Origin of the sequence: Nocardia arizonensis (assembly GCF_001310275.1) — a bacterium.
In the GTDB taxonomy this organism is placed as follows: domain Bacteria; phylum Actinomycetota; class Actinomycetes; order Mycobacteriales; family Mycobacteriaceae; genus Nocardia; species Nocardia arizonensis.
The window spans coordinates 1-106,282 of sequence record NZ_LGYZ01000131.1; the positions used below are offsets into that span (position 1 = coordinate 1).

Genomic DNA, 106,282 nt, shown 5'->3' on the forward strand with positions numbered 1-106,282 from the left:
GCTGGGGTGGGTGTGGAAGGTGCGGGTGGGAGGGGGTGGTGCGGGTGGGGCTCGGGGAACTCACCGACATCGAGCGGGAATTTTCCGGCCCCTCCGTGAAGCCGTGTATCGGATCACGCGGTGCCTACTCCAGGATTGGGGTCCGGCGCGGGGAGGAGCTTCGGCTCGGCGGGGGGCTTCGGCACGATCGGGGGGCGGAGCTCCGCACGAGGGGCGCGGGGGGGCGAAGGGCTTCCAAAACGGCATCCCGCGGGGTGGGGTGGTTCGGGTGACTACTACGCTGCCTAGTTACTACTCTCTGTAGCGGAGTATGACCGGTCGACATGGAGGACAACCCGTGACTGCCCTGAATGCTGTGACCGCCTCTTCGGGGGCGCGGACGCGACGTCGCATGGTGACGGTTGCCGCACTGGCCGCGGGCGCGGCAATCGCCGTTTCCGGTTGTAGCGCCGGTCAGGTCTCGCAGACCGCCGACCAGGTCGCCGCCGTGAACGGCAACAGCGTCGACGCCGAGAAGATCGCGCTCCGCAACGTCCACATCGTCTACCCGGGGCAGGGCTACACCAACCTCAAGGGCGGCAACGCGCTGCTCGCCCTCTCGATCATCAATACCAGTGCGACCAAGAACGACACCCTGGTCGGCGTCACCACCGACCTCGGGCAGGTCAAGCTCACCCCCGCCGCCGGAAAGTCGGCCATCACGATCGACCCGCAGCAGACGGTGGTGGCCGCGTCCTCCACCGCCGAGGCCAAGGCCGACGCCGGACACGGTGACGAGTCACACGGCGCATCCTCCAGCCCTACCGCCAAGGCCGCCGTCGACCCGGAGAAGCAGCCGGTCAAGATCGAGATCACCGGTCTCACCCGCGACATCACCCCCGGCCTCACCTACACCGTGCTGTTCAACTTCGAGCGCAACGGCCCAGTCAAGCTCGAGGTTCCGGTCGACGCGGGCGTCGCCACCGAGCGCCACGAATCCGACAAGTCCGGCCCCGCCGCGGCAGAGGGCGCGGGCCACGGCTCCACCGGCGGCCACTGACCCCACCCCTGCCACAAGGTGCCTCGCCCGGCCGAACCAACGGGTTTCCCGGGCAGGCACCCACATTCGCGTACCTCGGTCCGGCGTAGCGGTACAGCGCTGTGCACCGCCCCGAGCCACCGAATCCGCTTCCCGAGCCGGTCCAGGTCGAGGCATCGGATGGCGCGACAGACACAACCTCCCCATAAGGTGCTTCTGTGGCCAAATCCAAGCCGATCTTCCGGTGCTCCGCCTGCTCCCACGAGGTCGCGAAATGGGTAGGCAAATGCCCGGATTGCGGCGCGTGGGGCACGGTCGACGAGATCGCGCGGGCAGCCACGCCTGCGGGTGCCCCGGCCCGCCGGGCCATGCTCCCCAGCACCGCCGCGGCACCGATCTCCACCATCGATTCACAGATAACCCGGGCGCGCCCCACGGGCGTGTCGGAGCTGGACCGGGTACTCGGCGGCGGAGTTGTCCCGGGTTCGGTGGTACTGCTCTCGGGTGAGCCCGGGGTCGGCAAGTCGACGCTCCTACTCGAGGTCGCCTACCGCTGGGCGAATCAGGCGGGCGAGAAATCGCTGTACGTGACGGCCGAGGAGTCCGCGGGGCAGGTCCGACTGCGGGCGGACCGGACGGGCGCGGTGCACGAGCGGGTGTATCTGGCCGCCGAATCGGACCTTTCGGTGCTGCTCGGACACGTCGAGCAGGTACGCCCGACCCTGCTGGTGGTCGATTCGGTCCAGACGATGCTCGCCCCGGACGTGGACGGTGTCATCGGCGGCGTGACGCAGGTGCGCGCGGTGACGGCGGCGCTGACCTCGCTGGCCAAGGCCAGTGGCGTGGCGGTCCTGCTGGTCGGACATGTCACCAAGGACGGCAATGTGGCAGGCCCGCGGACGCTGGAGCATTTGGTGGACGTGGTGTTGCAGTTCGAGGGGGACAAGAATTCCACGCTGCGCATGGTGCGCGGCATCAAGAACCGGTTCGGCAGCGCGGACGAGGTCGGCTGCTTCGAATTGCACGAGGACGGGATCGCGGGGGTGGACGACCCTTCGGGGCTTTTCCTGCACCACCGTACCGATTCGGTGCCGGGTACCGCGGTGACGGTCGCGATGGACGGTAAACGCCCGCTGGTCGGCGAGGTGCAGGGGCTCACGGTGAAGACCGAGATCCCGGCCCCGCGGCGCGCGGTGAGCGGACTCGACTACAACCGGGTGGCGATGGTGCTCGCCGTCCTCCAGAGCCGTGGCCGCGTCTTCCTCGGTAAACACGACGTCTACGCTGCCACCGTGGGCGGGATGCGGCTGGTCGAACCCGCGGCGGATCTGGCCATCGCCTTGGCCATCGCCAGCGCCGAGTCCGATACCGCGCTGCCCGCGGGCTGGATCGTGCTCGGCGAGGTCGGGCTCGCCGGTGAGGTGCGCAAGGTCACGGGGCTGTCGCGCCGCCTGGCGGAGGCGCAGCGGCTCGGTTTCACGAACGCGGTGGTGCCGCCGGGTTCGGAACGGATGAAAGGCGGGGGCATGCAGATTCACGAGGTGAGTGATCTGCGCGGTGCGCTGCGGTTGAGCGGCCTACGGGGCAGACGGGGGGCCGAACAGTGATATCCGGGCGATTGGCGGGCTATCTGCTCGGCAAACAGGCGCCCGCGCGCCGCACCGTGCCCGCGACCGAGTCGGCGGCATTGCGCGACACCATCGTTCGTTCGGCGCCCGGCACCGAATTGCGCGACGGTATCGAACGAATTCTGCGCGGACGCACCGGCGCATTGATCGTCCTCGGCTATGACGAATCCGTCGAAAGCATCTGCGACGGCGGTTTCGAGTTGAACGTGGAATTCGCGCCGACCCGGCTGCGCGAACTCGCGAAAATGGACGGCGCGGTGGTGCTGTCGGCGGACGGCGCGCGGATCGTGCGCGCCAATGTGCATCTTGTCCCCGATCCGGCGCTGCCGACCGCGGAGACCGGCACCCGGCACAAGGCGGCCGAGCGGACCGCCGCGCAGACCGGCCACCCGGTGATCTCGGTGAGCGAGTCCATGAGTCTGGTGACCGTCTACGTGCGCGGGTCGCGCCATGTCATCCAGCCCTCGTCCACGATATTGGCGCGGGCGGATCAGGCGCTCGGCACCTTGGAGCGCTACAAGTCGCGGCTCGATGAGGTCTGCCGTCAGCTCTCCGACGCCGAGATCGCCGATTTCGTCGCGTTGCGCGACGCGCTCACGGTCGTGCAGCGGCTGGAGATGGTGCGGCGTATCGCCGAGGAGATCGATCGCGACGTTCTCGAACTCGGCACCGACGGACGCCAACTGGCACTGCAATTGGAGGAGTTGGTCGGCGACAGCGCGTGGCTGCGGGAACTGCTGGTCCGCGACTATCTGCGCGCCGCGCCGACCGCGGGGGCGGTGGATCGCTGTATGGAACGGCTGGACGCGCTGTCGGATTCGGATCTGCTCGACCTGACCGGTCTCGGCGAACCGCTCGGATACCCGGCCACCATCGAGGCGCTGGACGAACCCGTGCGCCCGCGCGGCTACCGGCTGCTCACCCGTATCCCGCGCCTGCAATTCGACCGGATCGAAGCGCTGGTCGGCTCGTTCGGCGACCTGCCAGGTCTGCTGGCCGCCACGGTCACCGATCTCCAGGGCGTCGCGGGTATCGGTCCGGCGCGAGCGCTGCGGATCCGGGAGGGGTTGTCGCGAGTGGCCGAGGCCGGACTCGACAGCCCGTTCGGCTGAGTATCGAACCGTTCAGGCGATATTGAACGGTTCGGCGGCGCTGCGCACCGAACCGAGCTGGGCGACCACCGAATACGCGCCCGCGGGCACCGGCACGCGGGAGCCTGCGCAGTTGGGCTGGGATGTCGACCCGGACCAGGTGACCTGGAACGCCGCCTGCTCGCCGCGGTTGAGGGTGCGGATATCTGGCTGGCCGTCGGGGTAGCAGTCGGTGCTGGCCCACAGCCTGCGCTGGCCGTCGAGCGAGAACACCGAGATCTGCTGTAATCCCGAACCGACGTCGCGCGAGCAGGCCACCGACGAGATATTCGTGATGACGATGCCGAAGACCGGCTGCTCGCCCGACTTGTAGGTGGGCTGTTCGACGGTGACCTTCACCGCCAGCGACTGATCGGGGCACTGGGCCGCCGCCGCGGCCGTGGTCGGCGCGCCGGCGGTGCTGCCGCGCGGCGGTTCCGAGGTGCCCGACGCCTTGGCCGGGGTGGCCTCACCGGACTTCTTGACCGTCGATGTCGTCGTGCCCGCGGCGGTGGCCTCGCCGGGGGAATCGCCGCCGCGCGCGACCATCACGACCAGCCAGATCACCACCGCCAGCACTACCACCAGCGCTCCAATGGCGAAAACACGACGACGCCAGTAGATCTCCGGTGGCAGCGGTCCAGTCGGTTCCAGCACGCTTCAACGTTAAGGGCACGGGACGGTAACGCGACTCAGGACCTCGGCGTGTCGGGCCGTCGACGGCACTCGCGCCGACCGATCCGGCCCGCCGCGACGGGTCTAGACGGTCTCGCCGATATTGCCGACCACGCGGTGCAGTTTCACCCGGCCGTCGGCGAGGGTGTAGGTCACGCACGCGATGGCGCATTCGCCGGTCGCCACGCGCTGGGAGATGATCATCGACCGCTGCATGAGCAGTCGGCTGGTCTCCACGACATGCCTGGCTTCCATCTCGTCGACGGTCGACAGACCCTCGCGGCGGCCGATCAGGATGGACGGGGCGACCCGCTCGACCACGCTGCGGATGAATCCGCCCGGTACCTCGCCGCCGTCGAGCGCGTCGATGGTGGCCTTGACCGCGCCGCAGCTGTCGTGGCCGAGCACCACGATCAGCGGCACGTTCAGCACCTGCACGCCGTATTCGATGGAGCCGAGTACCGAACTGTCGACCACGTGACCGGCGGTGCGCACGACGAACATGTCGCCGAGGCCCTGGTCGAAGATCAATTCGGCGGCCACCCGGGAATCGCCGCAGCCGAACAGGATCGCGGACGGATATTGGCCGCTGACCAGTTTGGCCCGGTCGGCGGCACCCTGGCTAGGATGCTGCAGCGTGCCGTTGACAAAGCGCTCGTTGCCCTCGCGGAGAGACTTCCAGGCGCCGATCGGGTTGGTGTCAGGCATGTCGTCCATTGTGCCGAAGGGAACTTGTACCGGCGAATCAGGTGCGTTACGGGTCGGCAAATATCGACTGGCCGGTGCGGACTACCGGCGGTGAGGACCATGGGACCTATCACAAGCCGCATCGGCGCCGGGGATGGCGGGATCGGACCGGATTCCATCGACGCCGAGATTTTGCTGGCCTGGTACGGCGACACCGCGCGGGATCTGCCGTGGCGGCGTCCGGGTGTCACCGCGTGGCAGATCCTGATGAGCGAGATCATGCTCCAGCAGACCCCCGTCGTGCGGGTCGAACCCATCTGGCGCGAATGGGTCGCGCGTTGGCCGGTGCCCTCGGCGATGGCCGCCGCCGCACCCGCCGAGGTCCTGCGCGCCTGGGGCAAACTCGGCTATCCGCGCAGGGCGCTGCGGCTGCACGAATGCGCGCGGGTCCTGGCCACCGAATACGGCGACGCCGTACCCGCCGAGGTGGACGTGCTGCTCGGGTTGCCCGGCATCGGCGCGTACACCGCGCGTGCGGTGGCCTGCTTCGCCTACGGACAGCGCGTCCCCGTGGTGGACACCAATGTTCGCCGGGTGGTGGCCCGCGCCGTGCACGGACGTGCCGAGGCAGGCAATCCCTCCGGCCGCGACCTGCCCGAAACCGAGGCGCTGCTGCCCGAGCGGGTCGACCACGCGGCCGTGTTCTCCGCGGCCCTCATGGAACTCGGCGCGACGGTCTGCACGGCGCGCAACCCCGACTGCGCGGGCTGCCCGCTGCCCCGCTGCGCTTGGGTGGACGCCGGACGCCCGGTGGGCCGCTCCATCCGCCGCACCCAGAAATACGAGGGCACCGACCGCCAGGCACGCGGCCGACTCCTCGACGTACTGCGCGCAGCCACCGGCCCGGTCGAACGAGTCCGCCTCGACCTGGCCTGGACCCGCGACCCCGGCCAACGCGACCGCGCACTGGACTCGCTACTGGTCGACGGGCTGGTGGAACAGACCGCCGACGGCCTGTTCGCCCTGGCGGGTGAGGGCGGGGCGCGAGACTGACCGCTCAGTCCACCGATACGCGCCGCAGGAACGCCTCGACCGCGGCGCGGTAGAGCTCCGGCTGATCGTCGTGCACCAGATGCCCCGCGTCCTGTATACGGACATAGTCGGCCCCCGGTTGCACGGCGGCCATCTCCCGCATCTGCCCCGGCGGCGTAATGGTGTGCTCACCCTCGATCAGCAGAACCGGGGCGCTGACCCGGCGCCACTGCGACCAGAAATCCCGAGTCCCCCATTCCTCGGAGATGTCGCGAAACGTCGAGACGGACCCGTGCAGTCGATACCCGTCATCGGCGCGCTCGAAGGAGTCGAGAAAGTATCGACCGGCGACCGGCCCGAAGAAGTCCAGAACCGCCCGGTCGTCCGCGAACGGCTGCGGCCATGCCTCGATCATCGCCGCCCAATTCGCCGCCGTCCGACCGCGGAAGTCGGGCGCGATGTCCTCGACCACCAGCGCCCGCACCCGCTCCGGGTGCCGCGCGGCGAAAACCCACCCGTGCAGCCCGCCCATCGAGTGACCGATGATCACCATCGGCCCGGTGACGCGCTCGGTCGCCGCCGCGAGCGCGTCCACGAACGCCTCGGTGGTGAGCTCCGCGGGCGCCGGACGACCGTGCCCCGGCGCGTCATAGGTGTATACCCGCCCGAACGACCGCAGCCAGGACAGATGCCCGCCCCACGTCCGCGCACTCCCCATCAAGCCGTGCAGCAGAAGAATCGGCGCCCCCGAACCACCTTCGTCGTGTAACACCCATCCGATTCTGCCGCCACACAACAAGCGCGGACACATCCCGGCCGACAACCACGGAGCGAGTCTTACGAGCGCCCGGTTCGCGACCGTCTCGCCAACAGCTCCTAAGCTCGAGTCATGGCTGTTGTGAAGATCAATGCGATCGAAATCCCCGAGGGCGCGGGCCCCGAACTGGAGAAGCGGTTCGCCCACCGCGCCCACGCCGTCGAAGGCTCGCCCGGTTTCCAAGGTTTCCAGCTGCTGCGCCCGGTGGCGGGTGAGAACCGGTATTTCGTCGTCACCCAGTGGGATTCCGAGGAATCCTTCGCGGCCTGGCGGGATGGTCCCGCACGGCAGGCGCATGCGGGCAGCGGCGAGCAGAAGCCGGTGTCGACCGGTGCTTCGTTGCTGGAATTCGAGGTCGTCCTCGACGTGGCGGCCAAGTCCGACTCCTGACGAGGTGACGCGGCAGATCCGGCGGGTCGCGGTGATCGGACTCGCCGGATGACGCGCCCCACGGCACGGGGCGGCGGGCGGTCGCGTGTTGACGGCGGGTACCCGCCGATGTCACAGTTCGAATGTAAAAGCGATGGTGACGCGGTAATCCGGTGTGATTCCGGAGCGGTCGCGCCACTGTATTCCTCGCACCGGGTCCCGGTGCCGGAAAGCCAGACACCGGCACCGTCGCACCGCTCGACGGGACGCGCATCCCCAGGAGGACTCGAATGGCCATCGCACATGTACCGAGCCGGGCCGCAAGCGATTCGCTCGCGACCATTCTCGTCACGGTAGGCGCCGTACTTCTCGCACTGCTGACGCTGTACCTGGTCGGCTTCGATCAGGGCGCCATCTCGCGCAGCGGGATGTTCCTGCACGAGCTGATGCACGACGGACGCCACCTGCTCGGTGTTCCGTGCCACTGACCGGATCGCTCGGGACACTGTTGTTGCGCGGCCTGCTCGCCGGTCTGATCGCCGGTCTGCTGGCCGCCACGGTGGGCTATTTCGTCGGCGAGCCCAAGGTCGACGCCGCGATCGCCATCGAGGAGGCGGCCTCCGCGCACGAGGGGCACGCGGCCGAGGCGGCGGGTCACACGCACGGTGACGAAGAGGAGCCGCTGGTCAGCCGGGGCGGTCAGAAGGCGGGGCAGTTCCTCGCCCTCGGCCTCGCGGGTATGGCCTTCGGCGCGATCTTCGCCGCGGGCGCGCATTACGCGCGCCGGGTGAGCACCCTGTCCGGTCCAATACTGGCGATCGCTCTCGCCGCAGGCGGCTGGCTGGCGATCGTCGCGGTTCCGTTCTTCAAATATCCGGCCAATCCACCGGCCGTGGGAGATCCCGACACCATCAACGATCGCACCCTGTTGTGGGTGGCGGCGGTGGCGCTCGGACTGATCGCCGTCGGCGCGGGTGTCCTCGCCTATCGGCTGGTGGGTGCCCGGTTGGAGACGCTGCGGTGGATCGGCGGGGTGGCCGCCTTCGTGGTGGTCGTCGCTCTCGGCTACCTGCTGCTGCCGGGGGTCGACGAGGTGAAGGCCGATTTCCCGGCGACACTGCTGTGGCAGTTCCGGGTGGCCTCCATGGCCGAGACCGCCACGCTGTGGGCGGCGCTCGGACTGGGATTCGCCTTCCTCACCGATTTCGCCGCGCGGTCGGGCGCGTCGGCGCGGGAGGAAGCAGCCCACGCCGCGGTCTGATCCGCGACACGACGAAAGGCAGTGCCCGCCACCGGCGCGGCACTGCCTTTCTCGTTCGTTCGGCGTCTCGTCTCAGACCAGTGCCGCGTCGAGGGTGATGTCGTCGACGCCCGCGAGCGCCTTGCTCACGGGACAGCCCGCCTTGGCGGCGGCCGCGGCGGCCGCGAATCCGTCGGCGTCCAAACCGGAGACCCGGCCGCGGACGGTGAGGGCGATACCGGTGATGCGGAAGCCGCCCGCCGGGTCGGGGCCGAGGGTGACCTCGGCGGTCACGTCGAGGCTTTCGGGCGTGCCGCCCGCATTACCGATCTGCGCCGAGAGGGCCATCGCGTAGCAGGAGGAGTGGGCAGCCGCGATCAACTCCTCGGGGCTGGTGGTGCCGTCGGCGGTGTCGGCGGAACGCTTCGGAAACGACACGTCGTATTTTCCGACGCCGGAGCTGGCCAGTTCGACCTGTCCAGAGCCATCCTGGAGGCCACCGGTCCAAGCGGTGCGTGCGGTACGAGTGGGCATTGCGGTCCTTTCACAGATGATTCGATCCGTTCGTGGACGAACCTACCGGCCCGGCTCACTTCGTGGCGCTCGTACGGCTATCGAGCTGCTCGAGCACCAGCGGCCAGGCGGCCAGATGCCGGTCGCGGGCTTCCGCGTTGGGAAATCCTTCGTGGCGCAGGCGAAGTCGGATGCCACGCGGTTGATTGACCAGTTCCATCGTCACCACGGTCTCGGCACCCTCGGTGCCGTCGGCTCCGGTGACCCAGGTCATCTGGACCAGACGCTCCGGCTCGAGGCGCAGGAATCGACCGTAATGGGGATATCGGATTCCCGCGTGTTCGGTTTCGAAGAAGAACGGCTCGTTCACGGCGGGCCTCATCAACACCGAACCGGGTGCGGCGAACCAGATATCGAACCCCTGCGTGAGTGCCGCATAGAGTAATCCGGGCGAAGCGGACATTACGTGCTCTACGGCGAGTTCGTGCGGGCGTTCGGAAAGATCCGGGAAGCGAATCGGCTGGTCGGACATGACTGGACAATACCCGGACTACGCCGCCGCACCGCTGATTCCGCGAGCGCCGTTCGGCAATCGTCGACGAAATCGCCTGGCGATCGGGGAGAAACCGCTGACGGCAACCACGCCAACGGTTTCGCACCGGCCGTGTCAGAGCAGATCGCGACGCCGGATCGCCCACAGTGTCACGCCGACGAATACCGCGATATACGCGCCGAGAACGGTGAGCGCGACGCCGCGGGACAGGATATCGAGGACGCCGGGGGTGGCGGGTCCGGTGACCGTGCGCATGGCTCCCGTCAGCGATCCCGCGGCGGTTCCCGGCAGGTGGTCGGTGACCACCGAGATCGGCCCCCAGATGCCCGCGACGCCACGTAACAGGTTCTCCACCACAAGGACCCAGACGAGTCCGAGTCCGACGGCCAACGCCGGACCGCGGGCCAATCCGCCGATGGCCGCGCCCGCCAGCGTCCACATGCCGAGAATCGCGATGCCGGTGCCGATTCCGGTGAGGGTCGTGGACATACTCGGCAGGGCGAGCGACTGCGATTGCGCCGAGGCGATGAGCGAGGCGACCCCGACATCGATCACGAATGCCGCTGCGACCAGACCGACCACGGTCAGCGCCAAGGCGACCAAGGCCCCGCCGATCGTGTTCGTGCGCGACGGCCCCTGGGTCAGCGCGGTTTTCCAAGTGCCCCAACCGTATCCGCTGCCGAGCACCAGCGCTCCGAGTATCAGCATCAGCGCCCCGCCGAACATCGCCATGCCCTGGGTGAAGACCTCCGGCACCGCGTCGGGCAGCATCTGTTGCAGCAGAACGTCTTTCGGCACGTTACGGGACGTCGAACTCGATTTGCCCGAGGTGTAGGCGAGATAGTTGAACAGATAGGAGAAGGTGAGGTTCAACAGGATCCAGGTGCCGAGGATGATCCAGTACGCGGGCCACGCGCGCAATCGCAGGGCCTCGGCCCGCAGGCTGTCGGTCAGATATCGCATCACGCCGCCCCCTGCCGCGTCATCTCGAAGAACACTTCCTCCAGCGAACGCTCCCGGACCCGCAATTCCAGCAGATCCGCGCCCGCGTCGAGTACCGCCCGCGCCACCTCGGGCGCGACGGCGGCGTCGGCGTCGATGCGGACTCCGTCCGCGGTCAGCAGCGCGGCCCGCTCCCCCACGACCCGAACCGTCGCGGCGTACGCCGAGGCCAGCGGTTCGGCGCGCAGCAGCAGCGAGGACGCGCCGCGCAGTTCGCCCACCGTCGACTCGGTGAGCAGCCGTCCGTTCGCGATCACCCCGACGCGGTCGCAGATCTGCTGTACCTCGCCGAGCATATGACTCGACAGCACGACGGTGTGCCCGTCGGCGGCCAGGTCGGTCACCAAATCACGCATCTCGGCCATGCCCGCCGGGTCGAGGCCGTTGGTTGGTTCGTCCAGTATCAGCAGGTCGGGATGGCCGAGCAGGGCGGCGCCGACGCCGAGGCGCTGCTTCATGCCGAGGGAGTAGGCGCGGAACCGGTCGGTGGCGCGGTCGGCGAGGCCAACGCGCTCCAGCGCCCGCTCGACCTCGGTGTCGGCCAGACCGCGGTAGCGCGCGAGAACGCGCAGGTTGTCGCGGCCGGACAGATACGGGTAGAAGCCGGGTCCTTCGATGAGCACGCCGAGTCGACGCAGCGCCGCCGGATCGCCCGGTGCGCGGCCGAGGACGCGGGCGCTGCCGGAACTCGGCCGGATCAACCCGACCAGCATGCGCAGTGTGGTCGTCTTCCCCGCCCCGTTCGGGCCGAGGAAGCCGTATATCTCGCCGGGCGCGACACACATGTCGACGCCGTCGACGGCGATCTGATCGCCGTAACGTTTGGTCAACCCCGAGGTGACCACGATGGAATCGGTCATGGTCCGAGAATCCGCCGCCGCGGGCCGCGGCACATCCGTCGCGCGGCGATCCGGCGCGTACGCGGCGCGGCTTATGACCGATTCGGCACCGTCGGCGAGGCCGCGCGATCGCGCGGATCGGGGCGAGCGGGCGGACTAGTCTCACAGATGTGAGAGCGCCTGACATATCCAATCGTGGCCCGGTCCTATGGGACTGCGGCCTCGCACTCGTGGTCGCGGTGGTGCAGGTGGCGGGGGGCCGCGGGGCGAATCTGGGACAGCACGGCGTGCAGTCGCTGGATTGGCTCGGATACGTGTTGCTGCTGACGGGGCCGGTGGCGTTGGTGGCGCGGCGGCACGCGCCGATGGCGGTACTGCTGGTGGCGCTGGCCGCGGCGATCCTTTACCTGGCCCGCGGATACGGCTACGGGCCGATCTTCCTGTCCCTGGTCGTCGCTTTCCTCACCGCCGCGATAGTCGGATCACGTTGGCGGACATACCCTTTGGTGCCGCTGGGTTATCTGCTCATGGTGTGGCCGCTGCCCATGCTGCTCGGCCATCCCACCGGTGTGTGGCAGCAGTTCGGCATCATGGCCTGGCTGGTGGTCCTCGTCGCGGCGGCCGAGGGTATCCGCCAGCGGCGGGCCCTGCTCGAAGCACGCAGACAGCGCGCCGAAGCCGCCCGGCGTGACGAGCAGGCCCAGCGGGAGCGGCGGGCGGGCGAGGAACGGCTCGCCATCGCGCGCGAGCTGCACGACGTTCTGGCACACAGCCTTTCGCTGATCAATGTGCAGTCGTCGGTGGCCTTGGAACTGTTCGACAAGAAGCCGCAGCAGGCGGCCTCGGCGCTGGAGGCCATCAAGACCGCGAGCAAGGAAGCCCTCGCCGAAGTGCACGCGCTGCTGAACACCATTCGCGCCGGTGCCGTGGCCGGTGAATCCGCCGAGGATGCCGCCGCCGCGGCCGATTCCGCCGAATCCGGCCGCGGCGAGGAGCAGCGCGACGGTTCCCGTACCGCACCCGCACCGCGCGCCCCCGCCCCCAGCATCGATGACCTCGACGGACTGCTGCAACGTCCCCGCGCGGCCGGATTGGCCGTCGACACCAAGGTCATCGGCACCCCAGTCGGACTGCCCAGCGTCCTCGACGTGGCCGCGGCGCGGATCATCCAGGAATCGCTGACCAACGTGGTCCGGCACGCGCCGGGAGCGGGCGCAACGGTCACCGTGCGCTACACGCCCGAATCAGTGGACCTGACCATCGACAACACCCGCCCCACCGGCCGTTCCACCGCCGGTCCGGGCGGGCGCAACGGCATCATCGGCATGCGGGAACGTGCGCACGCCCTCGGCGGACAGCTCACTGCGGGTCCGCGACCAAGCGGCGGTTTCCGGGTCGCGGCGCGGCTGCCGACCCGGGTCACCGCACCGGTCGACGCCCCCGCCACGGTCGCGGAACTGACCGCGGCACAGGAGCAGCGGTGAGCATTCGGGTGCTGGTCGCCGACGATCAGGCACTGGTGCGCGGCGGATTCGTGGCGCTGCTCGAGGCACAGGACGGTATCGAGGTGGTCGGCGAGGCCGACAATGGCGAACATGCCGTGCGGATGACCCGTGGACTCATCCCGGACGTGGTGCTCATGGATATCCGTATGCCGCTGCTCGACGGACTCGCCGCCACCCGCATGATCGCCGAGGACCCGCGGCTCGCGCGGGTCCGTGTGGTGGTGCTGACAACCTTCGAACTCGACGAATACGTCTTCGAGGCCATGCGCGCTGGGGCCACGGGATTCCTGGTCAAACACACCGAGCCGGCCGATCTCGTGCGCGCGGTGCGGGTGGTCGCCGAAGGCGACGCGCTGCTGTCGCCCGGTGTCACGCGACGGCTCATCGCCGAATTCAGCGCACACGCCAAACAGCCGCCGCCCGCGACCCTCGGCGAACTCACCGACCGGGAACGCGAGGTCATGACACTGGTGGCCGAGGGGCTCACCAATGCCGAGATCGGAGCGCGACTGTTCATGAGCCCCGCGACCGCGCGCACGCACGTCAGCCGCATCCTCACCAAACTCGACGCCCGCGACCGCACGCAACTGGTCGTCATGGCCTACGAGTCGGGCCTGGTCCGGCCGGGCTGGCAGTAGCGAATTCCGGGCGGCGCGGCCGCCGTCACCGACACATTGCGGTTGCGCCCGAATGTCCTCGCCGCGCCGCTGCGGACACCCGCCGCGCTGGTGCGCGAGGTCGCGGCACTGCAATTGGTCTCGGCGGGACGATTCGAGCTCGGACTCGGCGCGGGCAGGCCCGATGCGGCGGGTGAGGCCGCGCGGCTCGGCATGCCGTGGGGTTCGGCGAGCAGGCGGCGCGATCAGGTGCTCGAGGCGGTCGCGGCGGTGCGCGCGGAGGTCGACCCGGTTCCCGAGATCGTGATCGCGGCCGCCGGACCGCGCATGCTCGCCGCGGCGGCGGCGGTCGCCGATCGCGTCGTACTGGCCGCCGCACCGCATGCCACCGAACGCGACCTCGCCGACATGGTCGCCATCGCCCGCGACAGCACAGACCGCGACCTGCGGTTCAGCCATCAACTCGTCGGCGTGGGCGACCGATTGCCGTACCGGGTCGCCCAATACCTCGGACTGTCCGCCGACGGATTGCGCGCCGACGGCGCGGCGGGCCTACTCGACGCCGACAGCGCGGCGGAGGTGTTGGCCGCGCGGCGGGAGAAGTACGGGATCGATGAGGCCATCGTGCCCGGCGAACTGGCCGCGGATTTCGCGCCGATTCCGGATCGCTGCGGTACCGCGGCCTGATCCGGTGGCTGTGGTTGGTCTGCCCGGTCGGCGGTCTGCCCGATCGACGCTCTGCCCGGCCGTTGCCGCCGATTCGGTTCGCTACGCGCGTTCCTGCGGCTTGCCCGGCTGGGCGTCCGCGCGTTCGGCGTCGGAGAACCCGGCGTCCCAGACCGCGGCCGGTGCCGTCTGTCTGCGTGCCGAATAGGCCGCGCCCGCGCGGAACGCACCCGCGACACCCTCCGGCGCGGCGGTATAGGTGATCGCCCGGCGCGGATCGAAACCCATCTGCGAACCGATTCGCACCGCGTCCATATTCGCGCCCAGGAAAAGGAAATCCCAGGAATACACGTTCTGCTGCTGGGTGATCAGCGCCCGCACCGCTTCGTGCGACCATTCCTTGCTGGAATTCTCGTGGCCGTCGGTCAGCACGACCACGATGACCGTTCCCGGCCGCTCCCGCTCCGGCCGCGCCGCCAGATCCGCACCCACATCGGTCACCAACCGCCCCACCGCGTCGTACAGCGCCGTCCCGCCCCGCGGCCCCAGCCGCAACGGCGGCACCTCACCGATCGGCCGATTCGCGTACACGCACTCGTATTCGGTATCGAATTGCGCCAGCGTGACCTGAATGGTTTTGGGCAGCTTCCGCTGCTCCTCGATATAGGCGTCGAACCCGCCCTCGGTATCGGACTTGATCGACTGCATGGACCCAGATCGGTCCAGCAATACGGCAATCAATGTGAGATCAGGATTCGTCATGGTCGACCCCGCGTCTGTCGGTCCTTCGAACCCTCTCCACCGTACGCCCGCCCGCGCGTCTGCCGGGCGACGCCCGCCCGCTGTTCTCCGGTGCGATCGAAACGGCCGAAACCGTATCGTCTACCCGCGTCCGACAGCCCTTCGGATTCGGCCGACCACCGGCCACCGACTCCGACTTGCCTTTCGGGGAACGCCGGAGGTCGGGCGCGGCCGGTGCCCGCTACGTCGCGGTCTGCCCGTCGATGGTTTCGCGGATGATTTCGGCATGGCCGGCGTGCTGGGTGGTCTCGGCGATGACGTGGACGAGGACTCGACGGATGCTGCGGACGGAGCCGGGTTCGTTCCAGGGGGCGTCGGGGACGGGATGGGTGGCCGAGAGGTCGGGGGCGGCCGCGATGACGCGTTCGGTTTCGACTGCGACGCTGTGGTAGCGGTCGAGAATGCCGGACAGGGTGTCGCCGGGCAGCATGCGGAAATCGTTCTGGCGGTCGATGGCCCACTGCGGATACTCGGCGGCGGTGCCGTTCATGAAGTCCTCCCAGGTGACCCCGTCGGGCAGGGCGAAACTCATGGCGTCGGGGCCATGGACCACGAAGCGCATCCACGCCTCCTCGGTGCTCGCGACGTGCTTGAGCAATCCGCCGAGGCACAGCGCGCTCACGGTGGGGGTTTCGCCGAGCTGCTCGTCGGTGAGGCCCTGCGCGGTGCGGATCAGGGCGGCGCGGGCCTCGGCCAGTTCGGCGAGGAGGTCGGCGCGTTCGGCATCGAGCACGGTCGGTGCGGTCACGATGGATTCCTTTCGGTGCTGTCTTCGTTCGGTACGCGATTACGATCGCAGTAGTAGCGGACAGGAAGTGTCCGCTATCGAGGGGACAATCGAATTCATGCCGAAAACTTCCGCGCGCCTGCTCGCCCTGCTGTCGCTACTCCAGGCCCGCCGGGATTGGCCGGGCACGCTGCTGGCCGAACGACTCGACGTCAGCGTGCGCACGGTGCGCCGCGACGTGGATCGGCTGCGCGAACTCGGCTATCCGATCGCCGCGGTGAAGGGGCCCGACGGCGGATACCGGCTCGACGCGGGCGCGGAACTGCCGCCGCTGCTGTTCGACGACGAACAGGCCGTCGCGCTCGCGGTCGCGCTGCGCATCGCCACCACCAGCGGCGCGGGTATCGAGGAGGCCGCGATGCGCGCGCTCAACACGATCCGGCAGGTCATGCCCGCGCGGCTGCGCAACCGCATCGACACGGTGCGGGTCACCCCGGTCGACCCGGCCGCGGGTGCGCGACCGCGCGTCGACAGCGGCGTCCTGCTGGCGATGGGGACCGCCGCCCACGCCCGCGAAGTCCTGCGCTTCGACTACGCCGCACCCGGGCGCGACCAGGCCGATCCGGCCCCGCCCCGGCGGGTGGAACCGCATCACCTGGTGACCTGGGCAGGCCGCTGGTATCTGGTGGCCTGGGATCTGGACCGCGCCGACTGGCGCACCTTCCGCGCCGACCGCATCACCCCGCGCATTCCCACCGGCCCCCGTTTCGTTCCGCGTGAACTCCCGGGCGGTGACGTCGCCGCCTTCATCGCCGACAAATTCCAGGGCGGGGGCCGGTGGCCGTGCCGCGGCGAGGTGATACTGCACCGCCCGGCCTCGGTCGTGTCCACCTACACTCGCGACGGGCTGGTGGAGGAATTGGGCCCGGATCGCTGTCGCCTCATCCTCGGCTCCTGGTCGTGGGCCGGTCTGGCTGCCATGCTCTGCGGCTACGACGCCGACATCGAGGTTGTGGGACCGGAGGAACTACGCGCCGCCTTCGCACGGCTCGCGGACCGCTGTGCGACCGCCGCGGACCGGGGCGGAAACGTTACGCATGTCGGGGACCGCTGATACGGTCCCCGGCTATGGGAATGGTCATGGGCTTCACCGCCGTCACGGCGGAGGAGATGACGGCGGCGATCGCGGATACCGACACCGCACGGGAACTCGCGGGCGCGCACCAGCGCCCGGGTTTCGCATACCTGTATCTGGACAAGTCGTGGGACGGCATCCGGTATCTCATGCGCGCCGCGGGCATGGGCATCGACCTGTTCGCGGACGGTGCGTCCCTGGGCGAGGACGGCACGCTGTCGGGATGGAGCGTCGAGGACATCGCCGAGGCCGCCGCGGTCGTGACGCCGATGCCGTTCGCGGACCTGCGCGGCTGGTACAACCCCAAACGCATGCTCGACGAGGACGTGTACCCGGAGATCTGGGAAAGCGATTGGGCCAAGGACTACGTCCTCAACTACTACCGTGACCTGCGAGAATTCTTCATGGATACCGCCGAGAAGAGGCGCGCGGCCCTCATGAGCTGGGGCTGAACCGCCCCGAGACACGACGAAGGCCCACCTTCCCCGGGAGGTGGGCCTTCGCGGTGGACTACTCGCCGGCGGCGGCCTCGGCCGGGCCTTCACCCGCGCCGGTCAGCACGACCTCGGGCGTCTCCTCGGCGGCGGCCTTGGTCAGCTTCGTCTTACCGGTGAAGGTGAACTTGGCGTCCTCACTGGAGCCTTCGCCGTCCCAGCCCTCGACATCGACATAGACGGTCTGTCCGGGACCGATCTCGCCGAAGAGGATCTTCTCCGAGAGCTGATCCTCGATCTCACGCTGGATCGTGCGACGCAGCGGCCGAGCACCGAGCACCGGATCGAATCCGCGCTTGGCCAGCAGCGCCTTGCCGCGATCGGACAGCTCCAGCGCCATGTCCTTGTTCTTCAACTGCTTCTCGACACGTCCGATCATCAGATCCACCATCTGGACGATCTGCTCGGTGGTGAGCTGGTGGAAGACGATGACGTCATCGATGCGGTTGAGGAACTCGGGCCGGAAGTGCTTCTTCAGCTCGTCGTTGACCTTGAGCTTCATCCGCTCGTAGTTCGAGCCCTCGCTATTGGACTGCGAGAAGCCGAGTCCGACGGCCTTCGAGATATCCGAGGTGCCGAGGTTCGAGGTGAAGATCAGCACGGTGTTCTTGAAGTCCACGGTGCGGCCCTGGCCGTCGGTGAGGCGGCCGTCCTCGAGCACCTGCAACAGGGTGTTGTAGATCTCCTGGTGCGCCTTCTCGATCTCGTCGAACAGCACGACCGAGAACGGCTTGCGCCGCACCTTCTCGGTGAGCTGGCCGCCCTCCTCGTAGCCGACATAGCCGGGAGGCGCGCCGAACAGGCGGGAGGCGGTGAAGCGGTCGTGGAACTCGCCCATGTCGATCTGGATGAGCGCGTCGTCGTCGCCGAAGAGGAAGTTCGCCAGCGCCTTGGACAGCTCGGTCTTACCGACACCGGACGGACCGGCGAAGATGAACGAGCCGGACGGACGCTTCGGGTCCTTCAGACCGGCGCGGGTGCGGCGGATCGCCTTCGAAACGGCCTTGACGGCGTCCTCCTGGCCGATGATCCGCTTGTGCAGCTCGTCCTCCATGCGGAGCAGACGGGTGGTCTCCTCCTCGGTGAGCTTGAACACCGGAATACCGGTCCAGTTGGCCAGCACCTCCGCGATCTGCTCGTCGTCGACCTCGGCCACGACGTCCAGGTCACCCGAACGCCACTGCTTCTCGCGCTCGGCCCGCTTGGCGACGAGCTGCTTCTCCTTGTCGCGCAGCCGCGCGGCCTTCTCGAAGTCCTGCGCGTCGATCGCGGATTCCTTCTCCCGGCGCGCGTCGGCGATCTTGTCGTCGAATTCGCGCAGGTCCGGCGGAGCGGTCATGCGACGGATGCGCATGCGAGCGCCCGCCTCGTCGATGAGGTCGATCGCCTTGTCCGGCAGGAACCGGTCGTTGATGTAGCGGTCGGCCAGGGTGGCGGCGGCGACCAGCGCGCCATCGGTGATGGAGACCCGGTGGTGTGCCTCGTAGCGGTCGCGCAGACCCTTGAGGATGTTGATGGTGTGCTCGACGGTCGGCTCGCCCACCTGCACCGGCTGGAAGCGGCGCTCGAGAGCGGCGTCCTTCTCGATGTATTTGCGGTATTCGTCGAGGGTGGTGGCGCCGATGGTCTGGAGCTCGCCGCGCGCCAGCTTCGGCTTCAGGATGGAGGCCGCGTCGATAGCGCCCTCGGCCGCGCCCGCACCGACCAGCGTGTGCAGCTCGTCGATGAACAGGATGATGTCGCCGCGGGTGTTGATCTCCTTGAGCACCTTCTTCAGGCGTTCCTCGAAGTCACCGCGGTAGCGGCTGCCCGCGACCAGCGAACCGAGGTCGAGGGTGTAGAGCTGCTTGTCCTTGAGGGTCTCGGGGACCTCGCCGTTGACGATGGCCTGGGCCAGACCCTCGACCACCGCGGTCTTGCCGACGCCGGGCTCGCCGATCAGCACCGGGTTGTTCTTGGTGCGGCGGCTGAGGACCTGCATGACGCGCTCGATCTCCTTCGAGCGGCCGATGACCGGGTCCAGCTTGCCCTCGAGCGCGGCCTGGGTGAGGTTGCGGCCGAACTGGTCGAGCACCAGCGAGGTGGACGGGGTGCCCGCCTCACCGCGCGATCCCGACTCCACGGGCTCCTTGCCCTGGTATCCGGACAGCAGCTGGATCACCTGCTGACGCACCCGGTTGAGGTCGGCGCCCAGTTTGACCAGCACCTGGGCCGCGACGCCCTCACCCTCGCGGATCAGACCGAGCAGGATGTGCTCGGTGCCGATGTAGTTGTGGCCGAGTTGCAGCGCCTCGCGCAGGCTCAGCTCAAGCACCTTCTTGGCGCGCGGGGTGAAGGGGATATGTCCTGACGGGGCCTGCTGCCCCTGGCCGATGATCTCCTCGACCTGGCTGCGCACACCCTCCAGCGAAATACCGAGGGATTCCAGCGACTTGGCCGCGACACCCTCGCCCTCGTGGATCAACCCAAGCAGGATGTGCTCGGTGCCGATGTAGTTGTGGTTGAGCATCCGGGCCTCTTCTTGGGCCAGGACAACGACACGCCTCGCGCGGTCGGTGAACCTCTCGAACATCGCTCCCTCACTCTCCTGCTCAAGCCTTCTGGCGTCCGACGCTTCAGTGCTGTGTCCAACCTGGTCCAACCTGTGGTCGTCAGCCTGCCATGAAGCCCGGGGGTTGCGGCCCCCGCCTCTACTCTAGTTGGCGGGGGTTCGGGCCGCCTCCAGTCCACCCTATTGGTGAGCGGCGACAGCACGGTCATTCACTCATAACGTGACCATCGCGGGTTTCGTTTCCGCGGAGGTTTTGCCTACAGCGAACACCGCGTCGCCGCCCCATATCGACCTGTACCCCATCATCGCGGACAAACACCGCGGTCGCCACGCGGTATCGCCGACGTCAGGACCGGTGCGGCCGAATTTCGCCGAATGTGGGATATTTCTCCGTCCTCACCCGCGCCCGCCGGCGGGGGCATGCGGTCCGGCCGCCCGATCGGCCACCGCGAACGGTGGTCGATTCGCCGCGACGAACCCGCCGTCGACCGACTGCGACCGGCCTACCGCACCTGCCACGGCCGCGGCGGCGCCACCTCGACCGTGCTGTACGCCCGTCGCGAACAGTGCGCCGCAGAGCACGACGAAGGCCAGGGTGTGCAGGACCGCCCGGACGATGTTCCAACGGACCCAAGCGGATTCGTAATCGGCCCGGACCGCCGCCGGGTCGATCATGCCCGCCGGATCGCCCGCGGCCGCGAGTTGATCGTTCAACGGTACGTTCAGCGCGACCGTGACACCGAAGGCGATCACGTTGAGCGCCGATCCGATCCCGATCCACACCAGGATGCCGCGGTGGTCGTGGCCCGTATGCAGCGCCGCCGCCGCGATGGAGAAGACGACGGCGCCGATGAATCCGATCATGAACCACGGATTGACGATGACCACGTTGACCTTCTGCATGACCTCGATCAGGACGCGGTCGTCGGTGCGCGCGAGCGCGGGCATGACCGAGATCGCGTAGGCGTAGAAGACCCCCGCGACCAGACCGGTCGCCAGGGTGGCCGCGACGAGTGCGGTGATACGGAGCGCGAGCATATCTTTCTCCTGCCTCGGATAACCCGGTCCGCATTTCCGGTCCGGCTCGATGATTCGAGTCAACCGGTTTCCGCACCCGGGCCACATAGCCGAGACGCTCACCTACTTGAGGCATCGTCCTCGCGGCATCGTCCGCACTGCCTCACAGGTCGCGGTCGGAGATGATGCCGCTCTGCATGGCCAGAAAGGCCAACCGCACCCGCTTCTGATTCTGGGGCAGACTCTCGACCCCGAACTTGGCGAACAACGCGCGAAGATGGGTCTTGATCGCGTCGACGCTGAGGAACAATTCCTCCGCGATCTGCTGATTGGACGCGGGTGTCGCGAATCCGGCACCGTTCTTGTACGGCCTGCACAGCGCGATCAGGACCGAACGCTGGGTTTCGGTGAGCGAACGCATGGTGGGAATCGACCCGGTCGCCGCGCGGGTGACGTCCTCGGCTGCGCCGCCGAAATCGTGAAATGAGACCAGGGAGGTGCCGACACGGATCGCGTCGCCCGCCATGAGCCGGTGCCGACCGACCAGTCGCTCACCGTTGACGAAGGTGCCGTTGCGGGACAGCCCGTCGTCGACGATGGTCCAGTGCGCGCCGAGGTATTCCACCGCGGCGTGCAGGCGGGAGACCTCGGCATCCCAGCCGAGGGTCAGATCGGCCTGGGGGGAACGGCCGATGGTGATGCGCTGCCGCTCGGGGGTGAGCATGAACTCCTGCTGCCGTCCCGTGTCATCGGTGAAGCGCAGGAATGATCCGACGAATCCGGTCACTGTGCCGATACCTCATCTCTCCATACCGCCAGTGACGTCGTATCCACGGGTCCATGGTGCCGCCTTCCGCCACCAACCGCCAACCGCCGACGCTGACCACCCAACCGCACCACAGACGCCCGGTCATGTCGGTGACCTATCACAAACACGACCGCCGTCCGGGCGTCGCACGATTCGCCCGAACGGCGGCCCGAATAAGTGTCAGCCCTTCGCGGCCTTGTTGTAAGCGTCGGTGATGTCGGCGGAGATACGGCCACGAGCGGAAACCTTGTGCCCATTCCGGCGCGCCCACTCACGAATTGCCGCGCTTTGTTCCCGATCGATGGAAACCCGGCTCTTCGGGCTCGCCGCGGCGCCTGCCGCGGCCTTGACGCGACGACGGCCGCTGACCCGCCGCGCGCTCGAAACCCACTGTTCCAACTCGTCACGCAGCTTCGACGCATTAGCCGTCGACAGATCGATCTCGTACGAAACACCATCGATCGCGAACTCGATGGTCTCGTCCGCGATGGACTCACCGTCGACATCGTCGATCAGGCTAACGGTGACCTTCTTTGCCATGAGATGAACGTCCTCTCGAAATCGTGCGACCCGCATACTAGGCCGATTACCCGAGGCAAGAATACCTCGAATTCGAAAAATTCCAAGACGGGACTTCTGCTATGCAATCCAGCACTCAGCGAGTGACCGGACGCACAATTGGGAACAGTATCGTTTCCCGGATTCCCAATCCCGTCAGTGCCATCAACAACCGGTCGATTCCCATACCGGTTCCGGTAGTCGGCGGCATGCCGTGCTCCATCGCGGCGAGGAAGTCCTCGTCGAGCACCATAGCCTCGTCGTCACCGGCCGCGGCGAGCCGCGCCTGATCGACGAACCGCGCGCGCTGGATCACCGGATCGACCAACTCCGAATAGCCCGTTGCCAACTCGAAGCCACGAACGTAGAGATCCCACTTCTCGGTAACTCCGCGCTTGCTGCGATGCTGTCTGGTGAGCGGAGAAGTCTCCACCGGGAAGTCCCGAACGAAAGTCGGAGCATACAACTTGTCTGCGTACTGATGCTCCCAGAGTTCCTCGACCAGTTTGCCGTGGCCATAGCCCTTGCCTTCGGGAATTTCGAGTCCTACCCGATCGGCGAGTGCGCGCAATTCCGCGACCGTCGTTTCCGTAGTGACTTCGACACCCAGCGCGTCGGACAGCGACGGGTACATCTCGACCGTCGTCCACTCGCCGCGAAGATCGTATTCGGTGCCGTCGGCGAGGGTCACCACCTGGGTGCCGAACGCCTCCTGCGCGACTTCCTGCACCAATTCCCGGGTCATCCGCGCCGAGTCGTCATAGGTGCCGTACGCCTCGTAGGTTTCCAGCATCGCGAACTCCGGTGAATGCGTCGAGTCGGCGCCTTCGTTACGGAAGTTGCGGTTGATCTCGAAGACCTTCTCCAGGCCGCCGACCACGCAGCGCTTGAGGAACAACTCCGGCGCGATACGCAGGTAGAGGTCCATGTCCAGTGCATTGGAATGGGTGACGAACGGCCTGGCCGCGGCGCCGCCGGGCAGGGTCTGCAACATCGGGGTCTCGACCTCGAGGAAGCCGCGCCGCTCCAGCGCCGCCCGCATGGCGCGCACCACCGCGACCCTGCTGCGGGCCATCGCCCTGGCCTCGGGACGCACGACCAGATCCACGTAGCGCTGGCGGACCCGCGATTCCTCGTTCATCTCCTTGTGCGCCACCGGCAGCGGCCGCAGCGCCTTGGCCGACATGGACCAGGAATCGGCCATGACGCTCAATTCACCGCTACGCGAGGCGATGACCTCGCCGTGTACGAACACGAAGTCACCGAGGTCGACATCGGCCTTCCAGGCCGCGAGCGCGTCCGCGCCGACGCCGTTGAGGCTGATCATCGCCTGGAGTTTGGTTCCGTCGCCTTCCTGGAGAGTCGCGAAACACAACTTGCCGGTATTACGCAGGAATATCACGCGCCCCGCGACGCCGACCACCTCGCCGGTGTTGGTATCAGCGGGCAGATCGGGATGGGCGGTCCGAATTTCGGCGAGAGTATGGGTGCGCGGCACGAGGACCGGATATGGCTCGACACCGGATTCCAGCAGCCGTTCGCGCTTGTCACGACGAATGCGCATCTGCTCCGGTACGTCGTCACCGGGAGACGACGGGTTCCGCGGGGTACTCACGGCCGCACCGCACTCGTGTTCGGCGGGGTCGCGAGCAATGCTGCCGCGTCCATGGATCGCTCGCTACGCTCACTCACAACCAACTACCCTAGCGGGCACCGGAAATCGTATTGCGCGCCGCCCGCACTGTGCTGGTCGATAGCCGATCCGGATCGGCTCGGCGGGCGAGTACGGGTGCGAAACAACCCGCGCCGAACGGTCCGAATAACCCGACGCGCCACGAAATCTATTGTGTCCCCTTCGCCTTCGACGCCCCGGGCGACCGGTTCGATTAGAGGGCGGCGAGTGCGGCGACCTCGCGGGTGAAGTGTGCCGCGCGGATTCCGACGGTCAGCAGTCCGGCCGCCTTCAAAGCCTGATATCCGCCCACCAGATCCGTCGCCCGGTGCAATCCGAGTTCCTGGAGCGAGGCCGCGGCGAGACTGGAGGTATAGCCCTCCGAGCACAGGATGATCCATTCGACATCGTGATCGGTGGCGCAGGCCAATCGCGCCGAACTGGTCGGATCGAGCCGCCATTCCAGCACATTGCGTTCGATCACCAGGGCGCCGGGCAGGGTGCCCTCGCGATCACGCTGGGCCTGCGGCCGGATGTCGACCAGAATCGCGCCGCGGGCCAGCGCGCGCGGCACATCGAAGGCATAGACGCGATTCAGTCGGGCGCGCGCGTTGTCGAGCATCTGATCGATGGTCAGGCGGCTCATTGCATATCACCTTCGGGCTGATCGGTGAGAACGGTTCGGGTGCGTCGCAAGGTGCCGTGCCCGGTCACCTCGTAGTAGGACATGGCCGTCAGAGGCGGTGAATAGGCGTGCACGCTCAGCGTCGGATCGAGCGGACCCGCGGATTCGGTGACGGCGGGCGCGCGCATCACGTCGTGCACCCAGCCGATCGGGAACGAAGCCTGATCGCCCGCGGTCAGGGCGCGGCCGCGCAATTCCGTGCCGGTCCAGCGGAATTCCGAGAGCGCGCCGCTGAGCACGGTGAGCGCGCCCAGCGAACCCGCGTGGTCGTGCAGTTCGGTGGACTTGTCCGGCGTCCAGCTGATGAGCCAGATATCGACCTCGTCATCGGTCAGCAGCCGGGTCGCCCAGCGTTGCTCGGTGGGCCAGATGCCCGCGGCGGGCAGCAGATGGTCGTAACGGCCCGCGAGCACGTCCTCGGCGCCCTCGTCGGTGAGTCGCAGCAGGTCGGCGGGCCGCAGGCGGGTCGGCAGAGCGGGCACGACGGCGCGGTCCAGCGGCGGGACGGCCGAAAGGGACCTACGCGCGGACGTGAGGGAAAGGACGGAAGAACGCATGAGCGCATCTCCAGGTTCGTGTCGACGGTCGAGGACGGTAGACGGCCTCGAACGATCGAGGCACTATCGGCCTCGACAACACTCCTGGGTGCTCACACGGGTAGACACGGCAGTGAGCATAGCAGCACCGCGGCGGCCGAGGACAGTCCGCCGGAAAGTGATCTGCACCCCACCGCTCATTTGCGCCGCTGCTGATTGCGCTCGTAGACCAGGCGCAACCCGGTCAGCGTGAGATGCGGTTCGTGATGCTCGATGGTCTCGGATTCCGGCACGATCAACGGCGCGCTGAAACCGGTGGCGACCACCGCGACATCGTCGCCCGCGAATGCCTCGAACTCGTCGCGAATGCGATCGATGAGCCCGTCGACCATGCCCGCGAATCCGAACACGGCACCGGATTGAATGGCCTCGACGGTATTCTTCCCGACCACCGAGCGCGGTCTGGCCAATTCCACCCGGCGCAGTGCGGCCCGTTCGATCAGCGCCTCGCTGGAGATCTCCACACCGGGTGCGAGCACGCCGCCGAGAAATTCTCCCTTCGCCGAGACCAGATCGACCGTGGTCACCGTTCCGAAATCCACCACGATCGCCGCGGAGGCGAAACGATGATGCGCGGCAAGGGTATTCACGATACGGTCGGCGCCGATCTCCTTCGGGTTGTCGACCAGCAGCGGAATTCCGGTCCGCACTCCCGGTTCGATCACCACGTGCGGCACGTGATGCCAGTACCGGCCCAGCATCACCCGCAACTCCCGCAGCACCGGCGGCACGGTCGACAGCGCGGCGACACCAACGACCTGCTCGAGATCGTCGCCGACGAGACCGCGCACCTGCATGGCGAATTCGTCGGCGGTCAGCAGCGGATTGGTGTGCATCCGCCAATGCCGCGCCAGCCGGGCGTGTGCACCGCTGCCGGAGAACAGACCCAACTCGATACTGGTGTTACGGACGTCGATGGTCAGCAGCATCGCTCAACCGATTCCCGGGTCGCGGCGCGGTCAGGCGAAGCTCAGCGAACGCGGCGAGGTCAGCCCCGAACCCTCCGGCGCGTGCGCGGGATCGGCGCCGATCACCGTGGGCCGGTTGCGCTCGTCGACGAATACCACCTTCGGGTCGTACGCCGCGATCTCCGCCTCGTCCATCATGCCGTAGGCGATGAGGATGACCAGATCACCGGGATGGACCAGATGCGCCGCGGCACCGTTGATACCGATGACACCCGACCCGCGCTCGCCCGCGATGACATAGGTCTCGAGCCGGGCGCCGTTGTCGATGTCGACGATGCAGACCTGTTCGCCCTCGAGCAGATCGGCGGCGTCGAGCAGATCCTGGTCGACGGTGACCGAACCGACGTAGTGCAGATCGGCGTGAGTGACGGTGGCCCGGTGGATCTTGGACTTCATCATGGTGCGCAACATCTTCGTCGCCTTTCCTAGCGTGCGATCTGGGCCGACGGGGAACCTGCCCCGTCGCGATGGGATTCGGATACGGCGGGGTGGCCGTCGATGGTGGCGCCGAGAACCACGGCGGCATTGTCGATCAGCCTGGTGGCGCCGACCCGACCTGCCACGAGCAGTCGGGCGTTGCCCGACGCGGGCGCCGGTTCCAGGGTCGCCGAACGCAGTTCGAGATAGTCGACCTCAACGCCGGTGGCCTGGTCGAGCACCGCGCGGGCGGCGTCGAGCACGGCCTGCGCGCCGAGTCCCGCGGCGTGGCGGCCCGCGGCGAGCGCGGCCGAGAGCGCCAGCGCCGATTCGCGCCTGCCCGGGTCGAGGTAGCGATTGCGCGAGGACAGCGCGAGTCCGTCGGCCTCGCGGACCGTCGGCAGCGGCACGATCTTCACGTCGAAGTTCAGATCGCGCACCATCTGCCGGATCAGGGTCAGCTGCTGGTAGTCCTTCTCGCCGAAGAAAGCCTCGCTCGGGCGCGCGATCGACAGCAATTTCGCGACAACGGTGAGCATGCCCGCGAAATGCGTCGGGCGGCTCGCGCCCTCGAGTTCCGCCCCGAGCGGGCCCGGATGCACGGTGGTGCGCGGACCGTCGGGATACATATCGGCCACGCTCGGCGCGAAGACCAGATCGACGCCCTCGGCCCGCAGCAACTCGACATCGGCGTCGAGGGTGCGCGGATACTTGTCCAGATCCTCGTTCGCGCCGAATTGCAGCGGATTGACGAAGATCGAGACGATGACCACCTGATTGGTGCGCTTGGCGCGGCGCACGATCTCGAGGTGACCCTCGTGCAGCGCGCCCATGGTCGGCACCAGTCCGACGGTGCGACCGACGCCGCGCAGCGCCTTGGCCACGGCGCTCAGCGCCGCGGGATCGTGGTGCACGGTCAGCTCGCCCGGTCGGTACGGGGTCGGACCGGTCATCGGCGTCCCTCCAGTAGTGCGATCAACTCGGGATCGGTCTCGGCCAAGCGCGCCGTGCGCAGCGAGAGGGCACGGTAGCCGTCGGCCACCCCGGGGTCGACCGCGTCCAGCGCCGCCAGATGCGCGGCCACGGCGGATACGTCTCCGCGCGCCACCGGGCCGGTCAGCGCGGCGCGACCGCGGCGCAGCGCGTTGTCCAACGCGGCGGAGGCCAGCGGGGCGAGCAGTCGTTCGGCCAATCCGTTGGGCTGATCGTCGACCAGCTGCTGACCGAGCAGACCCGGTCCCGACAGCGCCTCGCGCAATACCGTGACCGCGTCGACAATGAGGGTCACCAGATGGTTGCTGCCATGTGCGAGGGCGGCGTGATACAGTGCACGATTCTCCTCGGCGACCCGCACCGGCTCTCCGCCCATCTCGATCACCAGCGATTGCGCTATGGCGTAGCCGACGTCGTCGGCGGCGGTTATGCCGAAGCAGGCATTGGCGACCCGACCCAGATCCTCGTCGTGCCCGGTGAAGGTCATGGCCGGATGGATGGCAAGCGGTAGGACGCCCGCGGCGGCCAGCGGAGCGAGTACCGAGACGCCGTTGGCGCCGGAGGTGTGCGCCACTATGGTGCCCGGACGTACGACGCCCGCGCCCGCGAGACCGCGCACGAGGCCCGCCAATTCGGCGTCCGGCACCGCGAGCAGCAGCAATTCGCTGCGCCGGGCCACTTCCTCGACCGGGAGGATCTCGGATTCGGGCAGCCGCGCACGCGCCCGGCGCACGGAGGCGTCGGAGATGGCCGATACGCCGAACACCACGTGTCCGGCTCGTTCGAGCGCCGCGCCGAGTGCCGAACCCACGCGTCCCGCCGAGACGATTCCCACCGTCAGCCGTGCGGGCGCCGGGTCGAATCCGGACGCTCCCGTGCCAGGGTCCTCGGGCACGTTGTCAGAAGTCACACTTCTCGAGGTCAACGTTGTCCTCTCGATATCGTTCCAGTCCCGATCGTGCGGGTACCAGACGTTACGCGTCGAGGATATCGGCCGGAGGTTTGCTCGTGCCACGGCCCCCGGCGTGATCTGTGCTACCCGCGCCCGCCGCCGTTCTCCGACTGGAGGTTGGCCATGATCTCGGCGACCGAGAGACGGCGCGAGGAACCGGAGTCGGAATCGTCGTCGTCGCGGCGACGGCGGCGCGAACCGGCGGTGCCGACCTGCGGTGTCGCGGCCGTCTTGGGCGAACGCGGCAGCGAGGCGGCTCCGGCCGCATCCGGCGGCGGTACGGCGGGCTTCTTCTGCGCCGACTCGGGCAGGGGTTCGGGCTCGGCGGTGACGCGCGCCTCCGATTCGGACCCGGAATCGCCGAAGGTATCGGACCAGCCCGCGGGCCCGCGCGGCGGATCGGTGTGGTGATCGCCGTATGCGTCGGGGCTCGCCGGTTCGAATCCGGCGCGGACGGTGTCGTAGTCCTTGCCTCGTGTGTCGTAGCCGTCGGTGTCATAGCCACCGGTGGCGTAGCCGTCCGAGCCGTAGCCACCGGCATCGTAGCCATCGGCATCGTAGCCGTCCGAGCCGTAGCCAGCGGCGGCGTAGCCATCGGCATCGGGGCCGTCGGTGTCGGGGCTGTCGCGCACGGTGTCGTAGCCGTCGGAGTCGTAGCCGGCGCCGCCGTAGCCGACTATGCGGTGGCTGTCGGTGACGTAGTTGCCCTCGTAGTCGTTGCGCAGGCCGTTCGCCATGGCGCGATCGGCCTCGTAGTCGCCGTACTCGGCGAACTCGTCCTCATCGGATTCGGCCGTCACCACGGAGGTCTCCGCGGTGACGGGCTCGTCGAATGGGCTCGCGAACTGCGGCGGCTCGGGATGGTCGGGCACGAAGACCGGGGTCATGCTGAAGACCGGCGTCATGCTGTTGTGCGGCGGATTGGACAGATGCGACTCCCAGACGCCGTCGGCATTCACGGAGCTATTGTTCGCCGGCTCGCCGCGTCCGGTCTCCAATTCCTGGATGCGAGTGGTATCGGCGTGCAGTGCGGGCCGGTCCATCGGCAGTTCGCCGTCGAACAGGCGTTGCAGATTCTGCCGCAGCACGGTCAGCTCCATGCGCAGCGCCGCCATTTCCGCGGCGTCGGCGCCGACCTCCTGGCGCACCCTCGCCTCGACGCCGAGTTCGTACTCCCGTCGCGCCGTGACCTCGCGTTCCAACTGCAACTCGTACACGGTTTGCAGATCGCGCACCTTCGCCTTGTCGACCGCGGCGTCCTTGCGGTATTTCGTCGCGGCCAGCGCGCCGATCGCGGCCGCCCACAGCGCCGCTACCAGGCCGATCCGTACGAATTGCAGACTATTGCTGAAAACCAGAAAAACGCTGGCAACCAGTCCAAGTAGAACCAACGCGCCCACGAACAGTTTTCCCGCTTTGTCCCGTCGTCGACGGGAAGTGCTGCTACGGGAGGGTGAAACCATGCACGCCAGGGTAGCCCGGATGACGCCGCACGCCCACAAAGTGCCGCACCGAACAGGACGCTTCAGTTAGCTATGTAGTTGCTGGATCCTCGGACGGGTCGTCCGGCGCGCGGCAGCAATACTCGAGCCACAGGGCCGCGGCGACCAGCGCGACCCCTGCCAGCATGCCGACGACCGCCCCCGGAGCGTCCGCCGCCGCCGCGCGCAACGTGCCGCGCTGCGGGAACACCCAGCACAGGAAACCCAGCCACACACCCGCCGCGATCGACCCGACCTGCAACGACGCCTTCGCCAGGGCGACCGCCCTCGCGGCGGTTATCGGATGCAACTGTGTCCGGTCCTCGCCGATCCGGCGGTCGTTCACCCTGGCCCTGATGACGAAGGCCAGCACGACCTCGAGCACGGCCACCGGATACAGCGAAGCACCGGCGTAGATCGAGATCGGCGGGAAGCTGTCATAGGCGGCCCTGGTGGCGATCCACGCGGCAATGGCGGCGACCAGGACATTGGCCACCAGGTCGAGCACCCGAGTCGGTTTGAGTTTCACCGGCGCCCCGCCCCGCTCGGCTGCCACAGCTCGGTCCGGTGCACCTCGTCGCGCTCCGCGGCAGGCAGAGCGGCCAGCAGCTCGGCGACCGGCCGCGCGACCCCGTCGACCTCCAACACGGCATCCGGCTCGACCTCCGCCCACGGCGCGAGGACGAAAGCCCTGGCGTGCGCGCGCGGATGCGGCAGGTTCAGTTCGGGATCGTCGCTGCGTATCGGCCCGCCGTCGTCGGCGCACCGGATCACGTCCACGTCGAGAGTCCGTGCGCCCCAGCGCACCTCACGCACCCGCTCGGCCGCCCGTTCCAGCCGCTGCCCGGCGCGCAACCAATCCCGGCATTCGTAGCCCGGATCATTGACCAGCACAACGGCATTCAGATAATCGTCCTGTTCCACCCCGCCCCAGGGCGCGGTCGAGTACACCGACGACACCGCGACCACCCGGTCACCGAGACCGTCGAGGACGCCGCGCAGATACCCGAGCCGATCCCCCATATTCGAGCCGATCGACAGCACCGCACGACTCATGGGGCGACCTGCCTGGTTCGGGTGGTCACCACACGGACATCGGCGAAGGTGTGCGGTATCGGCGCCGACGGCTTGTGCAACACCACTTCGACGGCCCGGATCCGCGGATCGGCCATCACCTCGTCGGCGAGTTCGGAGACCACCGTCTCGATCAGATTCCGCGGGGTGCCGCCGACGACGCGCACCGCGTGCTCGGCCAGCGCGCCGTAGTCCACCGTGTCCGAGAGAGCGTCGGAGGCGGCGGCCGCGGCGAAATCGACCGACACCGTGAGATCGACCACGAACTCCTGACCGTCGCGGCGCTCGTGATCGAAGACGCCGTGACGGCCGAAGACGCGCAGTCCGCGCAATTCGATGCGATCGGATTCGGTCACGGCGCCATCCCTCCCGCGGCCCGCCAGGTCTCGGCCACCGCGATGGCGTCGAGTGAGGCCCGCACGTCGTGTACGCGCACACCCCACGCGCCGTGCCAGGCGGCCAGCGCGGAGACGGTCGCGGTCGCGATCTCCCGACCCGCCGTCGGGCGCGGACCGGATTCGTCGGCAAGCAGCGCGCCGAGGAAACGCTTGCGCGAGGCGCCGATGAGCACCGGCAAGCCCTCGGCCGTCAGGCGCGGCAGCGCCGCCAGCAGCGCCCAATTGTGTTCGGCGTTCTTGGCGAAACCGAGTCCGGGATCGAGGATCAACCGCGATGGGTCGACCCCGGCGGCCACCGCGATATCGACTTGGGTGTGCAATTCCGCGCGGACCTCGGCGACCACGTCGTCGTAGTGATCGGCCGGACCGGTGTGGCGATAGTCGGCGCCGGCCCGCCAGTGCATGAGGATCCACGGAACATCGGAGGCGGCCAGGACTTTCACCATGTGCGGATCGGCGCGGCCACCGGAGACGTCGTTCACGATCGACACACCCGCGGCGATCGCCGCCTCGGCGACCTCGGCGCGCATGGTGTCCACGCTGGTCGGCACGCCCGCCGCGACGAGTCCGCGGATCACCGGTGCCACCCGCGCGATTTCGGTGCCTGGGTCGACGCGGACCGCGCCGGGCCGGGTGGACTCCCCGCCGACGTCGACCACGTCGGCGCCCGCCTCGTAGAGTTCGACACCGTGCGCGACGGCGCGATCGGCGTCAAGAAAGCGTCCGCCGTCGGAGAACGAGTCGCTGGTCACGTTCACCACGCCCATGACAACGCAGCCGCGACCCGCCCGTGGACCCACCGCCCCGACTCGGGTCACCGGATCACCTCCACGGTGACCACCCAGCGTTCGGACACCGTGGCCAACCTCACTTCCGCAGTATGAGATCGAGCGCCTCGGAGCGCGAAGCGGCATTCGATTGCAGTAGACCGCGCACGGCCGAAGTGGTCGTACTTGCACCGGGTTTGCGGATACCGCGCATGGCCATGCACAGGTGTTCGGCCTCGACCACGACGATCGCACCGCGGGGATCGAGTCTGCGCATGATCGCGTCGGCGATCTGGCTGGTCAACCGCTCCTGGACCTGCGGACGCTTGGCGTACAGGTCGACCAGGCGGGCCAGCTTGGACAGTCCGGTGACCCGTCCGTGCGGGCCGGGAATGTAGCCGACGTGCGCGACGCCATGGAACGACACCAGATGGTGTTCGCAGGTGGAGTACAGCGGGATGTCGCGTACCAGTACCAGTTCCTGATGGCCTTCGTCGAAGGTGGTGGCGAGCACCGCGTCCGGCTCCTCGTAGAGGCCGGCGAACATCTCGCGATAGGCGCGCGCCACCCGGCCCGGGGTGTCGAGCAGCCCCGGCCGGTCGGGATCCTCGCCGACCGCGATCAGCAGCTCACGAACGGCGGCCTCGGCGCGCGCCTGGTCGAAGGGTTTTCCGGTTTCGAGAGCGACCAGGCCCGGTACGGCGGACCCGTCGTGAGCGGCCCCGTCCGAGCCGTTGAGCGTCTGACCGACGATGTCATGCTTGGCCGACAATCGAGGACACCTCCAAAATCACGGGCGCCTGCAATCAATTGGCACCCCGATGGTCGAGCGTAATCGGCGCCCGACCTCGAACGGTGCGGGACCCTGGCGTGGTCTGCGGCACACGCGGACCACGCGGGTATCAGTGTCTGCCGTTGCGGCCGTCCCACTCGCGGTTATCGGTCTCGCCGTGCCGACCGGGCTCGTCGTAGCCGCCCTGCCCGGGCGGCGGCGTCCACGGCTGATGGCCGTGCTGCTCACCCTGTCTACCGCCGTAACCGGGCTGCCCCGACGGCTCATCGCGCGGCGGCCAGCCGGGGGCGGACCAGCCGGCCGGGGCGCCGTAATCGGGACGCGACCCGTGGGTGCCACCGCCCGGACGCGGATACGCCTGGGTGGGCGGTTGCGGTAGCGGATAACCGCCACCGGGCGGCGGAGGCATCGGCCGCCCGTAGACGGGCTGACCCTGATAACCGTCCGGCGGATAGCCGTTGGCAGGCGCGGGTTCGCGCTGGGCGGTGGCCGCGGCGGCGGGCAGCGGCGCCACCTCCGGCGGCCAGGTCTCGCCGCGCTCGGCGGCCAGTTCGCCCGGTGTCTTCACCGGCGGCTTGTCCGAGGGCGTGCGATCGCCGAAATCGTTGAAAGCGGTGATGCGCGGGCGCTTCTGCACCGATGCGAGCAGCTCCTCCAACTCCTTGCGGTGCAGCGTCTCCTTCTCGAGCAGCGCCGTCGCCAGCACGTCGAGCACGTCGCGGTACTCGTTGAGGATGGCCCACGCCTCCGTGTGCGCGGCCTCGATCAGGTTGCGCACCTCCTCGTCGATGGCGCCCGCGACCTCGTGCGAGTAATCCGAACCCATGCCCATGGACCGGCCGAGGAATGGATCGCCCTGCTCCTGGCCGTAGCGCACCGCGCCGAGGCGCGAGCTCATGCCGTACTCGGTCACCATCGCGCGGGCGATCTTGGTGGCCTGATCGATATCGGAGGACGCGCCCGTGGTCGGCTCGTGGAACACCAGTTCCTCGGCCGCGCGGCCGCCCATCGCCATGACCAGGCGGGCGATCATCTCCGAGCGGGTCATCAGGCCCTTGTCGTCCTCGGGCACCGTCATGGCGTGACCGCCGGTGCGGCCGCGGGCCAGGATGGTGACCTTGTAGACCGGCTCGATATCCGGCATCGCCCAGGCGGCCAGCGTGTGGCCGCCCTCGTGGTATGCGGTGATCTTCTTCTCGTGCTCGCTGATGATGCGGCTCTTGCGGCGCGGACCGCCGATCACGCGGTCGACCGACTCCTCGAGCGCGTCGCCGGTGATGACCGCGCCGTTCTCGCGGGCGGTGAGCAGCGCGGCCTCGTTGATGACATTGGCCAGATCCGCGCCGGACATGCCCACCGTGCGCTTGGCGAGTCCGTCCAGATCGGCCTCGGACGAGATCGGCTTGCCCTGCGAGTGCACACGCAGGATGGCGCGGCGGCCTGCGAGGTCGGGATTGCCGACCGGGATCTGGCGGTCGAAGCGGCCGGGGCGCAGCAGGGCCGGGTCGAGGATGTCGGGGCGGTTCGTCGCGGCGATGAGGATGATGCCGGTGCGGTCACCGAAGCCGTCCATTTCGACCAGCAGCTGATTCAGCGTCTGCTCGCGCTCGTCGTGGCCGCCGCCGAGTCCGGCGCCGCGCTGACGGCCGACCGCGTCGATCTCGTCGACGAAGATGATGCAGGGGCTGTTCTGCTTGGCCTGCTCGAAAAGGTCGCGCACGCGCGAGGCGCCGACGCCGACGAACATCTCGACGAAGTCCGAACCGGAGATGGTGAAGAACGGCACGCCCGCCTCGCCCGCGACAGCGCGCGCGAGCAGCGTCTTACCGGTGCCGGGCGGACCGTAGAGCAGCACGCCCTTCGGGATCTTGGCGCCGAGCGCCTGGTAGCGCACGGGATTCTGGAGGAAGTCCTTGATCTCGTACAGTTCCTCGACGGCCTCGTCGGCGCCCGCCACGTCGGCGAAGGTGGTCTTGGGCATGTCCTTGGACAGCTGTTTGGCCTTCGACTTGCCGAAGCCCATCATGCCGCCGCGCCCACCGCCCTGCATACGGGCCATGACCACGATGAAAAGGCCGAGCAGGATCACCATCGGCAGGACGAGCAACAGGATCTGGGTGAACCAGCTCTCCTGTTTGACGACCGTGTCGTAGGGGGCGCCGGACTTCTGCACCGCGTCGAAGATCTGCGCCGAGGTCTCACTGCCGCCCGGATACTTGGCGATGATCTTGGTCTGACCTTCGGTGGCGTCGCCGCCCTTGTTCAGCTCGATCCGCAATTGCTGCTCGCGGTCATCGATCTGGACCTTCTTGACGTTGGCCTTGTCGTTCAGCTGGCTCAGGGCCACCGACGTATCGACGCTCTTCCAGCCGCGCGTGTCGTTACCGAAATAGCTGAACGCATAGACCACGAGCAGGATGCCCGCGATTATGGCCAGAGTGCGAAACACTGTCTTGCGGTTCATAGAGCGTCGGCCGGGCGGCCAGTCCTTTCCGGTGTCTCCGGTTCTGCCTAGCGGCGGTGTCGCCCTCACCCTGGCTCCCCCGTCACGCGGGTGAGTTCGGATGCGGACATGCCACGTTACCGCGTACGGTCTAGTCGATACATCGCGCAGTTAGGCAGTTGGTGCGGTTCGTCAAGTAAACGGCCGGGGAACGACGGTGGTTCCCGAGATCCTCGCTCCGGTTTACCCCGAGTCGTCACAATCATGGCACGTTCGGCCTATGGTGAGCGACGACACAACATCCCGGTGCGAACCGGACCGAGAAGGAGAGCACGCGGCGGAACCCGGGTAGACAGCGAGTAATCCCGCCACAGCGGGTACGCAGGCGGAAGCGCGACCCCGCGAACTCCGCGACAGACCAGAGCGCAGGGGGTATGGACATAGTCGAGCTACGGACACCCACAGCGATAGTGCGCCACGGGCGCGGACGCCTGATCGTCCTACGCCCCGGCAACGAAGGCGAGCGTGTGCTCGACGTACCGGTCACCGACCTGCTGAAGGTCAGACTCAACCGGCGCGCCGACGACGCGGTCGTCATCGAGATATATCTGCGCTACCCCACCCCGGTCCTGACCGGCGTGCCCGCGGATCGCACGCCGCTGCCGGTGCTCATCGCCGAGCACGACGTTCCCGCCGCCGCGCAGATCGTCGAACGGATCAATACCCAGATCATGGCGAGCCGGCGTATCGACGTGGCCGCGCCGGACCTGAATCCGCCCGCACCGACCTGGGCCAAGAACGGACCGACCCGCGCCGACGTGGATCGCGCGGTGCGCCGGATGTCGCCGCGCCGCGAGGCCGGATCCGCTGTGGCCGCCCTCAACCGCTACGTCACCGCCGACGAGTACGTGCTGGAGACCGCCATCGCGCAGGCGCATCCGCCCGCCGGTCGCGGCCACGGCCTGCTGGCCGCGACCACCGGGCGACTGCTGTTCATCTCCATCGACCCAGCCGACCGCTATGCCCATGAGCTGCCGATTCCGGTGGTGCTGTGGGCCCGCACCACCGAGGGACCGGCTCCCGGCGAGATCGGCGCGCGCGGTGAATCGGGTATGGACGTGCACGACGGCCATGTCACCCTGCACTTCACCGGCGCCGAGCGCGCCGATACCGACCGGGTGACCTGCGCGGTTAACTTCGCGGTACGACGCGAGGCCGCCGACGGTGCGGCCGGACCCGCCGACCCCGGGGTCGCTCAGCTGTATTCGGAATGGGAGCTGCTGGTCGAGCGCCATTCCCTCGGGATGGTCGACGACGCGCAGTTCCAGCGGTACGGACGCGGCATCCTGCGTTCGCTGCCCGACGGCGGCTGACCCGGCGGCCGACCCGGCGGCGCCGCCGGGTCGGTTCAGTCGCCGTTGAGGCTGATCCGCCGCCACGGACTGGTCGGCCGCAACCACAGCCGCAGCAGTTCCATGCGCCGGTCGACCCCGCCGTTCTTGAGTTCGGCGAGATCCTCGCACGCCTGCCAGTAGGTCCAGCCCGCCAGATAGGCATCGCCGAACTGTCGCCAGTTCCGGTACTTGCGCTGCGCGACCGGCAGGGCGCGCGACAGATAACCCCAGGCCGTGTCGGCATCGAGATATCCGGCGGTGAAGGCCATCCGCGCCACCGCGACCACCCGCGCCAGATCCCAGGCGTGGATGTCACTCGGCAGCGGCCGGGCCAGATGGTCGGTGAAACCGATCTTGATGGCCTGCGACCAGATGTCGTAGTCGCGGACCAGCGCCTCCGGATTGTCCATACCGCGGAACGAGCCGACCTGACGCAGGAAGGCGCGGTGCCGGTCGGCGCGCTCGCCGAAACGATCCCGTTCGCTGGCATTGATGGAGGCCATCACCAGCGGGTGCACCAAGGCGTACAGCGGGGCGTGCATCCCCTCGAGCAACTGCTCCATCGACGCCTTCGCCTCGGTGCCGTCGGTGATGCCCCAGGCTCCGGTCAGCGTGTCGATGGCGAGTTCGCGCCGGTCACCGAGCGGATGGTCGCGCTCGGGGCCGAGCAGCAGCGCGTCGTGGAAGGCGTCCCAGCGCGCGGAGTAGAAGCCGCCGAGGGCGAGGGCGCGCAGCTCGTCGTTGGAGATCGCGGCCCCCGACCAGTGATCGGCTTCCCGTTTGTCGAGTTCTTCGTAGGGGAATGTGGACAACGGGGGTACACCGCGGGCAGGCATGGTTTCGATTGTTCCCCATCGATGTGCGCGGGTCCGGCAGTTGTGTCAATCGCCCGCGCGGTCCGGAGATTTTCACACAGTCGCAAACTTGTCCTGCCGTATCGCATAGCCGAGGACTAATCTGCTCGCATGCGTGACAACATCACCCTCTTGCGTGGTCTCGAACCTGCCGCAACCGAGCAGGAAATCTACGCTGCCGCACTGCAGTACGTGCGCACGGTCGGTGGTGTCTCCGGCCTGAGCACCACAACCAAGGCCGCGGTCGACAAGGCGGTCACGGCCATCGCCGCCGCCACCACGCAGCTACTGGCGGATCTGCCGAACCATCCGACGCCCTCCGCCGCGGATTCGCCGCTGCGCGCGGGTTCGGATTAGCCCGGGTCCGACACCGCGGATTCAGCCCAGCACGTCGAGTCCGTACGCCTCGACGCAGGCCAGCGCGATCTCGAGGGGCAGCCCGCGTTGTTCGATGGGATGGCCGAGCAGTTCCTCGATGCGCTGGATCCGGTAGCGCACGGTGTTCTTGTGCACGCCGAGTAGTTTCGCGGTGCCCTCGGGGCTGCGATGGGCCACCAGATAGGCGTGCAGCGTCTCGCGCAGCCGCGCGGAATTGGCGTCGCGGCCCGCGAGCGCGCGCAGTTCCCGGGTGACAAGTCCACGCATGGCCGCCTCGTCGGCGCCCGCCAGGTAGGCGACCTCGATACCGCGGTAGGCGATGACCCGCGAACCGAGGCCGAGCGGTCCCCGTTCGGCGACCTGACGCGCGGCCACCGCCTCCCGGTGACTGTCGCGGAATCCGGCGACGTGCGGTGCGGGCACACCGAAGGCCACCCGCACCGGCGCCTCGACCACTCCGAACGCGACCCGGTCGAGCGCGCCGGGCGCGGCCAGGTCGGCCGCGAGCACCGCGTCGTCGAAACCGGCCCACGCCCACACGCCGGTCGCCCCCGAGGGCATGGTCAGTACCCGTCCGCTGCCGATCGCACCGGTCAATCGGGTGGCGACCCGGTCGAGCAGGCCGATCATCTCGCCGTCGGCGCCGGGATCGGTTCCGGGTTCGTCGGTCCACAGCACGAAGGCGAGATGGTACTGCGATAGCCGGTAGCCGAGTCGCGCCGATGCCTGCTCGACATCGATGTCGTCGCCCGCCAGCACCGCGCGCACGGTTTCGGTGCGCCGGTTCAGCGCCGCGCGCAGCACCCGTTCGCGTTCCTCCATGTAGGTGTCGGTGAGCCGTTCCACCGACATGCTGATCCATTTGGTGGTGCGGTCGAACAGACGCAACAAGACGGCGCGTTCGATCTCCGGCGGCGCCCGGCGCTGGTCGACCGCATCGGTCATGTAGTCGAGAACGGCGTCCATGCCGACGTGGTATGTCCGCAACAGCACGCGCAGTTCGAAGCCGCGGCGGGCGATGGTGCGCGCGAGGACGTGCGCCTCCTCCGGCAGCACGAATTCGAGGCCGTCGGCGGTGAGTCCGCCGAGCATGGTCCTGGCATGGGCTCGGGTGCTCGCGGCCAGGTCACGGCGCATATCACGGTCGGCGAGTTCGGGTACTTGCGCGATGATGGCGTTGTCGAGGCGGTCGACTACCTGTTCGAGGGTCTCGGTGCGCATGGTCTCGAAGACGTATTCGGCCAGCCAGGTGCGAACCAGTTCGCTGTCGGCTCCGACCCGTTCCGGTGCCGCGGCCATGGCCGGTACCCCTATCTGTCGCGCGTTTGGTTCCCGAGTACAAGAACTACGAGGTTCCTTGACATGAGCGGCCAAGAATGTCCACACGGATTGTGCCACGATCATAGAACAGTGAGCTGATTCACAGTGATCGGTTCGCCGCGGTTCACAGCACAACGTCAGTGGGAGAACAGCAGTGACCAATACCGAGCGGGCGCAAGCCGCCCCCGCCGCCGTAATCGAGGTGCGCAATCCCGGAACCGGGGAGATCGTCGGCAGCGTGGCCGACCGCAGCGCCGACGACGTCGCCGCCGCCGTGCGCGAATTGCGGCTCTTCCAGCCGGAATGGGAGGCCATCGGACCTGACGGCCGCAAGGAATGGTTGCTCAAACTCCAGGACTGGCTGATCGACAACACCGAACACCTCGCCGACGTCCTGCAATCGGAGACCTCCAAACCCCGGGCCGACGCACTGATCGACCCGTCCTTCGGCGCGGATCTGATCGGCTACTACGCCCGCCGGGCGGCCAAGTTCCTGGCCGACGACCACCCGTCCCCACACAGCCCGCTGGCCAGGGTCAAGAAGCTGACCACGGTCTATCGGCCGTACCCGGTGGTCGGCGTGATCACGCCGTGGAACTTCCCGCTCGCCATGCCGATCATGGACGTGGCGCCCGCGCTGGCCGCGGGCGCGGCGGTCATTCTCAAGCCCTCCGAGGTCACGCCGCTCTCGGCGTTGGAACTGGCGCGCGGCTGGGCCGAGATCGGCGCGCCGCCGGTCTTCACGGTGGTCACCGGCGGCGGCGCGACCGGCGCGGCGGTGGTGGGCAATGCCGACTATATCCAGTTCACCGGTTCGACGGCGACCGGCCGCAAGATCGCCGCGGCCTGCGTGGACCGGTTGATCCCCTACAGCCTCGAACTCGGCGGCAAGGATCCGGCCATCGTGCTGGCCGACGCCGATCTCGACCGCGCCGCGCACGGCATCGCCTTCGGCGGCATGTTCAACGCGGGTCAGGTGTGCATCTCGGTCGAGCGGGTCTACGTCGAGGCACCGGTCTACGACGAATTCGTCGCCAAGCTCACCGCCGATGTGCGGGCGCTGCGCCAGGGCATCGACGGCCGCGGCCTCAACCACGACGTGGGCGCGTTGGCCAACGAGAACCAGGTAGCCATCGTGCAGCGACACGTGGACGAGGCCGTCGCGGCCGGGGCCAAGGTGCTCACCGGCGGTAAGCGCACCGGTCAGGGCACCTTCTTCGAGCCGACCGTGCTGGTCGACGTCGACCACGGCATGTCGTGTGTGGCCGAGGAGACCTTCGGGCCGACCCTGCCGGTCATGAAGGTGGCCGACGAGGCCGAGGCCATCCGATTGGCCAACGACTCGATCTACGGTCTATCGGCTTCGGTCTGGACCGGCGACAAGGAGCGCGGCGAGCGCGTCGCGCGGCAACTGAACGCGGGCGCGGTCAATATCAATGACGTCTTCGCCAACCTGTTCTCCTACGCGCTGCCGATGGGCGGCTGGGGACAGTCCGGCGTCGGCGCGCGCTGGGGCGGGGCGAACGGCGTGCGAAAGTATTGCCGCCAGCAGGCCATCACCAAACCGATCCTGCCGACGCAGCAGCGGGAACTGTTCTGGTACCCGGTCAAACCGTCGAACCTGCTCGTGGCACTCGGCGCCATGCGCGCGGCCGGTGCGCGCGGCCTGCGCCGGGTGGATCTGCCCGCGCTGCGCAAGTTGACCAGGGACCGCAAGTGAGCGCCGCGGATCGGGTGGCGGGCAAGGTCGTCGTCATCACCGGCGGCGCGCGCGGTATCGGGTTGGCCACCGCGACCACATTGCACGGTCTCGGCGCCCGCGTCGCCATCGGCGACATCGACGAGACCACCGTCAAGGAATCCGGGACGGCGCGCGATTTCGAGTTCTACGGCCGCCTCGATGTCACCGACGCCGCCTCCTTCGAATCCTTCCTGGACGAGGTGGAGCGCACGGTCGGCCCGGTCGACGTGCTGATCAACAATGCGGGCATCATGCCGACCGGCAAACTGGTCGAGGAACCCGACGCGATCACCCGCCGAATTCTCGACATCAATGTCTACGGCGTGATTCTCGGGTCCAAGCTCGCACTGGCCAGGATGCTGCCGCGACGAAGCGGGCATGTCATAAACATCGCCTCGCTCGCGGGCGAGAGCCACATTCCCGGACTCGCCACCTACAACGCCAGCAAACACGCGGTCCTCGGATTCTCCGACACCCTGCGCGAGGAATACCGGGGCACCGGCGTGCACATCTCCTCGGTGCTGCCGACGCTCACGAATACCGAATTGGGTTCGGGGGTGACCGCGCCGAGGATCATGCGCGCGGCCGAACCCGAGGAGGTCGCCGCGGCGATCGTCGGACTGATCCGCGCGCCGAAGTCGAAGGTCAGGGTGACGCGGGTGGCGGGTGTCATCTCGCGGACGGTCGGGTTCCTGCCGGAGTCGCTCGGCGATGCGATCGCCCGCGGACTCGGCGCGGGTCACGCCTTCCTCGACGATGTCGACACCGAACGACGCCGGGCATACGAGGAGCGGGCCCGCGGTCGCTGATCGCGCACCCGCAGCACGAGGGCGCCGGAGTCGACTCCGGCGCCCTCGTCGTATGCGCCGCGGGCCGTGTCGTGACCGGCGGCTCGAGCATCTGCCCGATGACTCAAACCGATCTGTGACTAATATCACACAACTGCCGCGAGATATCGCTCACAAAACATCCGACCAATTCTCCGGCGGATCACCGAGCCGCCGATCCCATCGGACGCAACCCTTACGCGAACGCGAAGTAACACACATATTCGCTGGTCAAGCGACCATCAATTCGGATCGCGCCCCGAAGACGCCTGGATGCCGAAGATTAGCCCCGACGGTGATGCAGAGGACCGACGCAAGCAATATGCTGGGTCTAACAAACCTGTCGACTGTTTCTTGACCACTATTCGAACTTTTCGGCCTGATTAGGCTGGAAATTCCCGACCAATTCTGATAGCAAGGGGCTATGGACCCGCACTTGCGCGACCTGCGGTATTTCGTCGCCGTCGCTGAGGAACTGCATTTCACCAACGCCGCCCAGCGGCTGCATATCGCTCAACCCACCCTGTCGCGTCAGATTCGTCAGCTGGAACGCCAGCTCGACGTGGTCCTGTTCGACCGCAATCAGCGCAGCGTCGCCCTGACCGTCGCGGGCAAAGAACTGCTCGAGGGCGCGCGGAAGATCCTGGAGCTCTGGGAAGTCACCAATGTCTCGCTCCAGGAAGCGGGTGAGGTGCTGCGCGTCGGCATCCAGTCCGCTCTCGGCCGCGGACTGCTCAATGATCTGGAGAGCGCGAGCGGCCACCGGCTGGCCCTGCACGCCGCGTCATGGACCGACCCGTCGAGCGGTCTCGCGGGCCGCCAGGCCGATCTGGCCCTGGTCTGGTTGCCACTACCCGACCCCAACCGCTATCGCTGGCAGGTCTTACGCAGCGAATCGCGCTGGGTGCTGCTGCCGGAGAACCATCCGCTGGCCGATCAGGAGACCATCGACTTCACCGACCTGCTCGACGAGCCGTTCATCGCGCTGCCGTCGGAAGCGGGCGCCGTGCGTGACTTCTGGCTGGGCAACGACGGACGCAACGGCCGCGCCCCGAAGATCGGCGCGGAGGCCGCGACCCCCGAGGACAAACTCGAGGCCGTCAGCCTGGGTCTCGGGGTGTGCCTGCTGGCCGAGAACAATGTGCCGATGTACCGCTGGCCGGGGCTGACCGCGCGACCGGTCACCGGACTCGCGCCGTGTGAACTCGCGGTGGCATGGCGGGCCGACGACTCCCGCCCGACCATACTCGAATTCGCCGGACGCGCCGTCGACGGCGGTTTCAGCGCCACGACCCCGAACTGACCGATCCGGGCGGCGGCGTCACGGCGCGACGCGCCGCCACGGCCTGCGCCGCTCCATCTGGGCTGCCAGTCGCAGCAGGGTGGCTTCGGCTCCGGGCGGTCCGGCGAGCTGGGCCGCCACCGGTGTGGCCGAACGGGAATGCATACCCATCGGAATCGAGGCGGCGGGCCAGCCGACCAGGTTCCATATCGGGGTGAAGGGGGTGAATCGCGCGATGGCGAGAAGATCGGTGAGCCTGCCTCGGGCGCTGTGGGTGCGGGCGCGGGGCGGCGGGGCGGCCAGCGTCGGTGTGATCACGACGTCGTAGCGGTCGAAGAATTCCAGTAACCGCGCTTCGATGCGGTCGATCTGCGCGGGTCGTACCAGGCGGAGCCGTTGTACCGATCTGCCGACCGCCAGATGGCGGCGGGTTCTCGGCTGCAATAGTCGTTCCAGCTGTTCGAACAGGTCCTCACCGGGTAGCTCCGCCGTGTACCAGCGTAGGAGCGAGGCGAAGGCGGCGGCACCGTAGGGTAGCTCGGCCGGTTCTACCAGATGGCCCTCCGCCGCGGCGGCCCCCGCCGCCGACCGGGCCGCCGCGCTCCACTGCCGGTCGACTCTGAAGATCGGATGCGGCGGATCGATGGCGAGGGCGATACGTAGTCGTCCGGGCGGATCGATATCCGCCAGATCGGGCCGGGCGGCGAGCACCGACAGCGCGAGCGCGGCATCGGCCACCGAGGTCGCGACGACCCCGTTCTCGGCCAGCCCGCCCCACCCGTGGGCCCCGATCTGCGCGGGCACCGTGTATCTGCCCGGTTTGATGCCGAAGACCCCGCAGCAGGCCGCCCCGATACGCACCGCGCCCAAACCGTCGACCGCGTGCGCGACGGGCACCGCGCCCGCCGCCACCGCCGCCGCGGCGGCCCCGCTGCCGCGATGGCGATTCCACGGATTGCGCGTCGGCGACGCCGCGCCGTCGGCCATCGGCCACAAACCGAATTCGGAGGTGGTGGTGATACCCGTGATCACCGCGCCCGCCGCGCGCAGGCGGCGCACCACCGGGTGGTCGGCGACCGCGGGCACGGTGGTGGTGGCCGCCGACCCGCACAGCGTCGGCTCCCCCGCCACCGCGACCGTGTCCTCGACCGCGACCGGAACGCCCGCCAGTGGCAGCACGTCCAGATCGGAACGCTGTTCGAGCGCGGCGGCCTCGGCACGGGCGCGTTCGGCGCGCACCACGCTGAACGCGTTGATCTTCCGGTCACGGCCGATGATGCGGGTCACCGCCTCGGCCACGGTCTCCGAGGGCGTGCGGGCGCCGTCGTGCACCGACGCGGCAATGGCGGCGGCGCTGCGGTCGTTCGGGTCGGGTACTCCGGTTTCCGGCGCGCAATCCGAAGCGCGCGCCCGGGTCGCGGCCCTCGGCGTGTTCATAGACACAGTTCCCGGCGCGTCGAATACCGGGCGCTCGCCGTCGTCGCCCGCCGCCGCGGTCGCGGACCCGGATTCGGTTACCTCGCCGCGAATCGCCGCGTCACCGACGCGGTCGTCGGGACTCACGGCCGACAGCTCATCCTCGGCAACCGCGTAAGGCGATCCGGCTCGGTATGGTCCGCCATCGGCCTCTTGCAGGCGAGACCGCTCCTGGTAGGCCGCTCGCGCACGAGGTCCGCCGGCCTCGGAACTCCGTTCAGCTACCGACGCCGCATCTGCCGCTGGCCCCGCGCTCGCGGAGCGGCGACGGGAATCGCTCCGATCGAGGTGTTGCCCGGCTATCGCTTCCGCGCTCTGCGCGCGCGCCGAAATGTGGTACATGCTGATTCGCCCCCGTCGCATCGTCGTCGAATTCGGGTGATCCGCTGTAGAGCCGCAAGTTATCATTTCGAATACTGCTCGGGGGATGATGCCGTCGGGTGTGGCGGAAATTCTCCTGATGTCCCTCAGCCGCTAGGTCCGAGAATGAGTGCCGAGTCCGATAGCAATACCCGCCCGGACACGGGTTCCGACGGCGGAACCGGTGGTCGCGGTTCCGCGTCGAAAACCGAGGCCAATGCGGTGGACGCGTTCGCCGCCGCATGGGAATCGGCTGCTCGCGCCGCCGCGACCGGGCAGGCCGTGCCCGAACTTCCCGAGATCGCCGAATTTCTGCCCGACGCCATGACCCTGCGCCGGGAGGCACTGATCGAATTGATCCGGGTCGATCTGCGGCACCGCTGGCTGCGCGGACCCGGGACACGCGGCGCGACCGGAGTCGCGCATCGCAAACGACTCGGCGACTATTGTGCGGAATTCCCGGAACTCGACCTCGACAGCATTCCCCCTGGCCTTGTCTACGAGGAATTCGTCGTGCGCCGCCACAGCGGCGAACGCGTCGACCCGCGCGCCTGTCTGCGCGAATATCCGAACCAGGCGGCCGAGCTGCGCGATCTGCTCAACGCCGACGACGTCGACCAGAGCACGCGGCGCGCGGCGCTCGAGGATTCCACCCGTTCCTCCCCCCCGCCCACCGACGAGGACGTGACCCGCACCGCACAGGCGCCCGACGCCGCGGCGCGAAAACCGGATCTGAACCGAACCACCATCCCGTCTCGTGATCACGACGTGAATCGAACGGCGGAGCAGACCGCGGCCGCGGCCGTCGATCAGACGGACCTGGTCGACCTCAGCGGCACGGCCACGGCCGTCGGCACCACCGCCGGCCAGGAACCGGGCATCTTCGGCATTCTCGACCGTATCGAGATCGGCAGCCGCATCGATGATTTCGATCTGCTCACCGGACTCGGCAGCGGCGCGTTCGCGCGCGTGTTCCTGGCCCGGCAGCGGTCGCTGCAACGGCTGGTCGCGGTGAAGGTCTCCGCCGACCGCGGCACCGAACCGCAGACCTTGGCCCAACTCGATCACGACTACATCGTGCGGGTCTTCGACCAGCGCCTGCTCGACACCGGCGGCGAACTCACCGGCGAGGATCGCAGGTTGCGGCTGCTGTACATGCAGTTCCTGCCGGGCGGCACCCTGCTCGGCGTGCTGCGCTGGGTGCGCGCGACCCCGCCCGAGGAGCGCAGCGGACGGCTGCTGCTCGACGCCGTCGACGCGGCGATGGAGGAGAAGGGCGAGATTCGGCCAACCGACTCCAGCGTGCGGGCCGAGATCGCCGCGCTGAGCTGGCCGGAGACCGTGGCCTGGCTCGGCCGCCGGCTGGCCGAGGCACTCGATTACGCCGCCGACCACGGGGTGCTGCACCGCGACGTGAAACCGGCCAATGTCCTGCTCACCGCGGAAGGCGTGCCCAAACTCGCCGACTTCAACATCAGCTTCAGCCGCAATGTGGAGGGCACCAGTCCGGTCGCCTACTTCGGCGGCTCATTGGCGTACATGTCGCCCGAGCAGTTGGAGGCCTGCCATCCGGGTCGCCTTCGCAGCGCCGCGGATCTGGACACCCGTGCCGACATCTACTCCCTCGGCGTGGTGCTGTGGGAGTTGCTCACCGGGGCCAAACCCTTCGATGACGGCACCGCGAGCGCGAACGGCGACGACACCGTGCTCGAGGCCATGCTGGAGCGGCGCAGCGCGGGCGTCGGCGAGCAGGCGCTGGGGCGGGTGCCCGCGGACTGCCCGGCCGCGCTGCGGAGAGTGCTGCTGACCTGTCTGGCCCCCGACCGGGCGGATCGGTGGGCGCACGGGGAGACCCTGGCCAAACAGTTCGAATTGTGCCTGGATTCGCGGGCGCGGGAACTGGTCGACCCGAAGCCGGGCAGCTGGCGGCTGCGGCTGCGCCGCTGGATCGTGCCGATCCTGCTGCTGGCCATCGGCGTGCCGAATGTGCTCGCCTCGCTCTACAACATCCAGCACAACCAACACCTGATCGTCGACCGCATGGACGAGGAGGCCCAGCGCACCTTCCTGGTGATCACCGGCGTTGTCAACACGGTGTTCTTCCCGCTTGGGCTGCTCTTGATCGTCTACATGTCCCGCTATGTCCTCGCGGTGCCGCGCGGATTGCGCAAGGGGCGGCGCTACGACGCCGCGACACTGCGCCGGACCCGCGCCGACGCGCTGCTGCTGGGCGAACGCGCGGTCGCCGTGCCGTTCGCCCTGTGGGTCATGGCCGGACTCACCTTCCCGATCGCCCTGCAAATGGCGACCGGCGAGATCACCGTCGGCGCGGTGGTGCACTTCCTTGCCTCGCTGCTGGTATGCGGCGCCATCGCGGCCTCTTACCCGTTCTTCCTCGCGACCTTCTACATCGTGCGCTGCATCTACCCGATCTTCCTCAGACACGGTGAGATCAGCGCCGAGGACGCGGTGTGGTTGCGCAATCTGGACCGCCGCTGCAACGGCTACCTCGCCATCGCCGCCTCGGTGCCGCTGCTTGCGGTGGCGGGCGTGACCTTCCTGCCGCCCGGCGACATACCGGCGGTGATCGTCGCGGTTCGGGTGTTGTGCGCGGGCGGCATCGTCGCCTTCGTCGGGTCGTATCTGCTGTTCCGCGCGCTGGAGGCGGATCTGCGCGCCCTCGAACGCGTCGTCGCGCCCGGCGGCGACGAACGCGCCGCGCGCTCCGAACGCGCGGGCGCCGCGGGGCCGCCCCGGTGACCATGCACTGGTCCGACACCGTGGCCCGGTTCACCGCGGACTGGCGGCGGTCGCTGCACGGCGACGGCGACGCACCGCGCCTGGCCGACTACGTACCCGACGGCAGCACGGCTCGGCTCGCGGTGCTCACCGATCTCATCCGCATCGATCTGCGCCATCGCTGGGAGGGTGCGGACACCGGTAAGCCGGTCTCGGTCTACCGCGTCGAGTATCCGGAGGTCGCGCACAGTCCGGTGCTGGTCGAGCTGATCTGCGAGGAATTCACCGCGCGCCGCGCCCGCGCGCCGCTGGCATTGGAGGAATTCCTCACCGACTACCCCGACGTGGCGCCCGCGGTGCGCGAACGGCTCGCCGACGAAGCTCGCCGCGCCGACGAGAACGCGCTCACCCTGTATCGGCCGCTGGCCGATATCGCGCCTGGTCAGCGCATCGATGATTTCGACCTGCTCACCGATCTCGGTGCGACCCACCTCGGCCGGTCCTTCCTGGCCCGCCAGTTGTCCATGCAGCGCCTGGTCGCGGTGCGGTTCTCGGCGGGCGGCGGCGACCCGAACCGGGTCGCCCGGCTGGACCACCCGCATATCGTGCGCGTATTCGACCACCGGCTGCTGAACCTGCCCGCCGAGCCCGGCGCCGAATTCGGCAGGCTCGTCTACTCGCAGTACCTGCCCGGCGGCACCGCCCGTGACGTCCTGACCCAGCGGCGCGCCGGTACGGAATCCGACGGCGGCGCGCTACTGCTGCGCGCGGTGGACGCCGCGATGGAGCGCAAGGGTGAGATCCGGCCCGCCGATTCCCGGGTGCGCGCCGAGATCGCGGCGCTGAGCTGGCCGGAAACGGTGGCGCGGGTGGGCAGGCGGCTGGCCGAGGCCATCGACTACGCCGACCGGCACGGGGTGCGCTACCGGGTGATCACCCCCGACGACGTGCTGTTCACCGCGGAGGGCGAACCGAAGCTCGGCGAATTCTCCGACCTGCCGCCGGGGCGGGGACGGGCCTACCGCGCGCCGGAGGACCGGTCCGCGACCACCGCGGCGGATCAGCGCGCGGCCATCTATTCACTCGGCGTCCTGCTGTGGGAGCTGCTCACCGGGACGAGACCGTCGCCGACGACCGGGCGACCGCCCGCCGACGACCTGCCCGCCGACTGCCCGCCCGCACTGCGCCGCGTCCTGTCGACGTGTCTGGAATCCGATCCCGGCCGGCGCTGGCCGAACGGTGCGGTACTGGCCCGCCAGTTCGACCTGTGTCTGGATCCGCGGGCGCGTGACCTGGTCGATCCGCCGCGCGACAGTCTGCGCCTGCGATCGCGGCCCTGGCGGATACCGCTGATCGCCCTGGCCATCCTGGTGCCGAATATCCTCGCCTCGATCTACAACGTGGACTACAACCGGCTGCTCATCGTGAGCCAGCTGTCCGACGAGGCCGCCCACCAGCTGGATATCGGTACGGCGGTGGTCAATTCGGTCGGATTCGGTTTCGGCTCGGTGGCACTGTTCTGGTTCGCCCGGCACCTTGTCTTCGTGCCGTACGGATTACGCAGGGGCGGAAGGTATTCCGCCGAGACACTGCACCGCGCACGCACCGACACCATCCTGTTCGGCGACCGGATGATCATGGTGGTCTTCACCATGTGGATACTCTCGGGCATCTCCTTCCCGATCGTCATCCGCGGCACCAGCGACGCGATAACCGCCTACGACTACACGCATTTCGTGGCCTCGCACGCGATCTGCGGCGCGATCGCCCTGGTGTATCCGTTCTTCCTGGTCAACTTCTACGTCGTGCGCTGTCTGTACCCGATCTTCCTCGCGCACGGCGAGATCAGCTACGACGATGCCGTCCGCCTGCGAAAACTGCGCCGTCGCTGCGGATTCTGGCTGGTCGCCGCGGCCTCTATCCCACTGACCGCCGTCGCGGGCGCGACCTTGCTGGCCCAGGACGACCTCAACGAGATCATTGTCGAGGTCCGCGTGCTCGCCATCGGCAGTCTCGTCGCCTTCCTCGGCGTCTACCTGCTGTTCCTGGCCATGGAGAACGATCTGCGCGCCCTCGAGCGGGTACAGATTCCGGTGGCCGACGTACCGGCCACCACCTGATCGCGCGACCGATCAGCCTCCGTAGACCTTGGGGTCGAGGGTGCCGATGTAGGGCAGGTCACGGTAGCGCTCGGCGTAGTCGAGGCCGTAGCCGACGACGAATTCGTTGGGAATGTCGAAGCCGACGTGGGCGACCTCGACCGGTGTGCGCAGCGCGTCGGGTTTGCGCAGCAGGGTCACCACCTCGAGGGAGGCCGGATTGCGGGTGGACAGGTTGCGCTTGAGCCAGGACAGGGTCAGGCCCGAGTCGATGATGTCCTCGACGATCAGGACATTGCGGCCCGCGATGTCCTTGTCCAGATCCTTCATGATCCGAACCACGCCGGAGGATGAAGTGGACGAACCGTAGGAGGACACGGCCATGAATTCCATCTGGGTGGGAATCGGCAGGGCCTTGGCCAGATCGGTCATGAAGAAGATCGCGCCCTTGAGCACACCGACCAGCAGCAGGTCCCCCTCGGGGGCGCCGACCGGATAGCGTTTGGCGATCAGTTCGGCGAGTTCCTGGGTTTTGGCGGCGATTTGATCCTGGGTGATCAGCACCGACGCGATGTCGTCCTCGTACACGAGGTTTGGTGTCCTTCCGTGGTCGTCGGCCTCGGCGGCCGAACCCGATCCGGCTTCAGTCACTGCGCAGACACCGCTCTAGCGTCCGCGCAGTGTCAGCCTGCCATGTTCGCGTGCGGCAACCAACCTCGTCCCCGGCCGTCCGCCGCCCACGGCGACCCCGCCCTGCCCGCGCCACGCCGCGACCAGCGCGTCCACCGCGCGTAATTGCCCGTCGGTCAGTGCTTTCGCCCCGGAGTCGAGCAGCCATCGCCGGATCGCCCGGCGGCGCAGGGCGTCGGGGGCGGTGGCGAGTGTCTCGACCGACAGCGATATTCCCGTACCGCCGCCGTACCCGGCCACGCCCGTATCCGATGCGCGGGTCGCGGCCTTCAGCAACTGATCAGCTAGCTCGTCGAGGACCTCGCCGTCCTCGCGCAACTGCCGGGCGGTGCGGGCGAGCGCCTCGGCGACCCCGCCGCCGAGCACCTGCTCGAGCAGCGGCAACACCTCCTGGCGCACCCGGACCCGGGTGAACTCCGGCGCGCTGTTGTGCGGATCCTCGTGCGGGCGCAGGCCGATATCCGCGCACACCGCGCGGGTGACCGACCGACGCACCCCGAGCAGCGGACGGCCCCACGGTGCGGCGTAGGGCGCCATCCCGCGCAGCGACCGCCCACCCGACCCGCGCGCCAAACCGAGCAGCACCGTTTCGGCCTGATCGTCGAGCGTGTGCCCGAGCAGCACAGGCGCCTCCGCGCGCGCCGCGTCCAGCGCCGAATACCTTGCCCGCCGCGCCGCGGCCTCCAAACCGCCCTCCCCCTCGACCCGCACCGGCAGCACCCGCGCCGACCGGCAGCCGAGCGCGCGGGCCGCCGCCGCGGCGGCCAGCGCGACCTCGTCCGAGCCTTCCTGGAGTCGGTGATCGACGATCAGCGCGTCCACCGCGACCGCCTCCACCACCGCCGCGGCCGTCAGCGCCAGCGAATCCGCACCGCCCGACAGCGCGACCGCGACCGGTCCATCGCCGAATTCCCGCAGCCAGCCGCGCACGGCGTGGCGTACTTCGAGCACGGCGGACGTCTCCGGCAGTCTGCGCGGCCCCGCAGGCGCGGCTCCCTGTGCACGGCCCATACCGGGAGGGTACCGATGCTCTGCGCGCCGACGCGCCCGTCAGCCGAGCACGCGGGCGATCCAGCGGTCGCCGTCCCCGATCTCCTCCGGTCTCGGCAGGGTGTGGTCGTCGGTCCAGATGGTGTTGAACTCGCGCATCCCGACCCGGCCGACCACGTGGTCGACGAACGCCTTGCCGCGCACGTACTGCGCGACCTTGGCGTCCACACCGAGCAGCGCGCGCAGCAGCCGCTGCAATGGATTCGTCGGACGGATGCGCCGCTTGTCGAAGGCGGCGCGGATCTGCTCGACCGTCGGCACCACGGCGGGCCCGACCGCGTCCATGACGTGATCGGCATGGCCTTCGAGCAGCGTGCCCAGCATCAGCATCCGGTCGAGCGCCTCGCGCTGAGCGGGCGCCTGACTCGCGCGCAGCAGGCCGACGATGCCGCGCGAGGCCGGATCGTCGGACGCCGTGCCGCGTCGCCGGTCGCGCACCTCCTCGACCAGGCGCGAAAGCATATCCACCAGCGGTTCGTCCCCGACCTCGCCGAGCACGTCGACATTGGCCTTCATGTAGTCGGCCAACCAGGGAGCGGAGGAGAACTGCACGCGATGGGTCACCTCGTGCAGGCACACCCACAACCGGAAATCGCTGGGCGAGACGCCGAGTGTCCGTTCCACAGCGACGATATTGGGCGCGACCAGCAGCAGTGTCCCGTCGTCGGTGAACGGGTCGTACTGTCCGAGTATCGCGGTGGACAGGAACGCCAGCATCGCGCCCGCCTGCACGCCGGCCGGTTTGCCCACCAGGCGTCCGCGTCCGGCGGGTTCGCCGCCGGTGCCGGTCAGCGCGGCCATCGAATCGGCGGCGGCGTCGATCCAGCCGCGGCGGTCGACGATTCGCGCGGCAGGCACCGGACGGTCATCGAGCAGTCCACTCACCTCGCGCACCGGTCCTTCGGCCCGCATCGAGGCCGTCGCCAACTCCTCGACCGCCTGTTCGGCGGACAGGCGCGAGGTACGCGGGCCCGAAGGCACCAGCGCGCCACCCGTGCGCGCGGCAAGGCGCCAGTCGATCGCGCCCGTGAAGCCGGATCGTCTGGTCCGCCGCTGGTCCCGGCCGGAACCAGCGGTGACGGACTCTGCCGAATTGTCAGCGCCTTCGAACATGGTCAACCACCCGTCACGTACATCCGCAGTTGCGCAAAGTGCCGGCGATGGCATCCAAGGCCGGCCTGCTCACCTCGGGCGGCCGATCGTTGGACATCAGCGCGAAGGTCAGCACCCGACCGTCGCGATCGAGTACATACCCAACCAACGCGCTGGCCACCGACAGAGTTCCGGTCTTGGCACGCACCCATCCCGCGGCGGCCCGGTTCTGGGTGACATATCGACTGCTCAGCGATCCAGTCGCGCCCGCGACCGGCAGATCGTCGAGCAGTGGGGCCAGCGTCGCGGTGAGCCGGTCGGTCTCCGGGCGCGCCGCCGCGGTGGCCGCCTCGACGGTGGCGGCGCTGTCGCCGTCCGAGCGCGCCGCGGTGGCCAGCACCGTGTCGAGCAGGCGCGCGGGCACCCGGTCGTCGGTCGAGAGTCCGCTGCTGTCGTGCATGACCATGCCGCCGAGATCGAACCCGGCCTTGCGCAGCGTCTCGGTGACCGCGGCGACCGCGCCGTCGAAGGAGGGTTCGTGCCCGGTGGCGACGGCCAGTTCCCGCCCGACGGTCTCGGCGAGCACATTGTCGGAGTGAACCATCAAGTCCCGCAGTCGATCCCGCAGCGGGGCCGATCGCACGGCGGCCAGTTCGGCGGCGCCTGCCGCGGCGTTGCCGAGCCGCACACCGCCCGGGTCGATGCCGAGCGCGCTCGCGAGCTTACGACCGGCCTCCAGCGCGGGGGTGTTCGTGCGCGGTGAGTACTCGACCAGCGGATCGAGTCGCCCGCCGTCGATCATGATCGGCTCGATGGGGGTGATGGAGCCGCCCGGGATATCGGTCGCATCCCAGCCCCGCGCCATGGTCGGTCCGGTGAACGCGGAGACGTCGACGACGATCCGGTCGATCGCGCGACCGGAATTCCTGATCTGGTCCGCCAGATCCGACAATCGCGCGCTGTTCGGGTAGTAGCCCTGCCCGTCGGGCTGCGCGGTCAAGGTCGGATCACCCCCCGCGACCAGCACCGCCTCGCCGGGTGTCGACCCGGCGACCACCTTGGTCACCACCCGCTGGTCGGCGGGCAGCGCCAGCAGCGCGGCGGCTGTGGTGAGGATCTTCGCCGTCGAGGACGGGATCATGGGTCTGGCGGGATCGGCGCTCCAGAGCGTGGTGCCGCTGTCAGCGTCGGTGACCCTACCGGTGAACGTGCCGAGGTCGGGATTGGCGACCACGGGCGCGAGTGCCGCGGCCATACCCGTCTGACTCGGCGCGGGCGCGCTCGGAGGCGCGGGGGTGAGCCTCGGTGCCGGCCGCACCGGAGCGGGCGGTTCGGCGATCGTGAGACCGCCGTGGCGGAATTCCGGCGTCCACGGCTTGACCACGATCAGTCCGGCCGCACCCGCGCCGAGCACCACGACCAAGGCGAGAACGAATCCGATCCACACCCGACGGCGCCGTTTGGCGGCCAATCCACCGATATTGCGTCTACTACCAACCACTGGCCCGCCGTCTCCCTGACTCCGCCTCCGAGTACCGACCGACGCTCGCGCGCCCTTCAAAGTATCGGTCCCTCGGACCACACTATCCTCGTAGCGCTACCGTTCCCCCGTACAGCATGGCGAGTCGGCGCGCGCGCCCGCTCGGCCCATAAGTGCACCATAGAAGGAGATGGCGTGGAGTTCGACGTCACCATCGAGATCCCCAAGGGTTCCCGCAACAAGTACGAGGTCGATCACGAGACGGGTCGGGTACGACTCGACCGTTTCCTCTACACATCGATGGTCTACCCGGCCGATTACGGCTACATCGAGAACACCCTCGGCGAGGACGGCGACCCGCTGGACGCGCTGGTCCTGCTGCCCGATTCGGTGTTCCCGGGTGTGATCGTGGAGGCCCGTCCGGTCGCCATGTACAAGATGGAGGACGAGGCGGGCGGCGACGCCAAGGTCCTCTGCGTCCCGGCGGGCGACCCGCGCTGGAACCACATCCAGGATCTGGCCGATGTGCCGGAGTTCGAATTGGCCGCCATCAAGCACTTCTTCGAGCGGTACAAGGACCTGGAGCCGGGTAAGTTCGTGAAGGGCTCGGAGTGGGTCGGCCGGGCCGAGGCCGAGGCCGAGATCGAGGCGTCGCTGAAGCGCTTGCAGGCCAACGGCGGCCACTGAGTCCGCGGCGGACCGCGAACGGCGAGAAGGGGCATTCGGTGATCCGAATGCCCCTTCTCAGGTTCGACATCAGTAGTAGATGTAGAGGTCCCAGCCGCTCCAGGTCTCGACACACTCCCAATACCAGCCGCCGGTCTCGGGCGCCTCGCCGTCGGCGCGGCAGGCCGCGGCGGTGGCGTAGGTGCCGTAGTAGTAGCCGGTGGACACGGCGTTGTACTGCGGCGCGGCCGATGCCGACGCAGCCGTCGACACCCCGGCGACGGCTGCGGCGGCCAGCAGGCATGCGGCGAGGAAGGACTTGATACGCATTCTTTGCTCCTGAGTTGCGCGGTGTTTCTGTCGGGATTCACGTTATGGGCGCGAACCCGGCGAAACAGCCAACCCTAGGGGTGTACGCGGCCCTCCCTCGGGCGTTTCACCTTCCCCACCCTTGGTGCGGCATTCGCCCACCTCACCGGGGGTTCGGCGGCAACTACCCGCCGCTCCCGTCCGCGCCGTCCGTGCGCACGGATTCCGCGGAATCCGCGGAATCCTCGAAGGGCGGGCTCACCGATTCGCCGCCCGCCAGCGGCAGGCCGGTTCGCTCCACCATCCGCACCTCGGCGTCGAGCGCCGATTCGGCCTCGGACTCGCCGTCGACGGCCTGGATTCCGCCGACCACGCGCAGCGGGATCTCCTTCCAGAACAGCACGAGGACGAAGCCGATCAAGGCCACCGCCGCGGCGGCCAGGAACACCGTCGACATCGAATCGGCGAATCCGACCTGGAACGGCCGGGCGAGTTCGGGACTCAGCCGCTGGATGACCGAACTGTCGTCGAGCACCTGCCGGGCCGCCGAGGTGTCGTGCGCGACAAGGCTCTCGGCCAGCGCGACATCGGCCGGATTGCTGCTGCGCGTACCCGCGGCGACGGCCTGTTGGAATTGTGGATCGGTTGCCGCGGAACGCAATTCGTTCGAGATATTGGGCGCCATGCGGGCGAACAGGATCGAGAGGAAGACCGCGACGCCGAAGGTGCCGCCGATCTGGCGGAAGAAGGTGGCCGCGGCGGTGGACACACCCATGTCCTTGGCGGGCAACGCGTTCTGGAGGGCCAGGGTGAGCGGCTGCATCATGTTGCCCAGTCCGAAACCGGTGCAGGCCATGAAGATCATGACCAGCCACAGCGGCGAATCGGCGTCCAGGTAGTGCAGTAGGAAGAGGCCGAACGTCAGGGTGGCCGCACCGATGAACGGGTACTTCCGGTAACTGCCGGTGCGCGAGATGAACTGGCCGGAGACGACCGAGCCGGTCATCATGCCCAGCACCATGGGCAGCAACAGCAGGCCCGCCATCGTCGGGCTCGCACCCTTGATGACCTGGAGATACTGCGGCAGCAGTGCGATGCCGCCGAACATGGCCGCACCGGAGACGAACGAGATCACCACGCCGAGGGCGAACGTGCGGTTGGCGAAGATGCGCAGCGGGATCAGCGCCGCGTCCCGCAATCCGCGCTCCACGACGACGAATCCCGCGATGCCGATCACGCCGATCGCGTAACAGGCGATCGATGCCGCACTGGCCCAACCCCATTCGTGTCCCTGTTCGGCGACGATGAGCAGCGGCACGAGCCCGAGCGCGAGCACGAGCACGCCGAGCCAGTCCACCCGGTCGGTGGAATGCGGCTTCCTCGGCAGCCGCAGCACCCGCGACACCACCCCGAGGGCGATGAGTCCCAGCGGGACGTTCACCAGGAAGACCCAGCGCCAGCCGCTGACGCCGAGAATCGAATCCTGACCGGCCAGCACGCCGCCGAGCACGGGCCCGATGACGCTCGAGGTCCCGAAGACCGCGAGGAAGTAGCCCTGGTAGCGGGCGCGTTCGCGGGGGCTGATGATATCGCCGAGTATGGCCAGCGCCAGCGACATCAGTCCGCCCGCGCCGAGACCCTGGAAGGCACGGAAGGCGGCGAGCTGGTACATCGACTGCGCCAGCGTGCACAGCAGCGAGCCGACCACGAAGATGCCGATCGCGGCCATGAAGAACGGCTTGCGGCCGAACATGTCCGAGAGCTTGCCGTAGAGCGGGGTGGCCAGTGTGGCGGTGATGAGGTAGGCGGTAGTGGCCCACGCCTGCATGGAATAGCCGTTGAGGTCGTCGGCGATGGTGCGGATGGCGGTCGAGACGATGGTCTGGTCGAGCGCGGCGAGCAGCATACCGAGCATGAGCCCGCTGAGGATGGTGAGGATCTGTCTGTGACTGAAACCCGCCCCGGTTTCGGTCTCGGCTGTTGCGGTCACGAATTACTCTCCGTCTCACAGGTTTTCGCGTGCTGATCGTCCATGAGGGCGACCATGTCCGTACGTGCGTGGTCGAAGTCGTCGACGAACCGGCGCAGCAGTCCGGCGAATGTCGCCCGGTCCCGCGGGGTCCATTCGGCCATGACACGGGCGAGATTCTCGTGACGGCGGCGCCGAATTCGTTCGGCGAGTTCGCGGCCCGAGTCGGTCACGGCGAGCACCGTGGCCCTGCCGTCGGCCGGATCGGCCGTGCGGCGCACCAGATCCCGGTCGACCAGCATGGCGACCTGCCTGCTTACGGTCGAGGCGTCGCTGTGCACCGCCTCGGCGAGTGCGCCCGAACGCATCGGGCCCTCGAGCAGCAGGCGGAACAGCACGGCGAAGGCCGCCGGGTCCACACCGTCCTTGGTACGGATCTGAGCCGCGGTCCGCTCCCGGATGCGCTGTAACCGGGTGAGTTGAACCGCGATCGTGTCGATCGCCGGATCGTCCACTTCGCGCCGCCTTTACTTGCGTCAAACAAATAGTTGTACGACGCAAGTATGTCGGCGCGGAAACGGGTCACGCAAGCGATTACGGTCGCTTTACCGCCCCTTGAACCGCGGTTCCCGCTTCTCGAAGACCGCACCGATGGCCTCGGTCAGATCCTCCGACGGCAGGAAGGCGGCATTCCACGCCGACACGTAGCGCAGCCCCGCCGCGACCGTATCCTTCGTGCGCTGCTCCACCACATCCTTGATGCCCTGCACCACCAGCGGCGGATTCGCGGCGATCTCGCGGGCCAGCGCGTGCGCGGCGTCGAGCACCGCGTCCTGATCCGGGTACACGTCGTTGACCAGGCCGATCTTCTCCGCGCGCGCGGCGTCGATGTCCTTGCCGGTGTAGGCCAGCTCGCGCAAGTGCCCCTCGGAGATGATGCCGGGCAGCCGGTGCAGAGAGCCGACGTCGGCGACGATGGCGACCTTGGCCTCACGCAGGCTGAAGGTGGCCTCCGCGCTGGCCAGACGGATATCCGCGGCGGCGATCAGATCGAGTCCGCCACCGACGCACCAACCCGACACCGCCGCGATGACGGGTTTGCGGCAGTCGGTCACCGCGGTCACCGACGCCTGCATCCTGCGGACCGCGACGAGGAAATCGGTGCGCGGCGCGGCGAGTGCCCGATCGGCCAGCAGCGACCCGAAGGTGCCCGACATGGCGGGCAGGTCGAGACCGTAGGAGAAGTTCTTGCCCGCGCCGGTCAGCACGACCGCGCGCACCTCGGGGTCCTCGTCGAGTCCGGCGAAGATTTCCGGCAGCTCACGCCAGAAGTCCGGTCCCATCGCATTGCCCTTGCCGGGGCCGGTCAGTGTCACTCGAGCGACATGATCCTTGGTTTCGACGGTGAAAGCCTGCCAGTCAGTCATTTGTACAGCGTATCGAGGACCGCCGGTCCGCACTCCCGCATCCCCGCGACCGATGCGACCGGACCGCACCGGCAAACCCCCCGCTGCCAGATAAACATCATGAAAAATCCGGTGTGCCGCAGTGGCTCCGGCGCTGGTTTCGACCCCATGATTAGCGCTCAGGCAAATCCCATGTCCACCATGTCACGGGCTCGGAGATCACCATGCTGATACACCGGGGAATCGGGCTCGACCGATTCAACGCGCTGCCGCGCGCACGGGCGGTCCACGCCCTCTATGCCTGCTGCGGCAATGTCACGTGGGCGACGACCATCGCCGACGCGCGACCGTTCACCGATCGCGACACCCTCCTCGCCGCGGCCGACCTCGAACTACTGGCCCTATCCCGGGCCGATCTGGACCGCGCCCTCGATGCCGTTGCCGCCGAACAGCTTTGCGAGCGCACCGCCACCGAACTGGCCCGCGTCACCCGCGCCAGGATCGACCGGATGCTCGGACCGTCGGAGGGTTATCCGGAGTACTGAGCGGGCGATACGACCGGCGTGCCCCGTCCGATCGCTCTACCCTGGTGCCATGCGCAGGGCTTCGTTACCACCGGTCGCATGCCGGGTTGCGGACACGTTGATTGCGCGTGGACATCACGGCGTCATCGTCAGCCGGCCCGCACCGACCCATACGGCCGAGGACGCCGCGCGGTCGCTCGGAGTGGAGGTCGGCGCGATCGCCAAGTCGCTGGTGTTCCTGCTCGACGACGATCCGGTGCTGCTGCTGGTGTCCGGTGCGCACCAGGTCGACCTCGGGCACACCGGCGAACGACTGGAAGGCACCCTGACCCGCGCGCCCGCCGATATGGTGCGCCGGGTCACGGGTCAGCCGATCGGCGGCGTCGCGCCGGTCGGCCATCCCACCAACCTGCCGACCTGGGTGGACAACGAATTGTCGCGGTACCGCGAGGTGTGGGCGGCGGGCGGGCACCCGAATACCGTGTTCCGCTCGTCGTTTCGCGAATTGGTGCGGATCACCGCGGGGCTGCCGATCGACGTCGACTGATCCGGCGTAGTTTTGGGCGAGTGACCGAAGGACCACGGCCGGGTATCACCGCCGAGTTGTATCGCGCCTCGATGCGCCACTATCCCGCGGGCGTAACGGTGGTCACGCTCGGCTCCGCGAGCGGCCCGGTGGGTTTCACCGCGACCTCCTTCGCCTCGCTGTCGCTGGATCCACCGCTGGTCTCGTTCAATATCGCCCACACCTCCTCGAGCCTCGAGGCCATGCTCGACGCCGAGTCGGTGGTCATCCATTTCCTGGGCGAACACCAGCACCACCTGGCCCAGCGCTTCTCCCGCACCGCCGAACACCGCTTCGCCGACCGGTCGCTGTGGACCACACTCCACACCGGCGAACCGGTCCTGCACGGCACCCCCATCTGGCTGCGCGCCACGGTCCACCAGCTCATCCCCATCGGCGACCACACCCTGGTGATCGGACTGGTCACCCGCGTGCACGACAACACCGACGACCAGCCCGCCGCCGCACCCCTGCTCTACTATCGCGGCGCATACCACCGCCCCACCGCCCTCGACCGGTAGCGACCCGGTTCAGCCGAGGGCGCAGGGGGACGCGCCCGCGGCGTCGGCGGCGAAAGGGCGGGTCTCGGGAGTGGGATTCCAGTGCCCATCGGTGCGCGCGTATGTCCAGGACGGACCGGTGCGCACCAGGGTGGCGAGTGCGTCGACCAGCCGGTCGACGTCGGCGGAGGTGGTGCCGAGTCCGATGCTGGCGCGCAGCGCGCCGTCGAGTCCGAGGCGGGCGAGCAGCGGATGCGCGCAGAAGCGGCCGTCGCGCACGCCGATACCGCATTCGGCCGAAAGATAGGCCGCGACCTGTCCCGGATCGAATCCGTCCAGCGTGAAGGCGACGATGCCGACGGCGTCGGCGCTGTCGGACCAGATGCGCAACAGGTCGGCGCCCGGGATGGCGCGCAGACCCGCGCGCAGGCGTTCGGTGAGCGCGCGTTCGTGCGCGAGCTGGGTTTCGGCGTCGATGGCACGGAGCGCGTCACAGGCGGCTGCCAGGGCGGCCACGCCGAGCACGTTCGGCGATCCGGCCTCGTGACGCTGCGGTGCGGGGGCCCAGCGCGCCGAGTCCACCCCGACCTCGACCACCGCGCCGCCGCCCGCCAGATACGGATCGGCCGCGTCGAGCCAGTCGCGGCGGCCGACGAGCACGCCCGCGCCGAAGGGCGCGTACAGCTTGTGCCCGGAGAAGGCCAGGTAGTCGATGGCGCATTCGCGCAGGCTCACGCGCCGGTGCGGGACCAGCTGCGCCGCGTCGACCAGGATCCGGGCGCCGCACAGATGGGCGATATGGGCCAGCCGGTCCAGCGGCAGCAGCTCGCCGGTGACGTTGGACGCACCGGTGACCGCCAGCAGCGCGGCCGGTTTGGCGCACAGTTCGGCGACCAGACGGCCGATGGTCTCCTCGACGGTGGCCGCGGCCGTCACGACACGGCGGCCGTTCCTGGCCCAAGGCAGGAAATTCGCGTGGTGCTCGGTGTCGAGGACCACCGTGTCGCCGGGGACGCAGGCGGCCAGCAGATTCAGCGAATCGGTCGTGTTTCGGGTGAATACGACGACCTGGTCGTCGGCCGCGTCGACGAAACGCCGCACCGAATCGCGCGAGGTCTCGTAGCACTCGGTGGAGATCCGCGAGGCGTATCCCGCGCCGCGGTGCACGCTGGCGTAGTACGGCAACAGCTGGGAGACCCGTTCGGTGACCGCGGCCAGTGCGGGCGCGCTCGCGGCGTAGTCGAAGTTCGCGTACGACACCGTGCCGCCCTGGACGAGCGGCACCCGCAGATCGTCACCCGACACGCGAGCGAGGGCGGCACAGGTGTTGTCGGCAAAAGTGGTCATCACGTAATCCCGTCGGTTCGGGGACTCGCCAGGAGATGCCTCGAGTCCGCGCTTGCCGAGCCCGGTCGGGCATCGGCCCGGTCGTCACCCGGAGCACCCCACCGCGGAGGAGGGTTGCCGACCAGCCAGCCGGGGCTTGACGCTGATACTCATGACCTGAGCTGAGATTGGCAGACGCGGTCGGGCCGTGTCAACCGCCTTTCCGGCGATTCGCCCGTCGTCCGCGCGGCGTCCGGCGACGGCTCCGTAGGTGCCTCGGCGCGGAACAAACCCTTCGCGGACCGGCGAATATTCGGACATATCACCCAGGCTCGCCCACGCGGACGGCATCGAGCGAGATGCTTCGCCGATACCCCGGGTACCGTAGACACTCGGTCACCCGGGTGTTCGCCCACTGGTAACCCTGGTACGGAACAACAAACGGTGAAGGCACGGGTCAATGAGAGGTGGGCAGGACGTCATGCTCCAGCCGCAGGTCGACGCCGCGGCGGGCAAGGATACGGACGACTACGGACCGCTTCCCGATCCGCTGCTGCGCGGCGCGTTCGCACCGCCCGCACGCACCCTGGTCGACATCCTCGCCGAAACGGCGCCGGCGAATCAGGACGCCCCGGCGATCGACGACGGCGAAACCGTCCTCAGCTACGCCGAACTGCTGGCCGAGATCGACGCCGCCGTGGCGCGACTCGCCGCGGCGGGCGTCCGCGCGGGCGACCGGGTCGGCGTGCGCATGCCCTCGGGCAGCCGCGAGCTCTACGTCACCATCCTGGCCGTCCTGCACGCGGGCGCGGCCTACGTCCCCGTGGACGCCGACGATCCCGACGAGCGCGCCCGGCTGGTCTTCGGCGAGGCGCGGGTCAGCGCCGTCGTCACCGGCGACGGCATCGAAACGACCGCGACCGAGACCGGTACGACCGCGGCGCCCGATCCCGACGACGACGCCTGGATCATCTTCACCTCCGGGTCAACCGGCACCCCCAAGGGCGTCGCCGTCACCCACCGCAACGCCGCCGCCTTCGTCGACGCCGAAGCCGCCCTGTTCCTGCGCGACGCCCCGATCGGTCCCGGCGACCGGGTACTGGCCGGACTCTCGGTCGCCTTCGACGCCTCCTGCGAGGAGATGTGGCTGGCTTGGCGGAACGGCGCGTGCCTGGTCCCCGCGCCGCGCGCGCTGGTCCGCACCGGCGCCGACCTCGGCCCGTGGCTCATGCGACGCGAGATCAGCGTCGTGTCGACGGTGCCGACCCTGGCCGCGACCTGGCCCGCCGAGTCCCTGGAATCGGTGCGCCTGCTGATCTTCGGCGGCGAGGCCGTACCCCCGGAACTCGCCGAACGACTCGCGGGCACCGACGAACGCGAGGTGTGGAACACCTACGGGCCCACCGAGGCCACCGTGGTGGCCTGCGCCGCATTGCTGAGCGGATCGTGGCCGGTGCGCATCGGCCTGCCGCTGGACGGCTGGGATCTGACCGTGGTCGACGCCGCAGGCGATCCGGTGGCCGAGGGCGAATCCGGCGAACTGGTCATCGGCGGCGTCGGACTGGCCCGCTACCTCGACCCGGTCAAGGACGCCGAGAAATACGCGCCGTTGCCCTCGCTCGGCTGGGAACGGGCCTACCGCAGCGGCGACCTGGTCCGCAACGATCGCGAGGGCCTGGTCTTCCTCGGCCGCGCCGACGACCAGATCAAGATCGGCGGACGCCGCATCGAACTCGGCGAGATCGACAACGCGCTCCAGCATCTGCCCGCCGTGACCGGCGCGGCCACCGCCATCCGTACCACCAAGGCGGGCAACAAGATCCTCGTCGGCTACCTCACCGGCCCGGACGCCGATTACGACCTGAAGGCCGCCCGCGATCGGCTCGCCGACCAGCTGCCCGCGCCCATGGTGCCGCGGCTGGCCGTGGTCGCCGAGCTGCCGACCCGCACCTCCGGCAAGGTCGACCGCGACGCGCTGCCCTGGCCGCTGCCCAAACGCAACGACTCCGACGCCGACGCCGGACTCACCCCGACCGCCCAATGGGTCGCCGGACTGTGGGATTCGATCCTCGGCGCGGAGGTGACCAGTCCCTCCACCGACTTCTTCGATGTCGGCGGCGGATCGCTGGCGGCCGCGCAGCTCGTGGCCGCGCTGCGCGAACGCTATCCGAGCGTCACGGTCGCCGACCTCTACGACCATCCGCGCCTCGGCGCGCTCGCCGTATTCCTCGACGACAGCGCACCCGCGGCGGCCGTCGAGGAGCGCGTGGTGCGCCCGACGCCGGTGCCCGCCCAGCTCTTCCAGGTGCTCGCGACGATTCCGCTGACCACCCTCACCGGATTGCAGTGGCTGACCTGGCTGGCGATCGTGGGCAATATCGCGGCGTGGTCCGGCTCGCTGCCGTGGCTGCCGCAGCTGTCCTGGTGGTGGACGCTCGTCGCCTTCGTACTGTTCATCTCCCCGCCGGGTCGCATGGCACTGTGCGCGCTCGGGGCCAGACTGCTGCTCGACGACGTGAAGCCGGGCAGTTATCCGCGCGGCGGCCACGTCCACCTGCGGCTGTGGACGGCCGTGCGGCTCTCGGAGGCGAGTGGCGCCGAGAACCTTTCCGGCGCACCGTGGATGGTGCCATTCGCGCGGGCGCTCGGAGCCAAGATCGGGCGCGGCGTCGATCTGCACACGCTGCCGCCGGTCACCGGAATGCTCGAACTCGGCGACCGTTGCAGCGTCGAACCCGAGGTCGACCTGTCGGGCTACTGGATCGACGGCGATCTGGTGCACATCGGCCCGATCGTCATCGGCACGGGCGCGGTGGTCGGCGCGCGCTCGATCCTGCTGCCCGGCACCAAGATCGGCAAGAACGCCGAGATCGCGCCGGGTTCGGCGGTATCGGGCAAGGTCAAGAGCGATCAGGAGTGGGCGGGCTCGCCCGCGGTCAAGGTCGGCAAGGCCCGACACCGCTGGCCCGATCACACGCCCGCCCGCGCCCCGCACTGGATCGCGATATTCGGTGTCACCTCGATGGTGCTGGCGTCGGTCCCGATCATGGGTCTGGCCGCGGGCGGGGCCTACATCGCCTGGCGCATCCGCGACACCACGACGCTCGCGCAGGGCATTGCCCGCGCCTACGCCGTACTCCCGGTCGCCACCCTGGTCAGCCTCGGTGTGTACGCGGCCATCACGATCATCGCGGTGCGGTTGTTCAGCATCGGCTTGCGCGAGGGCTACCATCCGGTCCGCAGCCGCGTCGGCTGGCAGGCGTGGTCTACCGAACGCCTGCTCGATTCGGCCCGCACCTTCCTGTTCCCGCTCTACGCGAGTCTGTTGACGCCCATCTGGCTGCGGCTGCTCGGCGCCAAGGTCGGTCGTTCGGTGGAGGCGTCGACCGTCCTGCTGCTGCCCAAGTTCACCACCGTCGCCGACGGGGCGTTCCTGGCCGACGACACCATGGTCGCCAGTTACGAACTCGGCGGCGGCTGGCTGCGCATCGGCGAGGCCAAGGTCGGCAAACGCGCCTTCCTCGGCAACTCCGGCATGACCGCGCCGGGTCGGCGGGTGCCGAAGAACGGTCTGGTCGCGGTGCTCTCGGCCGCGCCGTCCAAGGCGAAGGCCGGATCATCGTGGCTCGGCAGCCCGCCGGTGCGACTGCGCCGCGCCTCGGAGAGCGCCGACACCGCGCGCACCTTCGATCCGCCGCTGCGGCTGCGCATCGCGCGCGCCGTCGTGGAGACCTGCCGTCTGATCCCGGTCCTGGTGACCTTCGCCATCGGCCTCGGCGTGCTGTTCACCCTGGCCGGACTCGCGCGGTGGCTCGGCCATCTGCCCGCCGCGTTGCTCAGCGGCGTTGTGCTGTTGGCCGCGGGCGCGGTCGCGGGCGCGAGCGCGGTCGTGGCGAAGTGGTTGCTGGTCGGACGGATCGGCACCGAGGAACACCCGCTGTGGAGTTCGTTCGTCTGGCGCAACGAGGTTGCCGACACCTTCGTCGAAACCGTCGCGGCCCCGTGGTTCGCGCGCGCCGCCACGGGTACGCCCGTACTGAATCTGTGGCTGCGCGGACTCGGCGCGAAAATCGGCCGCGGGGTATGGTGCGAGTCCTATTGGCTTCCTGAGGCAGACCTCGTGACACTCGGCGACGGCGCGACCGTGGAACGGGGATGCGTTGTGCAGACCCATCTTTTCCACGATCGGATCATGTCGATGGACACCGTCACCCTCGGCGCGGGCGCCACACTCGGACCGCACTGCGTCGCACTGCCCGCGGCGGTGATCGGCGCGGGCGCGACCATCGGACCGGCCTCGCTGGTCATGCGCGGCGACGTGGTGCCGCCCTCGACGCGCTGGTGGGGCAATCCGATCTCCCCGTGGCGGGAGAAGATCTCGGGCGCGACCATGTCGGCGGCGACCGCCGCCGACGAGGACACCGACGCCACCCCGGCGACCGGGCGAGCGGCGGCGCCGGGAGACGTCGGCACGGAAGCGGCCCGTTGATGCCGAGCAAGTTCTACGACCGACCGATCGACGAATACCTACCGCAGAACGGCAACCGGGGCTACCGGGTGTCGCGCTACGAGTTGACCCTGGCATACAAGGTCGCCGCCAACCGGCTGACCGGGCGCGCCGCGATCACCGCGGTCACCACCGAGGTGCGCACCCGCTTCGCCCTGGATCTGTCCCAATCGCTGCCCGTCGGCAAGGTTCTCGTCAATGGCGCGAAGGCCGCCAAATTCACCCATCAGCGCGGCAAACTCGTGATAACCCCGCAGCAGCGGATTCCGGCGGGAGGCGTACTCGCACTGGTCGTGCAGTACGCGGGCACACCCAAACCGGTGCGCGGGCCGTGGGGTGAGGTCGGCTGGGAAGAACTGTCGGAAGGAGCGCTGGTCGCCAGTCAGCCCAATGGCGCCGCGTCGTGGTTCCCCTGCGACGACCATCCCAGTTCCAAGGCCAGCTACCGCATTTCGATCACCACCGACACCCCGTACTACGCGCTTGCCAACGGCGCTCTGGTCGGCAAACAGACCAAGGCCAGCCAGACGACGTGGATCTACGAGCAGTCCGAACCCATGGCGAGCTATCTGGCGACCATCCAGATCGGGCACTACCGCCGCTACCGGGTCGGCCCAGCGAACGGCCCGGTGCCCATGCACGCGGTGGCGCCGCCGCGCCTGCGTGGGGATTTCGACCACGACTTCTCCCGCCAGCCCGAGATGATGGAGTTGTTCATCGAGAAATTCGGGCCCTATCCGTTCGGGTCCTACACCGTCGCGGTCACCGACGACGATCTGGAGATCCCGATCGAGGCGCAGGGCATCTCGGTCTTCGGCGCGAATCACTGTGACGGACGCCGGGGTTCGGAGCGGCTGGTCGCGCACGAACTCGCGCATCAGTGGTTCGGCAACAGCCTCACCATCCGCCAGTGGCGCGATATCTGGCTGCACGAGGGTTTCGCCTGTTACGCGGAATGGATCTGGTCCGAGGGCTCGGGCGGCGCGACCGCCGATCAGCAGGCCATGGCCGCGCGCCAAGCGCTGGCCCGCGAGCCCCAGGACATCGTGATCGGCGATCCCGGACCGCGGCTCATGTTCGACGACCGGGTGTACAAGCGCGGCGCGCTCACCCTGCACGCCCTGCGCCTGCACCTGGGTGACAAGGCGTTCTTCGACCTGGTGCGGGAATGGACCCTGCGGTACCGGCATTCCTCGGTGGGCACCGAGGAATTCACCGATCTGGCCGGGCACTACAGCGCGACCTCCCTGCGGCCGCTGTGGGACAGGTGGCTGCGCGCCCAGTCGCTTCCCGAGTTGCCGTCGCGGCGCTGACCCGCGCGATCAGAAGACCAGGTACCTGGCGGCGAGTTCCTCGATCAGCGGATCGTCGTCGGCGACGGATTCCAGCATCTCCAGGTCGTCTTCGATCGCGATCTGACGTGGATCGTCCTGTTCGTCGTCGGGGACGCCGTCCTCGGCCAGTTGGCGCAGCAATTTGGCCCGCACGCGCTGTTTGAGTGTGTCGCTCATAGTCGAAGCCTGCCCTCCGTACCGCGGGTGAACCAGTGATGCCGCGCCGATCACACCGGGGTGAGCCACCCGCCCCACGGGGTATTGCGCACGACGGAGTAGACCGCGATGAGACCGAACAGCAGCCACATGGTCGTGCGCTCGATCTTCGGCAGCACCAGCCGCTGCCCGCGCCAGGCGCGAACGCCCCACGCGCCAACCCAGAACGCCAGACCGAACAGCAGCGGCACCGCGATGAGATTGCTGTGCAGCGCGTCGACGATCCGCCCATCGGTGAGATTGTGGACCGCCCGCATTCCGCCGCATCCCGGACAGTACATACCGGTCAGCGCGTAGACCGGGCACATGCCGTAGGCGCCCTCCACGTGCGGATCGCGGAAATGCAGCAGCGCGACCGCCCCGACCCCGACCCCGGCGGTGAGCAGCGGCAACGGCAGCGCCCGCCAGCCGCGATGTTCGGGCGGGCGGGTGTATTTCGCCATGATCGCGTCCGCGATCGTCTCGCCCGCGACGTGCGTGTCATCCACAATCGACAACGGTAACCGCGCGGGCGGGCGCCGCGCCACCGCGGATCGCCGCCCGCGGGCGGACCCGATCTTCGCCCCTCTCGCGGGTGCGCCGCATCTTAGCCGGTCACGTCGCGATCATGTTCGATCGAATCCGGCGTTTCCGCAGCTCCCGTAGAATTTCACGCTGTGGATGCCGCTGGTTTCACCCGGCTCGACGCATTCGGGGTCAGTACGGCTCGCAGGCTGGAGTTCGGGCATGTGGGTCACTGGCAAGGAGCCCGAGAGGGCGATACCGCCGATTCGGTGGCGGTGGAGATAGATCCGGGCGACGGGTCATCGGTGGTGGTGTTCGTGCGGGCGCCGCACCGGCGCGACCTGCCCGCCGATTTCCGCCCCGACGACCAGGTCTGCCTGGTCGTTCCCGACCTCATCACCGAACTGCTCGCTCCCGGCTGATCCCCCTCGGTTCCGGGAACCGAGGGGTTCGCCCGCGTAGCGTCGGCGGCCGCATCCGCGATAAGCGGATATGCGAGTGGGTCACGGCGCGCCGACTACCCGGGCCGCCCGCCGGCGTGCGGGCGGTGTTTCGCACGTGTCCATGGGTTTCGATCTTCACCCCGGGCGCGATGTTCGGCGTACCGAAAATCGGGTATCCGACTATTCGAGCCCAGATTGCCGAAATCTGGCGCTTGCACTAGCTAGCACCCCAGCTTGCGCGGTACGGTAACGGCGGACACAAAGGAGTGCTCGTTATGTTGGTCACGTCGATGAAGACGATCGCGGCGCTACGCGGCACCGAACCGCTCACCGCCGCCTACCGTGCGACTCTGCGTAGTGGCACCTACGCGACCGCGGCGCTGAACAAGCCTGCCGCCCAGCACGACGTGATCCCCGTGACCACCGCCGACGGCGCCCGATTGCGCGTGCACGCCTACGGCCCGGCCGATGCGCCGCCCCTGGTGCTGATCCACGGCTGGAGTTGCAGCATCGAGTACTGGTATCCCCAGATCAACGCCTTCGCCGACCGTTACCGCGTCCTCGCCTACGACCAGCGCGGCCACGGCGAGAGCGGACTCGGCCGCGCCACCCTCGGCGCCGCCACCCTCGCCGCCGACCTCGATGCCGTCCTGGACGCGGCACTGCCGCGCGGCGAACGCGCCGTCATGGTCGGCCACAGCATGGGCGGTATGACCTTGCAGGCGTGGGCGGCCCGGTATCCCGGCCAGGTGGCCGAACGGGCGAGCGAGGTCGTACTCGTCAACACCGCGGCCCGCGAAGTCCGAGACCAGACCGATATGCTGCCGCTGCTGAACAAGCCGCTGTCGGTCGCGGCGCGACCGCTGACCTTGGCGGGCAACACCGTGCGCATGCCGTCGCTGGTGGCCGAAACGCTGCTGTTCTCCCCCGTCCCGGTACCCGGCGGCAGGCTGGTCGCGGCGGTGTTCAAGAACCGGGTGATGAACAGGCACGCCACCGACGACCAGGTGGCCTTCGCCCTCGGCGTCATCCGCGCGTGCCGCCCCCTGACCCGCGCGCTGCACGCCGCCGCACTGGTCGACATCGACCTCGGCGACTCCGCCCGCCACCTCACCGTGCCGACCACGGTGATCGCGGGCTCCGGTGATCTGCTGCTGCCCGAACGCATGTCGCGTCACATCGTCGACCTGCTCGACCGCAACGGCACACTGGCCGACTACTTCGTCTGGCCCACAGGACATCTCGGCAACCTCGAAGCGGCCGACCGCTTCGACGCCGTCCTCGCGCGCGTTCTCGAACGCGCCCGGCGTCCCGAGGCCACCGCGATCTGAGAACCGAAACCCCTTGAACCCCGGGTGGATCGGAAAAGGGGGAAGCTCCTGAGTACGTATCCGATGGAGCTTCCCCCGCCGGAAAGGGTAGCGGTCGCGCCGTCCGCGCGGTCGACTATTCCCAATCCTGTTGCCGGGCAGTAGTTTCGACGCACCTCAGAGCGATCCGCCGCCGCCGATCACCCACGGGTTGAAGGTGCACCGCAAGTCCGGGTGTCCGGCCGGGTCGAGGGCGCGCAGCACGATCGACAGCGCACGCGGCGAGTACAGCATGGTCAGGTGATCGGACAGATCCGAATCGCAGCCGTCCTGCAAGACCACGTTGTTCACCGTCGCGCCCGGGCCCGCGTGCAGATAGGTCAGGTCGAACGGCGTCGTGATCTCGTCGTAGCGGGTGCCGATGACCGTGTAATCGATACCAGGGACCGTGTCGCCGCCCGCATTGAGTTTGTTCACGAAATCGGAGCCGACGGTCTGTTGGATACCGGCGTGGCCGACGAAGATCTCCACGAAACCGAGCACGTCGATACCGAGATTGTTGACAGCGCGGCCGAGTGCGCCGATACCGTCGAGGGTGGTGCCGTGATGGGTCGCGCCGAGGGTGATCATCTTCTGCACCTTGGACGCGCCGCCCTCGTACTTGGTGTAGTAGCCCGACATCGGACCGCCCTGGGAATGCGCGACGATATCGACCTTGTCCGACCCGGTCGCGCCGAGGACCCGGTCGACGAACAGCGCCAGCTGTTTGGCCGAATCCTCGATGTAGCCGGTGCCCATCACGCCGGGCAGTACCGAACCGAGACCGCCACCCTGTAACAGATTGGAGCGGCCGTAGTTGAAGGTGAAGACGCAGAATCCGGCGTCCTTCAACGGCTGTCCCATATAGGCGAAACCGTTGTAGGCGTTCATCCAGGTACCGTGCACGGCGATCACCGGACGGGGATGTTCGGCCGACGGCTTGCAGCTCCAGTCGTTGGTTCCCGGCGGCGCCACGTCCGGATGCTGGAGTCCGTACCCGAAGGCGGCCACCCACGAGGTCATCGGCGGTCCGTAACCGACTGTGTCGCTGGAGAACCCGCCCGCGGAACCGGAGCTGCTGCCCGATCCTCCGTAACAGTTGCCCGACCCGTTCCCCGAACCGGCACCGCTACCCGAATTGCAGGCCGATCCGGTCCCCGCCACGGGCTTCGCCTTCAGTCCGGCCGCGATGTAGTCGGCCAGCGCCTGTTCGGTGGGCGCGGACCGCGCCGCCGGTTCGGGAGCGGCGACGCTCACCGCACCGCCCACGGTCGTCACCACGGCCGTCACGCCCGCCATGAAAGCGACCGCGCCGCAACGTCGCAGCCCGAATAGTCCTTGTAACTTCGTCCTCATCAGATGCCCTTCCGCACAACATCCAGTCCGCCGATGCTCTCCGTTCCCTCGTCTCGCACCGGGTTGGGACAAGCGTCGTGCCGAAACACAGCGGAAACCTCACGGCCGCGCGAAATCCGGGCAGTTCATGAAGTCGGGAGACGCATTTAGGGACCGGGCACAGTCCGCGGACAGGCGGCACACGCCCCGGTGACAGCGCCGTCACCATGCGGCACTGGACCGCCGCGGGCAACGGCGATCACCGATCATCATGGGCAGCACCGAACAGAACGCGCCCTTCACCCTCGGATTCGCCGCCCTCACCCGCGGCCGAGCAGGAAGACGCCGGGTTGCGTGTCGCGCGGAACCCGGCGTCCGGCGCTCACACCGCCTTGCGAAGTCCCGCGTCCACCAGCATGTCGATTCCGGTGGTGCTGGCCGAACGCGGCGAACACAGCAGGACGACGGCGTCGGCGATCTCCTGCGGATCGATGAGCCTGCCGGTGGTCAACCGCATCATCTCCGCCGCCCCGGTGCTCAGCACGGTGTCGCGATCGCTGCCCGTCGCGGCGGCGATCACCTCCGCGGCGCCGCCCTCCTCGGTCCACCACGGCGTCACGACCGGGCCGGGCGAGACCGTGTTCACTCGAATTCCCCTCGGCCCGAACTCTTCCGAGAGCGCCTTGGTGAGATTGCCGATACCCGCCTTCGCCACCCCGTAGTCGACATTGACACCGCTGGGAACGTGCGCGTGGGTCGAGGAGATATTGATGATCGCGCCGCCGCCGCGGGTCAGCATGAGAGGTATGGCGGCCCGCACCGCCCGCACGGTCGCCATGAGGTTGAACTCAAGCATGTCCCGCCAGTCGGCGTCATCGAGCGCCGTGAAGGAGAAGCGCGGCAGCACCGCCCCGGGCGGCGGACCACCCGCATTGTTGACGAGGATGTCCAACCCGCCGAACGCGCGCTCCGCCGCCGCGATCGCGTGCGCAGGCCCCTCCGGTTCCATGAGGTCGGCCGCGACGTGCGTGAGTCGCGGACCCGCGAGCGCGTCGAGTTCCGGCGTAGAGCGCCGCGACACCGCCACCACCGACGCGCCCTCGGCGTGCAGGGTGCGCGCCGTCGCGAGTCCGATCCCCTTAGACGCTCCCGTAACCACCGCGATCTTGTTCCGCAACAACATATCCATGCCTTGCAGCCTGGTCGCGGCGGCTATCCGAAGCCGGCAGCTTCCGGCCCTCGCGTTGCGGTCGTCGTGCGGACGGCTCGCGCGGTCCGGGCCGGGCCGCGCGAGCCGTTGCGTCACGGGTTCTTGGGCCCGGTGAAAGGCTCCTCGACCATGCAGCGCACCGCCACGTCGAGAGCCTCCTCCCACTGCGCGCGCTTATCGGCCGGGTCGATATTGAACCCACCGAGTTCGGCCACCGAGGAACTCTCCCCCGAACCGAACTCCACCCGCCCATTGGAAACCAGATCCAACGTCGAAACCCGCTCGGCCACCCGCGCCGGATGATTGATCGCAGGCGGCAGATGCATCACACCGAACCCCAAACGGATATTCCGCGTCCGCTGACTGGCCGCACCGAGGAAAACCTCCGGCGCCGCGGCATGACTGAACTCCTCGAGAAAATGATGCTCGGTCAACCACACCGTCGAGAACCCCGCCCTGTCGGCCGCCTCGATCTCGTCCAAACCGTCCTGGAACAACTGACGCTCATCATCCGCGCGCCAAGGACGCGGCAGCGGGAACTCGTAGAACAGCGAAATCTTCATCTCTTCACTCCGTTGTCTTCGGTAATCCGTATCCATCCCGGCATCGCCGCAATCCGACTGATCGATGTGGGCGCGCCGGCGAAGGACCGAACGTCATGGCTGTGACCGAGGTGCGTCCGAACCACCGTCCGTACTCCTACGAGCGACGGTTCCCGCACCGAAAGGGACCATCACCGGTCCGTGCGGCGAATGCGATGGGCTCGGCGCGATCACGATCACCAGTCTTACACCCGCACGTCAGTAGCAACACCCCGAAATCAGCGCCAGCACAAGCATTTACGCATCACGCAAGTCGTGAGCGGCCCATACTCGCTGCCGCGCACGGTGTCTCGCCGGTAGCAGCGCCGGCGCTCACCGACAACGTCGACAGCTATGCCATGCGTTCCAGAGCGCAGGAACGAGAACACTGACAGCGATGGAAGCGAGCCCGTAGTAGACATAAATGGTGTCATCTACGCCACGTGCGAAGATGTAGTAGATGCATATCGCCAACAGCACCGCCGCGATGATTCCGGTAACCAGTCGCATACGCTTCATCAGAACACTCCCGGAAGCCAAGGACCGCTCGCACTCAACGAGTAGAGGTCCGATGAGCCGTCGTCGTTCTCACCCGCACGAACCGCAGCGATTTGGATTCCAAAGCGAGGTGATCGGCGTTAGTTGGATGTGATGGCTACAGAGGTCGGGATGGCGATCTTGGTCGAGATAGGGGTGTACAGGTCGACATTGGCGCTGGTGCGTAGGGAGACGACGAGGCTGTAGCGCACCGGTTCGTCTTCCCGGTCGCTTCGGGTGTTGTGTTTCCACCAGCCTCCGACTGGATAGACCGCGATCTGGTCGCACTGTGCCAAGTCGGCGGCGCTACCTTCCCAGATGTCCTGATGGAGCGAACCGAGTGTGCGCTGTTGTTCACCGAGGGTCCAGTGCTCTGATCCGCTAGGTGGCCGTGCACCGGCTTCCTCGTCTTCGGCGTCACGATTGACTCGCGCGATGAAGTCGTGAGCGTTGGTCTCCAAGGGGGCTCGTAGGACAAACCGAAGTCCATGCGATTGGTAGGCGTAGCGACTGTTCCAGCCCCGACGGGACGCGGTCGGCTCAATGAAGTAGGAGAGCGTGATTCGCATCTGGACGTCGGTTTCGGCGAGCGCTGTGAGCTCGCGTGCAGGCCAGGGCAAGTCGTGGAGTCGAAAGGTACGCGAGCGGCGATCACGCCCAACGAATGGGACGAATTCATCCTGTGTGACGAGCGTGACTGCGTTCATAGCCGAGTTCAGGACTGCGGTTTCGATGGGTACACCCCACCCGAATCGGCGCAACAGTTGCTTTCGGTCTCGTTTCGATTTGGTGTCGTAGACCTCGCGTCGCATGGATGGAGTCCACTCAGCGCAATGTACGAGCAAGCCACGGATGCTTTCGGGCCAGTAGTCCGGATAGCTTGCCATCGCCATGGCCGCGAGTCGTGCTGCCTGGGCGGTGGCGGCACTGGTGGCGTTCGCCGAGGTGAGCGAGAAGTCGTCACTGCCGGAAGTCGTGCGCACGCAGACGATGGGGTGGTCGTGGAAGTCGACACCGTCGGTGATGAGGTTGCCGCCCTCCATACAGATGTCCGGCTTTATCGGCCATTTGTCGCCGCTGCCGAAGGTGAGTGAGGTGCGGCTGTGCGGCGACAGTTCGCCGTCGGCTGCCACGCATTTCCAGTGTTGGAAGGTGGGATCGGTCGGCGTGCTGGTCAGTGTCGTGTGCGCCCCCACGGTCAGTGCGTTCCATGATTGCGCTGGTGTTTCGATGGTCGAGCTGTCACACAGGTCGAGATAGCGACTGCCCGGGATCCGCGTATCGCTGACGTTGCCAGCCGAGATTAAGAACAGACGTGACGCCGAGCGATCCGGCTTGCCGACGAGGGTGAGTCGGCCTTGTATCCGGCCGATGTCCGTGCCAACGCTCAGTGCATCAACCGCAGCCGACCACAGGGTTGGCTCTCCGCGTCCGGTTTCGGGTGGGCTAGTAATGGGCATGCAGTACACGCGTGCCCTGTGCGGCACCGCGGTCTCGACAGCCGCAGCAGCTTCGGCAGTGACCAGGCCGTACGCGAATGGGTCATTCCCGGCGGGGTGATCGGGCAGGATTTTGACCGATTCGAGTCGGTGCGTGAGCTCGACAGTCCGTGTACTGGTCAGCAATTCATCGAGTGGCCCGAACAGGGCCAACCCCGCCATGTTGGTTCCGTGGGGATCCTTTGCGACCGCGTCAGTGTCGACCACCGAATGTGTGTCGGCGGGCGCCAGTGAATCCGACAGCAGGAGATGGGAGCGGCGAACGCCGGTGTCGAGATGGCATACCGCCGGTGCCGATTCGTCGGCTGGCTGGATTCGAGTCGACAGTTCGGTGGTGTACTCGTCGTGTTCGTCGCGCGTCAGATCTTCGATGGTGTCGATGAACTCTGGCTTACGGACCTCGGCAAGGCCGATGTTGAGGAAGGGCAGCACCTCCAGCTGATCCCAGCGCGCCTGAAGCCAGACGATCGTCCTGTCGTTGAGTTCGAAACGTCCGCGGGACAGACGGAAACCATGTATCTCCGCGAACTGGACCAGTTTTGCCACGTAATCTGGACCATCCAGCCAGAGTTCCCACCAGCAAAGCTCCCGCTGGAGCGGCTCCTGTTCGGATCGCCAAAGGTCACGTAGCACAGCCCGTTTGATTGTTCCGATATTCGCGACTAGGGCACGATTAGCTGGTTGCCCGGAGACTCGTGTCTTGGTCAGATACTTTTCGAACAGTGCGAGAAACGCTTGACGGTACGTGTCGTTCACCCACACGACAGCGCTCTCGGGCAGGTCTGCGGTGTCGCGCTGGACGGCGAGGAGTAGCCATTTCGGTTTCTTGGGCGTCTTCCGGTGCTGCGTCCAACCGTCGAGAGAGCTGAGCTTCAGAGGGAATCCGGGCTCGGCCGCATCAAGCACCAGAACGACGCCAGTCGCCTCAAGCTCTGCAAGAATCGGATCTACGGCGGCACGGTCGGCGTCGGCGGCGCTGAAGGAGATTCGAAGATCACTGATGATCTTCTGCCCGTGAGTCCGTCGGTCCACGGCTCGGATTGCCCCTGAGCCGCCCCCTTTTCGGGTCAGTGCGTGGTCTGCGGCGCGTCCTGTAACGGTTAGGTGCGGCAGGATATGGGTGAGTTCATCAGGCATGGGCGCTGGCTCGGCGGTCGCGCAACGCCTTATTCAGGTCGCCTGTCGTCACGCTCGGTTCCCTCCTCAAGATCGCTTGCTTGGCTGCTGTTTCGGATGCCTTTACCAGTTCGGCGTGGCTCAATTCCGCAGTAGCCGATTGTACTGATGCCCAGTCGATGTCCTTGCCCAAACGGCCGAGGCGGATCTTCATCACTCGAACTGCGTGGTCCGGTTCGGGCAAGTGGTAGGTGATCGCGAGGTCGAAGCGGCGGAACAATGCGTGGTCGAGGATCGCTCTGTGGTTGGTCGCGGCGATAACGATGCTCTCAGCATCGGCTTGCTCAAGAAAGATCAGAAACGAGTTGAGTATGCGGCGGGCTTCGCCGACGTCGTTCCCCGTTCGGTGTGCGCCGAGCGCATCGAACTCGTCGAATAAATACACCGCTCGTTGGGTCGCTGCTGCTTCGAACACTGTCCTGAGCTTGCTCGCTGTCTCGCCCATGTACTTGCTCAACAGGCTGTCCAGTCGCACCGTTAGCAAGGGGAGGGATAACTCGTGTGCGATGACAGCAGCGGTCATGGTTTTACCAGTACCTGGTGGGCCTTCCAACAGTAGGCGGTTGGAGGGCGTGAACCCATGCTCGACCAACGACTGACGCTGACGTTGCTCGTGGAGGAACTCGGATAGCGAATCCTTCAACGGCCGCGGTACAACCAGGTGCTGCAAAGTTACATCTGGGAAGCTGGCGGTTACCAGCTCGGCCAAGTCGCCGCGTGGCTGCGCGATGGCGGTGACCTTGCTTGCGACGGGCTGGCGACGCGCAGAATCGATGACTCGCTTCAGGTCACCTGCGAGGTTCCCATGGCCCTGGCGGGCAGCCTTTGCAGCGACCTGCAATGCCACAGCGTAGAAGGCGTCATCATCGCCAGCAGCATGACTGCGCACCAGCGCCTTAATGTGTTCCCCTGACGCCGCCATGACAACAATCCTCCCATCTCAGCACCTGATCAGAGTATTGATCTGCTGTTGTCTGCACTATGCACATGGCTTTCACTGGCAGTTTGTGACGGCAGACCCACGATCTACGTCGATGTAGTGTGCCGTGATCGACGCCTCTAGGAGGTGTGATCGCAAGGACAGAGACCTCACACTGTGGGTCTACCCATTCTTGATGGCACGCACCCCATCGATGAGGATTTCGTGAACTAGGGCTAACCCTAAGCCTGAGACGTGGGTCATAGAGGCTCGGCGCGGCCTATCGGATAGATGGCAAGAATAGACCTCAGTCTGTACATGCCGATAGCCTGATCGGCCACAAGCGGCCAGGGCACGCCGACAGTGTGTGGTCTGTGTCGGTAGCGGGGTCTATGTTCGGCTGTGATCCGCGGTGATCCGTATGTGCCCTCGGAAGCGGCGTGGGTGCCCAGGATCTTCACCGTCAGATCCGTTCGACGCTACGCGCGTAGGGTGGAAACCGTTGCCGCCCTGTGTTTCACATACGGATGGTAGCTCGGGGTTGGCGTCACAGCGGCGACCCCCCGATGCCCCCGCTGGTCCTCGCCGCCGATTCCGATTCGCCGTCAACGACATTCCCCGAAGTCGAAACGCCGCGACGCGCCCGCGTCGGCGCGCGCGTCGGCATCGAAGGCATCAGCAATCCAGACGACGCGCGACCTAAATACGCAGACAGCGCAATTGATCCCGCGTGGAACGTCCCAGTTCGGCGTGGTCGATCAAACAGACCGCTCGCATGAGGCTTCCCGAGCCTGCCGGAGTGTGCCCGAACGGCATGTGCGGCTACACACCGATCCCTCCGAACGCGTACGACTACTCCAAGACACTCAAGTGTTCTTCCATACCGGTACCCTCAGCGCCCAGCACGGGCGTCCTGGGCGCGACAAGCACGGACCAGCCTCGCCGATCTCCTGCACGGCGATCCTGCCCGACCAGCGCTGGTCACCGAGAGATGTTCAAGACAAAGCCTTTTCAGGCATAGATCGCTACGAACATGACCCGCGGCGGCTTGTTCAGCGGCCTGCGACCCGAGCGCTTCAGCAGCGAGGTAGAACGCGTGGCGCGACAGATGGTGACGGGACCGATGCCTGCACAGGGCAACGAACCGCCCGGGGACCGCCCTTCCTCTCCATCCGACTCATATACACAGTTCAGACAGCAAATCGATGGGCGAGCGGGTCGACTATGTCATCAATTACTGATGACTCCGTCATCGCCAAAAGGTGATAAACCGGACAGCAGATTGCCGCAAATCGCCTCTACCTGCACTTCTGCAAACCACCAGTGGAGCCGCCTGGGGGAATCGAACCCCCGACCTTTTCATTACGAGAAATGATGACTACCACAAGCAACCCTGGGCTATCAAGTACACACTGAATGGTGCCCTGAGCTAGTGGTATAGCAATCTTCGACTACTTCCTACGACCGAATACACGTTCGAACATGCATGACGTGCCTCGACTTACTTGGGACTTTGTTGGGAGTAATCGAGCGCTCCCACCGGAGTGTCGAATCCGCGACACGCCGAGGTTCTTCGACCTCAGTTAACGGTGGGTGACCACGGTTTCGAGCCGAAACCCCCTCAGGGCGCGACAGCACGTACGCCAATGCGAGCCGAGGTGCCACCAATGCGACTGGAGTACCTGTCGCGTTCAGGTGTTCAGGCACGATCTGGCCTGCATCAAGCCGAGTTCGCGATCCCTGGAGGGTGACAGCTCGGTTGACCATCCGTCGCGGGCGATCGTCGGCCTCGGCAAATCACAGTACGTGCCAGAGAACTTGACCACGGTCTGATTCAGATACAGGGGCGGTGCCCGACAGGTCAACTACCCTCTACCAGGCCGTTTTCAACGCTACGATGGGCGTCACGTCTTGGTCTAAGGTCAGTTACGAAGATTGACTTCCAGTCACCGGCCCTCCGGGCTCGTCCAATGCAACAATTGAGTTCTCGCCCGACGAGCCCGAGCTATACCGAGGTCAAGCCGCAGAAGGGGGTGCTGGGTGCCAACGTCCAGTCTGTCACGTTTCGATGCCGCTCTCTGGTCGTGGGCCAGCGAATCGGAAGACGATCAGCTTTCGTCGGCATTCGCAGCTACTTCGCGTACTGCCAACGGCAAAAACATGCACGTAACCTTCGAGACCGTATTCGTTGATGCTGGCCATCCGTTTAGCTTTCTTGAACCTCGATCCGCCTTTTTAGAAAGCGAAATAGAGCGAAAGAATGTTCGAATTCTAAAGTTGGTTGACGCAGACAGTCCGTGGCTCTTAGCAGCGTTCAAATCTAGACATTCCGGCGTATATCATTTAATGAGCAGTTTGCCGACAAGTCATCGCCGATGGGAGAAAGTTGAACGTTGGCTGGCCTCGGCTCGGGGAGTATCCCGCTGTTTTCTCGACCATTCAGATTTCGAAAGCATCGGAGATCGGCTATCCGAGTTCGGTGATGTTGAAGTAGTAAAGATGAGCGGGAGAGTCACAAAAGACGGTTCTTCCGTGAATAGAGGATTTCCCTCGTTGGGTGCGGATTTGAGACCCAATCACATAAATGTGATCGAGGAGGCCGAGAGTCGCGGTGCCACGGTTCGAACGCTTACCCTGCATGTCCGCAGCGTAATGGATTTACACCTTCGGCGAATAGCCGGAGCAACCTATTACTCTGGCGACTTTAGTTTGTTCGAAGAGTTGATATTGACACGCCTCGAAGACGCAGCACACAAGCGCAGGGAACTTCTGCGCGATCGACAACGCCGTTCGCGTCAGCCGGTGCGTCCTATTACTCTATACCTTGAGCCGAAAACACTTGATACTGCCGACTCTGCGCAGGAGTTACTAACTACCACAGACTCTATGCGAGATATCAGCATCGCCGTATTCCATCGGAATCCCTATCTACACTTTGCAGTCACTGACGAGTTCGACGGCTCCAATTTCGACGTCATGGTCACCGATTCTGATTCGATCGATATCTTTCCTGGCTATCGCGCTTCTCTCGATTCTCTCGCACGCGTGGCATTAAGGATCGGTGAAAGATTTGGCGCGACACGCATAGTGGATACACCAAACATTCCGGTGCCCAGCATGTCTGACCTTGCCGAGATGGGCGGGTGATTTGACCGTCGGAACTGGGGGTCCCTTCGATCCCGAAAGACTGCTCAAAGACTTCGACCGCTACGATCGAGATGTTGACATCGTCTCGTCGTACCACTACCTCTTCTCAGAAACTCCACTCAAAGACACAGTTGCGCACTTCGAACGGTATCCCAAAGTGAAAGGTAAAGATGGCCGCGATGCAACCCCGGACTTTACTGTCTTGTATAAAGACGGAACGGGATTAATCGGCGAAATTGCCAATATTGCCCTTCACGAAAACTCCATCGAAAAGCTCTGCAAGCAGTTGGGTCGCTACAGCGAATTGGAAGAGTTGCCCGCAGGACGAAGCAGGTTCGAGAAGGTGTCACTTGTAGACGTGATCTACCTGTCGCCGATGGCAAGTGCACACGACGCTGCGCGGCGAATATTTGTCGAACGAATCGATAATCCCGAGTATGAATTCTCCCCAATCCGCCGTCCAGTGATGATACAGTTCGCGAGAGATTCTGGAGAATACGTGTATCAGTTCTGGGCAGACAAAGAATTGAATGGCGATCTTTACAAGAGTAGTCGGGTACCAGATTATCGAGACTATCGCGATCTCAAGGTAGAGCCGTGGAGATTTGCAAGAAATAAAGTGCAGTATGCCTTCATGAACGACACAGTGTCGCCATTGTATATGGCGACGCGACTCTGGGTGAACGTGTTTCCCACCGCATACCCGCCGAGAAGCCATCCCGAATTCACCACATCGACGCCCGAAATAGTGAAACTACTAAAGGCACACTATAGCTTCGGCAGGAGTGATGATGTACGTGCGGCTATGGCTGTCCTCACAGCCGCACGATTAGCAACACACCTTAGAGGCGATAGGAATGTTTGGACTGTAAACCGAAAGGCGATAAAGAAGGAGTCTGGGGCCATTCAACGTATCATCGCCGATCGAATCGGCTCCCCCCATAGCGCCCCGGAGCGCAGTTCCCGAAAACGGTTTAGCCCGAGTGCTGATCAGGGTCGCCTCTTCTAACGATGACCTTGAGACCAACATCCACGCAGAATTATATTAAAGCGGCAAGCCCCGGAGGGGTGCGGCAGCCCGTATATCTGCTGATCGACGTGGTTGGTCGGCGTTTGAGTAGCTGGGTGGGATGGTGTCGATGTTGGTGTGGTGGTTCGGAGTCCCTCCCCCTGTGGTTCTGCGCCCGGGTGCCCGCCCGCAGCGAAGCGAGGACGGGGCACCTGGGCGGCGCGGCTTTGCCGCGCTCTTGATCCTGTAGAGAGAATTTCGGCAAAATCTGTTGTTGTTGTTCGTTTTTGGGTTTTCGGTCTTTCTTTCTTCTTTTCTTCTTCTCATCCGGGGGTTCCCACTCTTCCCCTCTGCACTTCTTCTCTCCCTCGACAGTTCCTCAAGCCCTGCGCCTCCACCGTTTTCGCGCATGATCTGGCTATTCGCCCTGCGTGACGCATCCGGGCGGGTATCCAGGGAAACGGGTACCGCAGGGTCACGGGTTACCCGAGTCATCCGCGAACTGACCAGGGCGGCAGGGGGTGTCATCGGTCGCGGTATAAACCTCGGTCGAGGCCGTGTTCGTGGGTCAGCCCTGGTGCTCGTGGTGCGTCTCGGTCTCGTGTGCGTGCGGCTTCCTCGACGGCCTGGGCCTGGCCGAGTTCGACCAGGTGGGCGACCTCGATCTTGTTCAGGTCCATTCCGGTGTCGATGCGTCGGGCGTCTTCGCCCATGCGGCGTTCGTGCTCGTCGTGGGCGACTTGTACGGGGTCGGCTCCGTCGCGCTGAAATGTGTAGGTACGGGTCTCGGGGTCGTAGCCGAGCTTTCGACCTTCGCGCACTGCACGGAACTTCTCGATGTCAAGCTGTCGCTCGATCGCCTCGAGGGGATCGAGGCGTAGTTCCTCCGCGATGGCGCGGGCGTTGTCGATGGCCGATTCGCGTTCACGCGGGCTGGCGATGCGTTCGCCGATCTCCTGGATGCGTTCGCGGGTGAGTTCGGCGATGCGTTGATTGTGGGGGTCGAGTTCGTTTGTCCAGTCCCGTCGGCGGACTTCGGTTCCGATGGCTTCGATGCCGAGGACCATGTCGGCGCGGGTGGCGTCACGGGTGGGTTGGTCGTATTCCACGACGAGTGCGGCGTCTTCGACGCTGAAGCCGAGTGCCCGATGGTAGTCGCGGGCGTTGGCTTGGTCCAGCTCCCGCAACGTCGTCAATTCTTCGGACAGCTTGGCATGAGTGCGGCGCAGGTGTTCGACTTCGAGGGGGTTGCCGGTGGCGTGGGCGGCGGTGATGTCGCGGGTGTGGGCGGTGATGGCGTCGCGGAGGACTTGTCGCCGTGTGTCGAGGTATTCGGCTTCGAGTAGGTTTTCCTCGAGGCGTCGCATGTCGACCGGTCCGCGTTCGCTGCGATCGACGGCCGGTTCCCGCGTCGCCGGTTCTCGGTGTTCGATCGGTTCACGTGAATTCTCAACAGAGACAACGGGTTCCGCCCGCTGCGGTACTGGCGGTGTGCGTTGCGGGTCGCGGGCGGGTGCGCGGGGTTCGTTGACGTGGGCCCGGGTCTCACGCTGTTTCTGTCGCTGGTTCTCTTGGCGTCGCGCTTCTCGCTGCTGAGCCTTGTACAAGCGCGCTTTTTCGCCTATTCCAGGGAGTTCGAGTTGGGCGTCGGGTTCTAGCTGAAATCCCAATGCCCATATCTCGCGTGCTTCGTCGCGGGTTATAATCTGGTGTGTGAACCGGTCCGGGAAGTCTCGTTGCAGTGCGTCGATGAGCTTTCGTGCGTCGGCGGATATACTCTCCATCTCGACCGAGCGCAGGATATGATGGTGTATTTCCCCCTTTGCCAGTAGGTCATGGGCGACCTCCAATTGCTTTTGATCTTTCGGACCCTCGATCCGCCCGGACTTCTCCTCGATAGTGTATGTGCGCTGCCCGTCCGTCTTCACCTTGTCGAACTTGATGCGCTCACCAGCGGATTTGAACGTACGTGACTGGTGTAGATATCCGTTCTCTGTATCGCGGAAGAGTAGTTTTGCACCGTTCTCGAACACCCTTCCGCGCGTGTTGTTGTCGTAGCCGTCTCGGTCTTTGTCGTATCCGTCCAACTCAACCCCCCTGCGTATTCAGGTGTTCAGCTCATGCGGAGGTAGCCTTACCGCGCTTTTCTTGGTGGTAGGTCGCATATTCGCGAAGTGCGGCGGCGAAATAGGAGTACATGCCGCTGTATACTTCCGGGTCGTGCTCTATCATGCGGCGCATCAATCCCCATGCGGTTTCCACGTCTTCGTCGTGGTCGTCTATCAGTAGCGCCGGTGTCACCTTGTCATAGAATGTGAATTCGCGGCCGAACCATTCTTCATCAAACCATTTCGCGCCCGCGTATTTGATGAAGCATTCGCCCATGAAGCAGATGAACGCGTCGACCTTGTCGGCGTTCTCCGGCGCCATGGCGGTTGCCATATCGGGGAACAGTGCGGCGACGAGGGGGTCTATCCGCTTGACCTCGGGCGAGCCCTCGGGCCACGGCTGTGCCGGAAGCTGTTGCAGTCCAGCATATTCCATGAACTTGCGGGCTTGCGCCGCGCGGCGTTCGGGGTCGACCCATTTGCCCCATGCGGTCTGCTCCACGTGGAAGTCCAGGTTCAATTGTTCGTCGTTGCCCACTGTCGGTGTCCCCGTTCCTGTGCTGGTCGGTGTGGATATCGCCGTTTCAGGGTAGGGGCAGCGGTCCCCGGTGAGTCGCCGGTGTGAGGGGGACTCACCGGGGGTCTGCCGTTCCCGCGCTGGTCACTCGTGGGCCTACCGGCGCACTGCGCCTCAGTGGTGCCGGTACCGAGTCCGCAGCGGGACGTTTCGGGGGTGGCGGGTTCATCGGGTGCTGGTGGTGTAGGCGGTCGTGCCTGGCATGAGGCCGGTGGGCAGCAGGATCGGGCAGGCGCGCGAGATGGCCTTGTAGGTGACGCCGAGATGGTTGAGGTCGGGGGCGATGATGACGGCGGCTCCGGTTTGGGCGGCGGTGCCGACGATGAGCGCGGTGGGCATGTAGGTGTCGGCGTCGATGCTCAGGATGCCCGCCAAGCGGTATTCGTAGCGTTTCGCCAGGCGTTCGATGGCGGTCTGGGCGGCTAGTATCTGATCGGTCATACCGAGGTGCAGCAGGCCGATAGCATTGCGGGACATCGGTTTTCACACTCCTCGAAGAACCGGTGATGTCGAATGTTGGGGGGTGGAATCCCTCGTAGACCGGGTTCCCGACCGGCGTTTCCTCGCAGGAGGCGAGGCTGGTGCGCGGTCGGGAAGGGTTCCCCCGAGCGTGGTCCGCGAGGGATTCCGGGTTCCCCGCACGCTGCCCCGTGGCATACGTCGACGGATGCCGTTGGGACTGTCGTGCGGGGAGGTCACTGCGGGTGGGGCTCCCACTCGTTGGCGTAGCAGACCTCGATTAGCTGTGCGAGTTGCCCACAGTCACCCGGTGTGGTGCCGTCGCCGGGTGTGCAGTCGGCGTGATGGCGGATGAGTTCCTGGACAAACGCGCGGTAGCTCGATGTGAGGTTGTTCAACCGGCCGTGTCCGCTCACCGGTACCGCCTCGGGTCCGGGACCATGTGACCCGCATAGATCAACACGTTCTGCGCGGATTCCTTTTTCGGACAGTCGATTACGCTGCACTCTCGATGTTCCTGCATGGCGGTGTGCGCTTCAGCGACGGTGAACGCACGTGTCGGCGCACGATGCGGTGAGGCCATCGACGGAACGTAGGTGTCGGTGTTCGGCCAGAAGATCATGACCACGATCACCACGAGGGGGACCGCGATCACCAGTGCCAATCCGGCTTGCGCGCCGTTCATCTGGGCACCTGCGATTCCCGCCCCGGCGGAATCATCCGCCCGGCGCGTATCAGGATATCCCGGGCGGCGTGCTTGCGTGGGCACACGTCCGCGCTGCACTCACGGTGTCGTTGCATCTGCCGGTGGGCCTCGGTGACCGTGAACGGCTGTTCCGGGGCCGCGTGGAGTGCCGCCGCGTACCGCTGCGGGTCGAGTACCGGTACGCCGCCCTTGTCCGGGTTCAACCACGAAAACCCCACGCTCACCGCCGCTTTCGCGGTCGCGGCATGGGCATACGCCCCGCACCGACCAGCACGTCACGCGCGGACTCCTTGCGCGGGTAATCGACCACTCGACAATCTCTGTGCCGCTGCATCGTTGTGTAAGCCTGCTCGACGGTCATCGGCCACGCCGGGGGCGCGTAGTCCCGGCTCCTCAAATCGACTTGTCGCATGTGTCACCCCTGCTATCTGCTGCTATCTGGATGGCAACCCCGCGCCGGGGCCGGACGGGGGGACGACAGGAACATCCCGGCGGGGGTGCCGGTAAGCAGCGTCACCGACCAAACGGCCGAAACTGTTCCGCTATGGAACACTGTTGATGTGAGCGACTTCCAACCACAACCGGAGACTGACCGGTATGTCGGTCAGCAAGTGCGTCTCATCCGGGCGCGTCGGGGAATTTCACAGCAAGTGCTGGCCGATCGCGTCGGAGTATCTCGATCGGTCATCGCGAAATACGAAACGGGGCTACGCCCGGTCGATTCGCGCAAGATGCTGCTAGCGCTGGCGGGTGCGCTGGGTGTCGACCTGGGTGACCTGACCGGGCACGAGCAAGACAAGCTGGACCCGACCACGGCGGCGTTCCACGCGGCGGTCCCGAGCATCGAAACCGTGTTGTGGGCACGTGGCGACATCACCGACACTGCGCCCCCGCGCGGACTCGATGAACTCGCGGCACTGACCGCAACAGCTACCAAGCTCCGCAACGACTGTGATTACGCGGCGCTCGGACCGATGCTCGCGCCCATGCTCACCGATGCGTATATGCATGTGCGGCAGAGCAATTCGGACTACGCGTGGGATGTGCTCGGCACGGTGACTTATGGTGTCGCCTCCGCTCTCCGTGCGCGGGGATACTATGCGCTCGCTTGGACCGCAGCGCAGGAATCCGAGCGCGCCGCCCTCCGGGTAGGAACACCCGCGTTGATGGCCGCTGCGGCGTTCTCTCAGGGGCAAATTCTCCTGTCACGCCCCGGTGCGCTGCCTGCCGCACTCTCGACCACGGTCGACATGGCCGAGAGACTTGCCGCCGACGTGCGGACGGTCGGCGAGATCGAGACATACGGAATGCTGCATCTACAGGGTTCGATCGTCGCGGCCACGATGGGCACCGACCCGGAACCATTTCTAGCGGAGGCAGCCGAGCAGGCGGGCAGGCTCAGCAGCGCCGCACCGCATACCGGGTCCACTGCTCGAAACGAGTCGTTCGGCGTCGCCAACGTCGCGCTGTGGCGGATGTCGGCAGCGGTCGAGCGCCACGAACCGGGCGAAGTGCTGACACTCGCCCCTGGATTGACGCCGGACGAACTGCCGAACGAGGGCAGACGTGCTCAGTATTTCGTAGAAATCGGCCGTGCCTACGCGATGCAGAAGAATTACAGAGATTCCCTGTACGCCTTACTTCGCGCTGAACACGCGGCACCGCAGCACGTCCGCAAAATGGTTCAGGTGCGCGAATTGGTCGGCCATATGATGCGCTCGGCCCGGCGCGATTTGAGGACGGGCGACCTCGGTAAGCTCGCGCAGCGTGTCGGAGTCGTGCCGAATTAACGGAGGCCTACCCGACCGAGCGGCAGAACGGCTAGATAATCCGCCGTACTTCTTGAGGCATTGACTCGTGCACACGCCACAGTAGGCTCGACTGCACGGTTTCAAGGTTTCGCCGACCGACCGCGATTGCGACACTTGAAAAATTCGCTATACATCCTTCGACGCGAGTCTTTCTGATTCGCTAGGCAACTTGGATCGATCTACTTGTCAAGCGACACGCCGCAATGAAGTTGCCCGGGTTTCGGACACCGCAAATCTTCGGGCACCGATGAGAAGTGTCGGGAACTATCAAGGTCGAAATCGAACTGATGCCGGTCAGCATTGATGCAAGCGGTTGCGCCTCAAAGATTTAGTGATAATTATCACTGCGCCGGTGTTGCGACGGCGGTGCTGAGTAGCGCTCTAGCAAATGCGGATATTGACCATTTCGCGGCGTATGTGCTGCTCAGCTCCGGTAGGGCAAATGACCGCTAATTGTGGTACCTCAGTTTGCGTGATGTAAGCGAGTGATGTATGCGGGCAGCGGTACCGCAAACTGCATACCCTGGCGCGCTTGACCTGCCGTAAGGGGTCGGCACACTGGATGGTGCAGCTTTGCTCGATGGCCGCTCGGTCGCTTTCCCGGATTTCGTTTCCCACAGCGGGTGGGGATTCGGGATCGGGGACCGGGGATCGGCTGTGATGCTCGGTTCGGGTGTCGCGCCGGGAGGCCGTGACATGATGGAAGATTCGGCGAACGGAGGTGATGTCAGTGTCGGGAACCGGTTGACGGCCACGGTGTTCGGGTGGCTGCCCCCTCGCGCCAACGAGGGGACAGCCTGAATGAAACGCAGCACGCAACGCATAAGGGATTGCAGCCCAGCTTCGCGTGATTCACCCGCCTCCCATTCGCGTGCAGAAACGGAGTTCTGCCATGTCCAGAGTAGTCCATTCCCCCCATTTGTACGCCTTTCGGTTACAAGTCACACCGGGCGGGGGGAGTGTCGCCGGTGGTCCCCCCGCTCGGGGGGTTCGTGTCGGTCGGGGTCTGTCCGGGGGGCGTGATCCGCCGCGTCGGTGCTGGTCAACACCTGTTCTCGGGTGTCGGCGCGTGGCGTGACACCCGCCTCGGTCCGCTGTTGGTGCGGGCCGTGTCACCGCGGAATCATCCGCCGAATCTGATGAAAGTTGTGATACCCGATGTCTACTGCCGACAACAACGACGACATTGCCGCTTTCCGCCGGAATATCCGGTTTCCCACCGGGTTCCTGGTGTTCTTCCCGCTGGGGGTGTTCCTGGCGGGGCCGGTGGTGCCCAAGCGCCCGTACAGCAGTGATCCGAAGGCGGTTCTGCCGCAGTCTCGCGACGAGAAGACGGGAAAGCTGTTGTGGACGTGCGCGGTGACCGATCCGGTGGCGGCGGCGCAGAATGCCCGACGAGGCACTTTCGACGTGGTGTTCATCTCCGATACCGAGCCCAAGCCCCCGGTGGAGGAGTACGGAGCCAAGGTCGAGCTGGAAGGCGTGGAGGTCGCGCCGCGTCTGGGCGGCAACGGCGAATTCCGCTTCATCTTCTACGCCGTGTTCGCCACGGGATTCGGTTCGGCACCCGCCGGGCGAAGCCCGAAAGCGGCATGACCGGTCTCCGGTAGTCCGACGAGAACGACAAGGGGGTCGAGCATCCGGACCGGTCACACCGACTCCGGGGTTCGGCCCCCTTCCGGCATACGGAGGTTTATTCACATGTGCTGCGGCACAACATATTTCGATACGGAACAAGTTCCGATCCGGGAAGGGATGCGGTGATGGTCAAATCCGCTGAATACGAGAAGCCCCCAGCGGGGGCGGGTGATCTGTGGGACCAGTTGGGCTGGGTACTGCTCAAACTGTTCGTGGGCGCGGTCTACGCGGCGGTGCTGTTGGCGTGGTGGGCGGCACTGTTCCCGATGCTGTCGCTACCGATCGCCGCTGTGGTCGCGGTGTGGTTGTGGCAGGGGTGGCCCTACGGTGCGGCTGCCGCAGTGGCGGTGGTGTCGGGCTGGGCGGTCTGGTGGGCCTGGTGGCCCAAGACTTGGCGGCGTTGGGTGTGGGGCCGGATGCGGTCGCGGTTCCTGTCCTGGTGGCGGTACCGGTCGGGGTGGAAGAAACTGACCGCGATACACGGGCTGACCAAGGTCCTCAACGACGCCGTACTGACCCCGGCGTTGGTCAAGATCGACATCGGGGATGTGGCCGATGAACTGTTGGTCAAGTTGTGTGGCGGTCAAACGGTGCAGGACTGGGCACGCCAGACCGACGCCCTACGCCACGCCTTCAAGGCCGTTGGGGTTCGCGTGCGACACGTCCAGTCGGGGTACGTGCGGCTCGAGGTCATCCACAAGGACATCCTGACCGAGGCGATACCGCTGCCCCGCATCGCCTCCACCCGCTGTGACTTGAATGCGCTGACTATCGGGATGACCGAGATGGGGCAGCCCTGGCGGATTCGGCTGCTCGGCAATCAGGTGCTCGTCGCGGGCATGATGGGCTCGGGCAAGGGATCGGTGGTGTGGTCGCTGATCGCCGCTCTCGGACCCGCCATCCGCGACGGGAGCGTGGTGTTGTGGGTGATCGACCCCAAGGGCGGAGCCGAATTCGGTTATGCCCGAAGGTGGTTCGCGCGCTTCGCCTTCGACAACGGAGCGCAAGCACTCGCCATTCTCAAGGACGCGGCCGAGCTGGTCCAGGCGCGCGGCGTACTGCACATGGACCGGTTGCAACGCCACCTCACGCCCACCCCGGCCGAACCGTTGGTGTTGGTCGTGATCGACGAGGCGGCGTCGCTGACCGCGTACTACTCCGATCGCAAGATCAAGGACGCGATCTCGCGGTACCTGGGTATCGTGCTCACCCAGTCCCGCGCCATGGCTATGCCGGTCGTGGGCTGCGTGCAGGACGTACGCAAGGAAGTGATGGACCTGCGACAGCTCTACTCCTACCGGATCGGGCTGCGGCTCAGCGAGTCCACGGAGCCGACCATGCTGTTCGGGCTGACCGGGCGTGAGCGGGGCGCGTTGTGCGACGAGATACCCGAGACCACACCCGGTGTCGGCTATGTCGAGCACGAGACCTCGACCGATATCGGGCGGGTCCGCGCGTTCTGGGTGACCGACGACGATATCCAATGGATCATCGACACCTACCCGCCCGCGCCACGCGGTGACGGCCTCGACGGCTCGGGTAAGCCGCTGATCGACTGACCGACCCCACCACGGGATTTCTGTACCCTGGTCTGTAGCTAGCTCGAACACCCCGACGCGAACAGCGTCCCTCGAACGGCGAATCTCTCGACGCGAATCGGCGTCCCCGTATCTCTGATTTCTTCGACGCGAATCGGCGTCCCCTCTTCCTCTGGCTCCTCGACGCATATCGGCGTCCCTCGTGTCCGTCGTACCGGCGACGGCGCTACGCCTTTGAATTCTGTTCCGGGACTTGCAGTTTCGAACAATCCGCGCGGCATCGGATCACCCTGCGACCCTCCTTCTTGTCGGTGGTGTCCGGTGGTTCGGTGCCGCGTATCCGATTCCGGGACAGAGGTATTCGATGCAAACCGACCTACTCGACCAACCGGCCGAACCCACCGAATCCAGCGATCGTGACGGGTCGCGGGTCGTGCGGGGGCCGTCCATGCTCGACATCGCCGTATCGGCGGCCGACCGTCACGGGGTGTGCCTGCATCCGGTGGTGCTCGAGCAGACCGACACCACCAACGGCCGCACCAAGTTGGTTCCGGTGCCGTGCGGGGCCACCCTCGAATCACGATGCGGCCCGTGTGCCCGTAAGGCTCGCGCTCTGCGCAAGGCCCAGTGCCGGGAAGGCTGGCACGCCACCACCGAACCCGTGAAGGCCCGCGCACGCCCGACCTACGACCAGGAAGGCTTGATCGGCTACCGCGCCGACATCCTCACCGCCCTCGAGGCCGCGCGGGAAAGCGACGCCGCCGAGGTCGCTGAACTCGACGCCGAACTACGTTGGATAGACGAACAATTGACCGCCCTCGGGATGCGCGGCAAGGCAGCCTCGGACTGCGCGGGCGGCGGGGCCGATACCGACGCCGAGACTTCGGCAACCGACTCGGCGGCACAGACCACGCCGCGTAAGCGCTCGACCCGGCGTCGCCAGGACGCTCCGGACCTGCCTCGGCTGCCGGTGGCCGATCGCACCATCGGCCGTGAGGTGGACGGTGTGTATTCCTCGATGTTCGTCACCCTGACCATGCCCAGCTACGGCAAGGTCCGCGACGACGGCACCGCGCGTGACCCGAACAGCTACGACTACCGGTCGGCGGCGTGGGACGCGATCACCTGCGCGCGCCTGTTCTCCCGCTGGATACAGAACCTGCGCCGGGTGGTCGGCTGGAACGTTCAGTACTTCGCGGTGGTCGAACCCCAGAAACGCGGCGCACCGCACCTGCATATCGCGCTACGCGGCGCGATTCCGTGGGAAACGATCATCCGTGTTACTGAGGCCACCTATCACCAGGTGTGGTGGCCCGTGCTCGGGGACATGCGCTATCCCGGCAAGCAAGTGCCGGTGTGGGACGACCAGACCGGCGGGTTCCTCGATCCGGTGAGCCGGGAACCGCTGACCGACTGGGAAACCGCCCTCGACGCCATCGGACCCACCGGCCAACCCGCCCACAAAGCAGCGTTCGGGCCGCGTATCGACGTCCAAACCATCGGCTCCGGCAGCGAGGACGCCCGCCAAGCCATCGGCTACCTGTGCAAATACCTCACCAAATCGGTCAGCGAAGTCCTCGAGGCACGCACCGCGCGCCAACACGACCACTACGACCGCTTACACGCCGCGTTGTGCGCGACACCCTGTAATCCGCGGTGCGGTATCTGGCTGCTCTACGGCATCGTCCCCCAAGGCGCCACCGCCAAAACCGTGCCCGGCGTCTGCAAAGCCCGCGCCCACCGCCGCGAAACCCTCGCCCTACCCGGCAACCGAGTCCTGACCTCCGAACAATGGACCGGCAAAACCCTCGGCGACCACAAAGCCGACCGGCTCGAATTCGTCCGCCGGACACTGGCGGCGGTCGGCATCGACAAACCCCCGGCCGACCCCCGCCGCTACACCTGGACACCCCTCGGTGCGGGCACACGCAAACCATCGCGGACCAAACTCCTGCTCGCGGGCATCGCCGAACGTGCCACATGGCGCACCGAATACGAACACGCCCTGCGCGCCGCCGAACCACCCGGACCACCCGACCCACCGGACAGCAAGCCGGAAACGCATACGTGTTCGGCAATCACAAGTCAGCCAACCGACAGCAACAATTTTGATCTTGACCGGAACGGAGCAGGGCATGTCTGATGAGCCGGCATCGACAACAGGGGTTCGGCGGTGGGCGACAACCAAGGTTGCCGCCGCGCATATCAGCGTGAACCCGGAAGTGCTGCGGCGCTGGAACCGCAACCGTGCACAGTACCCGTGGCTACCCAAGCCCAAGCGGGTCGGAAAGGATTTCAGATGGGATCTCAACGCCCTCGACGCGGCCCTCGAGGCACGCGAGTAGGACTAGCTCAGCTACGCCGGGGGCGTCTATGAGAAGTGGTCGACCGGCGCGGCCGATCGGGGTACCTGGTGCCCCGATGCTGACCATGCTTTCCGATGGTCATTGGGAGGCACGGATTCTCGTCCGCGACGCGTCGGGGAAACGCAGAGACATACGCCGAGTCTCGCCGGTAAAACTCGACGCGCGGGGCCGCAAAGTGCCCGACCGCAACGGGTCTCGTGCCTTGGACGCCGTTCTGGCGGTCGCGACGACCATTCGTGTCGACCTGGGCGGGGAACTATCGGAGAGCACCACCGTTCGGCAACTGTGGACGCTGTATCGCGCATTCCTGGTGGAACAGGACCGCGCGGGTAGCACCTTGGAGCGCTACGACCTTATCGCGGAGCTGTTCAACACCGCCTTCGGGGAGCGGCAGCTATTGGAGGTCACTACTTCGGCGGTAGAGGCGTTCCTTATGCAGGTCGGACAGGCCAAAGGACCGGGCTCGATGCGGACCGGTCGAAACGTTCTCTCGGGCATGTTCCGCTACGCCGTGCGCAAAGACGCACTCACGGTCAACCCGGTTCGTGAATCCACGCTGGCTAAGAACGTCCAGGCCAAGGGCCGTACCGGCGGCGCGCGTGACATCACCGTGGATGAGCTGCGATTCATCCTGTCGGCGGTGCGAACCTCGCAGGTACCGTGTCCGCGCAAGCTGTCTCGCGCCGAGCGGAGCCGGGACAAACCCGTGAAGGCATACACCCCGCCCACCGTGGCGGACTACTGCGAAAGCGCCGACCTGGCCGACGTGATCACGCTCTACGCCGCGACCGGTCTGCGGCGCAGTCAGGTTCTCGGCGTGCTCTGGACCGATATCGACCTCGAGGCGCGCACCCTGCGCGGTACCGGCAAGGTCGTGCGGGTCAAGGGTGAGGGCCTGGTGCGCGTCGACAAGGACGACGACCCCAAGAACCGGCGCGGAACCATCGCCCTGCCCGACTTCGCCGTCGAGATGTTGAAACGACGCAAAGCAACCCTGGCGGCGCGCAAGCTCGCCTCCCCACCTGATCCCGACGCGCCACCGGTACTGGATCTCGTGTTCCCTTCGGCAGTGTGGACGCTGCGCGATCCCCAAAACGTCGGCCACGAATGGCAGCGCGTTCGAGAAGCCCTCGGCATGGCCGAGGACATCACCGCACACAGCTTCCGTCATGCCGTCGCCACGATTCTCGATGACGCGGGCCTGTCCGCACGCATCACCGCTGATGTGCTCGGCCACTCCGATCCGGCCATGACCCAACGCGTCTACATGGCACGTGGGCGAACCCACCATGCGGCAGCGGAAGCACTCGAACGCGCGATCAATGGAACAGGGAATTAGTTGGGACTTAGTTGGAGGATCGGCCGATTCCGGTTCAGTTCAGAAGGTCAGAAAGACCCTCTGAACTGGGTAAACGGAGCCGCCTGGGGGAATCGAACCCCGGTACGGATCGCCGGAAATGCGCAGGTCAATCAGCCAACGCGTCGACATCGCCGCTGTTCAACCGCTTTTCAGGACGATTCATGACATTACGAAGCTCAACAGTACCATCCGGGTGATGACCCAGTCATCATGCGCCGACCTGGCCTTTCGCGGAACCGGTGATGACGGCGTCATCACACAACCGGCACTCGCGAGGTTGCCGCAGACCCGCCACCGCGGCGGCTCGCAGGCAGGTCAGGGGTCGATCCGGAAGCCCATCACCGCCTGCGCGAATTCGAGGACGCGGACCTGGGTCATTTCCGGCCGACCGCGAATGCACGCTCCCCACACGTGGGTGGCACCCCGCAGCGCGGCGAACATCTACTCGGGCGGGAGACAGACACGCCAGCTACCGAAGAGACACAGCACCTTAACTTTCTTCCTGATATTATCGACGCCATGATTAAGGAGCACGTGGAGCGGGTGCGATCGGCGTTGTCCGACCTGTGCGAGCCGCTCCACGACACCTTTGCCTGGGCTGAGCAGATCCGCCGTTCGCGCCTGCCCGAGCTCGCGGATGCTGATCTCTATGGCTGGCACGCGACTCACACGATTCGCGCGCTCGCCCATCATAAGTTGCACCAAGCAAGAGTCGGCTCGCTCGGTGCATGGAAGTTGGCAGGCCGACACTCACAGAACGGCGCCCTGTGGCTGAGCGACGGTAACTATCGAGTTCACCTGCTGCACGCGCACGCAGACGACTACATCCCCCCTCCCGGCACCAACGAGGCTCGCCAGGCGTATTTCAGCAACCCGCCGTTGCCGCCCCAACTCCCGCTCAGCGGAGAAGCGAACGACCGCTTGCTCGGCGTGTGGCGGATAGATCGAGAGTCAGCGACACCCACTTTCCGGATCGTTCGTACGATCGGTCCGTGGAGGTGGGGAGAACGGGCCAAGGTCGATCTCGAGTTCGTGCTCCCCGAAACTGCTCAGGAGTTGTCCGATCTCGAGTTCCAGCCGACTGATGAGGGCTTGGATCTTTGGATTCCCGAAGCGGAAGAGGAAGGTGGTGATGATGCTCCCGGCATCTCCGGGTGAGCGGATACGCGCGCTGCGCGAACTGTTCGGGTTCACGCAGCAGCAACTGTCCGGAATGACCGGCCTCGGTCAATCCTGGCTGTCCGAAGTGGAGACTCATTCTCGTGACGCAACCTCAGCCGAACTCAAGATCATCGCAGACTCCACCGGAACCCCGCTGAGCTTTTTCCGGGTCGAGTCGAGCTCGATCCCTCTGGACTCGCTGCGGTTTCGAAAGCTAGCGGGCGCAAGCAGGACCATGACTCGACGGATTCATCGGTGGTACGGCGAGGGATACCGAGTCTCGAATGGCTTGATCACGGAGGGCAGGTACCCGGTTGCCGACCTCCCCTTTGTGACCCAGGAGTCGGTGACCGACGACGAAATCAACCACTTGGCCGATCAAACCAGAGAAGCGCTACGCCTTGCACCTGCCGCACCGATCCCGCATCTCACGCGCGCACTGGAACGTGCCGGCGTCGCCGTGGCCCCTATCGTGCCCCCACAGATCGAGGGCGACGAAGCGCCAGCAGGAGGAGGCCATTTCGGAGCCTCGTACTGGGGCGGCCTCGGCGCCAGCGGCCTGATCGGATTCTTCCCGGGCACGCACGGTGATCGACAGCGATTCACAATCGCACACGAAGTCGGGCACATGGTCTTACATACGTTCCGCCCCCGAGCAAACGACCCGGAGAACGAGGCCAACAAGTTCGCATCTGCCCTACTCGTCCCGCGCTCCCGGGCCGTTGAGATACTTTCTGATGCAACAACTTTGACTGACTACGCGCGGATCAAGGCCACCTGGGGAGTATCCATACAAGCTTTGATCATGAGAGCGGCGGCACTCGAGTTGATCACCGACACTCGAACGAGGTCGTTGTTCGTACAGTTGTCCGCGAAGGGCTGGCGCAAGGAAGAACCGGTCGAGGTAGGCAACGAAAGCCCGCTGCTGCTATGGACACTCCTGAGCCGACGATTCGGAGACCGGCCCTACCGGGCCGCGGCCGAGCCCCTCGCCATCCCTCCCGCAGTGCTGCGATCGTTCATACCGACACCACAGGAGAACTCTGGACGTAAACAACCTGGCGGATCGGTGTACAAGTTCAGCGCCAACTAGGAACCGAACGATTCTTCAATCTGCTGGTCGGCGCACAGATGGCGTGTGGCCGAAATCGTCGGGCCGTGGCTGGGTCTGGGTTCGGCAACCGCGAGGGGCGTCGTGAATGGCCCGTCCTCAGGATCCAGTCCAGCCTCGCATTCGGACTGCCGTATCTGGCCGGCCGCACCCACCCGCCAACCCGGATTCCGGTAACCGAGCACTGGCAGCGGAACCGCCGTCGTCCTCCTCGGCAGCCGCTTATCGGAAACTGAGATCCGCTCGTGCCGGGCAGGTCCTGATTCGGGGGAATTGGAGTCGGTGGCGATGGACACGATCTGGCCGGTGCCTGGCGAGTGCGCGTGAGGTGCGTCAAGTGATCCTCGGCGATCGCGAGATCGCCTGCATCACGGTGATGACCACAATGGACAACCTATATCACAAAGGATGGTTGTTGCGGCACCGTCACAGCAGGGCCTACCTGTACCGGCCGCGCCGCAGGGCTAGCGACTGCGGCCGCTGCCGTCCTGGTGGTGGCCGTAGTCGACACGGGGGTTGCCGTGCCCGTTGCCTCCGTTGCCGTCGTTTAAGATATGTCCACCGGTCCCTGCCGACGGCGGGGCCGCTGCGGCGGGGACAGCAACGAACATCGCCGCCGCGGCGGCGATCGAGGTCGCGGCCACCAACCGCAACGCCGGTCATGAGCTCCGTGAGGTCTGCGTCGTGATCATTGTGGGGCTACTATGCGGGGTTCTCGGGGCGATTGCCGAGGAGTCGGGCGGGCAGGGACGAGCTGTGTTCACGGCCTGCGGGTTCGGCGTGGCGGGCGATTGTCGATTCCCCAACCGATCGCCATCGATGGACGCCCCGTCGGGTAGCGCGTCTGATCGCAAACTTATTACGTACCGAGATAGTAGATCGGTTGACGCGGATGCCGACCCGCCTCAGATAGACTCGGGTGGACGACACGAAAAATATTTGCGGACACGATGATCGGCCGAGGAGGTGCGAATGGGGCACGAGCTGCGTACGCGGCCCGGCCGCGATTCGCGCCCTGAATCGAAGTTCCGCGCGACGACCGGGACCACCGGCGCCGGCGGACGGTCGGGTCCACTCGCGCGGTTGCGCGGGTCGTTACGATTTCGTTACTGTCGTGTCATCGTGGATTTCCTCGTTCGATTGCGGCCTGGTAGCTGGCTGGTGGTGTTGGCGCTGGTGGCCTTGGTGGTCGTTCCCGGTCTGGACTGCCGACTGGCCCAGCAACATGCCCAACACGGCGGTGGCTCGCACGCGGTCGCCGAGCGGGACTCGGGCGCCGTCCACGACGATCTCGCATCGCCGATCATCGACCATTGTGTCGACCACCGCGTGCACTGCGCCTCTCCGGCACTGCCACCGGGGGTCGTCTCGCTGACTGTCGTGGCTTTGCTGCTCGCGGCGGTGACCTCGGTGCTGGTGGCGGCGCCGGGTCCGGCGGTGTCCGCCGGGGGTGTGCGTGGCCCCCCGCGCCCCTCGATGTCCGCTACCGGGCGGACCCTTCTGACTCTGTTCTGCATCGCCCGACGCTGATCGGCCGCGCCCGCGCCGAGGTGTTCTCGGCGGCGGGAATCTGCTGCCCACCCGTCGTGGCGCGCCGTCGAACGCGGACGCCGTTGCAGAGAAGAGACAGCCCCATGAACAATGTCGTGCCCCTGCGCGATCTCGAACCCGCCGGCCGGAAACCGGCAGCACCGCTGACCGCAGACGCACCCCGCGGGCTGGTCGGCAACACCCCGGTGTTGTGGATCGGCCAACCGTTGGCCGGAGTCGGACGCGGCTTCTGGGCCAAGCTCGAAGGCTTCAATCCCGGCGGGATGAAGGACCGTCCCGCGCTGCACATGGTCCGCCGCGCCCGCGAGCGCGGCGAGCTGCGTCCGGGGGCCCGTATCGTCGAATCCAGCAGCGGCACCCTCGGACTCGGACTCGCGCTGGCCGGCATGGTGCATCAGCACCCGGTGACCGTGGTCACCGATCCCGGCCTGGAACCGATCGTGGCCCGGATGCTGGGTGCCTACGGCACCACCGTCGAACTGGTCACCGAGGCACATCCCAGCGGCGGCTGGCAACAGGCACGCCGCGACCGGGTCGCTCGACTGCTGGCCGCCAATCCCGGCGCCTGGTGCCCCGACCAGTACAACAACCCGGACAACGTCGACAGCTACGACGCTCTGGCCCGGGAATTGATCGAGCAATTGGGCACCGTCGATGTCCTGGTATGCGCGGTCGGCACCGGAGGCCACTCCGCCGGGATCGCCCGCGTGCTGCGCCGGTTCAACCCGGAGATGACCCTCATCGGTGTCGACACGATCTCCTCGACGATTTTCGGTCAACCGGCCGGGCCGCGCCTGATGCGCGGGCTGGGGTCGAGCATCTTGCCCGCCAACGTCGACTACGACGCCTTCGACGAGGTGCACTGGGTCGCCCCGGCCGAAGCGGTGTGGGCCGCGCGCACCCTGGCCGCGACCCACCACGCCAGCGGCGGATGGAGCGTCGGCGCGGTGGCGTTGGTCGCTGGCTGGGCCGCGCGGGTCACCTCCGCCGACACACAGATCGCCGCGGTGTTCCCCGACGGACCGCACCGCTACTTCGACACTGTCTACAACGACACCTACTGCGCCCAGCACGGCCTGCTCGACGCCACCCCGCCGGTCGAACCCGACACCATCGCCCACTCGGGGCAGCGGGTGGTGACCCGATGGACGCGCTGCACGACGGTGAGCGCACCCGAGCCGTCCGTGGCCGCGGGGACTCCGTCGTGAGCGTGTACGCCAGATTCGCCGGATTCGATCTGCCCGCCCGGCTGCTGATGATCAACCAGTTCGGCATCAACCTGGGCTTCTACATGCTGATGCCGTATCTGGCCGGCTACCTGGCCGGACCGCTGGGGCTGGCGGCGTGGGCGGTGGGACTGGTGCTGGGCGTGCGCAACTTCTCCCAACAGGGCATGTTCCTGATCGGAGGCACCCTCGCCGACCGGCTCGGCTACAAACCGTTGATCGTGGCGGGGTGTCTGCTGCGGACCGGCGGATTCGCGCTGCTGGTCGTGGCGGACTCGCTGCCCGGTGTCCTGATCGCCTCGGCGGCGACCGGTTTCGCCGGAGCCCTGTTCAATCCCGCGGTGCGCGCGTACCTGGCCGCCGACGCCGGTGAGCGCCGTCTGGAAGCCTTCGCCGTGTTCAACATGTTCTACCAGGCGGGAATACTGGCGGGTCCGCTGGTCGGGCTCGCCTTGATGACGCTGGAGTTCCGGCTCACCGCCGCGGTCGCCGCGGCGGTGTTCGCCGCGCTGACCCTCGCCCAACTACTCGCGCTGCCGCCCCGGCGCGCCGAGGCCCCCGCCGAGGCGACCTCGGTGTTCGAGGACTGGCGCACCGTGGTGTCCAACCGGCGTTTCCTCGGTTTCTCGGTGGCGATGATCGGTTCCTATGTGCTGTCGTTCCAGGTCTATCTGGCCCTGCCGTTGCAGGCGGAGTTCATCGCGGGTGCTCGGTCTCAGATCCTGGTTTCGGGTCTGTTCGTCGTCTCCGGGGTCGTCGCGGTCGCAGGGCAACTGCGGATCACCGCCTTCTTACGAGCCCGGTGGGGTCCGGCCACGAGCCTGGTCGCCGGGATGAGCGTGCTCGCGGCGGCGTTCGTCCCGTTGATCGCGGTGCCCGGCACCGCCCGCTTCGGCACCGCGGCGGCGGTGGGCGCTCTGCTGCTGACCACCACCCTGCTCGCGGTCGGCACCGCCGCGGTGTTCCCGTTCGAGATGGACACCGTCGTGACCCTGTCCGGTGACCGTCTCGTGGCCACCCACTACGGCTTCTACAACACCGTCGTCGGTGTCGGCATCCTCCTCGGCAACCTCGCCACCGGCACCGTCGTGGGCGCGGCCCACGACGCGGGCGCGGACTGGGCGGTCTGGGCGGGTCTGGCCGTCATCGGCCTCGCCTCGACCTGGGCGCTGCGGCGGCTGGCGACCTCCGAGCCGGGCCCGGCCACGGCCGCGTCACCACAATCGCGCACCGCAGGCCACCGGGCGCCCGGTCCCCGCCGACTGTCCGAGGGCGTCTTCCTCGGCGCGGATTTCCCGACCGTACCGATGCCACGACTCGCCGCCCACGACGGAGGACTCGTCGAGCGGACCTCCCCGCCCGGCAGCTGGCCGGTCGCCGGAGGCGATCACCGCCGGTTCCCGGTCGGGCGCCGGTGAGGCCCCGGCGACTTCTCGGGCGGAGACCGGTCGAACGGGTGCTCGGTCGAAGCCCCCCGACAACAGGCGCGACCATCCGCACACATTCCCCTTCGGACAGGACATATGAGATGAACACAGTTCTGCGGCGGCTCGGTTTCACCGTCGCGGTCGCCACGACCGTCACCGTGGCGGCCGGTGGCGTCGCCTCGGCGCATCTGGCGGTCGAGGCGCCCGGCGCGAAACCCGGCTCCTCGAGCGTGCTCACGTTCCGGATCTCCAACGAATCCGAGCACGCCTTCACCACGGCGTTGACCATCGACCTGCCTGGGCTCAAGACTGCCCGCACCGAACCCCTGCCCGGCTGGAACGCCACCGTGACACGCGACCCGTCGACGATGGCGACTTCGGTCACCTGGAATGCCGACACCGACGCCACGGTGGGGCCGGGACAATTCCAACGCTTCGCCCTCTACGCGGGCCCCCTGCCCGCGGTCGACACCATCGCCTTCCGGGCCGTGCAGACCTACAGCGACGGCACGATCGTGACCTGGGACCAGCCCAGCCTCGCCGGGGCACCCGAACCGGAGTACCCGCTGCCGGTGCTGGTGTTGGCAGGGTCCCCGACCGTGGGCGAATCGCACTCCCACAGCAGTGAATCCGCCGCCGCGCCGACCCCGGCGCACGCCGAGCCCGGCGACACCACCCGCCAGCTGGCCATCGCCGGTCTGGCCTTGGGCGTGCTCGCCGTCGCCGCGGCGGTCACGGCCCTGTTCCGCGCCCGGCGCGCATCCCGATAACCGGGGCGGGGGTTGGGGGCCGGGCGGGGCGACGCCTGGGCCCCGATTCCTCCGGACCGGACGGTTCAGGGACCGACGGTGCACACCGCGGTACCGGCCCGCGGCGGCGACGGTGGCCCCCAGGATCTGGGTCGACAAGGCATCGGGGAAGCCGGCGCGGTGCCCGGAGTGGGACAAATGCTTCGACCACCTGCGCCGCGGTGTCGAACTCGTCATCACCCGGCTCTCGCGCCCGTGCCGGTCGGTGCGGCACACGAGCGAACCCGCCGCCCGACTCGACGAGCGCGGTATCGATCTGTCACTGCTCAAGCAGGGCATCGACCACCACCGCCTCCGCCGGACGGTTCCTGTTGCACGGCATACGCCGCTACACCGTCGCGCACATCGCCGAGACCTCCGGCGTCCCTCACAAGACGGTCTACCGCAACCTCGACCGAGACAACGCGGCACGCACACCACCACCATAGTCCACTATTTTCTGGATACAGATTAGGATGTATTGTTTGCGTGTGGAGACCGTAGTGCACCGCGACGCGCTGGCCCGCTTCGGACATGCCCTGTCGGATCCGACCCGGACACAGATCCTGCTGAGCCTGCGCTCCGCGCCGGGATATCCCTCCGACCTCGCCGAGACTATCGGGGTCTCGCGTCAGATCCTGTCCAATCATCTGGCGTGCCTGCGTGGATGCGGGCTGGTGGTCGCGGTCCCCGAAGGCCGCCGTGCCCGCTACGAGTTGGCCGACCCTCGTATCGGGCGTGCGCTCGAGGACCTGCTGGGGCTGGTGCTGGCCGTCGATCCGGCCTGCTGCCCGTCTTCGGAGAGCGAGGTGTGCTGCTGATGGCCTCGCTCGGTATGCCCTCGATGCCGTCGGGCGTCGCGCCGGGCGCGGATCGGCGGGCGTTGCTGGCGCGGCGGATTCGCTGGTTCGTGGCGATCACGATCTCCTACAACGTGATCGAGGCTGTCATCGCCCTGGTCGAGGGCGCACGGGTCTCCTCGACCGCGCTGATCGGTTTCGGCCTGGATTCGATGATCGAGGTGTCCTCGGCGGCTGCGGTGGCCTGGCAGTTCGCCGGGCCCGACCCCGCCGCACGGGAGAAGGTCGCGCTGCGGATCATCGCGTTCTCGTTCTTCGGGCTCGCCGCCTACATCACCCTCGACTCGGTCCGGTCCCTGCTCGGCGCCGAGCAGGCCCGGCATTCGCCGGTAGGGATCGGGTTGGCCGCGGCGAGTCTGGTGATCATGCCGATCCTGTCCGCCGCGCAACGCCGTGCCGGGCGTGAGCTCGGTTCCGCCTCGGCGGTCGCCGATTCCAAGCAGACCTCGCTGTGCACCTACCTCTCGGCGGTGCTGCTGATCGGGTTGCTGGTCAACGGCGTGTTCGGCTGGTCGTGGGCCGATCCGATCACCGCGCTGGTGATCGCTGCGATTGCGGTCAAGGAAGGCCGCAATGCCTGGAAGGGCGATACCTGCTGCCCGACATCGACATCCGCGCTCACTCGGACCGAGCGAGCCCCCCACGACTGCGATTGCTGTGACCGGCCCGGGCATGCGAAAACCTGACACCGCCCGCGTCCGCCTCCCCGCCGGTCCGGCTGGGATACCGCCGGTCCGGCTGGGATAGTTCGTGGGTGGATAGCGGGGCCCTGGTAGCGGCGAGTTTCGTGGCGGGACTGGGGGTCGCGGTGGTGACCGCGCCGGTCGGGGTGTCGGGGGCGGTGTTCCTGCTGCCGGTGCAGATCAGCGTGCTCGGCGTGCCCAGTCCCGCGGTCACTCCCACCAATCTGCTGTTCAACGTCGTGTCCATCCCCGGCGCGCTGGCCCGCTACCGTCGCCGCGCGCCCCTGACCAGCCCGCTGACCCGGCTGCTGCTGGCGGGCACCCTGCCCGGCGTGATCGTCGGCGCGGTCGTGCGGGTGTTCGCGCTGCCGGAGGCGGCCACCTTCAAACTGATCGCGGCCGCGCTGCTGGGACCGCTCGGGATATGGCTGTGCCTGCGCACCGCCGCTCGCGCCCGCGGTGACCGCCCGCGGCCGTCGAGACGGTTCGTCACCGCGACCGCGCTGGTCGTCGGTGTCGTCGGCGGGATCTACGGCATCGGCGGGGGTTCGCTACTCAGCCCGATCCTCGTCGGACGCGGGATTCCGATGGGTGAGGTAGCGCCCGCCGCGCTCACCTCGACCCTGCTCACCTCGGTCGCGGGTGCGGCCACCTACGCGGTGCTCGGGGTCACCACCGGCGGCGCCGATATCGCCCCGGACTGGATCATCGGGATCAGTTGCGGGGCGGGTGGTCTGGTCGGCGGATACCTCGGCGCGCACCTGCAACCGCGCCTGCCCGAACGCGCACTGCGCTACGCCCTCGGCGCGACCGCCGTCACCACCGCCGCGCTCTACACCCTGCAAGCCCTGTGAACCCGGCCCGATCCGGTCGTGGTCTGCACGTCGGCCTCCCGCGCCGGTGACGGTGGTTCCGTCGAGGATTGGTCAGACGATCTTCGGGTACAAACTGTTGCGTGTGGTGACAGTCTGTATCGTTTGAGGTCCAGGTGTGGAGATGGACGCACTGTTGTTGCAGGACATACTATCTCGCGCCGATCCCGCCGACGGCGTCGGCCCGGCGGCCGGTGTGACCGGAAGAAGTGAGGCACCGTGGGGACTGTCTATACCCTCACCGAGGTGGTCAAGCGGTATCGGGTCGCGGGCCGTGAGGTCCGCGCGCTGGACATGGTCAGCCTGACCGTTCGCGAGGGCGATTTCCTCGCGGTGGTGGGTCGTTCGGGCAGTGGTAAGTCCACGCTGCTACGCCTGCTCGCAGGCGTGGAACGCCCGAGCTCGGGAACGATCGTGACCGTGACGGGCGCACCGGTGTCGGACCGGCGCGGTGGTGGCCGGTGTCGGCACAGAGTCGGGTTGGCGTCGCAGGGTGTCGAGCTGCGGCCCAATCTCACGGTGTGCGAGAACGTCGTGATGAACATCCGCGCCGGTGGGAGCGTGGGCGAGCGTGAGGCGTCGGCGCGGTGGTGGCTCGCTCGGCTCGGCATCGCCGAGGAGGCGGACAAGTTGCCGGGGATGTTGTCGGGGGGCCAGCAGCAACGCGCGGCGATCGCTCGGGTGCTGGCCGATGATCCCACCGTCGTGCTCGCCGACGACCCGACTGCCAATCTGGACCCGCACACGGCCGCCGCGGTGCTGGATGTGTTGATGGATCTGAACTACGAGGGCCGCACGATCGTGGTGGCCTCGCACGAACAATCGCTACGCGCGTGTGTCAAGCGCGAGATAACCCTGGATGCGGGGCGGCTCGTGGCCGATCGCGGGGTGGTCCCCGCTCAGGACTGACCCGCCGTGTTCAGGCGTCGGTCAGGATCTGGAGCACCGCGCACGCGACCTCCATGCCGGGTGCGTCGCTGAGCAGCAGCACGTGCTCGCCGGCCCTGACCGCGCCGGTGCGCCACAGGTGTTCCAGTCCTCGGATGTGGTCGACGGGTCCGGCGTGGCCGACGGTGCGGGTGTAGTCGAAGATGCCGCGTTGTTCCTCGATTCCCAAGGGGTCGAGCAGGATCGCGTGGACGGCGTCGCGGTGGAAACCGTCGTGGACGACACGTGTGATGTCGTCCAACCCGATTCCGGCGTCCTTCAATGCCCGTTCCACGGTCTCGATCAGCACCGCGCCCAGATCGGTGAACACGCGCCCGCCGGCGAGTCCTTCACGACGGCTGTAGTCGAGGCGTTCGGCGAAGTTCAGTCGCGCGCCGGTGGTCAGGCCCGGAGGGAAGAGTGGTTCGCCGCCGCGGTGGCGGTATTCGAGTTCGGGGTCGGAGATCGAGTCGATCGAACACACCCGCGCGAACCCACCCCGCTTCGACAACACCACCGCCCCACCACCATCGGCCAACACGAACAACCGCGACGCCCGCCACCGATCCACCGCCGGAGTACCGAAATTATCGGCAGCGGTCAACAACGCCGCCGACCGCGACCGATCAGCCCCCAGGAAACACACCGCCAGATGCAACGCCGAAAAGAACCCGATACACCCGTTACGGATCTCCACCGACGTCACCGGACGATTCACCGTATTACGGTTCACATAATGCTGCGCCGACCACCCGTCCGGACCCTGCGGATGCACATTCGTGTGGAACACCGCGTCCACCTGCGCCGCATCCACCCCCGAACCCGCCAACGCCGCCCGCCCCGCCGCCACCGCCAGATCCGGCGCCGGCACACCACCGGCCACCGTCACCGACACCAAACCCGACTCCCGCGCCGCCCGCTCCTCGAACCACCCCGCGGCCACCGCCTCACCCACCCCCACCACACCCACATCCGCGCAACCCACACCGGCCAGAAAAACATTCTCGACCTTCATCAGGACTCCCCCTTTTCGTTTCGACGGGACCACCCCGGGCGCCGCGCGGTTGCCGCGGCGACGATGGTTCACAGTTGATGCTCGGCCCCGCGTCCGGTACCGGACCCGAACCCGTGGGACGAGTGGATCAGCGGCGTTTGCGCAGCGCGGTCTCGAGCGCGCTGGATTCCTCGGCCGAGGCCGAGCGGACGAAATGCATCAGCGCGCCTTCGGCGTCGCCGGATTCGGCGAGGACCCGACGCAGCGCGCGGGTGGTGGCCTCTTCGCGTGTCAGCGCGGGGCGGTAGTGGTAGGCGCCGTCGTCGAGGCGGCGGTGCACCCACTGCTTGCGATGCAGGTTGTCCAGGACGGTCATGATGGTGGTGTAGGCGGGTCGGCGCAGGTCGGTGGTGCACCGCTCGCGTACTTCGCGCACCCGCATCGGTGCGTTCGCGTGCCAGAGCAGGTTCATGACAACGGCTTCCAGATCGCCGAGCCCGAGCACCCTGCACCTCCTGGGCTGATCGATGTCCGTCGGTCACCCGATTGTGGCGGGCAGCGGGAACGTATTCAAGTGGATCGAGGTCGGTTCTCACAGCGGCGTGGCCGATTCCGGTGGCAAGGACAATGGCGCGCGCGCCTGCTGGTCGGCGGTGGTTCGCGCCTGCTGGTCGGCGGTGGTTCG

Annotated in this window: 99 protein-coding genes, 1 pseudogene and 2 riboswitches; of the genes and pseudogenes, 47 read left to right on the forward strand and 53 right to left on the reverse strand. The window is 67.2% G+C overall.

What is annotated here, in order from left to right; all coding sequences use genetic code 11:
* The first annotated feature begins 355 nt into the window (after positions 1-355).
* The 3 genes from APZ21_RS30225 (at position 356) to disA (ending at position 3,758) form a co-directional block, all read left to right on the forward strand.
* Entirely contained in the window at positions 356-1,039 is a 684-nt protein-coding gene (locus APZ21_RS30225; RefSeq protein ID WP_239476908.1) for a copper chaperone PCu(A)C domain-containing protein, read from the forward strand.
* Between the two features lie 197 nt (positions 1,040-1,236).
* A complete protein-coding gene (gene radA, locus APZ21_RS30230; protein ID WP_082393568.1) occupies positions 1,237-2,625 on the forward strand; it encodes a DNA repair protein RadA in 1,389 nt (462 codons plus the stop codon).
* Positions 2,626-2,648: 23 nt separating this feature from the next.
* Entirely contained in the window at positions 2,649-3,758 is a 1,110-nt protein-coding gene (gene disA, locus APZ21_RS30235) for a DNA integrity scanning diadenylate cyclase DisA (RefSeq protein ID WP_476739089.1), read from the forward strand.
* Between the two features lie 12 nt (positions 3,759-3,770).
* Here disA and APZ21_RS30240 read toward each other — a convergent pair whose 3' ends face one another.
* Both APZ21_RS30240 and APZ21_RS30245 read right to left on the reverse strand, forming a co-directional pair.
* Positions 3,771-4,433, reverse strand: a complete 663-nt coding sequence (locus APZ21_RS30240; RefSeq protein WP_054816704.1) for a hypothetical protein — start codon at positions 4,431-4,433, stop codon at positions 3,771-3,773.
* A gap of 102 nt (positions 4,434-4,535) precedes the next feature.
* Complete coding sequence (locus tag APZ21_RS30245) at positions 4,536-5,159, reverse strand: carbonic anhydrase (RefSeq protein ID WP_054816767.1); 624 nt, start codon at positions 5,157-5,159, stop codon at positions 4,536-4,538.
* A 99-nt stretch (positions 5,160-5,258) separates the two neighbouring features.
* On the opposite strand from APZ21_RS30245, the gene APZ21_RS30250 reads away from it, so the two are divergent.
* On the forward strand, positions 5,259-6,191 hold the full coding sequence (locus APZ21_RS30250; RefSeq protein WP_054816705.1) for an HhH-GPD family protein: 933 nt from the start codon (positions 5,259-5,261) through the stop codon (positions 6,189-6,191).
* Positions 6,192-6,195: 4 nt separating this feature from the next.
* On the opposite strand, the gene APZ21_RS30255 is transcribed toward APZ21_RS30250, so the two are convergent.
* The gene (locus APZ21_RS30255) at positions 6,196-6,942 is read right to left on the reverse strand and encodes an alpha/beta fold hydrolase (RefSeq protein WP_054816706.1); all 747 of its coding nucleotides are present in this window, start codon (positions 6,940-6,942) and stop codon (positions 6,196-6,198) included.
* 117 nt (positions 6,943-7,059) lie between these two features.
* On the opposite strand from APZ21_RS30255, the gene APZ21_RS30260 reads away from it, so the two are divergent.
* The 3 genes from APZ21_RS30260 to APZ21_RS30270 all read left to right on the forward strand — a co-directional run bounded on the left by APZ21_RS30260 (position 7,060) and on the right by APZ21_RS30270 (position 8,617).
* On the forward strand, positions 7,060-7,377 hold the full coding sequence (locus APZ21_RS30260; RefSeq protein WP_054816707.1) for an antibiotic biosynthesis monooxygenase family protein: 318 nt from the start codon (positions 7,060-7,062) through the stop codon (positions 7,375-7,377).
* Between the two features lie 91 nt (positions 7,378-7,468).
* Positions 7,469-7,619: riboswitch (cobalamin riboswitch) on the forward strand.
* 27 nt (positions 7,620-7,646) lie between these two features.
* On the forward strand, positions 7,647-7,844 hold the full coding sequence (locus APZ21_RS30265) for a CbtB domain-containing protein (RefSeq protein ID WP_054816708.1): 198 nt from the start codon (positions 7,647-7,649) through the stop codon (positions 7,842-7,844).
* Positions 7,835-8,617: a CbtA family protein gene (locus APZ21_RS30270; protein WP_054816709.1), complete on the forward strand. Its 783-nt coding sequence runs from the start codon at positions 7,835-7,837 to the stop codon at positions 8,615-8,617. The genes APZ21_RS30265 and APZ21_RS30270 overlap by 10 nt, the downstream gene beginning before the upstream one ends.
* 72 nt (positions 8,618-8,689) lie before the next feature.
* Here APZ21_RS30270 and APZ21_RS30275 read toward each other — a convergent pair whose 3' ends face one another.
* The 4 genes from APZ21_RS30275 to APZ21_RS30290 form a co-directional block, all read right to left on the reverse strand.
* Complete coding sequence (locus APZ21_RS30275; protein WP_054816710.1) at positions 8,690-9,130, reverse strand: OsmC family peroxiredoxin; 441 nt, start codon at positions 9,128-9,130, stop codon at positions 8,690-8,692.
* 55 nt (positions 9,131-9,185) lie between these two features.
* Positions 9,186-9,641, reverse strand: a complete 456-nt coding sequence (locus tag APZ21_RS30280) for an SRPBCC family protein (protein ID WP_054816711.1) — start codon at positions 9,639-9,641, stop codon at positions 9,186-9,188.
* A 135-nt stretch (positions 9,642-9,776) separates the two neighbouring features.
* Positions 9,777-10,625, reverse strand: coding sequence for an ABC-2 transporter permease (locus tag APZ21_RS30285; RefSeq protein ID WP_054816712.1), 849 nt, complete (start codon positions 10,623-10,625; stop codon positions 9,777-9,779).
* Complete coding sequence (locus tag APZ21_RS30290; protein ID WP_054816713.1) at positions 10,625-11,524, reverse strand: ABC transporter ATP-binding protein; 900 nt, start codon at positions 11,522-11,524, stop codon at positions 10,625-10,627. The genes APZ21_RS30285 and APZ21_RS30290 overlap by 1 nt, the downstream gene beginning before the upstream one ends.
* A gap of 149 nt (positions 11,525-11,673) precedes the next feature.
* Here APZ21_RS30290 and APZ21_RS30295 point away from each other — a divergent pair, with 149 nt between their 5' ends.
* Genes APZ21_RS30295 through APZ21_RS30305 form a run of 3 tightly spaced genes read left to right on the forward strand, consistent with a single transcriptional unit; the run spans position 11,674 to position 14,312 of the window.
* Positions 11,674-12,987 (forward strand): sensor histidine kinase, encoded by a 1,314-nt coding sequence (locus tag APZ21_RS30295; RefSeq protein WP_082393569.1) that lies wholly within the window; start codon positions 11,674-11,676, stop codon positions 12,985-12,987.
* Entirely contained in the window at positions 12,984-13,646 is a 663-nt protein-coding gene (locus tag APZ21_RS30300; protein ID WP_054816714.1) for a response regulator transcription factor, read from the forward strand. The genes APZ21_RS30295 and APZ21_RS30300 overlap by 4 nt, the downstream gene beginning before the upstream one ends.
* Positions 13,647-13,688: 42 nt before the next feature.
* Positions 13,689-14,312 carry an LLM class flavin-dependent oxidoreductase gene (locus APZ21_RS30305; protein WP_054816715.1) on the forward strand — a complete coding sequence of 208 codons (624 nt, stop codon included), beginning with the start codon at positions 13,689-13,691 and terminating at the stop codon, positions 14,310-14,312.
* Between the two features lie 81 nt (positions 14,313-14,393).
* Here the strand turns inward: APZ21_RS30305 and APZ21_RS30310 are convergent, their stop codons facing one another.
* Together APZ21_RS30310 and APZ21_RS30315 are read right to left on the reverse strand one after the other, a co-directional pair.
* Positions 14,394-14,999 (reverse strand): vWA domain-containing protein, encoded by a 606-nt coding sequence (locus tag APZ21_RS30310; RefSeq protein ID WP_307587714.1) that lies wholly within the window; start codon positions 14,997-14,999, stop codon positions 14,394-14,396.
* Between the two features lie 274 nt (positions 15,000-15,273).
* Entirely contained in the window at positions 15,274-15,840 is a 567-nt protein-coding gene (locus tag APZ21_RS30315; protein ID WP_204249183.1) for a DinB family protein, read from the reverse strand.
* A 97-nt stretch (positions 15,841-15,937) separates the two neighbouring features.
* On the opposite strand from APZ21_RS30315, the gene APZ21_RS30320 reads away from it, so the two are divergent.
* Both APZ21_RS30320 and APZ21_RS30325 read left to right on the forward strand, forming a co-directional pair.
* Entirely contained in the window at positions 15,938-16,933 is a 996-nt protein-coding gene (locus APZ21_RS30320) for a helix-turn-helix transcriptional regulator (protein WP_054816770.1), read from the forward strand.
* A 14-nt stretch (positions 16,934-16,947) separates the two neighbouring features.
* Positions 16,948-17,406, forward strand: coding sequence for a DUF1877 family protein (locus APZ21_RS30325; RefSeq protein WP_063125132.1), 459 nt, complete (start codon positions 16,948-16,950; stop codon positions 17,404-17,406).
* A 58-nt stretch (positions 17,407-17,464) separates the two neighbouring features.
* Here APZ21_RS30325 and APZ21_RS30330 read toward each other — a convergent pair whose 3' ends face one another.
* From APZ21_RS30330 to ftsH, 18 genes are all read right to left on the reverse strand, one after another.
* Positions 17,465-20,020, reverse strand: a complete 2,556-nt coding sequence (locus tag APZ21_RS30330) for an ATP-dependent Clp protease ATP-binding subunit (RefSeq protein WP_054816718.1) — start codon at positions 20,018-20,020, stop codon at positions 17,465-17,467.
* A 375-nt stretch (positions 20,021-20,395) separates the two neighbouring features.
* A complete protein-coding gene (locus APZ21_RS30335) occupies positions 20,396-21,037 on the reverse strand; it encodes an anthrone oxygenase family protein (RefSeq protein WP_082393571.1) in 642 nt (213 codons plus the stop codon).
* A 142-nt stretch (positions 21,038-21,179) separates the two neighbouring features.
* Positions 21,180-21,740 (reverse strand): FHA domain-containing protein, encoded by a 561-nt coding sequence (locus APZ21_RS30340; protein ID WP_082393580.1) that lies wholly within the window; start codon positions 21,738-21,740, stop codon positions 21,180-21,182.
* A gap of 264 nt (positions 21,741-22,004) precedes the next feature.
* Positions 22,005-22,364, reverse strand: a complete 360-nt coding sequence (locus APZ21_RS30345; RefSeq protein WP_054816720.1) for a histone-like nucleoid-structuring protein Lsr2 — start codon at positions 22,362-22,364, stop codon at positions 22,005-22,007.
* Between the two features lie 115 nt (positions 22,365-22,479).
* Complete coding sequence (lysS, locus tag APZ21_RS30350; RefSeq protein ID WP_054816721.1) at positions 22,480-23,946, reverse strand: lysine--tRNA ligase; 1,467 nt, start codon at positions 23,944-23,946, stop codon at positions 22,480-22,482.
* A 322-nt stretch (positions 23,947-24,268) separates the two neighbouring features.
* A complete protein-coding gene (locus APZ21_RS30355; RefSeq protein ID WP_174553592.1) occupies positions 24,269-24,700 on the reverse strand; it encodes a rhodanese-like domain-containing protein in 432 nt (143 codons plus the stop codon).
* Positions 24,697-25,296, reverse strand: a complete 600-nt coding sequence (locus APZ21_RS30360; RefSeq protein WP_082393572.1) for a cupin domain-containing protein — start codon at positions 25,294-25,296, stop codon at positions 24,697-24,699. The genes APZ21_RS30355 and APZ21_RS30360 overlap by 4 nt, the downstream gene beginning before the upstream one ends.
* A 176-nt stretch (positions 25,297-25,472) precedes the next feature.
* Positions 25,473-26,264: a type III pantothenate kinase gene (locus APZ21_RS30365; RefSeq protein WP_054816722.1), complete on the reverse strand. Its 792-nt coding sequence runs from the start codon at positions 26,262-26,264 to the stop codon at positions 25,473-25,475.
* Positions 26,265-26,294: 30 nt separating this feature from the next.
* Complete coding sequence (gene panD, locus APZ21_RS30370; protein ID WP_054816723.1) at positions 26,295-26,714, reverse strand: aspartate 1-decarboxylase; 420 nt, start codon at positions 26,712-26,714, stop codon at positions 26,295-26,297.
* Between the two features lie 14 nt (positions 26,715-26,728).
* Complete coding sequence (gene panC / locus APZ21_RS30375; protein WP_054816724.1) at positions 26,729-27,673, reverse strand: pantoate--beta-alanine ligase; 945 nt, start codon at positions 27,671-27,673, stop codon at positions 26,729-26,731.
* Positions 27,670-28,623, reverse strand: coding sequence for a Rossmann-like and DUF2520 domain-containing protein (locus APZ21_RS30380; protein WP_239476910.1), 954 nt, complete (start codon positions 28,621-28,623; stop codon positions 27,670-27,672). The genes panC and APZ21_RS30380 overlap by 4 nt, the downstream gene beginning before the upstream one ends.
* Positions 28,624-28,748: 125 nt before the next feature.
* Positions 28,749-30,128, reverse strand: coding sequence for a DUF6779 domain-containing protein (locus tag APZ21_RS30385; protein WP_156371406.1), 1,380 nt, complete (start codon positions 30,126-30,128; stop codon positions 28,749-28,751).
* Between the two features lie 70 nt (positions 30,129-30,198).
* Positions 30,199-30,675 (reverse strand): DUF3180 domain-containing protein, encoded by a 477-nt coding sequence (locus tag APZ21_RS30390; protein WP_054816774.1) that lies wholly within the window; start codon positions 30,673-30,675, stop codon positions 30,199-30,201.
* The gene (gene folK, locus APZ21_RS30395; RefSeq protein WP_054816726.1) at positions 30,672-31,202 is read right to left on the reverse strand and encodes a 2-amino-4-hydroxy-6-hydroxymethyldihydropteridine diphosphokinase; all 531 of its coding nucleotides are present in this window, start codon (positions 31,200-31,202) and stop codon (positions 30,672-30,674) included. Before folK ends, APZ21_RS30390 begins: the two co-directional genes overlap by 4 nt.
* A complete protein-coding gene (gene folB, locus APZ21_RS30400) occupies positions 31,199-31,576 on the reverse strand; it encodes a dihydroneopterin aldolase (protein ID WP_054816727.1) in 378 nt (125 codons plus the stop codon). Before folB ends, folK begins: the two co-directional genes overlap by 4 nt.
* On the reverse strand, positions 31,573-32,385 hold the full coding sequence (gene folP / locus APZ21_RS30405) for a dihydropteroate synthase (RefSeq protein ID WP_054816728.1): 813 nt from the start codon (positions 32,383-32,385) through the stop codon (positions 31,573-31,575). The genes folB and folP overlap by 4 nt, the downstream gene beginning before the upstream one ends.
* A gap of 100 nt (positions 32,386-32,485) precedes the next feature.
* Positions 32,486-33,076 carry a GTP cyclohydrolase I FolE gene (folE, locus tag APZ21_RS30410; protein WP_174553595.1) on the reverse strand — a complete coding sequence of 197 codons (591 nt, stop codon included), beginning with the start codon at positions 33,074-33,076 and terminating at the stop codon, positions 32,486-32,488.
* A 211-nt stretch (positions 33,077-33,287) separates the two neighbouring features.
* On the reverse strand, positions 33,288-35,642 hold the full coding sequence (ftsH, locus tag APZ21_RS30415; RefSeq protein WP_054816730.1) for an ATP-dependent zinc metalloprotease FtsH: 2,355 nt from the start codon (positions 35,640-35,642) through the stop codon (positions 33,288-33,290).
* Positions 35,643-36,055: 413 nt separating this feature from the next.
* On the opposite strand from ftsH, the gene APZ21_RS30420 reads away from it, so the two are divergent.
* Complete coding sequence (locus APZ21_RS30420) at positions 36,056-36,994, forward strand: hypothetical protein (protein WP_054816731.1); 939 nt, start codon at positions 36,056-36,058, stop codon at positions 36,992-36,994.
* Between the two features lie 35 nt (positions 36,995-37,029).
* Here APZ21_RS30420 and APZ21_RS30425 read toward each other — a convergent pair whose 3' ends face one another.
* Positions 37,030-37,851, reverse strand: a complete 822-nt coding sequence (locus tag APZ21_RS30425) for a DUF1266 domain-containing protein (protein WP_054816732.1) — start codon at positions 37,849-37,851, stop codon at positions 37,030-37,032.
* Positions 37,852-37,980: 129 nt separating this feature from the next.
* Here APZ21_RS30425 and APZ21_RS30430 point away from each other — a divergent pair, with 129 nt between their 5' ends.
* Positions 37,981-38,226, forward strand: a complete 246-nt coding sequence (locus APZ21_RS30430) for a DUF2277 domain-containing protein (RefSeq protein WP_054816733.1) — start codon at positions 37,981-37,983, stop codon at positions 38,224-38,226.
* Between the two features lie 21 nt (positions 38,227-38,247).
* Here APZ21_RS30430 and APZ21_RS30435 read toward each other — a convergent pair whose 3' ends face one another.
* Positions 38,248-39,546 carry a PucR family transcriptional regulator gene (locus APZ21_RS30435; RefSeq protein ID WP_054816734.1) on the reverse strand — a complete coding sequence of 433 codons (1,299 nt, stop codon included), beginning with the start codon at positions 39,544-39,546 and terminating at the stop codon, positions 38,248-38,250.
* A 175-nt stretch (positions 39,547-39,721) separates the two neighbouring features.
* On the opposite strand from APZ21_RS30435, the gene APZ21_RS30440 reads away from it, so the two are divergent.
* From APZ21_RS30440 to APZ21_RS30450, 3 genes are all read left to right on the forward strand, one after another.
* Positions 39,722-41,287, forward strand: a complete 1,566-nt coding sequence (locus tag APZ21_RS30440; protein ID WP_054816735.1) for an aldehyde dehydrogenase family protein — start codon at positions 39,722-39,724, stop codon at positions 41,285-41,287.
* Positions 41,284-42,117: an SDR family oxidoreductase gene (locus tag APZ21_RS30445; protein WP_054816736.1), complete on the forward strand. Its 834-nt coding sequence runs from the start codon at positions 41,284-41,286 to the stop codon at positions 42,115-42,117. The genes APZ21_RS30440 and APZ21_RS30445 overlap by 4 nt, the downstream gene beginning before the upstream one ends.
* Positions 42,118-42,559: 442 nt before the next feature.
* Positions 42,560-43,438: a LysR substrate-binding domain-containing protein gene (locus tag APZ21_RS30450; protein ID WP_054816737.1), complete on the forward strand. Its 879-nt coding sequence runs from the start codon at positions 42,560-42,562 to the stop codon at positions 43,436-43,438.
* Between the two features lie 18 nt (positions 43,439-43,456).
* Here APZ21_RS30450 and APZ21_RS30455 read toward each other — a convergent pair whose 3' ends face one another.
* On the reverse strand, positions 43,457-44,980 hold the full coding sequence (locus APZ21_RS30455) for an amidase family protein (protein ID WP_239476912.1): 1,524 nt from the start codon (positions 44,978-44,980) through the stop codon (positions 43,457-43,459).
* 399 nt (positions 44,981-45,379) lie between these two features.
* Between APZ21_RS30455 and APZ21_RS30460 the strand changes: the two genes are divergently transcribed.
* The gene (locus tag APZ21_RS30460; RefSeq protein ID WP_054816738.1) at positions 45,380-48,013 is read left to right on the forward strand and encodes a serine/threonine-protein kinase; all 2,634 of its coding nucleotides are present in this window, start codon (positions 45,380-45,382) and stop codon (positions 48,011-48,013) included.
* 2 nt (positions 48,014-48,015) lie between these two features.
* Positions 48,016-50,112 carry a protein kinase family protein gene (locus APZ21_RS30465; protein ID WP_054816739.1) on the forward strand — a complete coding sequence of 699 codons (2,097 nt, stop codon included), beginning with the start codon at positions 48,016-48,018 and terminating at the stop codon, positions 50,110-50,112.
* Between the two features lie 12 nt (positions 50,113-50,124).
* On the opposite strand, the gene hpt is transcribed toward APZ21_RS30465, so the two are convergent.
* The 4 genes from hpt to APZ21_RS30485 all read right to left on the reverse strand — a co-directional run bounded on the left by hpt (position 50,125) and on the right by APZ21_RS30485 (position 54,403).
* The gene (hpt, locus tag APZ21_RS30470) at positions 50,125-50,679 is read right to left on the reverse strand and encodes a hypoxanthine phosphoribosyltransferase (RefSeq protein WP_054816740.1); all 555 of its coding nucleotides are present in this window, start codon (positions 50,677-50,679) and stop codon (positions 50,125-50,127) included.
* Positions 50,680-50,757: 78 nt separating this feature from the next.
* A complete protein-coding gene (gene tilS / locus APZ21_RS30475) occupies positions 50,758-51,792 on the reverse strand; it encodes a tRNA lysidine(34) synthetase TilS (RefSeq protein ID WP_054816741.1) in 1,035 nt (344 codons plus the stop codon).
* A gap of 39 nt (positions 51,793-51,831) precedes the next feature.
* The gene (locus APZ21_RS30480; RefSeq protein ID WP_082393573.1) at positions 51,832-52,944 is read right to left on the reverse strand and encodes a zinc-dependent metalloprotease; all 1,113 of its coding nucleotides are present in this window, start codon (positions 52,942-52,944) and stop codon (positions 51,832-51,834) included.
* Between the two features lie 13 nt (positions 52,945-52,957).
* Positions 52,958-54,403 carry a D-alanyl-D-alanine carboxypeptidase/D-alanyl-D-alanine-endopeptidase gene (locus APZ21_RS30485; protein WP_054816777.1) on the reverse strand — a complete coding sequence of 482 codons (1,446 nt, stop codon included), beginning with the start codon at positions 54,401-54,403 and terminating at the stop codon, positions 52,958-52,960.
* 195 nt (positions 54,404-54,598) lie between these two features.
* Here APZ21_RS30485 and APZ21_RS30490 point away from each other — a divergent pair, with 195 nt between their 5' ends.
* Positions 54,599-55,090, forward strand: a complete 492-nt coding sequence (locus tag APZ21_RS30490; RefSeq protein ID WP_054816742.1) for an inorganic diphosphatase — start codon at positions 54,599-54,601, stop codon at positions 55,088-55,090.
* A gap of 69 nt (positions 55,091-55,159) precedes the next feature.
* Here the strand turns inward: APZ21_RS30490 and APZ21_RS30495 are convergent, their stop codons facing one another.
* From APZ21_RS30495 to APZ21_RS30510, 4 genes are all read right to left on the reverse strand, one after another.
* Positions 55,160-55,399, reverse strand: coding sequence for a hypothetical protein (locus APZ21_RS30495; protein ID WP_054816743.1), 240 nt, complete (start codon positions 55,397-55,399; stop codon positions 55,160-55,162).
* Between the two features lie 163 nt (positions 55,400-55,562).
* The gene (locus tag APZ21_RS30500) at positions 55,563-57,368 is read right to left on the reverse strand and encodes an MDR family MFS transporter (RefSeq protein ID WP_156371408.1); all 1,806 of its coding nucleotides are present in this window, start codon (positions 57,366-57,368) and stop codon (positions 55,563-55,565) included.
* Positions 57,365-57,862, reverse strand: coding sequence for a MarR family winged helix-turn-helix transcriptional regulator (locus tag APZ21_RS30505; protein ID WP_054816744.1), 498 nt, complete (start codon positions 57,860-57,862; stop codon positions 57,365-57,367). Before APZ21_RS30505 ends, APZ21_RS30500 begins: the two co-directional genes overlap by 4 nt.
* A 90-nt stretch (positions 57,863-57,952) precedes the next feature.
* Entirely contained in the window at positions 57,953-58,774 is an 822-nt protein-coding gene (locus tag APZ21_RS30510; RefSeq protein ID WP_054816745.1) for a crotonase/enoyl-CoA hydratase family protein, read from the reverse strand.
* A gap of 203 nt (positions 58,775-58,977) precedes the next feature.
* Here APZ21_RS30510 and APZ21_RS30515 point away from each other — a divergent pair, with 203 nt between their 5' ends.
* The 3 genes from APZ21_RS30515 (at position 58,978) to APZ21_RS30525 (ending at position 60,363) form a co-directional block, all read left to right on the forward strand.
* The gene (locus APZ21_RS30515; RefSeq protein WP_054816746.1) at positions 58,978-59,298 is read left to right on the forward strand and encodes a 2-oxo-4-hydroxy-4-carboxy-5-ureidoimidazoline decarboxylase; all 321 of its coding nucleotides are present in this window, start codon (positions 58,978-58,980) and stop codon (positions 59,296-59,298) included.
* A 49-nt stretch (positions 59,299-59,347) separates the two neighbouring features.
* Positions 59,348-59,824 carry a YbaK/EbsC family protein gene (locus APZ21_RS30520; RefSeq protein ID WP_054816747.1) on the forward strand — a complete coding sequence of 159 codons (477 nt, stop codon included), beginning with the start codon at positions 59,348-59,350 and terminating at the stop codon, positions 59,822-59,824.
* 71 nt (positions 59,825-59,895) lie between these two features.
* On the forward strand, positions 59,896-60,363 hold the full coding sequence (locus APZ21_RS30525) for a flavin reductase family protein (RefSeq protein ID WP_082393583.1): 468 nt from the start codon (positions 59,896-59,898) through the stop codon (positions 60,361-60,363).
* 9 nt (positions 60,364-60,372) lie between these two features.
* On the opposite strand, the gene APZ21_RS30530 is transcribed toward APZ21_RS30525, so the two are convergent.
* Entirely contained in the window at positions 60,373-61,689 is a 1,317-nt protein-coding gene (locus APZ21_RS30530) for an aminotransferase class V-fold PLP-dependent enzyme (RefSeq protein ID WP_054816748.1), read from the reverse strand.
* 43 nt (positions 61,690-61,732) lie between these two features.
* A riboswitch (SAM riboswitch) is annotated at positions 61,733-61,846 on the reverse strand.
* Between the two features lie 303 nt (positions 61,847-62,149).
* Here APZ21_RS30530 and APZ21_RS30535 point away from each other — a divergent pair.
* Positions 62,150-66,157: a Pls/PosA family non-ribosomal peptide synthetase gene (locus tag APZ21_RS30535; RefSeq protein ID WP_082393574.1), complete on the forward strand. Its 4,008-nt coding sequence runs from the start codon at positions 62,150-62,152 to the stop codon at positions 66,155-66,157.
* Complete coding sequence (locus tag APZ21_RS30540; RefSeq protein ID WP_054816749.1) at positions 66,157-67,488, forward strand: M1 family metallopeptidase; 1,332 nt, start codon at positions 66,157-66,159, stop codon at positions 67,486-67,488. Before APZ21_RS30535 ends, APZ21_RS30540 begins: the two co-directional genes overlap by 1 nt.
* A 9-nt stretch (positions 67,489-67,497) precedes the next feature.
* Here the strand turns inward: APZ21_RS30540 and APZ21_RS30545 are convergent, their stop codons facing one another.
* A complete protein-coding gene (locus APZ21_RS30545; RefSeq protein ID WP_054816750.1) occupies positions 67,498-67,686 on the reverse strand; it encodes a hypothetical protein in 189 nt (62 codons plus the stop codon).
* Positions 67,687-67,736: 50 nt separating this feature from the next.
* A complete protein-coding gene (locus APZ21_RS30550; protein ID WP_239476914.1) occupies positions 67,737-68,213 on the reverse strand; it encodes a DUF2752 domain-containing protein in 477 nt (158 codons plus the stop codon).
* Positions 68,214-68,381: 168 nt separating this feature from the next.
* On the opposite strand from APZ21_RS30550, the gene APZ21_RS30555 reads away from it, so the two are divergent.
* Complete coding sequence (locus APZ21_RS30555; protein ID WP_054816751.1) at positions 68,382-68,651, forward strand: hypothetical protein; 270 nt, start codon at positions 68,382-68,384, stop codon at positions 68,649-68,651.
* A gap of 296 nt (positions 68,652-68,947) precedes the next feature.
* Positions 68,948-70,003 carry an alpha/beta fold hydrolase gene (locus APZ21_RS30560; RefSeq protein ID WP_054816752.1) on the forward strand — a complete coding sequence of 352 codons (1,056 nt, stop codon included), beginning with the start codon at positions 68,948-68,950 and terminating at the stop codon, positions 70,001-70,003.
* A 156-nt stretch (positions 70,004-70,159) separates the two neighbouring features.
* On the opposite strand, the gene APZ21_RS30565 is transcribed toward APZ21_RS30560, so the two are convergent.
* The 5 genes and pseudogenes from APZ21_RS30565 to APZ21_RS30585 form a co-directional block, all read right to left on the reverse strand.
* Complete coding sequence (locus APZ21_RS30565; protein ID WP_054816753.1) at positions 70,160-71,320, reverse strand: esterase/lipase family protein; 1,161 nt, start codon at positions 71,318-71,320, stop codon at positions 70,160-70,162.
* Positions 71,321-71,738: 418 nt separating this feature from the next.
* The gene (locus tag APZ21_RS30570) at positions 71,739-72,539 is read right to left on the reverse strand and encodes an SDR family NAD(P)-dependent oxidoreductase (RefSeq protein ID WP_239476916.1); all 801 of its coding nucleotides are present in this window, start codon (positions 72,537-72,539) and stop codon (positions 71,739-71,741) included.
* Between the two features lie 128 nt (positions 72,540-72,667).
* Positions 72,668-73,129 (reverse strand): annotated as a pseudogene (locus tag APZ21_RS30575) (LLM class flavin-dependent oxidoreductase); the annotation flags it as partial.
* 656 nt (positions 73,130-73,785) lie between these two features.
* On the reverse strand, positions 73,786-76,320 hold the full coding sequence (locus APZ21_RS30580) for a S8 family peptidase (protein WP_054816755.1): 2,535 nt from the start codon (positions 76,318-76,320) through the stop codon (positions 73,786-73,788).
* Entirely contained in the window at positions 76,313-77,281 is a 969-nt protein-coding gene (locus APZ21_RS30585; protein ID WP_054816756.1) for an AAA family ATPase, read from the reverse strand. The genes APZ21_RS30580 and APZ21_RS30585 overlap by 8 nt, the downstream gene beginning before the upstream one ends.
* A gap of 2,037 nt (positions 77,282-79,318) precedes the next feature.
* Between APZ21_RS30585 and APZ21_RS34520 the strand changes: the two genes are divergently transcribed.
* Both APZ21_RS34520 and APZ21_RS34525 read left to right on the forward strand, forming a co-directional pair.
* On the forward strand, positions 79,319-80,425 hold the full coding sequence (locus APZ21_RS34520) for a hypothetical protein (RefSeq protein ID WP_156371409.1): 1,107 nt from the start codon (positions 79,319-79,321) through the stop codon (positions 80,423-80,425).
* Between the two features lies 1 nt (position 80,426).
* The gene (locus APZ21_RS34525; RefSeq protein ID WP_156371410.1) at positions 80,427-81,434 is read left to right on the forward strand and encodes a hypothetical protein; all 1,008 of its coding nucleotides are present in this window, start codon (positions 80,427-80,429) and stop codon (positions 81,432-81,434) included.
* Between the two features lie 524 nt (positions 81,435-81,958).
* Here the strand turns inward: APZ21_RS34525 and APZ21_RS30590 are convergent.
* The 5 genes from APZ21_RS30590 to APZ21_RS30605 form a co-directional block, all read right to left on the reverse strand.
* Entirely contained in the window at positions 81,959-83,521 is a 1,563-nt protein-coding gene (locus tag APZ21_RS30590) for a hypothetical protein (RefSeq protein ID WP_156371411.1), read from the reverse strand.
* Between the two features lie 31 nt (positions 83,522-83,552).
* The gene (locus tag APZ21_RS30595) at positions 83,553-84,080 is read right to left on the reverse strand and encodes a hypothetical protein (protein WP_054816758.1); all 528 of its coding nucleotides are present in this window, start codon (positions 84,078-84,080) and stop codon (positions 83,553-83,555) included.
* Between the two features lie 204 nt (positions 84,081-84,284).
* On the reverse strand, positions 84,285-84,596 hold the full coding sequence (locus APZ21_RS30600; RefSeq protein WP_054816759.1) for a hypothetical protein: 312 nt from the start codon (positions 84,594-84,596) through the stop codon (positions 84,285-84,287).
* Positions 84,597-84,814: 218 nt separating this feature from the next.
* Positions 84,815-84,994 carry a hypothetical protein gene (locus tag APZ21_RS34530; protein WP_156371412.1) on the reverse strand — a complete coding sequence of 60 codons (180 nt, stop codon included), beginning with the start codon at positions 84,992-84,994 and terminating at the stop codon, positions 84,815-84,817.
* Complete coding sequence (locus APZ21_RS30605) at positions 84,991-85,263, reverse strand: hypothetical protein (RefSeq protein WP_054816760.1); 273 nt, start codon at positions 85,261-85,263, stop codon at positions 84,991-84,993. The genes APZ21_RS34530 and APZ21_RS30605 overlap by 4 nt, the downstream gene beginning before the upstream one ends.
* Before the next feature lie 581 nt (positions 85,264-85,844).
* Between APZ21_RS30605 and APZ21_RS30615 the strand changes: the two genes are divergently transcribed.
* From APZ21_RS30615 to APZ21_RS30685, 18 genes are all read left to right on the forward strand, one after another.
* Positions 85,845-87,074, forward strand: coding sequence for a helix-turn-helix domain-containing protein (locus tag APZ21_RS30615; RefSeq protein ID WP_162240397.1), 1,230 nt, complete (start codon positions 85,845-85,847; stop codon positions 87,072-87,074).
* 1,251 nt (positions 87,075-88,325) lie between these two features.
* Positions 88,326-88,691 (forward strand): hypothetical protein, encoded by a 366-nt coding sequence (locus tag APZ21_RS30620; protein ID WP_156371413.1) that lies wholly within the window; start codon positions 88,326-88,328, stop codon positions 88,689-88,691.
* Positions 88,692-88,858: 167 nt separating this feature from the next.
* Positions 88,859-90,292, forward strand: a complete 1,434-nt coding sequence (locus APZ21_RS30625; RefSeq protein WP_156371414.1) for a cell division protein FtsK — start codon at positions 88,859-88,861, stop codon at positions 90,290-90,292.
* Between the two features lie 343 nt (positions 90,293-90,635).
* Positions 90,636-92,414 (forward strand): replication initiator, encoded by a 1,779-nt coding sequence (locus APZ21_RS30630; RefSeq protein ID WP_204249184.1) that lies wholly within the window; start codon positions 90,636-90,638, stop codon positions 92,412-92,414.
* Positions 92,407-92,616 carry a hypothetical protein gene (locus tag APZ21_RS34535; RefSeq protein ID WP_156371415.1) on the forward strand — a complete coding sequence of 70 codons (210 nt, stop codon included), beginning with the start codon at positions 92,407-92,409 and terminating at the stop codon, positions 92,614-92,616. Before APZ21_RS30630 ends, APZ21_RS34535 begins: the two co-directional genes overlap by 8 nt.
* 85 nt (positions 92,617-92,701) lie before the next feature.
* Positions 92,702-93,976: a site-specific integrase gene (locus APZ21_RS30635; protein ID WP_054816781.1), complete on the forward strand. Its 1,275-nt coding sequence runs from the start codon at positions 92,702-92,704 to the stop codon at positions 93,974-93,976.
* A gap of 540 nt (positions 93,977-94,516) precedes the next feature.
* The gene (locus tag APZ21_RS30640) at positions 94,517-95,155 is read left to right on the forward strand and encodes a hypothetical protein (RefSeq protein ID WP_040703711.1); all 639 of its coding nucleotides are present in this window, start codon (positions 94,517-94,519) and stop codon (positions 95,153-95,155) included.
* Entirely contained in the window at positions 95,130-96,251 is a 1,122-nt protein-coding gene (locus APZ21_RS30645) for a helix-turn-helix domain-containing protein (RefSeq protein WP_204249185.1), read from the forward strand. The genes APZ21_RS30640 and APZ21_RS30645 overlap by 26 nt, the downstream gene beginning before the upstream one ends.
* Positions 96,252-96,357: 106 nt before the next feature.
* Positions 96,358-96,957, forward strand: coding sequence for a BlaI/MecI/CopY family transcriptional regulator (locus tag APZ21_RS33455; protein ID WP_082393577.1), 600 nt, complete (start codon positions 96,358-96,360; stop codon positions 96,955-96,957).
* 434 nt (positions 96,958-97,391) lie between these two features.
* Complete coding sequence (lpqS, locus tag APZ21_RS30650; protein ID WP_156371416.1) at positions 97,392-97,799, forward strand: putative copper homeostasis (lipo)protein LpqS; 408 nt, start codon at positions 97,392-97,394, stop codon at positions 97,797-97,799.
* A gap of 104 nt (positions 97,800-97,903) precedes the next feature.
* Positions 97,904-99,028: a PLP-dependent cysteine synthase family protein gene (locus tag APZ21_RS30655; protein WP_040703707.1), complete on the forward strand. Its 1,125-nt coding sequence runs from the start codon at positions 97,904-97,906 to the stop codon at positions 99,026-99,028.
* Positions 98,965-100,464, forward strand: a complete 1,500-nt coding sequence (locus APZ21_RS30660) for an MFS transporter (protein WP_371852318.1) — start codon at positions 98,965-98,967, stop codon at positions 100,462-100,464. The genes APZ21_RS30655 and APZ21_RS30660 overlap by 64 nt, the downstream gene beginning before the upstream one ends.
* Positions 100,465-100,574: 110 nt before the next feature.
* Positions 100,575-101,243, forward strand: coding sequence for a YcnI family copper-binding membrane protein (locus tag APZ21_RS30665; RefSeq protein ID WP_040703705.1), 669 nt, complete (start codon positions 100,575-100,577; stop codon positions 101,241-101,243).
* A gap of 112 nt (positions 101,244-101,355) precedes the next feature.
* Complete coding sequence (locus APZ21_RS36520; RefSeq protein ID WP_082393578.1) at positions 101,356-101,736, forward strand: recombinase family protein; 381 nt, start codon at positions 101,356-101,358, stop codon at positions 101,734-101,736.
* 16 nt (positions 101,737-101,752) lie between these two features.
* Complete coding sequence (locus tag APZ21_RS30670; protein WP_040703703.1) at positions 101,753-102,082, forward strand: ArsR/SmtB family transcription factor; 330 nt, start codon at positions 101,753-101,755, stop codon at positions 102,080-102,082.
* Positions 102,079-102,807 (forward strand): cation efflux transmembrane domain-containing protein, encoded by a 729-nt coding sequence (locus APZ21_RS30675; protein WP_040703863.1) that lies wholly within the window; start codon positions 102,079-102,081, stop codon positions 102,805-102,807. Before APZ21_RS30670 ends, APZ21_RS30675 begins: the two co-directional genes overlap by 4 nt.
* 68 nt (positions 102,808-102,875) lie before the next feature.
* Positions 102,876-103,658, forward strand: a complete 783-nt coding sequence (locus APZ21_RS30680; RefSeq protein ID WP_051028844.1) for a sulfite exporter TauE/SafE family protein — start codon at positions 102,876-102,878, stop codon at positions 103,656-103,658.
* Between the two features lie 237 nt (positions 103,659-103,895).
* On the forward strand, positions 103,896-104,585 hold the full coding sequence (locus APZ21_RS30685; protein ID WP_040703702.1) for an ABC transporter ATP-binding protein: 690 nt from the start codon (positions 103,896-103,898) through the stop codon (positions 104,583-104,585).
* Between the two features lie 10 nt (positions 104,586-104,595).
* On the opposite strand, the gene APZ21_RS30690 is transcribed toward APZ21_RS30685, so the two are convergent.
* Complete coding sequence (locus tag APZ21_RS30690) at positions 104,596-105,618, reverse strand: ketoacyl-ACP synthase III family protein (RefSeq protein ID WP_054816765.1); 1,023 nt, start codon at positions 105,616-105,618, stop codon at positions 104,596-104,598.
* 127 nt (positions 105,619-105,745) lie between these two features.
* Positions 105,746-106,102 carry a BlaI/MecI/CopY family transcriptional regulator gene (locus APZ21_RS30695; protein ID WP_040712012.1) on the reverse strand — a complete coding sequence of 119 codons (357 nt, stop codon included), beginning with the start codon at positions 106,100-106,102 and terminating at the stop codon, positions 105,746-105,748.
* Between the last annotated feature and the right edge of the window lie 180 nt (positions 106,103-106,282).

What these genes read in the sequence shown, in the direction of transcription:
- APZ21_RS30690 (WP_054816765.1), bottom strand. Translation starts at nt 105,618, where the DNA reads ATGAAGGTCGAGAATGTTTTTCTGGCCGGTGTGGGTTGCGCGGATGTG.
- folP (WP_054816728.1), bottom strand. Translation starts at nt 32,385, where the DNA reads ATGGGCGTGGTGAACGTGACCAGCGACTCGTTCTCCGACGGCGGACGC.
- APZ21_RS30655 (WP_040703707.1), top strand. Translation starts at nt 97,904, where the DNA reads ATGAACAATGTCGTGCCCCTGCGCGATCTCGAACCCGCCGGCCGGAAA.
- APZ21_RS30495 (WP_054816743.1), bottom strand. Translation starts at nt 55,399, where the DNA reads ATGCGTATCAAGTCCTTCCTCGCCGCATGCCTGCTGGCCGCCGCAGCC.
- APZ21_RS30360 (WP_082393572.1), bottom strand. Translation starts at nt 25,296, where the DNA reads ATGCGTTCTTCCGTCCTTTCCCTCACGTCCGCGCGTAGGTCCCTTTCG.
- APZ21_RS30290 (WP_054816713.1), bottom strand. Translation starts at nt 11,524, where the DNA reads ATGACCGATTCCATCGTGGTCACCTCGGGGTTGACCAAACGTTACGGC.
- APZ21_RS34535 (WP_156371415.1), top strand. Translation starts at nt 92,407, where the DNA reads ATGTCTGATGAGCCGGCATCGACAACAGGGGTTCGGCGGTGGGCGACA.
- APZ21_RS30330 (WP_054816718.1), bottom strand. Translation starts at nt 20,020, where the DNA reads ATGTTCGAGAGGTTCACCGACCGCGCGAGGCGTGTCGTTGTCCTGGCC.
- APZ21_RS30580 (WP_054816755.1), bottom strand. Translation starts at nt 76,320, where the DNA reads ATGCCTGATGAACTCACCCATATCCTGCCGCACCTAACCGTTACAGGA.
- APZ21_RS30310 (WP_307587714.1), bottom strand. Translation starts at nt 14,999, where the DNA reads ATGCAGTCGATCAAGTCCGATACCGAGGGCGGGTTCGACGCCTATATC.
- APZ21_RS30355 (WP_174553592.1), bottom strand. Translation starts at nt 24,700, where the DNA reads ATGAGCCGCCTGACCATCGATCAGATGCTCGACAACGCGCGCGCCCGA.
- APZ21_RS30540 (WP_054816749.1), top strand. Translation starts at nt 66,157, where the DNA reads ATGCCGAGCAAGTTCTACGACCGACCGATCGACGAATACCTACCGCAG.
- tilS (WP_054816741.1), bottom strand. Translation starts at nt 51,792, where the DNA reads ATGGGCCGTGCACAGGGAGCCGCGCCTGCGGGGCCGCGCAGACTGCCG.
- APZ21_RS30435 (WP_054816734.1), bottom strand. Translation starts at nt 39,546, where the DNA reads ATGGCCGCGGCACCGGAACGGGTCGGAGCCGACAGCGAACTGGTTCGC.
- APZ21_RS30250 (WP_054816705.1), top strand. Translation starts at nt 5,259, where the DNA reads ATGGGACCTATCACAAGCCGCATCGGCGCCGGGGATGGCGGGATCGGA.
- APZ21_RS30665 (WP_040703705.1), top strand. Translation starts at nt 100,575, where the DNA reads ATGAACACAGTTCTGCGGCGGCTCGGTTTCACCGTCGCGGTCGCCACG.
- APZ21_RS30560 (WP_054816752.1), top strand. Translation starts at nt 68,948, where the DNA reads ATGTTGGTCACGTCGATGAAGACGATCGCGGCGCTACGCGGCACCGAA.
- APZ21_RS30385 (WP_156371406.1), bottom strand. Translation starts at nt 30,128, where the DNA reads ATGGTTTCACCCTCCCGTAGCAGCACTTCCCGTCGACGACGGGACAAA.
- APZ21_RS30365 (WP_054816722.1), bottom strand. Translation starts at nt 26,264, where the DNA reads ATGCTGCTGACCATCGACGTCCGTAACACCAGTATCGAGTTGGGTCTG.
- APZ21_RS30245 (WP_054816767.1), bottom strand. Translation starts at nt 5,159, where the DNA reads ATGCCTGACACCAACCCGATCGGCGCCTGGAAGTCTCTCCGCGAGGGC.
- APZ21_RS30335 (WP_082393571.1), bottom strand. Translation starts at nt 21,037, where the DNA reads ATGCTCGCGCTCCGTATCACCGCACTCGTCGCGGCCACCCTGGCGACC.
- APZ21_RS30285 (WP_054816712.1), bottom strand. Translation starts at nt 10,625, where the DNA reads ATGCGATATCTGACCGACAGCCTGCGGGCCGAGGCCCTGCGATTGCGC.
- APZ21_RS30325 (WP_063125132.1), top strand. Translation starts at nt 16,948, where the DNA reads ATGGGAATGGTCATGGGCTTCACCGCCGTCACGGCGGAGGAGATGACG.
- APZ21_RS30430 (WP_054816733.1), top strand. Translation starts at nt 37,981, where the DNA reads ATGCGTGACAACATCACCCTCTTGCGTGGTCTCGAACCTGCCGCAACC.
- APZ21_RS30605 (WP_054816760.1), bottom strand. Translation starts at nt 85,263, where the DNA reads ATGAACGGCGCGCAAGCCGGATTGGCACTGGTGATCGCGGTCCCCCTC.
- APZ21_RS30600 (WP_054816759.1), bottom strand. Translation starts at nt 84,596, where the DNA reads ATGTCCCGCAATGCTATCGGCCTGCTGCACCTCGGTATGACCGATCAG.
- APZ21_RS30645 (WP_204249185.1), top strand. Translation starts at nt 95,130, where the DNA reads ATGATGCTCCCGGCATCTCCGGGTGAGCGGATACGCGCGCTGCGCGAA.
- folK (WP_054816726.1), bottom strand. Translation starts at nt 31,202, where the DNA reads ATGAGTCGTGCGGTGCTGTCGATCGGCTCGAATATGGGGGATCGGCTC.
- APZ21_RS30510 (WP_054816745.1), bottom strand. Translation starts at nt 58,774, where the DNA reads ATGACTGACTGGCAGGCTTTCACCGTCGAAACCAAGGATCATGTCGCT.
- APZ21_RS30640 (WP_040703711.1), top strand. Translation starts at nt 94,517, where the DNA reads ATGATTAAGGAGCACGTGGAGCGGGTGCGATCGGCGTTGTCCGACCTG.
- lysS (WP_054816721.1), bottom strand. Translation starts at nt 23,946, where the DNA reads ATGCGCATTCGTCGTGACAAGCGCGAACGGCTGCTGGAATCCGGTGTC.
- APZ21_RS30340 (WP_082393580.1), bottom strand. Translation starts at nt 21,740, where the DNA reads ATGCTCACCCCCGAGCGGCAGCGCATCACCATCGGCCGTTCCCCCCAG.
- APZ21_RS30565 (WP_054816753.1), bottom strand. Translation starts at nt 71,320, where the DNA reads ATGGCGGGCGTGACGGCCGTGGTGACGACCGTGGGCGGTGCGGTGAGC.
- APZ21_RS30460 (WP_054816738.1), top strand. Translation starts at nt 45,380, where the DNA reads ATGAGTGCCGAGTCCGATAGCAATACCCGCCCGGACACGGGTTCCGAC.
- APZ21_RS30425 (WP_054816732.1), bottom strand. Translation starts at nt 37,851, where the DNA reads ATGCCTGCCCGCGGTGTACCCCCGTTGTCCACATTCCCCTACGAAGAA.
- APZ21_RS30260 (WP_054816707.1), top strand. Translation starts at nt 7,060, where the DNA reads ATGGCTGTTGTGAAGATCAATGCGATCGAAATCCCCGAGGGCGCGGGC.
- APZ21_RS30625 (WP_156371414.1), top strand. Translation starts at nt 88,859, where the DNA reads ATGGTCAAATCCGCTGAATACGAGAAGCCCCCAGCGGGGGCGGGTGAT.
- APZ21_RS33455 (WP_082393577.1), top strand. Translation starts at nt 96,358, where the DNA reads ATGGCCCGTCCTCAGGATCCAGTCCAGCCTCGCATTCGGACTGCCGTA.
- APZ21_RS30465 (WP_054816739.1), top strand. Translation starts at nt 48,016, where the DNA reads ATGCACTGGTCCGACACCGTGGCCCGGTTCACCGCGGACTGGCGGCGG.
- APZ21_RS30450 (WP_054816737.1), top strand. Translation starts at nt 42,560, where the DNA reads ATGGACCCGCACTTGCGCGACCTGCGGTATTTCGTCGCCGTCGCTGAG.
- APZ21_RS30530 (WP_054816748.1), bottom strand. Translation starts at nt 61,689, where the DNA reads ATGACCACTTTTGCCGACAACACCTGTGCCGCCCTCGCTCGCGTGTCG.
- APZ21_RS30275 (WP_054816710.1), bottom strand. Translation starts at nt 9,130, where the DNA reads ATGCCCACTCGTACCGCACGCACCGCTTGGACCGGTGGCCTCCAGGAT.
- APZ21_RS30515 (WP_054816746.1), top strand. Translation starts at nt 58,978, where the DNA reads ATGCTGATACACCGGGGAATCGGGCTCGACCGATTCAACGCGCTGCCG.
- APZ21_RS30345 (WP_054816720.1), bottom strand. Translation starts at nt 22,364, where the DNA reads ATGGCAAAGAAGGTCACCGTTAGCCTGATCGACGATGTCGACGGTGAG.
- ftsH (WP_054816730.1), bottom strand. Translation starts at nt 35,642, where the DNA reads ATGAACCGCAAGACAGTGTTTCGCACTCTGGCCATAATCGCGGGCATC.
- APZ21_RS30265 (WP_054816708.1), top strand. Translation starts at nt 7,647, where the DNA reads ATGGCCATCGCACATGTACCGAGCCGGGCCGCAAGCGATTCGCTCGCG.
- APZ21_RS30520 (WP_054816747.1), top strand. Translation starts at nt 59,348, where the DNA reads ATGCGCAGGGCTTCGTTACCACCGGTCGCATGCCGGGTTGCGGACACG.
- APZ21_RS30535 (WP_082393574.1), top strand. Translation starts at nt 62,150, where the DNA reads ATGCTCCAGCCGCAGGTCGACGCCGCGGCGGGCAAGGATACGGACGAC.
- APZ21_RS30570 (WP_239476916.1), bottom strand. Translation starts at nt 72,539, where the DNA reads ATGTTGTTGCGGAACAAGATCGCGGTGGTTACGGGAGCGTCTAAGGGG.
- APZ21_RS30480 (WP_082393573.1), bottom strand. Translation starts at nt 52,944, where the DNA reads ATGTTCGAAGGCGCTGACAATTCGGCAGAGTCCGTCACCGCTGGTTCC.
- panD (WP_054816723.1), bottom strand. Translation starts at nt 26,714, where the DNA reads ATGTTGCGCACCATGATGAAGTCCAAGATCCACCGGGCCACCGTCACT.
- APZ21_RS30525 (WP_082393583.1), top strand. Translation starts at nt 59,896, where the DNA reads ATGCGCCACTATCCCGCGGGCGTAACGGTGGTCACGCTCGGCTCCGCG.
- APZ21_RS30585 (WP_054816756.1), bottom strand. Translation starts at nt 77,281, where the DNA reads ATGGCGGCGTCAGGGGAACACATTAAGGCGCTGGTGCGCAGTCATGCT.
- APZ21_RS30630 (WP_204249184.1), top strand. Translation starts at nt 90,636, where the DNA reads ATGCAAACCGACCTACTCGACCAACCGGCCGAACCCACCGAATCCAGC.
- APZ21_RS30420 (WP_054816731.1), top strand. Translation starts at nt 36,056, where the DNA reads ATGGACATAGTCGAGCTACGGACACCCACAGCGATAGTGCGCCACGGG.
- APZ21_RS30660 (WP_371852318.1), top strand. Translation starts at nt 98,965, where the DNA reads ATGGACGCGCTGCACGACGGTGAGCGCACCCGAGCCGTCCGTGGCCGC.
- APZ21_RS30635 (WP_054816781.1), top strand. Translation starts at nt 92,702, where the DNA reads ATGCTTTCCGATGGTCATTGGGAGGCACGGATTCTCGTCCGCGACGCG.
- APZ21_RS30320 (WP_054816770.1), top strand. Translation starts at nt 15,938, where the DNA reads ATGCCGAAAACTTCCGCGCGCCTGCTCGCCCTGCTGTCGCTACTCCAG.
- APZ21_RS30280 (WP_054816711.1), bottom strand. Translation starts at nt 9,641, where the DNA reads ATGTCCGACCAGCCGATTCGCTTCCCGGATCTTTCCGAACGCCCGCAC.
- panC (WP_054816724.1), bottom strand. Translation starts at nt 27,673, where the DNA reads ATGACCGGTCCGACCCCGTACCGACCGGGCGAGCTGACCGTGCACCAC.
- APZ21_RS30545 (WP_054816750.1), bottom strand. Translation starts at nt 67,686, where the DNA reads ATGAGCGACACACTCAAACAGCGCGTGCGGGCCAAATTGCTGCGCCAA.